This is a genomic window from Pseudomonas sp. V98_8, assembly GCF_029967975.1.
Lineage (GTDB): Bacteria > Pseudomonadota > Gammaproteobacteria > Pseudomonadales > Pseudomonadaceae > Aquipseudomonas > Aquipseudomonas umsongensis.
In genome coordinates this window covers 1-113877 of the sequence record NZ_JASCAE010000007.1, presented here as the reverse complement: position 1 = coordinate 113877, position 113877 = coordinate 1, and the positions used below count along the sequence as shown (strand labels likewise).

104 protein-coding genes and 1 pseudogene (1 of these 105 only partly in view) are annotated in these 113877 nt (G+C 60.4%); 50 read left to right on the top strand and 55 right to left on the bottom strand.

Annotated features, from left to right (window positions below; translation table 11 throughout):
• A protein-coding gene (gene ettA, locus QLG10_RS07130) for an energy-dependent translational throttle protein EttA (RefSeq protein ID WP_020798667.1) crosses the window boundary here: on the bottom strand, positions 1–1648 show its 5' portion. It extends 17 nt beyond the left edge of the window; the window shows 1648 of its 1665 coding nt (coding positions 1–1648); its start codon is at positions 1646–1648; its stop codon lies beyond the left edge, outside the window.
• A 345-nt stretch (positions 1649–1993) separates the two neighbouring features.
• Here ettA and QLG10_RS07125 point away from each other — a divergent pair, with 345 nt between their 5' ends.
• From QLG10_RS07125 to QLG10_RS07105, 5 genes are all read left to right on the top strand, one after another.
• Positions 1994–5782 carry a bifunctional diguanylate cyclase/phosphodiesterase gene (locus tag QLG10_RS07125; protein WP_110751025.1) on the top strand — a complete coding sequence of 1263 codons (3789 nt, stop codon included), beginning with the start codon at positions 1994–1996 and terminating at the stop codon, positions 5780–5782.
• A 155-nt stretch (positions 5783–5937) separates the two neighbouring features.
• The gene (gene glyA, locus QLG10_RS07120; protein WP_020798669.1) at positions 5938–7191 is read left to right on the top strand and encodes a serine hydroxymethyltransferase; all 1254 of its coding nucleotides are present in this window, start codon (positions 5938–5940) and stop codon (positions 7189–7191) included.
• Between the two features lie 339 nt (positions 7192–7530).
• The gene (locus tag QLG10_RS07115) at positions 7531–8844 is read left to right on the top strand and encodes a C4-dicarboxylate transporter DctA (RefSeq protein ID WP_110751021.1); all 1314 of its coding nucleotides are present in this window, start codon (positions 7531–7533) and stop codon (positions 8842–8844) included.
• A 66-nt stretch (positions 8845–8910) separates the two neighbouring features.
• Positions 8911–9615, top strand: coding sequence for a FadR/GntR family transcriptional regulator (locus tag QLG10_RS07110; RefSeq protein ID WP_110751019.1), 705 nt, complete (start codon positions 8911–8913; stop codon positions 9613–9615).
• 25 nt (positions 9616–9640) lie between these two features.
• Positions 9641–10330, top strand: coding sequence for a GntR family transcriptional regulator (locus tag QLG10_RS07105; RefSeq protein ID WP_282486402.1), 690 nt, complete (start codon positions 9641–9643; stop codon positions 10328–10330).
• Here the strand turns inward: QLG10_RS07105 and yjiA are convergent.
• The 3 genes from yjiA to QLG10_RS07090 form a co-directional block, all read right to left on the bottom strand.
• The gene (gene yjiA / locus QLG10_RS07100; protein WP_110751015.1) at positions 10327–11298 is read right to left on the bottom strand and encodes a GTPase; all 972 of its coding nucleotides are present in this window, start codon (positions 11296–11298) and stop codon (positions 10327–10329) included. The genes QLG10_RS07105 and yjiA overlap by 4 nt on opposite strands.
• 163 nt (positions 11299–11461) lie before the next feature.
• Entirely contained in the window at positions 11462–11659 is a 198-nt protein-coding gene (locus QLG10_RS07095; RefSeq protein ID WP_008058222.1) for a YbdD/YjiX family protein, read from the bottom strand.
• 15 nt (positions 11660–11674) lie between these two features.
• On the bottom strand, positions 11675–13741 hold the full coding sequence (locus QLG10_RS07090; protein ID WP_282486399.1) for a carbon starvation CstA family protein: 2067 nt from the start codon (positions 13739–13741) through the stop codon (positions 11675–11677).
• Between the two features lie 160 nt (positions 13742–13901).
• On the opposite strand from QLG10_RS07090, the gene QLG10_RS07085 reads away from it, so the two are divergent.
• The gene (locus QLG10_RS07085; RefSeq protein ID WP_282486397.1) at positions 13902–14270 is read left to right on the top strand and encodes a PilZ domain-containing protein; all 369 of its coding nucleotides are present in this window, start codon (positions 13902–13904) and stop codon (positions 14268–14270) included.
• 120 nt (positions 14271–14390) lie between these two features.
• Here the strand turns inward: QLG10_RS07085 and radA are convergent, their stop codons facing one another.
• Positions 14391–15758: a DNA repair protein RadA gene (gene radA, locus QLG10_RS07080; RefSeq protein ID WP_020798677.1), complete on the bottom strand. Its 1368-nt coding sequence runs from the start codon at positions 15756–15758 to the stop codon at positions 14391–14393.
• A gap of 619 nt (positions 15759–16377) precedes the next feature.
• Here radA and mscL point away from each other — a divergent pair.
• Positions 16378–16791, top strand: a complete 414-nt coding sequence (mscL, locus tag QLG10_RS07075) for a large-conductance mechanosensitive channel protein MscL (RefSeq protein WP_110751009.1) — start codon at positions 16378–16380, stop codon at positions 16789–16791.
• Between the two features lie 31 nt (positions 16792–16822).
• Here mscL and QLG10_RS07070 read toward each other — a convergent pair whose 3' ends face one another.
• The gene (locus QLG10_RS07070) at positions 16823–17599 is read right to left on the bottom strand and encodes a ferredoxin--NADP reductase (protein ID WP_188264341.1); all 777 of its coding nucleotides are present in this window, start codon (positions 17597–17599) and stop codon (positions 16823–16825) included.
• A gap of 351 nt (positions 17600–17950) precedes the next feature.
• Between QLG10_RS07070 and QLG10_RS07065 the strand changes: the two genes are divergently transcribed.
• Together QLG10_RS07065 and QLG10_RS07060 are read left to right on the top strand one after the other, a co-directional pair.
• Positions 17951–18682, top strand: a complete 732-nt coding sequence (locus tag QLG10_RS07065) for an autoinducer binding domain-containing protein (RefSeq protein WP_188264342.1) — start codon at positions 17951–17953, stop codon at positions 18680–18682.
• 165 nt (positions 18683–18847) lie between these two features.
• Entirely contained in the window at positions 18848–19972 is a 1125-nt protein-coding gene (locus tag QLG10_RS07060) for a methyltransferase (protein ID WP_188264343.1), read from the top strand.
• Between the two features lie 75 nt (positions 19973–20047).
• Here the strand turns inward: QLG10_RS07060 and QLG10_RS07055 are convergent, their stop codons facing one another.
• Genes QLG10_RS07055 through QLG10_RS07045 form a run of 3 tightly spaced genes read right to left on the bottom strand, consistent with a single transcriptional unit; the run spans position 20048 to position 22720 of the window.
• On the bottom strand, positions 20048–20215 hold the full coding sequence (locus QLG10_RS07055; RefSeq protein WP_110751002.1) for a DUF2474 domain-containing protein: 168 nt from the start codon (positions 20213–20215) through the stop codon (positions 20048–20050).
• Positions 20216–20272: 57 nt separating this feature from the next.
• Positions 20273–21280 carry a cytochrome d ubiquinol oxidase subunit II gene (cydB, locus tag QLG10_RS07050; RefSeq protein WP_110751000.1) on the bottom strand — a complete coding sequence of 336 codons (1008 nt, stop codon included), beginning with the start codon at positions 21278–21280 and terminating at the stop codon, positions 20273–20275.
• A 3-nt stretch (positions 21281–21283) separates the two neighbouring features.
• The gene (locus QLG10_RS07045; RefSeq protein WP_110750998.1) at positions 21284–22720 is read right to left on the bottom strand and encodes a cytochrome ubiquinol oxidase subunit I; all 1437 of its coding nucleotides are present in this window, start codon (positions 22718–22720) and stop codon (positions 21284–21286) included.
• Between the two features lie 400 nt (positions 22721–23120).
• Here QLG10_RS07045 and QLG10_RS07040 point away from each other — a divergent pair, with 400 nt between their 5' ends.
• Positions 23121–24359: an MFS transporter gene (locus tag QLG10_RS07040; protein ID WP_110750996.1), complete on the top strand. Its 1239-nt coding sequence runs from the start codon at positions 23121–23123 to the stop codon at positions 24357–24359.
• A 6-nt stretch (positions 24360–24365) separates the two neighbouring features.
• On the opposite strand, the gene QLG10_RS07035 is transcribed toward QLG10_RS07040, so the two are convergent.
• Together QLG10_RS07035 and QLG10_RS07030 are read right to left on the bottom strand one after the other, a co-directional pair.
• On the bottom strand, positions 24366–24917 hold the full coding sequence (locus tag QLG10_RS07035; RefSeq protein WP_282486389.1) for a DJ-1 family glyoxalase III: 552 nt from the start codon (positions 24915–24917) through the stop codon (positions 24366–24368).
• A gap of 68 nt (positions 24918–24985) precedes the next feature.
• Positions 24986–25414, bottom strand: coding sequence for a DUF4879 domain-containing protein (locus QLG10_RS07030; RefSeq protein WP_223194126.1), 429 nt, complete (start codon positions 25412–25414; stop codon positions 24986–24988).
• Positions 25415–25655: 241 nt separating this feature from the next.
• Here QLG10_RS07030 and QLG10_RS07025 point away from each other — a divergent pair, with 241 nt between their 5' ends.
• Together QLG10_RS07025 and trmA are read left to right on the top strand one after the other, a co-directional pair.
• Positions 25656–26951, top strand: a complete 1296-nt coding sequence (locus tag QLG10_RS07025; RefSeq protein ID WP_110750990.1) for an NCS2 family permease — start codon at positions 25656–25658, stop codon at positions 26949–26951.
• Positions 26948–28027, top strand: a complete 1080-nt coding sequence (trmA, locus tag QLG10_RS07020; RefSeq protein WP_282486387.1) for a tRNA (uridine(54)-C5)-methyltransferase TrmA — start codon at positions 26948–26950, stop codon at positions 28025–28027. The genes QLG10_RS07025 and trmA overlap by 4 nt, the downstream gene beginning before the upstream one ends.
• 315 nt (positions 28028–28342) lie before the next feature.
• Here the strand turns inward: trmA and QLG10_RS07015 are convergent, their stop codons facing one another.
• Positions 28343–28549, bottom strand: a complete 207-nt coding sequence (locus tag QLG10_RS07015; RefSeq protein WP_008066080.1) for a 4-oxalocrotonate tautomerase family protein — start codon at positions 28547–28549, stop codon at positions 28343–28345.
• A 105-nt stretch (positions 28550–28654) separates the two neighbouring features.
• Between QLG10_RS07015 and QLG10_RS07010 the strand changes: the two genes are divergently transcribed.
• The 3 genes from QLG10_RS07010 to QLG10_RS07000 all read left to right on the top strand — a co-directional run bounded on the left by QLG10_RS07010 (position 28655) and on the right by QLG10_RS07000 (position 31070).
• Positions 28655–29566 carry a LysR family transcriptional regulator gene (locus QLG10_RS07010; protein ID WP_188264346.1) on the top strand — a complete coding sequence of 304 codons (912 nt, stop codon included), beginning with the start codon at positions 28655–28657 and terminating at the stop codon, positions 29564–29566.
• 203 nt (positions 29567–29769) lie between these two features.
• The gene (gene aroQ, locus QLG10_RS07005) at positions 29770–30219 is read left to right on the top strand and encodes a type II 3-dehydroquinate dehydratase (protein WP_008066078.1); all 450 of its coding nucleotides are present in this window, start codon (positions 29770–29772) and stop codon (positions 30217–30219) included.
• Positions 30216–31070: a shikimate dehydrogenase gene (locus tag QLG10_RS07000; RefSeq protein WP_110750985.1), complete on the top strand. Its 855-nt coding sequence runs from the start codon at positions 30216–30218 to the stop codon at positions 31068–31070. Before aroQ ends, QLG10_RS07000 begins: the two co-directional genes overlap by 4 nt.
• Positions 31071–31164: 94 nt before the next feature.
• Here the strand turns inward: QLG10_RS07000 and QLG10_RS06995 are convergent, their stop codons facing one another.
• The gene (locus QLG10_RS06995) at positions 31165–31842 is read right to left on the bottom strand and encodes a TetR family transcriptional regulator (RefSeq protein WP_110750983.1); all 678 of its coding nucleotides are present in this window, start codon (positions 31840–31842) and stop codon (positions 31165–31167) included.
• A gap of 102 nt (positions 31843–31944) precedes the next feature.
• Positions 31945–33846 carry a 3-dehydroshikimate dehydratase QuiC gene (quiC, locus tag QLG10_RS06990; protein WP_110750981.1) on the bottom strand — a complete coding sequence of 634 codons (1902 nt, stop codon included), beginning with the start codon at positions 33844–33846 and terminating at the stop codon, positions 31945–31947.
• Positions 33847–34451: 605 nt separating this feature from the next.
• Between quiC and QLG10_RS06985 the strand changes: the two genes are divergently transcribed.
• The gene (locus tag QLG10_RS06985; RefSeq protein ID WP_223194127.1) at positions 34452–35765 is read left to right on the top strand and encodes an MFS transporter; all 1314 of its coding nucleotides are present in this window, start codon (positions 34452–34454) and stop codon (positions 35763–35765) included.
• 90 nt (positions 35766–35855) lie between these two features.
• Positions 35856–37478 (top strand): annotated as a pseudogene (locus QLG10_RS06980) (methyl-accepting chemotaxis protein).
• Positions 37479–37484: 6 nt separating this feature from the next.
• Here QLG10_RS06980 and QLG10_RS06975 read toward each other — a convergent pair.
• The 4 genes from QLG10_RS06975 to QLG10_RS06960 all read right to left on the bottom strand — a co-directional run bounded on the left by QLG10_RS06975 (position 37485) and on the right by QLG10_RS06960 (position 41384).
• Positions 37485–38363, bottom strand: a complete 879-nt coding sequence (locus QLG10_RS06975) for a DMT family transporter (RefSeq protein ID WP_110750973.1) — start codon at positions 38361–38363, stop codon at positions 37485–37487.
• Positions 38364–38491: 128 nt separating this feature from the next.
• Positions 38492–39307, bottom strand: coding sequence for a sugar phosphate isomerase/epimerase (locus QLG10_RS06970; protein WP_110750971.1), 816 nt, complete (start codon positions 39305–39307; stop codon positions 38492–38494).
• A gap of 2 nt (positions 39308–39309) precedes the next feature.
• Positions 39310–40365, bottom strand: a complete 1056-nt coding sequence (locus QLG10_RS06965; RefSeq protein ID WP_188264350.1) for a Gfo/Idh/MocA family oxidoreductase — start codon at positions 40363–40365, stop codon at positions 39310–39312.
• 242 nt (positions 40366–40607) lie between these two features.
• Positions 40608–41384, bottom strand: coding sequence for an IclR family transcriptional regulator (locus QLG10_RS06960; RefSeq protein WP_110750967.1), 777 nt, complete (start codon positions 41382–41384; stop codon positions 40608–40610).
• A gap of 177 nt (positions 41385–41561) precedes the next feature.
• Between QLG10_RS06960 and QLG10_RS06955 the strand changes: the two genes are divergently transcribed.
• The 5 genes from QLG10_RS06955 (at position 41562) to QLG10_RS06935 (ending at position 47144) form a co-directional block, all read left to right on the top strand.
• Entirely contained in the window at positions 41562–43310 is a 1749-nt protein-coding gene (locus QLG10_RS06955; RefSeq protein WP_282486377.1) for an FAD-dependent oxidoreductase, read from the top strand.
• Positions 43294–44127, top strand: a complete 834-nt coding sequence (locus tag QLG10_RS06950) for an aldo/keto reductase (protein WP_188264352.1) — start codon at positions 43294–43296, stop codon at positions 44125–44127. Before QLG10_RS06955 ends, QLG10_RS06950 begins: the two co-directional genes overlap by 17 nt.
• A gap of 148 nt (positions 44128–44275) precedes the next feature.
• Positions 44276–45145, top strand: coding sequence for a neutral zinc metallopeptidase (locus QLG10_RS06945; protein WP_282486373.1), 870 nt, complete (start codon positions 44276–44278; stop codon positions 45143–45145).
• 148 nt (positions 45146–45293) lie between these two features.
• Complete coding sequence (locus QLG10_RS06940; protein ID WP_282486371.1) at positions 45294–46187, top strand: neutral zinc metallopeptidase; 894 nt, start codon at positions 45294–45296, stop codon at positions 46185–46187.
• On the top strand, positions 46188–47144 hold the full coding sequence (locus tag QLG10_RS06935) for an alpha/beta fold hydrolase (protein WP_110750959.1): 957 nt from the start codon (positions 46188–46190) through the stop codon (positions 47142–47144).
• Between the two features lie 36 nt (positions 47145–47180).
• On the opposite strand, the gene QLG10_RS06930 is transcribed toward QLG10_RS06935, so the two are convergent.
• From QLG10_RS06930 to QLG10_RS06920, 3 genes are all read right to left on the bottom strand, one after another.
• On the bottom strand, positions 47181–47774 hold the full coding sequence (locus QLG10_RS06930) for an HAD family hydrolase (protein ID WP_020798710.1): 594 nt from the start codon (positions 47772–47774) through the stop codon (positions 47181–47183).
• On the bottom strand, positions 47771–48640 hold the full coding sequence (gene tesB / locus QLG10_RS06925; protein WP_110750955.1) for an acyl-CoA thioesterase II: 870 nt from the start codon (positions 48638–48640) through the stop codon (positions 47771–47773). The genes QLG10_RS06930 and tesB overlap by 4 nt, the downstream gene beginning before the upstream one ends.
• A 106-nt stretch (positions 48641–48746) precedes the next feature.
• Positions 48747–49316 carry a GNAT family N-acetyltransferase gene (locus tag QLG10_RS06920; RefSeq protein WP_110750953.1) on the bottom strand — a complete coding sequence of 190 codons (570 nt, stop codon included), beginning with the start codon at positions 49314–49316 and terminating at the stop codon, positions 48747–48749.
• A 75-nt stretch (positions 49317–49391) separates the two neighbouring features.
• On the opposite strand from QLG10_RS06920, the gene QLG10_RS06915 reads away from it, so the two are divergent.
• On the top strand, positions 49392–50312 hold the full coding sequence (locus tag QLG10_RS06915; RefSeq protein WP_282486366.1) for a histone deacetylase: 921 nt from the start codon (positions 49392–49394) through the stop codon (positions 50310–50312).
• Positions 50313–50593: 281 nt separating this feature from the next.
• Positions 50594–51835, top strand: coding sequence for a TIGR03862 family flavoprotein (locus QLG10_RS06910; RefSeq protein ID WP_282486364.1), 1242 nt, complete (start codon positions 50594–50596; stop codon positions 51833–51835).
• 148 nt (positions 51836–51983) lie between these two features.
• On the opposite strand, the gene QLG10_RS06905 is transcribed toward QLG10_RS06910, so the two are convergent.
• Positions 51984–53321 carry a DEAD/DEAH box helicase gene (locus QLG10_RS06905; RefSeq protein WP_110750951.1) on the bottom strand — a complete coding sequence of 446 codons (1338 nt, stop codon included), beginning with the start codon at positions 53319–53321 and terminating at the stop codon, positions 51984–51986.
• A gap of 65 nt (positions 53322–53386) precedes the next feature.
• Positions 53387–54328 carry a drug/metabolite exporter YedA gene (gene yedA, locus QLG10_RS06900; protein ID WP_248676978.1) on the bottom strand — a complete coding sequence of 314 codons (942 nt, stop codon included), beginning with the start codon at positions 54326–54328 and terminating at the stop codon, positions 53387–53389.
• 165 nt (positions 54329–54493) lie between these two features.
• Here yedA and QLG10_RS06895 point away from each other — a divergent pair, with 165 nt between their 5' ends.
• Positions 54494–54952, top strand: coding sequence for an Lrp/AsnC family transcriptional regulator (locus tag QLG10_RS06895; RefSeq protein WP_020798718.1), 459 nt, complete (start codon positions 54494–54496; stop codon positions 54950–54952).
• 125 nt (positions 54953–55077) lie between these two features.
• Here the strand turns inward: QLG10_RS06895 and QLG10_RS06890 are convergent, their stop codons facing one another.
• From QLG10_RS06890 to QLG10_RS06880, 3 genes are all read right to left on the bottom strand, one after another.
• A complete protein-coding gene (locus tag QLG10_RS06890; protein ID WP_020798720.1) occupies positions 55078–55689 on the bottom strand; it encodes a 3'-5' exonuclease in 612 nt (203 codons plus the stop codon).
• 22 nt (positions 55690–55711) lie between these two features.
• The gene (locus tag QLG10_RS06885; protein ID WP_007946629.1) at positions 55712–56191 is read right to left on the bottom strand and encodes an NYN domain-containing protein; all 480 of its coding nucleotides are present in this window, start codon (positions 56189–56191) and stop codon (positions 55712–55714) included.
• Positions 56192–56319: 128 nt separating this feature from the next.
• Positions 56320–57075 carry a DUF2076 domain-containing protein gene (locus QLG10_RS06880; protein ID WP_282486355.1) on the bottom strand — a complete coding sequence of 252 codons (756 nt, stop codon included), beginning with the start codon at positions 57073–57075 and terminating at the stop codon, positions 56320–56322.
• Positions 57076–57253: 178 nt separating this feature from the next.
• On the opposite strand from QLG10_RS06880, the gene QLG10_RS06875 reads away from it, so the two are divergent.
• The gene (locus tag QLG10_RS06875; RefSeq protein ID WP_032832167.1) at positions 57254–57928 is read left to right on the top strand and encodes a YciC family protein; all 675 of its coding nucleotides are present in this window, start codon (positions 57254–57256) and stop codon (positions 57926–57928) included.
• Between the two features lie 66 nt (positions 57929–57994).
• Positions 57995–59074 carry an endonuclease/exonuclease/phosphatase family protein gene (locus tag QLG10_RS06870; RefSeq protein WP_282486351.1) on the top strand — a complete coding sequence of 360 codons (1080 nt, stop codon included), beginning with the start codon at positions 57995–57997 and terminating at the stop codon, positions 59072–59074.
• 9 nt (positions 59075–59083) lie between these two features.
• Here QLG10_RS06870 and hrpB read toward each other — a convergent pair whose 3' ends face one another.
• Positions 59084–61603 (bottom strand): ATP-dependent helicase HrpB, encoded by a 2520-nt coding sequence (gene hrpB / locus QLG10_RS06865; protein WP_282486349.1) that lies wholly within the window; start codon positions 61601–61603, stop codon positions 59084–59086.
• Positions 61604–61712: 109 nt separating this feature from the next.
• On the opposite strand from hrpB, the gene QLG10_RS06860 reads away from it, so the two are divergent.
• Together QLG10_RS06860 and QLG10_RS06855 are read left to right on the top strand one after the other, a co-directional pair.
• On the top strand, positions 61713–62132 hold the full coding sequence (locus QLG10_RS06860; protein WP_020798725.1) for a hypothetical protein: 420 nt from the start codon (positions 61713–61715) through the stop codon (positions 62130–62132).
• A gap of 29 nt (positions 62133–62161) precedes the next feature.
• Positions 62162–63067, top strand: coding sequence for a cation diffusion facilitator family transporter (locus QLG10_RS06855; protein ID WP_110750940.1), 906 nt, complete (start codon positions 62162–62164; stop codon positions 63065–63067).
• Here QLG10_RS06855 and QLG10_RS06850 read toward each other — a convergent pair.
• Complete coding sequence (locus QLG10_RS06850; RefSeq protein WP_282486342.1) at positions 63049–64038, bottom strand: DUF6515 family protein; 990 nt, start codon at positions 64036–64038, stop codon at positions 63049–63051. The two genes, QLG10_RS06855 and QLG10_RS06850, sit on opposite strands and share 19 nt — an antisense overlap.
• 435 nt (positions 64039–64473) lie before the next feature.
• Between QLG10_RS06850 and QLG10_RS06845 the strand changes: the two genes are divergently transcribed.
• Together QLG10_RS06845 and QLG10_RS06840 are read left to right on the top strand one after the other, a co-directional pair.
• A complete protein-coding gene (locus QLG10_RS06845) occupies positions 64474–64953 on the top strand; it encodes an Lrp/AsnC family transcriptional regulator (RefSeq protein WP_007894448.1) in 480 nt (159 codons plus the stop codon).
• A gap of 208 nt (positions 64954–65161) precedes the next feature.
• Positions 65162–65371 carry a DUF2788 domain-containing protein gene (locus tag QLG10_RS06840; RefSeq protein ID WP_046815823.1) on the top strand — a complete coding sequence of 70 codons (210 nt, stop codon included), beginning with the start codon at positions 65162–65164 and terminating at the stop codon, positions 65369–65371.
• On the opposite strand, the gene QLG10_RS06835 is transcribed toward QLG10_RS06840, so the two are convergent.
• The 4 genes from QLG10_RS06835 to QLG10_RS06820 form a co-directional block, all read right to left on the bottom strand.
• The gene (locus QLG10_RS06835) at positions 65366–66001 is read right to left on the bottom strand and encodes a pseudouridine synthase (protein ID WP_020798729.1); all 636 of its coding nucleotides are present in this window, start codon (positions 65999–66001) and stop codon (positions 65366–65368) included. The two genes, QLG10_RS06840 and QLG10_RS06835, sit on opposite strands and share 6 nt — an antisense overlap.
• Before the next feature lie 69 nt (positions 66002–66070).
• A complete protein-coding gene (gene amn / locus QLG10_RS06830; RefSeq protein ID WP_020798730.1) occupies positions 66071–67570 on the bottom strand; it encodes an AMP nucleosidase in 1500 nt (499 codons plus the stop codon).
• 185 nt (positions 67571–67755) lie between these two features.
• Positions 67756–69405 carry an acyl-CoA dehydrogenase family protein gene (locus QLG10_RS06825; RefSeq protein WP_188264360.1) on the bottom strand — a complete coding sequence of 550 codons (1650 nt, stop codon included), beginning with the start codon at positions 69403–69405 and terminating at the stop codon, positions 67756–67758.
• Positions 69406–69479: 74 nt separating this feature from the next.
• Positions 69480–71864, bottom strand: a complete 2385-nt coding sequence (locus tag QLG10_RS06820) for a hybrid sensor histidine kinase/response regulator (protein WP_188264361.1) — start codon at positions 71862–71864, stop codon at positions 69480–69482.
• A 353-nt stretch (positions 71865–72217) separates the two neighbouring features.
• Between QLG10_RS06820 and QLG10_RS06815 the strand changes: the two genes are divergently transcribed.
• The 4 genes from QLG10_RS06815 to QLG10_RS06800 all read left to right on the top strand — a co-directional run bounded on the left by QLG10_RS06815 (position 72218) and on the right by QLG10_RS06800 (position 75741).
• On the top strand, positions 72218–73015 hold the full coding sequence (locus QLG10_RS06815) for a hydroxymethylpyrimidine/phosphomethylpyrimidine kinase (protein WP_008052407.1): 798 nt from the start codon (positions 72218–72220) through the stop codon (positions 73013–73015).
• A gap of 30 nt (positions 73016–73045) precedes the next feature.
• Positions 73046–73669 carry a thiamine phosphate synthase gene (thiE, locus tag QLG10_RS06810; protein WP_110750930.1) on the top strand — a complete coding sequence of 208 codons (624 nt, stop codon included), beginning with the start codon at positions 73046–73048 and terminating at the stop codon, positions 73667–73669.
• A 15-nt stretch (positions 73670–73684) separates the two neighbouring features.
• On the top strand, positions 73685–74968 hold the full coding sequence (hemL, locus tag QLG10_RS06805; protein WP_020798736.1) for a glutamate-1-semialdehyde 2,1-aminomutase: 1284 nt from the start codon (positions 73685–73687) through the stop codon (positions 74966–74968).
• 218 nt (positions 74969–75186) lie between these two features.
• Entirely contained in the window at positions 75187–75741 is a 555-nt protein-coding gene (locus QLG10_RS06800; RefSeq protein WP_020798737.1) for a tetratricopeptide repeat protein, read from the top strand.
• Positions 75742–75844: 103 nt separating this feature from the next.
• Here QLG10_RS06800 and QLG10_RS06795 read toward each other — a convergent pair whose 3' ends face one another.
• The gene (locus QLG10_RS06795) at positions 75845–76174 is read right to left on the bottom strand and encodes a DUF1820 family protein (protein WP_008066015.1); all 330 of its coding nucleotides are present in this window, start codon (positions 76172–76174) and stop codon (positions 75845–75847) included.
• A gap of 132 nt (positions 76175–76306) precedes the next feature.
• Between QLG10_RS06795 and miaB the strand changes: the two genes are divergently transcribed.
• The 5 genes from miaB to lnt all read left to right on the top strand — a co-directional run bounded on the left by miaB (position 76307) and on the right by lnt (position 81765).
• The gene (miaB, locus tag QLG10_RS06790) at positions 76307–77635 is read left to right on the top strand and encodes a tRNA (N6-isopentenyl adenosine(37)-C2)-methylthiotransferase MiaB (protein WP_177411634.1); all 1329 of its coding nucleotides are present in this window, start codon (positions 76307–76309) and stop codon (positions 77633–77635) included.
• Positions 77636–77888: 253 nt separating this feature from the next.
• The gene (locus QLG10_RS06785; protein ID WP_020798740.1) at positions 77889–78893 is read left to right on the top strand and encodes a PhoH family protein; all 1005 of its coding nucleotides are present in this window, start codon (positions 77889–77891) and stop codon (positions 78891–78893) included.
• Entirely contained in the window at positions 78886–79380 is a 495-nt protein-coding gene (gene ybeY / locus QLG10_RS06780; RefSeq protein WP_282486321.1) for an rRNA maturation RNase YbeY, read from the top strand. Before QLG10_RS06785 ends, ybeY begins: the two co-directional genes overlap by 8 nt.
• Positions 79381–79385: 5 nt before the next feature.
• Positions 79386–80225, top strand: a complete 840-nt coding sequence (locus tag QLG10_RS06775) for an HlyC/CorC family transporter (protein WP_110750924.1) — start codon at positions 79386–79388, stop codon at positions 80223–80225.
• A gap of 16 nt (positions 80226–80241) precedes the next feature.
• Positions 80242–81765: an apolipoprotein N-acyltransferase gene (gene lnt / locus QLG10_RS06770; protein WP_110750922.1), complete on the top strand. Its 1524-nt coding sequence runs from the start codon at positions 80242–80244 to the stop codon at positions 81763–81765.
• 99 nt (positions 81766–81864) lie between these two features.
• Here the strand turns inward: lnt and QLG10_RS06765 are convergent, their stop codons facing one another.
• The gene (locus QLG10_RS06765) at positions 81865–82626 is read right to left on the bottom strand and encodes a YdcF family protein (protein ID WP_282486318.1); all 762 of its coding nucleotides are present in this window, start codon (positions 82624–82626) and stop codon (positions 81865–81867) included.
• Positions 82627–82731: 105 nt separating this feature from the next.
• The gene (locus tag QLG10_RS06760; RefSeq protein ID WP_020798745.1) at positions 82732–83052 is read right to left on the bottom strand and encodes a hypothetical protein; all 321 of its coding nucleotides are present in this window, start codon (positions 83050–83052) and stop codon (positions 82732–82734) included.
• Positions 83053–83334: 282 nt separating this feature from the next.
• Here QLG10_RS06760 and leuS point away from each other — a divergent pair, with 282 nt between their 5' ends.
• The 5 genes from leuS to QLG10_RS06735 all read left to right on the top strand — a co-directional run bounded on the left by leuS (position 83335) and on the right by QLG10_RS06735 (position 89389).
• Entirely contained in the window at positions 83335–85941 is a 2607-nt protein-coding gene (leuS, locus tag QLG10_RS06755; protein ID WP_282486315.1) for a leucine--tRNA ligase, read from the top strand.
• Between the two features lie 88 nt (positions 85942–86029).
• Positions 86030–86635: an LPS assembly lipoprotein LptE gene (gene lptE / locus QLG10_RS06750; protein WP_110750914.1), complete on the top strand. Its 606-nt coding sequence runs from the start codon at positions 86030–86032 to the stop codon at positions 86633–86635.
• Between the two features lie 39 nt (positions 86636–86674).
• Positions 86675–87712, top strand: a complete 1038-nt coding sequence (gene holA, locus QLG10_RS06745) for a DNA polymerase III subunit delta (protein ID WP_282486314.1) — start codon at positions 86675–86677, stop codon at positions 87710–87712.
• Between the two features lie 127 nt (positions 87713–87839).
• Complete coding sequence (gene arfA / locus QLG10_RS06740) at positions 87840–88004, top strand: alternative ribosome rescue factor ArfA (protein WP_008035105.1); 165 nt, start codon at positions 87840–87842, stop codon at positions 88002–88004.
• A 62-nt stretch (positions 88005–88066) separates the two neighbouring features.
• Positions 88067–89389 carry a lytic murein transglycosylase gene (locus tag QLG10_RS06735; RefSeq protein WP_282486313.1) on the top strand — a complete coding sequence of 441 codons (1323 nt, stop codon included), beginning with the start codon at positions 88067–88069 and terminating at the stop codon, positions 89387–89389.
• Between the two features lie 131 nt (positions 89390–89520).
• Here the strand turns inward: QLG10_RS06735 and QLG10_RS06730 are convergent, their stop codons facing one another.
• From QLG10_RS06730 to QLG10_RS06670, 13 genes are all read right to left on the bottom strand, one after another.
• The gene (locus QLG10_RS06730; protein WP_110750907.1) at positions 89521–90468 is read right to left on the bottom strand and encodes an LD-carboxypeptidase; all 948 of its coding nucleotides are present in this window, start codon (positions 90466–90468) and stop codon (positions 89521–89523) included.
• A 170-nt stretch (positions 90469–90638) separates the two neighbouring features.
• A complete protein-coding gene (lipA, locus tag QLG10_RS06725) occupies positions 90639–91637 on the bottom strand; it encodes a lipoyl synthase (protein ID WP_177411637.1) in 999 nt (332 codons plus the stop codon).
• Between the two features lie 25 nt (positions 91638–91662).
• Positions 91663–92310 (bottom strand): lipoyl(octanoyl) transferase LipB, encoded by a 648-nt coding sequence (gene lipB / locus QLG10_RS06720; protein ID WP_110750903.1) that lies wholly within the window; start codon positions 92308–92310, stop codon positions 91663–91665.
• A complete protein-coding gene (locus tag QLG10_RS06715) occupies positions 92310–92585 on the bottom strand; it encodes a DUF493 domain-containing protein (protein WP_020798754.1) in 276 nt (91 codons plus the stop codon). Before QLG10_RS06715 ends, lipB begins: the two co-directional genes overlap by 1 nt.
• An 83-nt stretch (positions 92586–92668) precedes the next feature.
• The gene (locus QLG10_RS06710; RefSeq protein ID WP_020798755.1) at positions 92669–93826 is read right to left on the bottom strand and encodes a D-alanyl-D-alanine carboxypeptidase family protein; all 1158 of its coding nucleotides are present in this window, start codon (positions 93824–93826) and stop codon (positions 92669–92671) included.
• A 183-nt stretch (positions 93827–94009) separates the two neighbouring features.
• Entirely contained in the window at positions 94010–95020 is a 1011-nt protein-coding gene (locus QLG10_RS06705) for a septal ring lytic transglycosylase RlpA family protein (protein WP_282486312.1), read from the bottom strand.
• On the bottom strand, positions 95020–96030 hold the full coding sequence (mltB, locus tag QLG10_RS06700) for a lytic murein transglycosylase B (protein ID WP_282486311.1): 1011 nt from the start codon (positions 96028–96030) through the stop codon (positions 95020–95022). The genes QLG10_RS06705 and mltB overlap by 1 nt, the downstream gene beginning before the upstream one ends.
• Before the next feature lie 17 nt (positions 96031–96047).
• The gene (rodA, locus tag QLG10_RS06695) at positions 96048–97151 is read right to left on the bottom strand and encodes a rod shape-determining protein RodA (RefSeq protein WP_177411636.1); all 1104 of its coding nucleotides are present in this window, start codon (positions 97149–97151) and stop codon (positions 96048–96050) included.
• 31 nt (positions 97152–97182) lie between these two features.
• Positions 97183–99078 carry a penicillin-binding protein 2 gene (mrdA, locus tag QLG10_RS06690; protein WP_188264369.1) on the bottom strand — a complete coding sequence of 632 codons (1896 nt, stop codon included), beginning with the start codon at positions 99076–99078 and terminating at the stop codon, positions 97183–97185.
• A gap of 10 nt (positions 99079–99088) precedes the next feature.
• Positions 99089–99556, bottom strand: a complete 468-nt coding sequence (rlmH, locus tag QLG10_RS06685; protein WP_007937439.1) for a 23S rRNA (pseudouridine(1915)-N(3))-methyltransferase RlmH — start codon at positions 99554–99556, stop codon at positions 99089–99091.
• 9 nt (positions 99557–99565) lie between these two features.
• Positions 99566–100060, bottom strand: a complete 495-nt coding sequence (gene rsfS, locus QLG10_RS06680; RefSeq protein ID WP_020798760.1) for a ribosome silencing factor — start codon at positions 100058–100060, stop codon at positions 99566–99568.
• 73 nt (positions 100061–100133) lie between these two features.
• Positions 100134–100856: a nicotinate-nucleotide adenylyltransferase gene (gene nadD, locus QLG10_RS06675; RefSeq protein ID WP_033044782.1), complete on the bottom strand. Its 723-nt coding sequence runs from the start codon at positions 100854–100856 to the stop codon at positions 100134–100136.
• The gene (locus QLG10_RS06670) at positions 100825–102096 is read right to left on the bottom strand and encodes a glutamate-5-semialdehyde dehydrogenase (protein WP_110750895.1); all 1272 of its coding nucleotides are present in this window, start codon (positions 102094–102096) and stop codon (positions 100825–100827) included. The genes nadD and QLG10_RS06670 overlap by 32 nt, the downstream gene beginning before the upstream one ends.
• 189 nt (positions 102097–102285) lie before the next feature.
• Between QLG10_RS06670 and QLG10_RS06665 the strand changes: the two genes are divergently transcribed.
• Both QLG10_RS06665 and QLG10_RS06660 read left to right on the top strand, forming a co-directional pair.
• Positions 102286–102981 (top strand): DNA-3-methyladenine glycosylase, encoded by a 696-nt coding sequence (locus QLG10_RS06665; RefSeq protein ID WP_248676966.1) that lies wholly within the window; start codon positions 102286–102288, stop codon positions 102979–102981.
• A gap of 159 nt (positions 102982–103140) precedes the next feature.
• Positions 103141–104457 (top strand): bifunctional DedA family/phosphatase PAP2 family protein, encoded by a 1317-nt coding sequence (locus QLG10_RS06660; RefSeq protein ID WP_282486310.1) that lies wholly within the window; start codon positions 103141–103143, stop codon positions 104455–104457.
• 93 nt (positions 104458–104550) lie between these two features.
• On the opposite strand, the gene QLG10_RS06655 is transcribed toward QLG10_RS06660, so the two are convergent.
• Genes QLG10_RS06655 through QLG10_RS06645 form a run of 3 tightly spaced genes read right to left on the bottom strand, consistent with a single transcriptional unit; the run spans position 104551 to position 106228 of the window.
• Positions 104551–105141, bottom strand: a complete 591-nt coding sequence (locus QLG10_RS06655; RefSeq protein ID WP_110750889.1) for an LON peptidase substrate-binding domain-containing protein — start codon at positions 105139–105141, stop codon at positions 104551–104553.
• Positions 105142–105152: 11 nt separating this feature from the next.
• Complete coding sequence (locus QLG10_RS06650) at positions 105153–105869, bottom strand: LrgB family protein (RefSeq protein ID WP_248676964.1); 717 nt, start codon at positions 105867–105869, stop codon at positions 105153–105155.
• Positions 105866–106228 carry a CidA/LrgA family protein gene (locus QLG10_RS06645; RefSeq protein WP_110750885.1) on the bottom strand — a complete coding sequence of 121 codons (363 nt, stop codon included), beginning with the start codon at positions 106226–106228 and terminating at the stop codon, positions 105866–105868. The genes QLG10_RS06650 and QLG10_RS06645 overlap by 4 nt, the downstream gene beginning before the upstream one ends.
• Positions 106229–106422: 194 nt before the next feature.
• Between QLG10_RS06645 and QLG10_RS06640 the strand changes: the two genes are divergently transcribed.
• From QLG10_RS06640 to QLG10_RS06630, 3 genes are all read left to right on the top strand, one after another.
• The gene (locus tag QLG10_RS06640; RefSeq protein ID WP_248676963.1) at positions 106423–106878 is read left to right on the top strand and encodes a MaoC family dehydratase; all 456 of its coding nucleotides are present in this window, start codon (positions 106423–106425) and stop codon (positions 106876–106878) included.
• Positions 106879–106990: 112 nt separating this feature from the next.
• Positions 106991–108709, top strand: coding sequence for a C13 family peptidase (locus QLG10_RS06635; protein WP_110750882.1), 1719 nt, complete (start codon positions 106991–106993; stop codon positions 108707–108709).
• Between the two features lie 27 nt (positions 108710–108736).
• Positions 108737–109378, top strand: a complete 642-nt coding sequence (locus tag QLG10_RS06630; RefSeq protein WP_033045415.1) for an oxidoreductase — start codon at positions 108737–108739, stop codon at positions 109376–109378.
• Between the two features lie 52 nt (positions 109379–109430).
• Here QLG10_RS06630 and QLG10_RS06625 read toward each other — a convergent pair whose 3' ends face one another.
• From QLG10_RS06625 to QLG10_RS06610, 4 genes are all read right to left on the bottom strand, one after another.
• Positions 109431–109715, bottom strand: a complete 285-nt coding sequence (locus QLG10_RS06625; RefSeq protein WP_110750880.1) for a YceK/YidQ family lipoprotein — start codon at positions 109713–109715, stop codon at positions 109431–109433.
• Entirely contained in the window at positions 109708–110340 is a 633-nt protein-coding gene (ubiX, locus tag QLG10_RS06620; protein ID WP_020798771.1) for a flavin prenyltransferase UbiX, read from the bottom strand. The genes QLG10_RS06625 and ubiX overlap by 8 nt, the downstream gene beginning before the upstream one ends.
• The gene (gene mpl / locus QLG10_RS06615) at positions 110337–111686 is read right to left on the bottom strand and encodes a UDP-N-acetylmuramate:L-alanyl-gamma-D-glutamyl-meso-diaminopimelate ligase (protein ID WP_020798772.1); all 1350 of its coding nucleotides are present in this window, start codon (positions 111684–111686) and stop codon (positions 110337–110339) included. The genes ubiX and mpl overlap by 4 nt, the downstream gene beginning before the upstream one ends.
• Before the next feature lie 187 nt (positions 111687–111873).
• Positions 111874–113787: a sigma-54-dependent Fis family transcriptional regulator gene (locus tag QLG10_RS06610; RefSeq protein ID WP_110750878.1), complete on the bottom strand. Its 1914-nt coding sequence runs from the start codon at positions 113785–113787 to the stop codon at positions 111874–111876.
• Positions 113788–113877 lie beyond the last annotated feature (90 nt).

Genomic DNA, 113877 nt, shown 5'->3' with positions numbered 1-113877 from the left:
GTCGTACCCGGTGTGGCTGGGCAGCGGCTTCGCCAAGACGCTTTTTGCGATCGGCTTCGTACTCGGTGTAGTTACCTTCGAAGAACACAGCTTGCGAGTCATCTTCGTACGCCAGGATGTGCGTCGCGACGCGGTCAAGGAACCACCGATCGTGAGAGATCACAATGGCAGCGCCCGGGAAGTCGAGCAGGGCTTCTTCCAGGGAACGCAGGGTTTCGACGTCGAGGTCGTTGGACGGTTCGTCGAGCAACAGGACGTTGCCGCCCTCTTTCAGGGTCAGGGCCAGGTGCAAGCGACCACGCTCACCACCGGAGAGGTCCTTGACGAACTTCTGCTGGTCGCCGCCCTTGAAGTTGAAGCGGCCGACGTAAGTGCGCGACGGAATCTCGTAGTTACCAATGCGGATCTGGTCGGAACCGTCGGAGATTTGCTGGAACACGGTCTTGCTGCCGTCCAGGTCTTCGCGGCTCTGGTCCACGCAAGCCAACTGCACGGTTTCGCCGACTTCGATGCTGCCCGAATCCGGTGTTTCCTTGCCCATCAGCATGCGGAACAGGGTCGACTTACCGGCACCGTTACCGCCGATCACGCCGACGATGGCACCTTTAGGCATGGAGAACGACAGGTTGTCGATCAATACGCGATCGCCATAGCCCTTGGTGACGTTCTTGAATTCGATGACCTTGTCGCCCAGGCGTGGACCGGCCGGGATGTAGATCTCGTTGGTTTCGCTGCGCTTCTGGAATTCCTGCGATTGCATTTCCTCGAAGCGTTGCAGACGAGCCTTGGATTTCGACTGGCGGGCCTTGGCGCCTTTGCGCACCCACTCCAGTTCTTCCTTCATGGCTTTTTCGTGAGCCGACTGCTGCTTGGATTCCTGGGCCAGACGATCGGACTTGGCTTCCAGCCAACCCGAATAGTTGCCCTCGTACGGAATGCCCGCGCCGCGGTCGAGTTCCAGGATCCAGCCAGCGACGTTGTCCAGGAAGTAACGGTCGTGCGTGATCGCAACCACGGTGCCCGGGAAGTCGTGCAGGAAGTGCTCCAGCCAGGCAACGGAGTCGGCGTCCAGGTGGTTGGTCGGTTCGTCGAGCAGCAGCATGTCCGGCGCGGACAGCAGCAGGCGGCACAGGGCCACACGACGCTTTTCACCACCGGACAGGTGTTCTACTTTTGCGTCCCAGGCCGGCAGGCGCAGCGCGTCGGCGGCGACTTCCAGCTGGCGCTCCAGGTTATGGCCATCGCTGGCTTGCAGGATGGCTTCGAGCTTGGCCTGCTCGGCAGCCAGCTTGTCGAAGTCGGCATCCGGGTCGGCGTAGGCCGCGTAGACCTCGTCCAGGCGCGCCTGGGCGTCCTTGATCACGCTGACCGCTTCCTCGACCACTTCACGCACGGTCTTGGTCGGGTCCAGTTGTGGTTCTTGCGGCAGATAGCCGATGTTCAGGTCTGGCATCGGACGGGCTTCGCCGTCGAACTCGGTGTCGACGCCAGCCATGATTTTCAACAGGGTGGACTTACCCGAACCGTTGAGGCCGAGTACGCCGATCTTGGCGCCCGGGAAGAACGACAAGGAGATGTTTTTCAGGATTTCCCGCTTCGGCGGAACAACTTTGCCCAGCCGATGCATGGTGAATACGTATTGAGCCATGGAGAACCTAGGGTCAGTGACTGATGAATGAATAGAGCGCAGGCGATGCCCGGCCAGACCATGCGCGACGTACGCTTGACGAGGTCAATGCGCAGGCGCTGAAAAAAGTCTGATTCTAGGAGCTGGAACGCTCCCGCGTAACCGGCAAAGCTACCTTAATGACAGATGGCAGTCCAGCCGAGCGGGACTGGCACTTCGCCACAACTCAAGGCATGCTAGCCGCCCTTCGGGCGTCCGACTTATAGTGCACGTCACGCCAGTCCAGCCAAACCGCAGGATTACAGTTTGTCCAGTGTCCCTCCGTCCCTGATCCCCCGTGCACCGACTGTTGCACCCGGCTCGCCCATGCGCGGCACACTCAAGGGCGCTTTGGCGATGCTCGTGTTGCTGCTGCTCGCCTTGTTGTGCTGGCAACTGCTCGATCAGCTTCGGGAAACCCAGAAGATCCAACGCCAGGCGACCATCGACCACACCGCAGACCAGGCCGCACAAGTGAGCCTGAACATGGCGCTCAACGCCCAGATCGCCCTCAACCTGCTACCGATTGTCGAGCAGCCACAAAGTACTGACGAGCTGCAGGACCTGCTGCGCAAACTGCAAAAGTCCTTGCCCGAGCTTTCCAGCCTGGCACTGCTCAGCCCTTCGGGAAGAATCCTCAGTGACACGGCCGGCACCAGCGACGATGCCGACTACCTGGGAGAGCTGGTCCGACGCAGTCGCGCCCAACCCCACTACTACAGCAACGCCATCGACGGCTCGCGAGTGTATCTGCTGTTACATCAAGCCAGCGGCAGCAATCGCGGCTATTGGACCTTGCGCTTCAGGCCGACGTTTTTCACTTCACTGACCCATCTGAACGAAACGGGTACTGCCCCGCTGTGGCTGGTGGAAAATCGCTTCAATCACCAGATCCTCAGCCGCGACGAGGCATTGCCGCAGGTCAACCCAGGCACCTTGACCCAGGACGATGTGGCCAACAGCGTACTGACCGTCGCGCTGAGCAGCAGCGACTGGCAACTACGTGGACTGTTCGATCGCCAGCGAGTGCTCGAAGAACTGCTACCGGCTTTCATTGGCAAATGCCTGCTATGCCTGGCTTTTTCCATGCTGCCGTTCATCGTCCTGCTGAACATGCGCCGTCGGCAGCGCCAGCTGCACGAAGGTCGCCGACGCTACCAGGAAATTTTCGAAGGCTCGGGCGTGGCATTGTGCGTACTCGACATGTCTGGCCTGCGCAGCGTGTTTGACAAGGCCCAACTGCTGAGCGACGAGCAACTGCAAGCATGGCTGGCGGTTGCGCAACAGCGCCGGCAGCTGCTGCAGGAGCTGCGCATTACCGAAGTCAATCAGGTCGCCCTGCAACTGCTTAACGTCGATACCTGTGAACACGTCTGGAGACTGTTGATCGATGGCAATCCTGTAGAGGGCAGCGCCATCGGCAATCAGGTGCTCGAAGCGGTGCACAGGAAACAGCAACAGCTCGAATTGGAAATCAAACTCCAGGACGCCTCGGGTCGTGACCAGCATCTGTGGCTGGTGTTGCGCCTGCCGCAGAACCCTGACGACTTCAAGGCGGTGATCCTGAGCATCACCGATATCACCAGCCGCAAGCTCATCGAGCTGTCGCAGCAGGAGCGCGAACGTTTCTGGTCTGACGTCGTGCGGACCGTGCCCGATCACCTTTACGTGCAAGACGTGATCAGCCAGCGAATGATCTTCAGCAACCATCACCTGGGCCAAACGCTGGGCTACAACCGCACCGAACTGCAGCAGATGGGCGAGTACTTCTGGGAAATCCTCCTGCATCCTGACGATGCCGATTACTACCACCGGTCGCGCCAGACCCAGCGGCAAGGCGGCTACAGCCAATTGATGCAATGCCAGTTGCGCTTTCGCCACCGTGACGGGCAATGGCGGCGTTTCGACATTCGCGAGCAGGCACTGGCACGGGACAAGCACGACCAAGTCACCCGCATCATCGGCGTGGCCAAGGACGTTACCGAACAGATCGAGGCCAGCGAGTCGCTGCGCGACAGCGAGCAGCGCTACCGCATGCTCGCCGAAAGCATCAGCGACGTGATTTTTTCCACCGACAGCCGCATGGCGCTCAACTATGTAAGCCCTTCCGTGCAGGGGGTGCTGGGCTACGACGTAGAGTGGATTTTCCAGAACGGCTGGCAATCGACCATTGCCAATCCGCAACAGTTGAGTGGCATCTACAGCCTGATGGATCGTGTCAGCAAAGCACTGGATAAACCTGAACAGCTGGCCCTGCTGCGCAGCCAGGTACAAACCCAGCTATTTCTGTTCGACTGCCTGCGCGGCGATGGGCGCAAGATTCCTATCGAGCTGCGACTGGTCCTGGTCTGGGACGAACACGGTGCATTCGAAGGCGTGCTTGGCGTCGGTCGCGATATCAGCCAGCAACGCCGGGCCGAGAAAGACCTGCGAATGGCCGCAACGGTATTCGAACACTCGACCTCGGCGATCCTCATTACCGACCCGGCCGGCTATATCGTCCAGGCCAATGAAGCCTTCAGTCGTGTCAGCGGTTATGCCGTGGAACAGGTACTCGACCAGTTGCCGAACATGCTCACCGTCGATGAGCAGCAGGAAGCCCATTTGCGCTACGTGCTCAAGCAACTGAACCAGCACAGCACCTGGGAAGGCGAAGTGTGGCTGCGTCGGCGCAATGGCGAGCATTATCCGGCCTGGGTCGGCATTACCGCGGTTCTGGACGACGAAGGCGACCTGGCCAGCTACGTGTGTTTCTTCAGCGACATCAGCGAACGCAAAGCCAGTGAGCAACGGATTCACCGCCTGGCCTATTACGACGCCCTGACCCACCTGCCCAACCGCACGCTGTTCCAGGATCGCCTGCACACGGCGTTGCAGGCGGCTGAACGGCAGAAGTCCTGGGTGGTGTTGATGTTCCTTGACCTGGACCGCTTCAAGCCGATCAACGACTCCCTGGGCCATGCCGCCGGTGATCGCATGCTCAAGGAAATGGCCACGCGCCTGCTCGGTTGCGTCGACGACGACGACACGGTCGCGCGCATGGGCGGCGATGAGTTCACCTTGCTCCTGCAACCGCGGGCCAACCGGGAAATCGCCTTGACGCGGGCGATTCACGTGGCGGAGCAGATCCTCGCCAGCCTGGTCAAACCCTTCGTACTCGAAGGCCGTGAGTTCTTCGTCACGGCCAGTATCGGCATCGCCCTGAGCCCGCAGGACGGCAATGAACTCAGCCAGTTGATGAAGAACGCCGACACCGCGATGTACCACGCCAAGGAGCGTGGCAAGAACAACTTCCAGTTCTATCAGGCGGACATGAACGCCAGCGCCCTGGAGCGCCTGGAACTGGAAAGCGACTTGCGACATGCCCTGGAACAGAACGAATTCGTGCTGTACTACCAACCGCAGTTCAGCGGCGATGGCAAACGCCTGACCGGCACCGAAGCCTTGCTGCGCTGGCGTCATCCGCGCCGTGGCCTGGTACCGCCGGGAGATTTCATCCCGGTGCTTGAAGAACTCGGACTGGTAGTGGACGTCGGGGATTGGGTGATCAGCGAGGCTTGCCGCCAGCTCAAGACCTGGCATCAGGCCAAGGTGCGCGTGCCGAAGGTGTCGGTGAACATCTCGGCACGGCAGTTTTCCGATGGCCAGCTTGGCACGCGGATCGCCAACATCCTGAAGGAAACCGGCCTGCCTCCGGCGTGCCTGGAACTGGAACTGACCGAAAGTATCCTGATGCGCGAAGTCAGCGAAGCCATGCAAATTCTCGCCGGGTTGAAAAACCTTGGCCTGAGCATCGCGGTCGACGACTTCGGCACGGGCTACTCATCGCTCAACTACCTCAAGCAGTTCCCGATCGATGTACTGAAGATCGACCGCACCTTTGTCGATGGCCTGCCATCGGGTGAGCAGGATGCGCAGATCGCCCGGGCGATCATCGCCATGGCCCACAGCCTTAACCTGGCGGTGATCGCCGAGGGCGTGGAAACCCAGGAGCAACTGGATTTCCTGCGCGAACACGGTTGCGATGAGGTCCAGGGATACCTGTTCGGCCGGCCGATGCCGGCCCACACCTTTGAAGGGCAATTCAGCAATGATGCCCTCTTCATGTTCGACTGACATTGTGTGGTGACGCTCGCGAAGAGGCCGGCCCATTCACCGCTGATCCCGTCATGAAGCCCACTTGTCTGCGACATGATGTCGTTTCATATGCCTTCCAAAACCCATTGGGTTAGAATGCCCCCCTTTTCCGCCCCCGATCCTTGAGGACCGCCATGTTCAGCCGTGATTTGACTATTGCCAAGTACGACGCCGATCTCTTTGCCGCCATGGAGCAAGAAGCTCAGCGCCAGGAAGAGCACATTGAGCTGATCGCTTCGGAAAACTACACCAGCCCTGCGGTGATGGAAGCTCAAGGCTCGGTACTGACCAACAAGTATGCCGAAGGCTACCCGGGCAAGCGCTACTACGGTGGTTGCGAGTATGTTGACATCGTCGAGCAGCTTGCAATTGATCGAGCCAAAGAACTGTTCGGCGCCGATTACGCCAACGTTCAGCCGCACGCCGGTTCGCAAGCCAACAGCGCCGTTTACCTGGCCCTGCTGTCGGCTGGCGACACCATCCTGGGCATGAGCCTGGCCCACGGTGGTCACCTGACCCACGGTGCCAGCGTTTCGTCCTCCGGCAAGCTGTACAACGCCATCCAGTACGGCATCGACGCTAACGGCCTGATCGACTACGACGAAGTCGAGCGCCTGGCCGTTGAGCACAAGCCAAAAATGATCGTGGCCGGTTTCTCTGCCTACTCGCAGATCCTCGACTTCCCACGCTTCCGTGAAATCGCCGACAAGGTGGGTGCCTACCTGTTCGTCGACATGGCCCACGTGGCTGGCCTGGTCGCCGCTGGCGTCTACCCGAACCCGGTGCCATTCGCTGACGTGGTGACCACCACCACCCACAAGACCCTGCGCGGTCCACGTGGTGGCCTGATCCTGGCTCGCGCCAACGCCGACATCGAGAAGAAGCTGAACTCCGCGGTATTCCCGGGCGCCCAGGGTGGCCCACTGGAGCACGTAATCGCCGCTAAAGCGATCTGCTTCAAGGAAGCGCTGCAGCCTGAGTTCAAGGCTTACCAGCAACAAGTGGTGAAAAACGCCCAGGCCATGGCCAGCGTGTTCATCGAGCGCGGTTTCGACGTGGTTTCCGGCGGTACTGAAAACCACCTGTTCCTGCTGTCGCTGATCAAGCAGGAAATCTCCGGTAAAGATGCCGACGCCGCCCTGGGCAAAGCGTTCATCACCGTGAACAAGAACTCCGTGCCAAACGACCCTCGCTCCCCGTTCGTCACCTCCGGCCTGCGCTTCGGCACTCCAGCTGTGACCACTCGCGGCTTCAAGGAAGCAGAGTGCAAGGAACTGGCCGGCTGGATCTGCGACATCCTGGCAGACCTGAACAACGAAGCGGTGATCGATGCCGTTCGTGAGAAGGTCAAGGCTATCTGCAAGAAGCTGCCGGTATACGGCGCTTAATAAGCCCCCGCTAGACCGCAGCAATGAAAAAACCGGCCAGTGATGGCCGGTTTTTTTTGCCTGTCGTAAAGATCAAAAGATCGCAGCCTTGGGCAGCGCCTACGGGGAAACGCGAATTCCAATGTAGGAGCTGCCGAAGGCTGCGATCTTTTGATTTTCAATGAGCCAGCGCAACCGGTCAGACCGGTCATGCCAATTTTACGATTTCCCCTTGTAATCTTGAAAAAACCCAGCGTAGACTGCGCCTGCACTGGACATACCGGTAAGACCACAATAATTAAGTCCTGAATCTGATGCGCGACGCGCACGGCAGCCAGGACACCGACCAGGATTCCTCCCATGCTCAGATGGTGCTCGCGTTCAATCTTCCTCCAAGTGGTTCTCGGACTGGTGCTCGGCATCGTCTGCGGGCTGACCCTTCCCGAATATTCCGCTCAGCTCAAACCCCTTGGTGACGGTTTTATCAAGCTGATCAAAATGCTCATCGGCCTGATTGTGTTCTGCGTAGTGGTTAGCGGTATCAGCGGCGCCGGCGACCTTAAGAAGGTCGGCCGCATCGGCCTGAAATCAGTGATCTACTTTGAAATCCTCACCACCATTGCGTTGGTGATCGGCTTGGTATTCGCCTTCAGTACTGGAATCGGCAGCGGCGCGAACATTCATCTGGATCAGCTTTCTGCCGCGGACATGGGCGATATCGCCCAACGTGGCCAGCACATGCACACCACCACGCAGTTCCTGATGGACCTGATCCCGACTTCGGTGATAGGCGCCTTCGCAGACAACAATATCCTGCAAGTGCTGCTGTTTTCGGTGTTGTTTGGCAGTGCGTTGAATCTGGTGGGCGAAGCCGCTTCCGGTATCTCGCGACTGATCAATGAGCTCAGCCACGTGATCTTTCGCATCATGGGCATGATCGTGCGCCTGGCGCCGATCGGTGTGTTCGGCGCGATCGCCTTCACCACCAGCAAATATGGCCTGGATTCACTGCAGCACCTGGGTAGCCTGGTCGGTTTGTTCTACCTGACCTGCGTGGCTTTCGTCGCGTTGATTCTAGGCCTGGTGATGCGCCTGTCCGGCCTGCGGATGTGGCCGCTGCTCAAGTACCTGCGCGAAGAACTGTTGATCGTCATGGGGACCGCTTCGTCCGATGCCGTGTTACCACAAATCATGCGCAAGCTGGAGCATTTGGGCATCGGCAGCTCGACGGTCGGGCTGGTGATTCCAACCGGGTATTCATTCAACCTCGACGGTTTTTCGATCTACCTGACCCTGGCCATTGTGTTCATCGCCAACGCCACCGGCACGCCGCTGGCGATGACCGACCTGCTGACGATTCTGCTGGTGTCGCTGATCACCTCCAAGGGCGCCCACGGCATTCCCGGTTCGGCGCTGGTAATTTTGGCAGCCACCCTGACGGCGATTCCGGCGATTCCGGTGGTGGGCCTGGTATTGGTGCTGGCAGTGGACTGGTTCATGGGCATCGGACGGGCGCTGACCAACCTGATCGGCAATTGCGTGGCGACCGTGGCCATTGCCCGTTGGGAAAAGGACATCGATGTGCAGCGGGCGAACAAGGTGCTTTCCGGCCAGGTGGGTTATACCTTCCAGCCGAGAAAACCGGTGGCCCCGGCCCATCAGCAGGAATTTTGAACAAGCGCCGTGCCTGCTTTCGGGCAGGCACGGCCAACAACGCTATAGATGCTCATGGAGCGAACAGTGATTACCTCATCGACCGTTGTAAATTCAGTCGTAGAAAAGCTTCGGGCCGCACTGGCCCGCGGTCAGTGGCGCTCCGGCGAAATGCTCCCGGGGCAGCGTGAGCTGGCCGAACAGTTGGGCATCAGCCGCCCGAGCCTGCGTGAAGCCGTCATCGTCCTGGAAACCCTCGGCCTGGTGCGCTCCATGCCGGGCAAAGGCGTGGTGGTGCTGGATGCGAATATCAACGACAGCCAAAGCCACGACAGCGCCGTGGCCGGGGCGAGCCTGGAAGATGTCCTGCAACTGCGCTACACCCTTGAGCCGTTCATCGTCGGCCTGGTGGCGCAGTCCATCAGCAGCAAGGAAGTCGGGCAACTGCGCCTGACCCTGATGGACATGCGTGAAGCCCTGGAAGCCAACGACAGCGAAGCCGGCGTGAATGCCTACATCGCGTTCCATGAAGAGCTGTTCACGCTGACGTCGAACCCGATTTTCCAGAGCGTGGTCCAGCAGACCAGCAATGCCCTCAAGCAGAGCGCCGACGTGTTGCGCAACTCCCCGGAACACCTGGCAGAACGCCTTGAAGAAAACGAAGCAGTGGTGCGAGCGATCCGCAGCAAGAACAGCGCCCAGGCCAGCGCCGAGATGCGCCGGCACATTTTGCGCGAAGGTCAGCGCATGGGCATCGAACTGAATATTCCGGACGACAACCTCGGCAGTTGAATCCGCTTCAAATTGGAGACAGGCCATGAACAGCTTCGCCTCGCCACAGACTCTTGTTGCCCTGCCCTTTGCCCCGGCGGTAGAGGATCTGTACTCACGGGTGCTCGATGCCATTCTCGAACAGCGCCTCGACACGACCAGTCGCTTTACCGAAGAAAGCCTGGCGCAGATGTTTGGTGTTCGACGCAGCGCCATCCGTGGCGTGCTGACGCAGCTGTCCCACCAGCAGGTCATTGTCCTTCGGGCCAACCATCGACCTCGTGTCGCGCAGCTGAATGCCGAGCAAGCCCGGCAGGCGTTGCATGCCCGGCGACTGACCGAGCTCATGCTGGTGAGGCTGGCCTGCCAGCGACCCTGCCCGCTTGCCTTGGAGCGCTTACGAGCGCTGGTCGATACCGAGCGCCAATGCGCCGAGCATGGCCGGGCGATTCGCCTGTCGGGGGAGTTTCACCTGCAGTTGGCAGAAATGGCGGGCAACGCTCCGCTAGCGCATTTTCTCGGCAACCTGGTGCCTTTGACCTCATTGGCGATTGCGCAGTTTAACGCAGCTTTAGAGGACTATTGCGTTTGGCAACTGCACGAGAAAATAGTGGATGCGCTCACGCGTCGAGATACCGCGATGGCGGTGATGCTACTGAACCGTCACTTGGATCATCTGGAGGCGGTTTTGCTGAACGCTCAACCGCACTCCGACCAGAAGCGTATTGCCGGTTAGCCCGCCGCCACTCGCGCGAACCCTTGGCGAATCTTTTCCTGCGGCAAATCGTCGGCAATGAACACGATCACGCTTTCACGGGTTTCATCGGCCGCCCACTCCGTGTCCCAGTCGAAGCCGTAAAGTTTCAGCACACCCTGAAACACCATGCGGCGCGGCTCGCCGAGGATGTTCAAGACGCCTTTGTAGCGCAGCAGTTGTTTGCCGTGCTCCTCCAGCAGCTCGTTCATGAACTCGCTGAGTTTGTCGATATCCAGCGGTTTTTCGGTGCGCAGCACCAGGCTGGAAATACGGTCGATGGACGGTGCCTGGCTCACTGGACGCAAACTCACGCCGCCGCCCAGATCGGCGTTGAGGTTGAAGCCACGCACATCGAGCAGCTCGGCCAGGTCGATCTTGCCGTGGTCGACCACACGAATCGGCGCACGACGATTGATACGGGTCAGGCGCTCGCTCAACGCCGTGAATGCAGGTTCGTCCACCAGATCACGCTTGCTCACCAGCAAACGATCGGCGAAACCGATCTGCGCCTGGGCGATGGTCTGGGTCAGGTGCTGTTCGGCGTGCGCCGCGTCCACCAAGGTTATGATGCCGTCGAGGATGTAGCGCTCGCGCAGCTCCTCGTCGATGAAGAAAGTTTGTGCCACCGGAGCCGGGTCGGCGAGGCCGGTGCATTCGATCACCAGGCGATCAAAGGCGATCTCGCCGCTGTCGAGGCGTTCGAGCAGCAGGTACAAGGCCTTGGTCAGGTCGGTGTGAATGGTGCAACAGACGCAGCCGTTGGCCAATGTCATGACCTGTACCGGCTCGTCACCCAACAGCTGGGTGTCGATACCGGCATCGCTGAACTCGTTTTCGATCACGGCGATTTTCAGGCCGTGCTCGGCCTTGAGCAGATAGCGCAACAGCGTGGTTTTACCTGCGCCGAGAAAACCGCTGAGGATGGTTACCGGAATTGGAGAGGACACGCTAAATCTCCTGTCGTAATGAAATGAAAGAAAAACACAAAACAAATGTGGGAGCGGGCCTGCTCGCGAAGAGGTCGTGTCAGTCGACATGAATGTTGAATGACACACCGCTTTCGCGAGCAAGCCCGCTCCCACAGGGTATTGCGTCAACCTGGCTGTTTAATCAACAGCACTTCGGCCCACCCTTGCCACCGTAGCGAGCCTCCTGGCGCTCGCGAAAGAACGCCTCGTAGCTCATCACCGGTTTGTCCGGATGCTTGCTTTGCATGTGCTCGACGTAATTGTCGTAGTCGGGCATGCCGACCATCAGGCGCGCGGCCTGACCGAGGTATTTACCGAGGCGACTCAGGTCATTGAACATGCTGCAATCCTCTGGTTACGCATCCGGCAGCGCCTGGAACGGCGATTCTTTATCCGTACGCTCTTTTTTACCCCAGGCGGCAATACCGACTTTGAGCGCATAGAACAGGATGCTGAACACCACGAACAGGAACAGCGCGGTCAGCGTGGCGTTGGTGTAGGCGTTGAAGATCACGTGCTGCATCTGAGTGATGTCCTTGGCCGGGGCGAGGATCTGGCCATTGGCCAGCGCATCGCTGTATTTTTTCGCCAGCGACAGGAAGCCGATGGCCGGGTTGGCGTCGAACAGCTTGATAAAGCCAGCGGTGGTGGTGCAGATCAGCAACCACACGGCAGGCAGCATGGTGACCCAGACGTAACGCTGGCGTTTCATCTTGATCAGCACCACGGTGCCGAGCATCAGCGCGATACCGGCCAGCATCTGGTTGGAGATGCCGAACAGCGGCCACAGGGTATTGATGCCACCCAGCGGATCGATCACGCCCTGGTACAGCAACCAGCCCCACATGGCCACGCAACCGGCGGTGGCGAGGAAGTTGGCTGCCCAGGACTCGGTACGTTTGAGCGCCGGCACGAAGGAACCGAGCAAGTCCTGCAGCATGAAACGCCCGGCGCGAGTACCGGCGTCCACCGCGGTCAGGATGAACAGCGCTTCGAACAGGATCGCAAAGTGATACCAGAACGCCATGGTGTTTTCACCCGGCAGCACACTGTGCAGGATCTGCGCGATACCCACGGCCAGGGTCGGCGCACCGCCGGCACGGGCCAGGATGGTGGTTTCACCGATGTCCTTGGCCACCGCTTGCAGGGCTTCGGGAGTAATCGCAAAACCCCAGTTGCTGACTGCGGTCGCGACGGCCACCACATCACCGCCGACCACGGCCGCCGGGCTGTTCATGGCGAAGTACACGCCCGGCTCGATCACCGAGGCCGCGACCATGGCCATGATCGCCACGAAGGATTCCATCAGCATGCCGCCGTAACCGATGTAACGGGCGTTAACCTCGTTATCGAGCAGCTTTGGCGTGGTACCGGAAGAGATCAGCGCGTGGAAACCCGACACGGCGCCACAGGCAATGGTGATGAACAGGAACGGGAACAGTCCGCCCTTCCACACCGGCCCCGTACCATCGATGAACTGGGTCAGCGCCGGCATTTTCAGCTCAGGCATGGTGATCAGGATGCCGATCGCCAAAGCGACGATGGTACCGATCTTGAGGAAGGTCGACAGGTAGTCACGCGGTGCCAGGATCAGCCATACCGGCAAAGAGGCTGCCACGAAACCGTAACCAATCAGCATCCAGGTAATCTGCACACCAGTGAAGGTAAAGGCCTTGGCCCACACCGGGTCTGCGGCGATCTGCCCGCCCAGCCAGATCGAACCCAGCAGCAACAGCACGCCGATCACCGATATTTCGCCGATGCGACCCGGACGGATGTAGCGCATGTAGATGCCCATGAACATCGCGATCGGGATGGTCGCCATGACCGTGAAGATCCCCCACGGGCTCTCGGCCAGGGCCTTGACCACGATCAGCGCCAGCACCGCGAGGATGATGATCATGATCAGGAAGCAGCCGAACAGCGCAATGGTGCCGGGGATGCGGCCCATTTCTTCGCGGACCATGTCGCCCAGGGAGCGGCCGTTGCGGCGGGTGGACATGAACAGGACCATGAAGTCCTGCACGGCACCGGCCAGCACCACGCCGGCAATCAGCCACAGCGTGCCGGGCAGGTAGCCCATCTGCGCCGCCAGTACCGGACCGACCAGCGGTCCCGCGCCGGCGATGGCCGCGAAGTGGTGACCGAAGAGAATATGCTTGTTGGTCGGGACATAATCCAGACCGTCATTGTTGAGCACGGCCGGGGTAGCCCGTCGCGCATCGAGCTGCATGACATTGTTAGCGATAAACAGACTGTAGTAACGATACGCCACCAGATAGATGGCCACGGAAGCAACCACAATCCACAAAGCGTTGATCGCCTCACCTCGGCGCAGTGCCACCACGCTCAGGGCGCACGCCCCAACGATTGCCAGCAGCAGCCAGGGTAAGTGGCGTAGCGGGCTATTATTATTTTTCATTTTATTATTCCAGCCAGAGTGGACAAGAAAGACAGCCACCTCGAGTTTAGCTCGCCTGACAGCAAAGGCCATACCCCGACATTGGTCTAGACACCTGCTGGCGCTGGCAGCCTTTTGCAAGGCCGGTCTATAGTCAGCGTACATTTCCGAGGATCGCGCCATGAGCGAGCACCCTACCGAACGTCGCCGCTTCAAACGTATTGCGTTCGATGCCAGAACCGAGCTGAGCCAAGGCGCGTTCATCTGGCCGGTGAAGCTGATCGATCTGTCGCTCAAGGGCTTGCTGATCGAGCGACCGGAGCCGTGGCTTGGCAACGGGCAGCAGGATTTTTCTGTCGACATCCATTTGAGCGAAGACAACCACATCGCCATGGATGTGCAATTGACCCATGAAGACAATGGTCAATTGGGTTTCGTGTGCAGGCACATCAGCCTGGAGTCCATTGAACGCCTGCGGCGATTGATTGAATTCAATCTGGGCAATCCGCAGGAGCTTGAACGCGAACTGGGCGCGCTCATCGAAATCTGATTCCCCCCCTGTAGGAGAGAGCATGCTCGCGATGGACGTCAACGATGACGCGGGCTATCTGAATGAGCGCGTGATCCAAACGTTTTTTGCGAGCAGGCTCGTTCCTACAGAGGATTGGTGTTATTCGAACAGGGCGTCGAGGGCCTGCTCCAGACGGGTGACCGCGATGATCTGCAAACCCGCAGGCGGCTCTTTCGGCGCATTGCCCTTGGGCACGATGGCACGTTTGAAGCCATGCTTTGCCGCTTCCTTCAAGCGCTCCTGACCACTTGGCACCGGCCGCACTTCGCCGGAAAGGCCAACCTCACCAAATACCAGCAGATCATGGGGCAGCGGCCGGTTGCGCAAACTGGACATGACGGCTGCCATCAAAGCCAGGTCAGATGCCGTTTCCAGTACTTTCACCCCTCCGACCACGTTGAGGAACACATCCTGATCGTGGGTGGGTATGCCGCCATGCCGATGCAGAACTGCCAATAACATTGCCAGCCGGTTCTGATCCAGACCCAGGGTTACCCTGCGTGGATTGGCCAGGTGACTGTCATCTACCAGCGCTTGGACTTCCACCAACATCGGCCGCGTGCCTTCCCATGTCGCCATGACCACACTGCCCGGGACTTCTTCCTGCGCACGGGTCAGAAAAATAGCCGAAGGATTGGAGACTTCTTTCAGGCCCTTGTCGGTCATGCCGAACACGCCCAGTTCGTTAACCGCACCGAAACGGTTCTTAACCGCCCGCAACAGGCGCAGGCGCCCGTCTGATTCGCCTTCAAAATACAACACGGTGTCGACCATGTGTTCCAGTACGCGGGGCCCCGCCAGCGCGCCCTCCTTGGTCACATGCCCCACCAGGAAAATCGCGGTGCCACTCTGCTTGGCGTAACGCACCAACAGCGCCGCACTCTCACGAACCTGGGACACACCGCCCGGTGCGGATTGCAGTTGCTCGGTGAAAATCGTCTGGATCGAGTCGATCACCATGACCCGGGGCTTTTCCACCCGAGCGGTAGCAATGATGGTTTCTATGCAGGTTTCGGTCATGACCCGCAGCTGATCCTGTGGCAGCCCCAGGCGTCGGGCGCGCATGGCCACCTGTTGCTGCGACTCTTCACCCGTGACATACAGTGCCGGCATGCTCTTGGCGAGATTGCACAAGGTTTGCAAGAGAATGGTGGATTTGCCAATTCCCGGATCACCGCCGATCAGCACCACCGAGCCATCCACCAGGCCACCACCGAGTACCCGGTCAAGCTCACTGGAAGCCGTGGAAAAGCGCGGGACCTCCTCGACACTGACTTCAGCCAGGGTCTTGATTTGCGCCTGCTGACCGGTCCAGCCAGTGCGACCGCTGGGTGCCGCTGCCCCGCCGCTCTCCACCATGGTTTCGGTGAGTGTGTTCCAGGCGCCGCACTCACCACATTGACCGGCCCACTTGGGAAAGGTTGAACCGCACTCAGTGCAGCCGTACATGCGCTTGGCCTTGGCCATCTGAACTCCCGGCAAAAACCGCGATAATAGCTCAGGTCAGCCGCCGCGGTGCGTTGCGATTGATGCCGGCCTGTCTTGAATGAGTAGTTTCAATTCAACGCTGTAAATCTTGCTCAACAAGATTTTAAACACAAACTACACACACAACATAAGGTCCAAACACAGCTTACTTATACACAAATACCGGAAACATCTGCCGCTCCGTTAATAAGCACACAAAAAAACTTGTACAAACACTAACCAATAATTACTTAAACGTACAACAACAGCATGTTGAGAATCGTCACACAAATATTATCATCTGCTTTGGGAACCGAGTGTTTCTATCCAATGGAAACACCGTCTAAAAATGACAACCAGATGACAGGTGCTGCAATAAACAAAGCCAAATCACACAGTGTAAATTATTGCGACCTTCTCGCCCTTCACTCGCCAGATCGCCAAATCCCAGAGGCGGCCGATAAGCAATGATGACGTCTGGAGAGGCGGCATTGTGTAAACTTTTTGCCAATGCTCCGGTCCTTTGCAGGCGAACCTCGCACGCAGTCGTTTCGAGCAGGATGCGATTTGCTGATTTACACTGCGTTCACCAACCTCATCTGTAACAAGGAAATGACCTATGGGCGTGTTAAACGAGTTCAAGGCCTTCGCGGTCAAAGGCAATGTGATCGACATGGCCGTCGGTATCATCATCGGCGCTGCTTTCGGCAAGATCGTGACTTCGTTTGTCGGCGATGTGATCATGCCCCCCATTGGCTTGCTGATCGGCGGCGTGGACTTCAGTGACCTGGCCATTACACTCAAGGCTGCCCAAGGCGATGCTCCGGCGGTGGTCCTGGCGTACGGTAAATTCATCCAGACCCTGATCGACTTCGTCATCGTCGCGTTTGCGATCTTCATGGGCGTCAAGGCCATCAATCGCCTCAAGCGCGAAGAAGCCGTCGCACCCACCCTGCCGCCGGTTCCGACCAAGGAAGAAGAGTTACTCGGTGAGATTCGCGATTTGCTCCGGGCCCAGAACAATCGACCCTGAATCAAACGGCGCTTGAAAGGCGCCGTTTTTTTTACCAGAAATTTTCCACTGCCACCTGACCGGGCCGCCGGCTGAGGCTCAAGTGCATGTCGCGCTGCTTGAGCAATTTGCGCGTGTCTTCGATCATTTGCGGGTTTCCGCACAACATCACCCGCGAATGTTCTGGCGTCAGCGCCACGCCAGCCACCCGCTCCAGTTCACCGTTTTCAATCAAGGTGGTGATCCGTCCGTTGAGGGCACCCGGATGCCGCTCGCGGGTCACCGTGTTGATCAACTGCAGTTTGTTGGCAAATTCCTTCAAATAATCACGCTGCGCCAAGCCTGCGATCAGCGCTTGATAAGCCAGCTCCCTGGTTTCCCGGACGCTATACACCAGGATGATTCGCTCGAATTTTTCCCAGACCTCGAAGTCCTGCAGGATCGATAGAAACGGCGCCAGACCTGTACCGGTGGATAACAACCACAAATCACGCCCATCGACGAAACGGTCGAGTGTCAGGTACCCGAACGCCTGCCGATCGACCAACAGCGTATCGCCAATGCCCAGCCGGCTGAGCTCACTGGTGAATTCGCCGCCGGGTACGACAATGGAAAAGAACTCGAGAAACTCGTCATAGGGTGAAGACACCATCGAATAGGCGCGCCACACCGTACTGCCATCAGCCTTGATCACACCCAGCCGGGCGAATTGCCCTGCGCGAAAGCGAAAACCTGCATCCCGTGTGGCGCGCAGAGTGAACAGGTTCGGCGTCAATGGCTGGACGTCGAGCAAGGTCTGGCGGGTAAATTTCTCTTCACTGGCGGTCATGGGGTGCTCCCTTCAACACATAGTCGCAGTGTCTCGCAAAGTGGCCGCCAGAAACACCGGCGATTTGTGGTGTCTTTAGCGTACGCGTTATCGAATGCGACTATATGCCAGCCACTTTATCCACCCCCTAACTAACCAGTTAATGATCACCAGCCAAAACGCCACTATATTAACATCGACATTTAATAACCACTTGCCACTCCAATACCATTTTAGAACTATATCCGATGTTATAACCCAATCCAAAAACCAAAAAGTTCTCACAACTCCGTAAGAAACATCCTACACTGCGCTCCTTGGACCTTGAATCTTGGATCCAGCATTCGAACCAATATGCTTTGGAGTTGAACAATGGAACGGTGGAAGGAATCACAGCTCAGACAGATAGCCAGCGCAACAGAGGTCGACATCGCTTACCAAGGGGCACTCAGCTTCGCGAAAAACATTGGATATAAATTTTTCGAATTTTCAGCTACTTATACAACCAAACCGGATCAACTAAATACACTGAAACTCAATAATTACCCCGCAAGCTGGAATAACGAATATGAACAGAAACAACTCCGAGACGTTGACCCAGTAGTGGCTCATTGCAATCAAAGTATGCTGCCCATCCTTTGGAGTGAAGAGCTTTTTTCCAAGATCCCTTCGATGTGGGAAGCACTCGGGTTGCATGGAATCCAGCACGGCTGGTCGCAATCGGTGCATGACGATGAAAGCGGTTTGTGCAGCATCCTGAGCCTGGCCAGGAGTCATTGTCCAATCAGTGCATTTGAGCTGTACGAGATGCTGGGCTTTTCCGTCTTCATCGCCCGGCATCTGCACGCATTGGTTGCACAAACGCTTCCCAAGCGGGGCCCAAAACCGGCTGCCGCACATTTGTCGCTGCGGGAAATTGACGTACTGAAACTTGCCGCCGATGGAAAGACGGCCGAAGAGAGCGCCAGGATCCTCAATCTCAGTGCGCGTACCATCAATTTCCATGTGCGCAGTGCGATTGACAAACTGGGTGTCAATAACAAGATTTCAGCCGTCATTGCCGCGGTCAAGGCCGGTTATCTCGGCAGCGGTGCGATGCGCTGATCACAAAACCTGCGAGTAATCCAAAAGAAAAAAACGTAACATTTGCATCCCCCTTGAGTGATGACGTGTAGAAAGTCATGTCGCAGTTCACTCGCAGGATCCCACCCGCAACAACGCCTCAGGGCCGCGGAACATCTTTGTCCATCTATCAGAGTCTCCTGCCCGATGCCCTTGCTCGAAACCCCGTTCGCCCAGCTCGACCTGATCCGCCAGCCCGAACAGCAAAACGAACCACTGCAAGCCTTTGATGCTGCAGATGAGTACCTGCTCAATCACCTGGCTGAACAACTGCCCACGGCGACTACGCGGGTGCTCGTGCTGAACGACAGTTTTGGTGCATTGGCCGTCAGCCTGGCAGGCAAGGTCAATGTGACCAGCAGCGGCGATTCGTTCCTGGCCTTGCAGGGCCTGGAAAAGAACCTGGCCCGTAATGGCCAGGCGTTTGACGCTGTGCCTCACGTACCGGCCAGCGAACCTTTCACCGGGCCATTCGACAGGGTCCTGCTCCGGGTGCCGAAGACCCTGGCATTACTGGAAGAACAACTGATCCGCCTGCAAGGCCAATTGGCTCCGGGCGCCCAGGTGATTGCCGGGGCAATGATCAAGCACCTGCCGCGCGCAGCCGGTGATCTGCTCGAACGCTACATCGGCCCGGTGCAAGCTTCGCTGGCGGTAAAGAAAGCCCGTCTGCTGATCGCCACGTCTCAAGCCAAAGCCACCGTCGTATCCCCCTACCCGACCCGCTATCGACTCGATGAGCCTGCGATCGAACTGATCAATCATGCCAACGTGTTCTGCCGTGAAGGCCTGGACATCGGCACGCGAGCCTTCTTGCCGCATTTGCCGAAGAACCTCGGCAGCGCAAGGGTCGCCGATCTCGGTTGCGGTAACGGCGTGCTAGCCATCGCCAGTGCCCTGCAAAACCCGCAAGCGCACTACACGCTGGTAGACGAATCCTTCATGGCAGTGCAATCGGCCGCCGAAAACTGGCGCGCCACGCTGGGTGAGCGGGAAGTGATCGTGCGGGCTGGCGATGGCCTGGCGGGGCAGGAGCCCCAGTCGCTGGATGTGGTGCTGTGCAATCCACCGTTCCACCAACAACAGGTCGTCGGCGACTTCCTCGCCTGGCGGATGTTCCAGCAGGCCCGGGAGGCGCTGGTGGTGGGCGGAGCGCTGTACATCGTCGGCAACCGTCATTTGGGCTATCACAGCAAATTGGCGCGGTTGTTCCGCGGGGTCGAGCAAGTGGCAGCCACCCCGAAATTCGTGATCCTCAAGGCGCGCAAATAACGCGCAAGAAAAACCCTCCAGCTCGGGAGGGTTTAATTGCGAACCTGGAGGCTGCGCGATGGGATGTCGATTGTTTCAGTGAGTGCTAAGGCCTGCGGCGTTCATGAACATCCGCATCAGGCTGGCCACAATGAACAGCGCACCGACGCTGCCAGCCCAGATCATGGCCAACCAGCCGAGCCGCTGCCACAGCGGTTTTTTTTCGGCTTGCTCAATGTCGCGCAGGGAATGTTTACCGGTCATTGCTGCGATCTCCTTGCGATCGATGGCGCCGTGGCCGACGCCAACGCGGGTGCGTGACTAGTGGTATCCGTCTTCATGGGTAACCTTGCCGCGGAACACGTAATAGCTCCAGAAGGTGTAACCCAGGATGAACGGGATGATGAACAACGTGCCCACCAGCATGAAGCCTTGGCTTTGCGGTGGTGCCGCAGCGTCCCAGATGGAGATCGACGGCGGCACGATGTTCGGCCACAGGCTGATTCCCAGGCCGCTGTAGCCGAGAAAGATCAGCACCAGTGTCAGCAGGAATGGCGTGTAGTGCGCGTTGCGGGCCACGGCACGGATCAGGCCATAAAGCGTCACCAGTACCAGGATCGGCACGGGCAGGAACCAGAACAGGTTGGGCAAGGTAAACCAGCGGGCAGCGATCTCGGCGTGGGCCAGAGGGGTCCAGATGCTGACGATACCGATCACCGCCAACAACACGAACGCCAAGGGTCGCGCCAAGTCGTGCATCTGTTCCTGCAACTTGCCCTCTGTCTTCATGATCAGCCAGGTACAACCCAGTAGCGCATACGCCACCACCAGTGCAGCGCCGCAAAACAGGGTGAAGGGTGTCAGCCAATCCAGCGAGCCGCCGGCAAACTGCCGGTTTACCACCGGCAAGCCATCGATGAATGCCCCCAGTGCAACACCCTGGAAGAACGTTGCGGCAATCGAGCCACCGATGAACGCCTTGTCCCACAGGTGACGCTTGTCATCCTTGGCCTTGAAGCGAAACTCGAACGCCACGCCGCGGAAAATCAGCCCGATCAGCATGAAAATCAGCGGTAGATACAATGCTGAGAGCACCACCGAATAGGCCAGCGGGAAAGCCCCGAACAATGCCGCACCACCCAGTACCAGCCAGGTTTCGTTGCCGTCCCAGACCGGGGCCACGGTGTTCATCATAACGTCGCGGTCGGTCTTGCCGGGTATGAACGGAAAGAGAATGCCGATGCCCAGGTCAAATCCATCCATGACCACGTACATCATGATGCCGAAGATGATGATCACGGCCCAGATCAGCGGAAGATCAATACCCATGATTCAAATCTCCTTGGTCACGATGGGGTCGGCGTCGACTTGCTCGTCGTCGGCTGCGGACAAAGGTCGGGCGGGTGTGCGTTTCTTGCCGGGGCCACCTTCAGTGGTTTCCTTGCCTTCGTCGATCTTCGGCCCCTTGCGCACCAGGCGCATCATGTAGCCGAGGCCGGCACCGAACAGGGCGAAATACACCACGACGAACAGGATCAGGGTGATGCTCATCTGCATCACGCTATGGTTTGACGACGCATCCGCCGTGCGCATCAATCCGTAGACGACCCAAGGCTGACGGCCGATTTCAGTGGTGAACCAGCCCGCGAGGATCGCAATCAGGCCGGACGGCCCCATCCACAACGCCAGGTAAAGGAACGGCCGCGAGGTGTAGAGCGTGTCGCGTTTACGCAACCACAGGCTCCACAGACCGGTGAAGATCATCAGGAACCCCAGGCCGACCATGATCCGGAACGACCAGAACACGATGGTCGAATTCGGTCGGTCCTCGGGTGGAAACTCCTTGAGCGCCGGCACCTGCTTGTCCAGCGAGTGAGTCAGGATCAGGCTGCCCAGGTACGGAATCTCGACGGCGAACTTGGTTTTCTCCTCTTTCATGTCCGGCCAGCCGAACAGGATCAGCGGAGTCGCCTCGTTTCCGTGGTTCTCCCAGTGCCCCTCGATCGCAGCGATTTTTGCCGGCTGATGTTTCAGTGTGTTGAGACCATGGAAGTCCCCTATAACGGCCTGGATCGGCGCGACGATCAGTGCCATCCACATCGCCATGGACAGCATCTTGCGGATTGCCGGGTTGTCCTTGCCGCGCAACAGGTGCCAGGCCGCCGAGGAGCCGACGAAGAATGCTGTCGCAACGAAGGCCGCCGTGGCCATGTGCATCAGGCGATAAGGGAAAGACGGGTTGAAGATCACCGCCAGCCAGTCGGTCGGAATGACCTGGCCATTGACGATTTCAAAGCCCTGCGGGGTCTGCATCCAGCTGTTGGAGGCGAGGATCCAGAAGGTCGAGATCAGCGTGCCGATGGCAACCATGACCGTGGCGAAGAAGTGCAAGCCGCGCCCGACCTTGTTCCAGCCGAACAGCATGACGCCGAGGAATCCGGCTTCGAGGAAGAAAGCCGTAAGCACTTCATAGGTCAGCAGCGGCCCGGTCACCGAGCCGGCGAAGTCCGAGAAACGGCTCCAGTTGGTGCCGAACTGATAGGCCATGACCAGTCCCGAGACCACACCCATGCCGAAATTGACGGCAAAGATCTTCGACCAGAAATGGTAGAGGTCGCGGTAGGTGTCGTTATGGGTTTTCAGCCACAAGCCTTCGAGTACCGCCAGGTAACTCGCCAGGCCGATGGTGATGGCTGGGAACAGGATGTGGAACGAGATAGTGAACGCGAACTGAATTCGGGCGAGATCAAGTGCCTCTAAACCGAACATAAGTCTTCCTCTGTCAGGTAGTACGGCTGCGGGCTCGAAGCCTGCACCCACGGCCCCCACGGATATGGAGTGTGGCGAATCTCTATTTGTTCTTTTTTTGCACGCATCACAACGCAGGGAGTCTGGCCAACCGGCCGCCGGATCAATTCCTTTTGTGGGTTTTGATCTGGATCAAGCAACGATGAAAGAGTAGTCCCATTTGCGAGGTTGACCCGCGTGGTCTTTTGCCGCGTGACAAGTTGCCTCACGGCTTCAGAAACAGATTGAAATGAATGTCCAAGGAGCCGTTGGCAAACGGCTGGCGAAATCGATGCTTGGCTAACGAATTTTTTTCCCATGGCAACTTCCTGTTACAGCTTGGTGATAACCTCGCCTTTTCCCTTCCAAGACTTGCCTTCAAATGCCGAGCCAAGAGCCCTTGCTGTTACGTCGCCATCGCCCTTTCATCGCCTTCTGGCTAGCCCGGGTCTTTACCGCCAGCGGCTTTCAGATGCTCACCGTGGCCATTGGCTGGAACCTCTACCAACTGACCGGCAACGTACTTGACCTGGGCCTGGTCGGGCTCGTGGAGTTCGCACCGCGGGTGCTATTCATGCTGCACACCGGGCATGTCGCCGATCGCTACGATCGACGCAAGGTCGCGGCCATCTGCCAGTCGCTGCAAGCGCTGATCGCCCTGTCACTGGCGATCGGCAGCGCTACCGACCATGTCACCCGGGAAATGATCTTCATCCTCGCGTTCCTGCTCGGCGCCGCACGTTCCTTCGAAATGCCGACCACTCAAGCCTTGCTGCCAAGCATCGTGCCCAGTGCACTGTTCCCCCGCGCCGTGGCCGCCGCGCAATCGGCCCAGCAATCGGCAACCATCGTCGCCCCGGCACTCGGTGGTTTGCTCTACGCCTTCGGCAGCGTATGGGTGTACGGCCCGACGGTGATCCTGTACATCATTGCCTGCGCGCTGATGCTCAACCTGCCCGCCCGGCAAACGCCCCTGAACAAGGGCAAGGCCACTTTGGACTCACTGTTGGCAGGTATCCGTTTCATCCGCAGTCGCCCGGACATTCTCGGGGCCATTTCCCTTGACCTGTTCGCGGTCCTGCTGGGAGGTGCGACCGCGTTGCTGCCGGTGTTTGCCAAGGACATTCTGTTGACCGGGCCCTGGGGGTTGGGCCTGTTGCGATCGGCACCGGCGGTGGGCGCGTTGCTGATGTCGCTGTTCCTGGCGCGGTTTGCGGTGGAACGCAATGTCGGGCGGGTAATGTTCACCGCTGTGGGCGTGTTCGGCGTGGCGACGATCGCCTTCGGCCTGTCGACCTCGTTCTGGTTTTCCCTCGCCGTCCTGGTGGTGCTGGGCGCCGCCGACATGATCAGCATGGTGATCCGCGCATCCTTCGTGCAACTGGAAACCCCAGACGAAATGCGCGGCCGGGTGAGCGCCGTGAATGGCCTGTTCATCGGCGCTTCAAACCAGTTGGGCGAATTCGAATCCGGCCTGACCGCCCACTGGTTCGGCACCGTGCCGGCAGTGGTCATGGGCGGTATCGGTACGTTGGTGGTGACAGGGACCTGGATCAAGCTATTCCCGACCCTGGCCAACCGCGACCGGATGCATGTTCCGGTGGAAGAGGTGAAGGCCTGAGGCTCTTTACACCAACAACTCCCCCGCCACCATCGCCCGCGTGGCTTTGCCGCACAGCTGCTCCAGCAGCGTCAGGGCAAATGCCAAAGCGCCACCCGAGCCTTGGGCTGTGATGCAGTTGCCGTCGACCACCACCGGTTGATCGACGAAGGTGCAACCCGAGAGTTGATGGCTGGCCGACGGCAGGCATGTCATGCGTCGCTGGCGCATCACGCCGAAGGTTTGCAGTACTGCCGCAGGCGCTTCGGCAATACCGGCGAACAGGCGCCCCGCCGCGGCCTGGTCCTTGATCAGTTGTTGCAGGGGTTGATGGGCGCTCAGATGTTGCGCCCCTACGGCACCGCCAGGCAGGACGATCAGGTCGAACGGCTGGGCCAGCAAATCCACCAGCATCGCATCGCACGTCAAGCGCGTGCCTCTTGCGCAGGTGAGCATGCGCCGCCCTTCGATGCTGGCGACCACCACCTCGACCTTGGCGCGGCGCAATACATCGATCAAGGTCACTGTCTGCAGGTCATCAGCGCCCTCGGCGAGGGTAATCAAGGCTCGAAAAGTCATGGGAACGATCCACGGAATGGTTCCTAAAGCGTAGTCAGCTTTCCTGACACTTGTTCGGGCCCCTGTCGTTACTTGATGTAAAGCTGGGTCGACATTGTGTTGCCCGGTGCGTTGATCGAGGTGTTGCTGAAGGTGAACGTACCCTCCTGCTTACCCGCCAGATTGAAAATGTACAGGTTGCCGACGACCTTGGTCCTTTGCGAGCAGTCGGTCAGGTTGCCGTTGTCATAGGCACAGACCGGTGTGCGGGTTCCATCCACTTCGAAACCATCCAGCGCGACGTGGGGCTGGCTGCGCCCGTAGCCCACTTCCAGTACGTAGATCCTGATGTTCGGGCCCGCGTGGTTGCAGCGGGTCTGTGCCTGCCCTTTGTCAATCGTCTCAAAACCACAGACTGGCGACTCGACCTTAAGCACCTTCACCTCGGTCAACGGCGGCGCCGATGCCGCTGTCGCGGGGTGTGCCACCAGCGACAACACCAGCAAGACACCGGACATGATTTCCAGACGTTTTGTCATCCCGTTACCACCACAAAAAACCAGCGCGCAGTATGGCTGGTTTGGATTAAACGCAAAACATCGACGACGATCACCGCCATAAGCAGCCATAACCCCAAGCTGCTGGTATGATGCGCGGCTTTTTCCGGCCCACAGTAATTTCCCAGGCGCGTTCAGCGGTCTGTGCTTTGCTGTTGAGGTCGATACATTCACGGCGCCGGGCGCGCCACGGGGAGCAGACATGCTGGAAAGGCTGTTTCAACTCAAGGCACACAACACCAACGTGCGGACCGAGATTCTGGCGGGCGTCACGACCTTTTTGGCCATGGCCTACATTCTATTCGTCAACCCGAGCATCCTCGGCGAGACTGGCATGGACAAGGGCGCGGTGTTCGTCGCCACCTGTCTGGCCGCAGCCATCGGCTCCACAACCATGGGCCTGATCGCCAATTACCCGATCGCACTCGCACCGGGCATGGGCCTGAACGCCTTTTTCACCTACACCGTGGTCCTGCACATGGGCCATACCTGGCAAGTGGCGCTGGGGGCGGTGTTCATCTCGGCCGTGTGTTTCTTCCTGCTGTCGATCTTCCGCATCCGGGAATGGATCATCAACAGTATCCCGCTGCCTTTGCGCTCGGCCATTGCCGCCGGTATCGGCCTGTTCCTGGCGCTTATCGCCCTGCACAACGCCGGCATCGTCGTCAGCAACCCGGCGACCATGGTCGGCCTTGGCGACCTGAAACAACCGGCACCGATCCTCGCCACCCTCGGCTTCGCCCTCATCGTTGCCCTTGAAGCCCTCGCGGTGCGTGGCGCAGTGCTGATCGGCATTCTGGTAGTGACCATTGTGTCCATCGTGATGGGCTTCACGCCGTTCGGCGGCGTGATGTCGATGCCGCCGTCGCTGGCTCCGACTTTCCTGCAACTGGACATCAAGGGCGCACTGGACATCGGTCTGGTCAGCGTGATCTTCGCCTTCCTGTTCGTCGACCTGTTCGACAACTCCGGCACCCTGATCGGCGTCGCCAAGCGCGCCGGGTTGATGGGCAAGGACGGCCACATGCCGAAAATGGGCCGCGCGCTGATCGCCGACAGTACCGCCGCGATGGCCGGCTCCCTGCTGGGCACCTCGACCACGACCAGTTACATTGAATCCGCTGCTGGCGTGAGTGCGGGTGGCCGCACTGGCCTGACTGCCGTCGTCGTGGCAATCCTGTTCCTGCTGGCGCTGTTCTTCTCGCCGCTGGCGGCCAGCGTTCCCGCGTTCGCCACGGCACCGGCACTGCTGTTCGTCGCCGTACTGATGACATCTGGCCTGGCCGAAATAGACTGGGACGACATCACCGTCGCCGCGCCGGTCGTCATCACCGCGCTGGCCATGCCGTTTACTTATTCCATTGCCAATGGCATCGCCTTCGGTTTCATTGCCTGGACCGCCATCAAGCTGATGTCCGGTCGGGGCCGTGAGCTGAATCCGGCGCTGGTGATCCTGTCGATTCTGTTCGTGATCAAGCTCGGTTGGTTCAACGCATGACTTTTGATTCCCAGGCCTACGCCGTCCAGCTCGAAGACAAGGTCACGCGCTTGCGTGACCTGCTGGCGCCATTCGATGCACCGGAGCCGGTCGTCTTCGACTCGCCGCTGCAGAATTTCCGCCTGCGCGCCGAGTTCCGCCTGTGGCGCGAAGCCGGTGAGCGTCACTACGCGATGTTTTCCCAGGAAGACAAGCGCACACCGATCCTGATCGAACAATTCCCGATCGCCAGCCAACGCATCAATCAGTTGATGCCGCAGCTCAAGGCCGCGTGGCAAACCAGTGCCGCCCTGAGTCACAAGCTGTTTCAGGTGGAGTTCCTGACCACTCTGGCCGGCGATGCGATGATCACCCTGTGCTACCACCGCCCGCTGGACGAGCATTGGCACACAGCGGCCTCGAAACTGGCTGCCGAGCTCAACGTCAGCCTGATTGGCCGGTCGAAGGGCAAGCGCGAAGTCATTGGTCACGATTACGTCGTCGAGAAACTTGAAGTCGGCGGCCGCACCTTCAGCTATCGCCAGCCCGAAGGTGCCTTCACCCAGCCAAACGGCACCGTGAACCAGAAGATGCTCAACTGGGCATACGACGCGCTGGGTGATCGCGCGGACGATTTGCTGGAACTGTATTGCGGCAATGGCAACTTCACCCTGCCGCTCGCCACCCGCGTGCGCAAAGTGCTGGCGACCGAAATCAGCAAGACCTCGGTCAATGCGGCGCTGAGCAACCTCAGCGAAAACGCTGTGGATAACGTCACCCTGGTGCGCCTGTCTGCCGAAGAACTGACCGAAGCGCTGAATGAAGTGCGGCCGTTCCGCCGCCTGCACGGCATCGACCTCAAGAGCTATGAGTTCGGCAGTGTCTTCGTCGACCCGCCCCGTGCCGGCATGGACCCGGACACCTGCGAGCTGACCCGACGCTTCGACAACATCCTGTACATTTCCTGCAACCCGCAAACCCTGGCGGACAACATCGCCCAACTGCACGACACCCACCGCATCACCCGATGCGCGATGTTCGACCAGTTCCCGTGGACGCATCACATGGAATCCGGGGTGTTGTTGACCCGCCGGTGATTGCACAGGTCACAAACAAATCAGCCGTCATCACGACGGCTTTTTTGTGCCCGTTCAAACGACGACATCGACCTTGCGTGGCCTGCGAAATCCTCTACTTCGAAACTATCGAACTCAGGGTAATTCACCACGGGCAGCAAGACGCCACTGCCATCTTCGAAGCTTACCGCCGGACAAGGGGCAAGGAAGGTAACGGCCGGACTAGCGCTCGGCAGCGCCCTGTACCCACAACAGCCCCGATAAAATCGTAAGCATTGCTGCCATCACACCCACAAAAAAGCCGTCGTTCAGACGGCCTTTTGTTTTTCGCTGTAATCATCCCGGCAGGTTTTTTCGATACTCAGTCGTGGTAATCCCCTTATACCCCCAGTTATCGGTATCGACTTCCTCGATCACGATGTGGGTCAGCTCCGGCGGCTTGCCGAGTACGCGCTGCAAGGTCTCGGTGATCTCGGCGATGACTTGGGCTTTCTGCTCCCGGGTTACGCCGTCACGGGTGATGCGTACGCTGACAAAAGGCATGCTGCTTCTCCTGCTCGCTGATTAAGTTAGGCTGACTGTATCTGCGTACGGGCATTTGATAAATACTGATTCACAGACTTCATTTGATCCCCGGTGTAATCAATCATGCAGCGACAATTCGACGATCTTCAACTGGGCAGCATCGAGCTGTTTTGCCTGGCTGCCGAAGCTGGCAGCTTCACCGCCGCAGCGCTGGTGGCAGGGGTCACGCCTGCCGCGGTGAGCCGATCGGTGTCGCGCATGGAAGAACGCCTGGGCGTGCGGCTGTTTGCGCGCACCACTCGCAGCGTCAACCTGACCGACAGTGGTCGGCGCTACTACGAAGAATGCCGCCAGGCATTGGCGCAACTGGTAGAAGCCCAGCGCGAAGTCATGGGCCAGCAACAGGTACCGTCAGGCACCCTGCGCATCAGTATACCGACCACCTATGCCCACCACCGTATCCTGCCGTTGCTACCTGCCTTTCGCGCGCGTTTTCCGGCGGTGAAGGTCGAGTCGCACATCAGTAACCGCAACATCGATTTCGTTGGTGAAGGCTATGACATGGCGATTCGCGTGCGCGCGATTCCCGATTCCGGCCTGATCGCCCGGCAACTGGAAGACGCCGCGCTGGTGATGATTGCCAGCCCTGAATACCTCAAGCGTGCCGGTACGCCGCAAACCCTCGAGGACCTGCAACAGCACGAATGCATTCAGTACGAACTGCCCAGCAGTGGCCGACGCATTGCCTGGTTGTTCAGCGACAACGGCGTGCAACGGGAGATTTTGGCCGATGGCAACTTCGTTTGTTCCGACGATGTGTTGGGTGGCGTCACCCTGGCGAAACATGGTGCAGGGTTGTTTCAGACCTATCGCTTTATCGTCGAGAAGGAATTGGCCGATGGCTCGCTGGTGGAAGTGCTCAAACCTTATGGGGGGCGTTCGCGGCCGTTTACCCTTCTCTACCCGCAAAGTCGCCATATGCCCCTGCGGTTACGGGCTTTCATTGATTTCCTGGTCGAGCATTTGCCTCGTTAAAAGATCGCAGCCTGGGGCGGCTCCTCCAGGGAACGGGTTTCAAATAGGGGAGCTACGGCAGGCTGCGATCTTTTCTGTCCGATCACCGCACACATTACGCCCACCAGCGGGCTGTCCAATTGACCATATTAACCATCTGGTACATTTTATCTCCACAGGCTGAAACGTCGGCCAATGCCAAAAATAATATGTGGAGAACACTGATGCCCCCTATCATTCTGGTACTCAACGGCCCGAATCTGAACCTGCTTGGCACCCGCGAACCGGCGACCTATGGCCATGAAACCCTGGCAGATGTTTCCGCGCTGTGCGGCCGAGCCGCCGAAGAGTTCGGCCTGGCGGTGGAGTTTCGCCAGACCAACCACGAAGGCGAACTGCTCGACTGGATTCATGCTGCCCGCGGCCGTTGTGCCGGGATCGTGATCAATCCCGCCGCCTGGACGCACACCTCGGTGGCGATCCGCGACGCACTGGTCGCCAGCGAACTGCCGGTGATCGAAGTGCACCTGTCCAACGTTCACGCCCGCGAGCCTTTCCGTCATCACTCCTTCGTCTCGGCCATTGCCACGGCGGTAATGGCTGGCTTCGGCAGCCATGGCTATCGCCTGGCCCTGGAGCATTTCAGCCAGCGTCTGAAGGGGCAAGCAGCATGAACCAACACCAAACGGTATTGGCCGGACTGATCGGTGCCGGTATCCAGGCGTCCCGTACCCCGGCGCTGCACGAGCACGAGGGCGATGCCCAGGGCATGCGTTATCTCTATCGACTGATCGACCTCGATCAGCTGCAACTCGACAGCAACGCCCTGCCCGACCTGTTGACGGCCGCCGAGCGCATGAACTTCACCGGCCTGAACATCACCTTTCCGTGCAAGCAGGCGATCATCCCGCTGCTCGACGAGTTATCGCCAGAAGCCCGGGGCATTGGCGCGGTGAACACCGTGGTGCTGAAGGACGGCAAGCGCATCGGCCACAACACCGATTGCCTGGGGTTTGCCGAAGGTTTTCGCCGTGGTTTGCAGGGCGTTGCCGTTGAGCGCGTCGTACAAATGGGCGCCGGCGGCGCTGGCGCGGCCGTGGCCCACGCGTTGCTGAGCGAAGGCGTACGACAACTGAGTATTTTCGATGTGGAAATCAGTCGCGCGCAGAGCCTGGCTGACAATCTCAACCAGCATTTCGGCAGTAACCGCGCAGTAGCCGGCCATGATTTGGCACTGACCCTGGCCGAGGCTGATGGCCTGGTCAATACCACGCCCATGGGCATGAAAAAACTGCCAGGCATGCCGGTGCCGGTCGAGTTGCTTCGGGCTCAATTGTGGGTGGCGGAGATTGTTTACTTCCCGCTGGAAACCGAACTGCTGCGCAATGCCCGCGCACTGGGTTGCCGTACGCTCGATGGCGGGAACATGGCCGTGTTCCAGGCGGTAAAGGCGTTCGAATTGTTCAGCGGCGTGGTGCCGGATGCGCAGCGGATGCTGGAACACTTTCAGAGCATGAATGGATGATGCAATTTGTAGGAGCCGGCTTGCCGGCGATGGCGATCATACAGACGCTATCGCCAGCAAGCCGGCTCCTACAAAGGAGATTCACCCAGCTTGATTACGCCTGCAGGTATCTCAGAACCGACTCGCAAATCATCTCCCGATGACGCTGCTTGATGCTTTCGTCCGGCAAGTCGATCTGGAAGATCTCGCCAAAGGTGTGGCGGTTCGACACGCGATAGAAGCAGAACGAACTGATCAGCAAATGCACATCCAGCGGATCGAGGCCGGTGCGGAACAACCCCTGTTCGGCACCACGACGCAGGATCTCGCCCAGTGAATCGAGGATGGTGTTGTTCATCGCCTTGATCGCATCGGAGCGTTTCACGAATTCGGCGTTGTGAATGTTCTCGATGCTGACGATACGCACGAAATCGACATTGCGATCATGGTGATCGAAGGTGAACTCCACCAGACGCCGAATCGCCTCCACCGGAGCCAACTCCGCCAGGTGCAGGCGATTTTCGGTGCTGCGGATATCGCCGTAGAGTTTCTCCAGCACCTCGACGTAGAGCTGTTCCTTACTGCCGAAGTAGTAATAGATCATGCGCTTTGACGTGTGGATGCGCTCGGCGATGGCATCGACGCGAGCCCCGGACAGCCCTTGCTGAACGAACTCGACTATCGCTTCTTGCAAAATGTTCTCCCGGGTTTTCTCCGGGTTGTTCTTGCGACTCTTGCGCGGCTCGGCAATCGGTTGATCAGTTGCTGCGGAGAGTTCTGAAGTCATTGTCATTGCGGGCTCACGGCCATCACTGCACAGGCTGGCGATTATGAGCCGCGCCGCACAGTGAAGGAAGCCGTGCGGCAGCGGTTTGTCGGCGTAGTTACGATTTTCCTACAACTTTGCCTGACGCACGGCACCGCTACGGGATTTGGCCATGGCCGCCAGGCGTACCGCCACGTTGGCCGCACCGTAACCGGCATAACCGTTCTTGCGCTGAATGATCTCGAAGAAAAAACGCCCCTCGAACGGCTCGGTGTACACGTGGAACAGTTCACCGCCCTGGGCATCACGGTCGTACAGCACGTTGTAATAGGCCAGTTCGCTAAGGAATTCGTCATCGAAATCGAAGCGTGCCGCCAGGTCATCGTAGTAGTTGAGCGGAATATCCAACAGCGGCACGCCTGCCGCTTTCGCCCGACTGACTTCGGCAAAGATGTCGTCGCAATCAAACGCGATGTGGTGCACGCCGGAACCGCGATAACTCGACAACGCGTGTGAAATGGCGGTGTTGCGGTTTTCGGAAATATTCAGCGGCAGACGGATCGAACTGTCGCGGCTGCGCAGGGCGCGGCTCTTCACCAGACCATAAGGATCGGGCAGCACCACTTCGTCGTCAGCCTCGAAGTCCAGCAGGCTCTTGTAGAACAGCACCCAACTGTCGAGGCTGTCGGCGGGCAGCGCCATGGCCATGTGGTCGATGCGCTTGAGGCCGCCGCTGCTCACCGCGGCCGGCTGCAGGTTGAAGTCGGTCCCATAGACATCGGCGTCTTGATCGACGAGGTAAATCAGGCTGCCATCCGGCGCGCGCACGGCGGCCAGTTCCAGTTCATTAGGGCCGACCAGTCCGCGATACGGCTGGCCTTTGTAGGCCACCGCCCGGGCCAGCGCGCTGGCACTGTCCTTGACTCGCACGGCAGTGGCGCACAGCGATGGTCCGTGCGCCTCGAAGAAACTGTGGCCGAACGAGTAAGGTTCCGAGTTGAGGATCAGGTTGATATCGCCCTGGCGCAGCAGGCTGACGCTCTTGGAGCGATGCTGCCCGGCCTTGACGAAACCCAGCCGCTCCAGCCAATGGGAGAGCTTGGCGCCGAGGCTTTCGTCCACGGCAAACTCGAGAAACTCAATGCCGTTGTATTCGCTGGCCTTCGGTGTCTCGAACAGGATGTCGGGGTTGGCGACAGGCTTGGCGTCCTGGGCCAGGCGTTCGCGGGTTTTCTCTTCCAGGTACAACAACGAGCGCAAACCGTCAGCGGCGTTGGCCCGTGGCGGTGCGGCGCGGAAACCGTCGTTGAAGATCTCCAGCGACAATGGCCCGGTGTAGCCACTCTTGATGATCGGCGCGAGGAAACCAGGCAAATCGAATTCACCCTGGCCCGGGAAGCAACGGAAATGCCGGCTCCACTCAAGCACATCCATGGCCAGGATCGGTGCATCGGCCATTTGCACGAAGAAAATCTTGTCGCCGGGAATCTCGGCGATAGCGCTCGGATCGCCCTTGAGCGACAGCGTATGGAAACTGTCGAGCAACACGCCGAGGCTCGGGTGATCGGCCTGACGGACGATGTTCCAGACTTGCTGGCAGGTGTTCACGTGACGGCCCCAAGCCAGCGCTTCGTAACCGATGCGCAGACCGCGCGCGCCAGCGCGTTCAGCCAGCAGACGCAAATCATCGACTAAAACCTGCTCATCACCGATGGCATCGGCCGAGGCGTTGCTGCACACCAGCACCAGGTCGGTGCCCAGCTCCTGCATCAGGTCGAACTTGCGCTCGGCCCGCTCCAGATTGCGTGACAAGCGATCACGGCGGCAGCCTTCGAAATCCCGAAACGGTTGAAACAGGGTAATGGCGATCCCGAGATCGGCACACATCTGTTTAATTTCCCGCGGGCTGCCGTCGTAGTAGAGAAGGTCGTTCTCGAAAATCTCGACGCCATCGAAACCGGCGGCGGCAATGGCTTCGAGTTTTTCCGGCAGGGTACCGCTCAAGGACACGGTGGCAATGGAACGCTGCATTTTTTCGACTCCCGGTGGTGGAGGCAATCTTGTTAGGGGCACTGCATACAATCCCTGTAGCAACCCGGCTTACCGGCGATGGCGATCTGGCGGATGCCACTGCCGGTAAGCCGGGCTCCTGCAAGGATCGCGTTTAGCTTTGAGTGAATTATTGGCTGCGAGATCTCACACAGCAATTTAAAGTGTACTACCCAGTTAGTTTTTCGTGCGATTATCGAACAAAATGGGCTTTAGCGAATTGACGATTTTTTGCTCAATGCGCAACATCAACACCACATTGAGTCCGGTCATCCACCGACGGCCTCAGTTACCAACGACCCTGAACACCACATAAAAATTTCAAAAACCGGGTATATGCTCATGCGCTCATTCAACGCCTCGTTCATTCTAACCACCGTCATTACGCCCTGCCTGGCGTCCATCCGAACCTTGCGCACCGCCGGCACTCCCGTGCCGCTCGCTGAATAAACCGTCAGCCGACGAAACCAGCCGATCAGTCCTGCGCCCATCGCCATCGATTGATCACGCGCCCTTGAAGTCCCGACGAGCCTTGCTTGTCAGTCATTGAACGGATGGCACATATGAATCCTGCACCTAGCTCACGCATGGCTCCGGCCATGACCGCTGCCTCTGGCGGCATCGGCGACAAAATCCGCGGCGCCATGGCTGTCGGCAAAACCCGTTGGGGCATGCTGGCGCTGGTGTTTTTTGCCACCACCTTGAACTACATCGACCGCGCCGCCCTCGGCGTCATGCAGCCCATCCTGGCCAAGGAAATGAGCTGGACGGCGATGGACTACGCCAACATCAACTTCTGGTTCCAGGTCGGCTACGCCATCGGTTTCGTGCTGCAAGGCCGCTTGATCGACCGGGTTGGCGTCAAGCGCGTGTTCTTCTGCGCCGTGCTGCTCTGGAGCCTGGCGACCGGCGCCCACGGCCTGGCCACTTCGGCGGTCGGCTTCATGGTCTGCCGCTTCATTCTCGGTCTGACCGAAGCCGCCAACTACCCGGCCTGTGTGAAAACCACCCGCCTTTGGTTCCCGGCTGGCGAGCGCGCCGTGGCCACCGGCATTTTCAACGCCGGTACCAACGTCGGTGCGATGTTCACTCCGATGCTGCTGCCGCTGATCCTCCATGTCTGGGGCTGGCAGGCTGCGTTCCTGTGCATGTCGGCACTGGGCGGGATCTGGCTGCTGTTCTGGGGCCTGAAGTACTTCAACCCGGAAGATCACCCCCGCGTAAAACAGTCGGAACTGGACTACATCCAGAATGAAGTGGAGCCGGAACAAGCCCGCGTGCCCTTCTCGAAAATCCTGCGCATGCGTGGCACCTGGGCCTTCGCCCTCGCCTACTCGATCACGGCGCCGGTGTTCTGGTTCTACCTGTATTGGCTGCCACCGTTCCTCAATCAGCAATACAACCTGGGCATCAACGTGACCCAGATGGGCATTCCGCTGATCATCATCTACCTCACCGCCGACTTCGGCAGTGTCGGCGGCGGGATCCTGTCCTCGTTCCTGATCGGTCGCGGCGTCAACCCGATCAAGGCGCGCCTGATGTCCATGTTCCTGTTCGCCTGCTGCATCATCGGCGTGATCATGGCCGCCGGCTCCAGCAATCTGTGGGTGGCGGTAGCCGCAATCTCCTTGGCCATCGGTGCGCACCAGGCCTGGACCGCGAACATCTGGAGCCTGGTGATGGACTACACGCCCAAGCACATGATGAGTACCGTATTCGGCTTCGGCGGCATGTGTGCGGCGATTGGCGGGATGTTCATGACCCAGTTGGTCGGCCACATCCTGACCATCACCAACAACAACTACACCGTGTTGTTCACCCTGATCCCGGCGATGTACTTCATCGCGCTGACCTGGATGTACTTCATGGCACCGCGCAAGATCCCGAAAGTAGAAGACTGATGTTCCCTCGGCGCAGGCCCGGATTCGGGCCTGCGCTTTTTTTGTGCCTGTTTTTTATGAATCCGTGTTCATCGCCAAGGAGGTGAAACCATGTCGCCAGGTCACTTGAGCATCGCCAAGCGCGCCACGATCAGCTTCGGCCTCATCGCCTTGCTGGTCCTGTTGCAAGGTTTGTTCGCCCTCAAGCAGGTCGCCGAAGTACGCGCCACCGGCCAGCACACCGAGAACGTCTCCCTGCCCAGCACCCGTTATCTGGGTGAAATTCGCGACTACGTCCTGAGCATTCGCGTGCTCAGCCTGCGCATGGCGCTCAATCGCGAGCCCAAGGTGCTCGACGCGACCGTCACACGCCTGCATCAAGTGCAGGGCTGGCTTGCCCTGGCACTGGAAAAGTTCACCCCGCTCGTAGGCGACTATAACCGGGTGCCGTACGAAAATTTCGTGGCGACGGTCACCCGCTACCGCGAGGCGCTGGCGCAATACGAACGCCTCTCGCAGGCAAACCGCCTTGACGAAATGACCGCACTGCTCAATGGCGAAATCCAGGACTACTCGACTCGCAGCGGCGACCAGTTCGCCGAACTGGTCGCGCTTACCGCCAACGAAGTCAGTCAGTCCGCCGCGCAAGCCGACACGCTCTATGGCCAGGTGAAGGACACGGTGATCGGGGCCTTGCTGGGCGTGTCGCTGCTGACCGTTCTGCTCGCCTGGCTGCTGATCCGCAGTATCGTGGTGCCCATCCGCCAGGCGGTGATAGTGGCCGAGCAAGTGGCGGCCGGCGATCTCGGCACACCGATACACAGCCACGGTGGCGATGAAACCGCGCGCCTGCTCACCGCCCTGTCGATCATGCAGACCAGCCTGCGCGAAACCCTGCAACGGATCAGCACGGCGTCGAACCAGCTGAATGCAGCCGCCGAGCAAATGCAGCAGAGCACTCACGAGGATTCCGGGCGACTGCAGCAGCAACACAACGAAATCGAACAAGCCGCCACCGCAGTCAATGAGATGACGGTCGCGGTGGAAGAAGTCGCACGCAATGCCGTGTCGACATCCGACAGCACGCGTCAGTCGACACAGCAGGCCAGCCAGGGCCAGGCGCGGGTTATTGAGACACTGGACTCGATTCAGGCCATGAGCGCCGATGCCGGCATAGCCCTGCAACAAGTGCAAACCCTGGCCGAGTAATCCCGGGAAATCGGTAAGGTGCTGGACGTGATTCGCGCCATCGCCGAACAGACCAACCTGCTGGCGCTCAACGCCGCGATCGAGGCGGCACGGGCCGGGGAAGCCGGGCGCGGTTTTGCGGTCGTCGCCGATGAAGTGCGCGCCCTGGCCCATCGCACCCAGCAATCGACTCGGGAAATCGAACAGATGATCGGCCGGGTCCGGGGCGATACCGAGAGTGTGGTGCAGTCGATGCATGGCAACAGTCAGCGCGTCGCCGCCACCCTGTCGATTGCCGAAGAGGCTGGCCTCGCGCTGGCGCAAATCACCCGGGCCATGGAGCAGATCCACGAGCGCAATCTGGTGATCGCCAGCGCATCGCAAGAGCAATCCGCCGTGGCCCGCGAAGTGGACAGGAATCTGCTGAACATCCGCGACCTGTCACTGCAAAGTGCCGATGCCTCGACCCGCACCAGCGCCACCAGCCAACAACTGTCGCAATTGGCTGCAGGCCTGCAGAACCTGGTGCTGCGCTTCAGGTTCTGAGTGACCTCAGCGGCGGCTTTGTTGCCATGCCGCCGCCAGGCCACTGCAGCAAATTATGGCGATCCCGACGATGGTGGTCAGGGTCGGCGTGTGGGAAAACAGCAGCCAGCCCAGCAGGCCGGCAAACACGATCTGGCAATAGCTGAAGGGTGCCAACAAGGCCGGCGCCGCATGGCGGAAGGCCTGGGTCAAGAACAGGTGCGCGGTCATGCCGCAAGCGCCCAGCGCCAGCATCATTGCGCCGTGCATCAAGGTCGGCACCTGCCAGAAGAACGGCACCAGTGCACTCATCACCAAGGTGTTGCACAGCCCGGCAAAAAAGTTGCTGGTGGTCGGGCTGTCGATCTCACTGAGCTTGCGGGTCAGCAGTTGGTAGAAGCAGAAAAACAGCGCCGAGCACAACGGTAGCAGCACCGCCGGGGTGAACAGATCACCACCGGGGTGCACGATGATCAGCACCCCGATAAACCCGCAGATCACCGCCAGCCATTGGCCCCGGGTGACCTTCTCCCCCAGCAACGGCACCGACAACGCGGTCACCAGCACCGGTGCGAGGAAGTTGACCGACGTCGCCTCGGCCAGCGGGATGTACATCAACCCCGTAGTGAAAAACAGGCTGGTACCCAACAGGCACAACGCCCGAACCAGTTGCAGCAGCGGCCGCTTGGTACGCAGCACGCGCAACCCGGATTGCGGCAGGAATATCCCGGCCATCAGCAAGGTATGCACCACGTAACGCGCCCAGACCACCATGACAATCGGATAGAACCCGGAAAGGTACTTCGATATGGCGTCATGGCTGGAAAACAGGAAGGTTGCGACAACGATCAGCAGGATCCCTTTGAAGGGTTTGTTGACGCCGGAAAGCGGGGTGCTGACGGTCATTGGGGTTCCTTTGTGTACATCAAAAGTCAAAGCCTCACAGGCAAGCCACGTCCCCAGGAATCAGCAAAGAACCTGTGGGAGCGTGGCTTGGTCTGGGCGGCACTCCGACGATAGGTGCGCAGCACCGCTTACAGCCGCGCCAACAATTCGCGGGTTTTATCCAAAGCCATTTGCGCTCGATCCAATCCGCTCACGCCCTGCTCAAGCAGTCGCACGGTGGGAATCTCCAGGCTCAATGGAATGTTAGCCGGCAAACACCGCAACAGCCCCGGCAGATCACAATCGCCGTCGCCGGGAAAACGCCGTTCATTACGCGCCTGCCGCAAGATCTCTGCCATGTCTTGCGGCCTGGGACCCGCCACGTCACACAACTGCGCATACCGTAACCGCGAGGGGGCAACCCTGGCCAGATCTTCCAGCCGCGATCCAGAGCGATCGAAGTGAAAGGCGTCGACCAGCACCGCCGCATTTTCGCGCTCAGCCTTTTCCACGATGCGCATGGCTTGCTGCACATCGCGCGCGTCGGTCCAGGGCATGAACTCCAGGTGCGGATGCAGCCCATAAGGTGCTGCCAGATCACACAGCCGGGCAAAATTTTCTGTCATTCGTCGCTCGTCAGGATCGTTACCCGCCACCAGCAATTCACTGGCACCGAATTCGGCACCCACTGCCAGCACCCGCTCGAAATCCGCAACAACGGTGTCCGGTTTCAGCCGCAGGATTTCGACATCCAGGACACGAATGCCGGTATCGCGCAGACGTGCCAGGGTCTGGCGCCGCAGATCTTCATCGGCCACCAACGCGAAATGGTGTTCCTCTGGCGTCGCTGGCACCAGGCGCAAGCCGACATGGCTGTAACCGGCTCGTGCCGCGACTTCGACCATGTCCGGCGGTGACAACTCCAGCACAGTCAGACTGGCCAGGGAAAAGATTCGTTCACTCATGATCAATCCTCGATCAAGGCCGGTGCGCAGGCGCACCCGGTTTCAGCGGCTTGGCGAATGGCCTCGACCAGCGCCAGGGTGCGGGCTGCATCGGCGGCGCTCACCAGCGGTTCGACCTCCCCACGCGCAACGCGCACGAAGTGTTGCAACTGCAAGCGCAGCGCTTGATCGACACTGAAAGGCTCGTCAGTCGAGACCAGGGGTTGATGCCATCCACCGTCCGCTTGCGTGTAGTGCCAGCGCTTGAGCTGCGGGATGCTAAGTGCCCCGGCAGTTCCCGCCAGCAAATAGCACGGTTGATCGGCCTGACGTGGATACACCGGGTTCTCCCCGGAGCCCAGCTCCCAGCTCCAGGGTGCCGCCACCGCATCGGACCCGGTCAGGCTGCCCAGCGCACCGTTGTCGAATTGCAGCAGCACGGCCGCGCAATCTTCGTTGGCAAACCCACGCACAGCGTTACTCGTGACGGCCTGCACCTGGCGAACTTCGCCGCACAAGTGTCTGAGCAGATCGAGGTCGTGGATCAGGTTGGTCAACAACATGCCCGCACCGGGTTCACGGCGCCAGGCTGTTTCGAAATAACTATCGGGCTTGCGCAATTGCCAGAGGGCGGTAACGGTGCTCAACCGGCCCAATGCGCCGCTGTGGACAAGTTCATGGGCGCGAACGATCAAGGGATTGTGGCGTCGGTGATGGCCGACCAACACCGCAACACCGCTCGACTTAGAGGCAGCCACCAGCTCACGGGCCTCATCCAGGTGCACGCCCACCGGCTTTTCCAGCAACACCGGCACGCCGGCAGCCAGGCAATCGAGTGCGGTGCTGACGTGCAGCGCATTCGGGTTAGCGATAATGACGGCCGCAGGCTTCGCCTGCTCCAGCATCTGACGATGATCGGCGAAATACTCCACCCCCCATTCGCTGGCGAGACCCGATGCGTGCGGACCGGGGTCAGCCACTGCGCACAAGGTCGCTTCATTGAGGGCTTTCAGCTGCTGGTAATGCTGTTGGCCCATATTGCCAGTGCCGATAAGGGCTATTCGCAAGGGTGAACTCAAGGTGCGGTCCTCATTGTGATTGTTGTTGGAAAGTCGACATCAACAATCTAGAACCGAGTTCCATATTCTTACACACGCGCACATTGAAAGTGTTCGAACAGCGCACAGCTTTAGCAAGCTCAGCACAGATCAAATGTGGGAGCGGGCTTGCTCGCGAATGCGGTGTGTCATACAGCTTAAATATTGACTGACGCTCCGTCGTTCGCGAGCAAGCCCGCTCCCACAGGGGTTTTGTAGAGGCTTTAGCTGAATAGTTCTGAGGCCAGACTCGCGGCCGACAACTCCTCGGTAAACGCTAACAATAACGGCGCCAATTCATGCAGCCTCGCCCCCGGCATCCGCGCACTCGGCCCGGCGATGCTGAGCACGCCGATCACCCGGCCATCACCGGGATGACGCACCACCGCGGCAATCGCCGAGGTGCCAACCGCAGAACTCTCCTCGACACAGGCGTAGCCCTGCTCCCGTGCCAGCCGCAAGCGTTCAAGTAATTCAATGTTGGACCTTGGGGCATTCGGGCCCAGTTCCAGCGGCGGGGTCGCTGCCTGGCGCTCCACCAGCGACAAGGCTTCGGCATCGCTCATGCACGCCAGCCAGGCATGGCCGGAAGCGGTATAGAACAGCGGCGCATCCCGCCCCATATCCGGGTCATAACGCAGGCCGGAACGAGCCCCCTGGGACTTGGCGATCCAGGTCTGGCGCTCGCCTTCGATCACTCCCAGACGCACCAGTTCGCCGGTTTCCTGAGCCAACCGGTCGAGCACCGGTTGCACGATATCGGCGCCGCTACTCGACAAATAGCGGAAACCCATCGCCACCAACCGGGTCGACAAGTGGTAGCGCAAATTCTCTGGATTCTGGCGCACGTAGCCGAGTCGGATCAGCTCGGCGAGCAAGCGGTGGGTAGCACTCTTGGGGATGTCCAATTGCTCCGCCAGCACCTGCATCGGCAGGCCACGAGGGTCGCTGGTGAGGCTTTCCAGCACACTGAAAACACGTTCGATCTGACTGCCAGCCATGGGGATATCCACGCAAAAATTTGTTCGATTCTAGAAGAGAACCTGAGGAATGCGAAATCTGGAACTGCCCGTGCGATAACCGCCCGTTTTATACAGTGCCGGCTTGCCGCCCCTCTTTTTGCCTCATATATTTTCTGGAATTCAATTCCAAAATAAACCAAAGCGGAGTTTCAAACCATGCCTGCCCAACCGTACTGCTCCCCCGACATCGATTGCGATGTGCTGATTGTCGGCTCCGGTGCGGCAGGCCTGGCAACAGCCGTAACGGCCGCTTGGCATGGCCTGAAAGTGATAGTGGTGGAAAAGGACCCGGTTTTTGGCGGCGCCACCGCCTGGTCCGGGGGCTGGGCGTGGGTACCGTGCAATCCCCTGGCCCGACGGGCCGGCATCGTCGAAGACGTTGAACAACCGCGCACTTACTTGAAACACGAACTGGGTGATCGCTATGACCCGGCAATGATCGACGCCTTCCTTGAAGCCGCTCCGCGCATGGTCACATTCTTCGAACAGCACACCTCGCTGCAATTCGCCGATGGCAACGCAATTGCCGACATTCATGGCGACACGCCGGGCGCCGGTACCGGTGGGCGTTCTGTGATCGCCGCGCCTTACGACGCGCGCAACGTCGGCAAGCTGCTCAAGCGCCTACGCAAAACCATGCGCGAAACCTCCTTCATGGGCATGCCGATCATGGCGGGCGCAGATCTTGCTGCGTTCCTCAACCTGACCCGTTCGTTGCAGGCGGCGTGGCACGTTACCCGACGTTTCACTCGCCATCTGTTCGACCTTGTCGTGCATGGCCGGGCGATGCAACTGGTCAACGGCGTGGCGCTTGTAGCGCGCCTGGCGAAATCCGCCGACGATCTTGGCGTGTTGCTGTGGGAATCAGCCCCCGTTACTGAGTTGTTGCGCACCAACGATAGGGTACAAGGCGCGGTGGTTCGCACTGCAAAGGGTTCGATCCGTATCAACGCCCGCAGGGCGGTGGTGCTCGCGGCCGGCGGCTTTGCCAATGACGTCGAACGGCGCAAGTCCCTCTTCCCCCGTACGCCAACCGGACACGAACACCTGGCACTGCCACCCCTCGGTGTGTCTGGCGATGGCCTGCGGCTGGGCGAAAGCGCCGGCGCCAAAGTCGATACCAACCAGGCATCGCCGGTGGCCTGGGCTCCGGTTTCACGAGTGCCATACCGTGATGGCAGTCGCGGCCACTTCCCGCACATCATCGAGCGCGGCAAGCCTGGGATCATCGGTGTACTGAGCAACGGTCAGCGCTTCGTCAACGAAGCCAACGGCTACTACGACTATGTGACTGCCATGGTCGCCAGCGCCCCGCCCGACGAAGAAGTGGCCTCCTGGCTGATCTGCAGCCATGGCTTTCAACGACGGTACGGCCTGGGTATCTCCCGGCCGTTTCCGGTGCCGCTGTCACCCTTTATCCGCAGTGGTTATCTGAAAACCGGCAAGACACTGGAGGAATTGGCACAGGCTTGCGGCATCGATCCGGTCGGCTTGCGCACCACCGTGTCGGACTACAACCGCCACGCGCGCAATGGCCAGGACCCGCAGTTCGGACGCGGCTCAACGCCCTATAACCGCAAACAGGGTGATGCGCTGCAGCAGCCCAACCCTTGCGTTGCGCCGATCGAGCAAGGGCCGTTCTATGCGGTGAAAGTCGAAGCGGGTTGTTTCGGCACCTTTGCCGGGCTCAAGGTCAATCAACACGCCCAGGTCCTCGACGACTCGGACCAGGTCATCACCGGCCTTTACGCGGCGGGAGGCGACATGGCCAGCATCATGGGCGGCCACTACCCTGCTGGCGGCATCAACCTGGGGCCGGCGCTGACGTTCGGCTACATCGCCGCGCGTCATATCGCCGGCGTCACTGCTTATGAAAAGGAGATCGACCATGCAGCACATCGTTAACGCACAGGGTTTGAACATGCCCAAGCTCGGCCTCGGCACCTGGCCGATGCTCGGCGAAGCGTGCACGCGAGCAGTTGAGCAAGCCCTGGCACTGGGTTATCGACACATCGATACCGCAGCGGCCTACAACAATGAGGACGCTGTCGGTCAGGCGCTGCTGAACAGTAAGGCACCCCGCGAACAAATCCACGTCACCAGCAAGGTCTGGTGGGACCAGTTGCAACCCGACGCCATGCGCCATTCCATGGACCGCAGCCTCAAGGCCTTGCATAGCGACTACATCGACCTTTTCATGATCCATTGGCCCAGCACCGATTGGGACTTGCCGCGTACGATCGAAACACTGGTGTCATTCAAGGAGCAAGGGCTGGCGCGCAATATTGGCGTGGCGAATTTCCCGCTCCCCCTGCTGCGCACCGTCGTCGAGGAACTCGGCGCGCCGTTGTCCGCCATCCAGGTCGAGTACCACGTGCTGCTTGGGCAAAACGCACTGCTGGACTACGCCCGTCAACACGATCTGGCACTGACGGCTTATTCGCCGCTGGCACGCAACAGGGTGACGGATGTTCCGGTTATCCAGCAGATCGCCGCCAAGCACGGGGTATCGCCGACCCAGGTCGCACTCAAATGGCTGCTGGATCAACCGAATGTGGCAGCTATCCCCAAGGCCAGTAGCGAGGCCAACCAATTGGCCAACCTGGCAGCACTTGCCGTCAACCTGGATGATCTAGACCGTGCGCTGATCGCCGGCCTGTCCAAGCGCGAGCGACTGGTCAGTCCGGACTTTGCACCGATGTGGGACGCGTTCGATCGATAACCTCGAAAAAGCCACTTTCATTGTGCGACACCTACCGCAATGACCGTGGCCTCATCAAACCTTACACATTTCACCCACACGCCTTTGCCAGTGCGGTTATTCATAGACCCGGCGCTATACGCCCCATCAATCTATGAGAGACCCCAACATGCTATGGAACAAGGCAAGACGCAGCAAAAACGTGAACGACATACGCAAGGGCAAGGATGCCCGCACGCTTACAGGGACAACACTGGCCGCTGGGCTGGCCGCCATCGCCCTGGCCAGCGCCGGGCTCTATTCGACACAGGACACGCCAGCAGACGTTACCAAGCTCGAACCCTCGTACACCCTGGATCGCCCCCGCCCTCAACCATCGAGCGAGCCTGAAGCAGATCTGCAATTAACGTTTGTCCAGTCGGTGCTGGGCGATACCGAAGACACCTGGAACCAACTGTTCGCGCAAATGGGCCGGCAATATCCACATCCCACCCTGACACTGTTCAACAATGGTGCGGTTTCGGATTGTGGATTCGCCAGCGCCGGCAGTGGCCCGTTCTATTGTCCGGCCAATCGGCAGGTGTACCTCGACCTCGAATTTTTCCGCACGCTTGAGCAGCAGTTTTCAGTGGTCGGTGACTTCGCGCGCGCCTACATCATCGCTCACGAAATCGGGCATCACGTGCAGCTTGAGCTGGGCCTTTCCGAACCGTTCGAAAAAGCCTTGCTCGAGCAACAACCCGTCAGTGGCGATGGCGGGCTGGAAGTGCGTTCGGAGTTGCAGGCCGATTGCCTGGCCGGTGTCTGGGCGCACCATGCGCAACAGCGCCTGGACTGGCTGGAGCCGGGGGATATTGAAGCGGCCCTGGATGCCGCGGCAATGTTCGGAGACGACCAGTTGCAGGCAGCGCGCAATGCCCGGATTCGCCCAGAGACCTTCAGCCACGGCACCTCTCTGCAGCGCGTGAATTGGTTCAAGACCGGTTTCGCCACAGGCCTGCCGGAGGCCTGTGACACCTTCGCCGCCGAGGTGCTGTGATACCCGCCCGTCAATGAAGCCTCTAATGTCGCAGCCTGGATAGAACCGCTGCCGCTCATGGCTGTCTGACGACCGGACTGGCGCCGCTCCAACTGAGCAGCAACACTCATCCCACGGTTCTTTACCCGCAACATCAGAGGATTCCCACATGCTATGGAAAAAAGGCCGACGCAGCGACAACGTGGTCGATGCCCGTGGCGATGATGTCGGCGGCGGTGGCGGCGGGATGCGTTTTGGTGGCGGCAAGGGCCTGAGCCTGACGGCGATCCTGCTGATCGTGGGCATCGGCTGGATCACCGGCCAGGATCCGATGCAGATTCTCGGACAACTGACCGGGCAGATGAGCGAACAATCGGCGCCCACCACATCGCAGACGCGCAAGGCGCCACCGGCCACTGATGAAGGGGCCGAGTTCGTCCGCTCGATTCTCGGTGATACCGAAGACACCTGGCGGCAGATTTTCCAGCAGGCGGAGCGGCAATATAAGGATCCGACCCTGGTGCTATTCAGCAATCGGGTCAATTCGGCCTGCGGACTGGCAACATCGGCGACCGGTCCCTTCTATTGCCCCGCAGACCAGAAGGTTTATCTGGACATGGCCTTCTTCCAGGAAATGTCGCAGCGCTTCGCTGCCGCGGGCGATTTCGCCCAGGCCTATGTGATCGCTCATGAAGTCGGTCACCACGTACAAACCTTGCTCGGTGTTTCGGCAAAGATTCAGGCCGCCCGCCAGCAAGGCCGGCAGATGGAAGGCGATGGTGGTTTGCTGGTGCGCCAGGAACTGCAAGCCGATTGCCTGGCCGGAGTCTGGGCCAACAACGCGCAGAAGCGCCTGAACTGGTTGGAGCCGGGCGATATTGAAGAAGCGTTAAACGCTGCGAACGCTATCGGCGACGATCGTCTGCAGCAACAAGGTCAGGGCCGTGTGGTGCCGGACTCGTTTACCCATGGTACGTCAGCGCAACGGGTGCGCTGGTTCAAAACCGGATTCGCCCAGGGCCAGGTTGGCCAGTGCGATACCTTTGCGGCGAAAAATCTGTAAATGAAGAAGTGGTGGTTAGTCTTACTGTTTACCTGCACAGCCTCCCAGGCTGCGGAGCATGGGGTCAAGGAAATCAGCCCCGGGCGCCTGTTGTTAAAGTCCGGTGAAATAGCGGTGGGCATCAGCCCGGCCCCGCCAAAAATCGAGCGGGTATTGATCATCGTCCATGGGCGCTTGCGCAATGCGCAGACCTACCTCCAGAGCGCCGAACGCGCGGCCGAACTGGCCGGGCAAAGCGCTACGACCCTGGTGATCGCGCCGCAATTTCTTAATGAAGACGACGTTGCACAGCACCCGGTAGCGGACACCGTCTTGCGCTGGCAAGGCAATGAATGGATGGCTGGCGGTGAATCCACAGCCCCCTTTCGCCTGAGCTCCTACGAAGCGCTGGACGAAATCATTGCCCGCCTGGGTGATCGCCAGCAATTTCCGGACTTGAAGCAAATCGTCATTGCCGGTCATTCGGCGGGCGCTCAAGTGGTTCAGCGCTACGCCCTGCTGGGCCACGACCAGCCCGCGCTGGAAACTGCCGGCGTGCAGGTGCGCTATGTGATCGCTAACCCCTCTTCCTACACCTATTTCGATGAGCGTCGGCCAGTGGCCTTCAGTCATGCGGGTTGTCCGCAATTCAACCGCTGGAAATACGGCCTGACAGATCTACCTGCCTATGCAGAAGGACAAACTGCCGCGCTGCTGCAGGAAAAGTACCTCAAGCGCAACATCGTTTATCTGCTGGGGCAGCAGGACGTCGACCCGAACCACCCGGCGCTGGATAAATCCTGCGAGGCTAAGGCTCAGGGGCCGTATCGATTGGCCCGGGGGCGCTACTACTTCGCTTACCTGAAGCGGCTGCAACCCCAAGGGCTGCAGCAGCAATTGATTGAGGTGCCCGGGGTCGGGCATAACGGGGATGGGATGTTTACTTCACCGCAGGGGCAGCAGGCGTTGTTTCCGTAGGCGCTGCCGCAGGCTGCGATCTTTGCCCCTTAAAAATCACACCGACAGCATCTGCCGCAACTCGACACAATCGCTCGCATGCCAATCGGTCAACTCGGGCCACGGATTATCCGGCAGGTTGACCAACACCGTCCGCGCTCCCGCCGCACGACCGCAGTCGAGGTCGAAACGGTAATCACCGACCATCACCATATCGCTGGCCGACACCTTCCAGGCTTCGGCCAGTTTCAGCAATCCTCCTGGATGCGGCTTCGGTGGCGCTTCATCGCGACCCAACACATCTTCTACCGCAAAGCAGTCGGCCAGGCCGATAGCCTCCAGCGTGACATGCGCGAGTTCACGGGCATTGCGCGTGAGAATGCCCAGGCGATAACCGCGCCCGGCCAATTCACGCACCAGCTCCACAGCCCCCGGTGCCGGTTTCGAACCTAGCGCCAGATCGCGCTCGTGCTCGAGCAGCCAGGCGTGCTTGGCGCTGGCTTCATCGGCCGGCAGCGCCGCCAGATGCGTCAGGATGTCGGCTTCAGGCGGGATCGCCAACGCGATGCGAATCGCTGCGAAATCATGCACAGCCACCGTCAGGGTGCCGTCCATGTCGAACACCCAATGACGTACGTCGGCCAGGCTCATGCCCAATCCTTGCGATGGCGAATCAGGCCTTCCTGGGTGACAGAGGCCACCAGTTGCCCGGCGCGGTTGAATACGCTGCCACGGGAGAAGCCGCGAGAGTTGCCGGCCCATGGGCTGTCCATCGCATACAGTAACCAGTCATCGGCGCGCAGGTCAGCGTGGAACCACAGCGCGTGGTCGAGGCTGGCGACCTGCATATCCTTGTGCCAGACCGATTTTCCGTGGGGCAGCATCGAGGTGGTCAGCAGACCGAAGTCCGACGCGTAGGCCAGCAAATACTTGTGCAATGCCGGGGAGTCGGCCAAGGCCCCGTCGGCGCGAAACCAGACGTATTTGATCGGATCGCTGGCTTTGGGGTTGTAGGGATCTTCCTCGGTGACGGGTCGGAACTCGATCGGTTTCGGGCACAGCAGTTTTTCACGCATGTGCTCGGGAATCAGGTGGGCGCGTTGCTGGATCAGTTCCAGTTCCGATGGCAGGTTTTCCGGTCCGACCACTTGCGGCATTTGTGTCTGGTGCTGGAAACCTTCTTCGTCGTACTGGAACGAGGCGCTACAGGTGAAGATCGGCTGGCCTTTCTGGATCGCCGTGACCCGACGAGTGCTGAAACTGCCGCCGTCGCGCACGCGGTCCACGGAATAAACCACTGGCATCTTGGCGTCGCCCGGGCGCAGGAAATAACCATGCAGCGAATGCACATGGCGCGCCTCTTCAACGGTCTGACTGGCTGCCGACAGCGACTGACCGAGCACCTGGCCACCGAACAGCTGACGAAAACCCAAGTCCTGGCTACGGCCGCGGAACAGGTTTTCTTCGATCGATTCCAGGCTCAGCAGGTCGACCAGATCATCCAACACTTGGCTCATTCAGACTCTCCTCACACAACGCAATGCCGCGCAGTCCTGGCTGCGTCGGTCAATTCACTTTCTGGCCCGTGCCAACATAGGGGCCATTGTAAACGTCCGTGCCAGGTTATCCATGCAAGGTTTGCAGCCATTGTTCGCGGCTGATGCGATACAGCACGTGGTGGTGCAGAGGATGATCGAGGGCAAGCCTGGGATGATCGAAATCATCGGCCGGATCGTATTGCATGCCGATCGCCTGCATGACTTTCTGCGACGGCAGGTTGCCGACCGTGGTAAAGGACACGACTTCATCCAGAACCAGGCGATCAAACCCGCAGCGTAGAGCGGTCCATGCCGCTTCGCTGGCGTAACCCAGGCCCCAATGCTCGCGCGCCAGACGCCAGCCGATTTCAATGGCCGGTGTGAAAGGCGCGTCGAACCCGACCACGCCCAGACCGGTAAAACCAATGAACTGGCCGGTGTCTTTGCGCTCCAGCGCCCAGAAGCCAAAACCATGCTCGGCAAAGTGCTCGCGAACCCTGCCAATCAACGAGGCACTTTCCAATCGGCTCAAGGGTGCGGGAAAATAGCGCATGACCTGTGGATCGGCGCACATCGCGGCAAACTCCGGCAAATCCTCATCGCGCCACTGCCGCAATAGCAATCGAGCGCTCGCCAGTTCGAGTATCGGCTCCATCGTTCCCTCCCCAATTCCATGCCGCCAGTCTACAACGCTGGTAGGATCCTTCACTCATTGCGCAACGAAATCATCATGCCCCTGCCGCTGATCTACCACGAAGACTACAGTCCCGAGTTCCCGGCGGATCACCGCTTTCCCATGGACAAGTTTCGCCTGCTGCGCGATCACCTGGTGGAGAGCGGTCTGACGCGCGACGCCGACCTGCTGCGCCCACAGTTGTGCCCGGCGGACATTCTCGCCCTCGCCCATGACCCTTCGTATATCGAGCGCTACATGAGTGGCGACTTGTCCCGCGAGGACCAGAGGCGGCTCGGCCTGCCCTGGAGCGAAGCCCTGGCCCGGCGCACGGTGCGGGCGGTCGGCGGTTCGTTGCTGGCGGCGGAGCAGGCGCTGGAGCATGGCCTGGCCTGCCACCTGGCCGGAGGTACCCACCATGCGCATTACGATTACCCCGCCGGCTTCTGCATCTTCAATGACCTGGCGGTGATCAGCCGTTTCCTGATGGAGAGTGGCCGGGTGAATCGGGTGTTGATCTTCGACTGCGATGTGCATCAGGGCGACGGCACTGCACGAATTCTGCATGACACTCCAGAGGCAGTGACCGTTTCCCTGCACTGCGAAAAGAACTTTCCCGCACGCAAGGCCGAAAGTGACTGGGACATCCCGCTTCCCAACGGCATGGGCGATGCCGATTACCTGAAAGTGGTGGACGATGCGCTCAACTACCTCTTGCCCCTCTATCAGCCAGACCTGGTGCTGTATGACGCAGGTGTCGATGTGCACAAGGATGATGCGCTCGGTTACCTGAAGCTGACAGACCAAGGCGTCGCCGCTCGCGATGAAGCCGTCATGCGCCATTGCCTGGGCCGCGATATCCCGGTGGTCGGCGTGATCGGCGGCGGCTACAGCAAGGACCGCCAGGCCCTCGCCCGCCGCCATGGCATCCTGCATCACAGCGCCGAGCGGGTCTGGCAGTCATCAGGCTGTCACTGAGTTGTGGATGCTTTACCCACAATGCCTGTGGAGCCGCCTGTGGATAACCTGAGTGAAAGGGACTGCAGGCCTTGCGGGGTGTGGGCTGCGGAGCGGTGGTTGTTTTTTAACCAGTCTCAATCACGCCAACGAAACCTTTGTGGGAGCGAGCCTGCTCGCGAAGGCGGCAGCACATCCAACCATGATGCGTCTGACATAACGCATTCGCGAGCAGGCTCGCTCCCACCGGGGACTGGGCTGTTAGAATGCCCGGCTTATCGGCCAAAACCGCAGTGCACCCCATGACCCAATCCCCGACCGCCTCCCCTTCCCATGTCGCCATCATCGGTGGCGGCCCCGCCGGCTTGATGGCGGCCGAAGTGTTGAGCCAGGCCGGGGTCAAGGTCGACCTGTACGATGGCATGCCTTCAGTGGGGCGAAAGTTCCTGTTGGCCGGTGTCGGCGGCATGAACATCACCCACTCAGAAGCCTACCCGGCGTTTCTCTCGCGCTACGCCGAACGCGCGCCCCAGATTGCGCCATTGCTGCGCGCGTTTGGGGCCGATGCGTTGTGCCAGTGGATTCATGACCTGGGCATCGACACCTTCGTCGGCAGTTCCGGCCGGGTCTTTCCAACCGACATGAAAGCCGCGCCGCTGTTGCGTGCCTGGCTCAAACGCCTGCGCGATAGCGGCGTAGTTATCCACACCCGTCACCGCTGGCTCGGCTGGGATGATCGCGGCGGTTTGCGCATCGACAGCTCCGATGGCGAAAAAACCGTCCAAGCCGATGCCACCCTGCTCGCCCTGGGTGGCGGCAGTTGGTCGCGCCTGGGTTCGGACGGTGCGTGGATGCTGCCACTGGAGCAAAAGGCTGTAGGACTCGCGCCGCTGCAGCCAAGTAATTGCGGCTTCGAGGTGCAGGCCTGGAGTGATTTGATGGTCAGCAAATTCGCCGGTGCGCCGCTGAAAAACATTGCGATCGGCCTCAATGATGACGCACCAAGGCTGGGTGAATGTGTGATCACTGCGACCGGGATTGAAGGGAGCCTGATCTACGCCCTGTCGGCAGCGATCCGTGAAGCGATCAACCAGCACGGATCGGCAACCATTCACCTGGACCTTCTGCCAGGCCGACCTGTGGATAAAATCCAGGCTGCACTGAGCAAGCCGCGCGGCTCACGCTCGATGGCTAAACATTTGCACAGTCAGCTGGGCATCGATGGGGTGAAAGCGGCGTTGTTGCGGGAGCTGACATCTGCCCAAACCTTTACCGACATGGCATTGCTGGCCAAAGCGATCAAGGCGTTGCCCATGACCCTGGTGAAACCTCGACCGCTGGACGAAGCGATCAGCAGCGCGGGGGGCGTGTTGTTCGAAGCTCTGGATGAGCGGTTGATGCTCAAGCAAATGCCTGGCGTTTTCTGCGCGGGCGAAATGCTCGACTGGGAAGCGCCGACGGGTGGCTATCTGCTGACCGCGTGTTTCGCCAGTGGGCGTGCGGCGGGGTTGGGGATGGTGGAGTGGTTGCAGCGCAAGGGCTGAAGACCAAGGCGCGCCCTTCGCGAGCAGGCTCGCTCCCACAATGGGTCTGTGTCGTACACAAATACAGTGTTCACAGAAGATCAATGTGGGAGCGAGCTTGCTCCGGGCGGCGTTCCGACGAAGGCGGCCTAACAGACGCCGCCGCTAATCAAGGCTTACGCTTACGCGGCCCAGTGTTGAACACCGGCACCTTGCGCACAGGCTTGATCGAAGGCTCCGTTGGCGCAGCCTCCCCGCTATCGACCCACTTGCCGAGATTGCGCTTACCGCCACCACCCGACGTTTTTGGCTTCTTCGGTTTCTTCGGCTTCTTGATTACCTGACCACTGGCGTCGGTGTCCGGCACGCGATGCTCTGGCTCGAAGTCCGGTTCGTTCTGACGCTTGAGCGTCTGGCGGGTCAACATCTCGATGGCCGACAGCAGATTTACTTCATCGGCGCATACCAGTGAAATCGCCTCGCCCGTGGAGCCGGCACGCCCGGTGCGACCGATACGGTGGATGTAATCCTCGGCCACGATCGGCAAATCGAAGTTGACCACCAACGGCAGGTCTTCGATATCCAGGCCGCGGGCCGCGACATCGGTGGCGACCAGTATCTGCACTTCACTGAGCTTGAAGCGGTCCAGCGCGCGCTGACGGGTCGCCTGCGGCTTGTCGCCGTGGATGCCATCGGCGTTGATGCCCAGGCCCTGGAGTTTTTCCACCAGCGCGTCCACGCCGTTGCGGGTCTTGGCGAACACCAGCACCTGCTTCCACTTGCCCTTGCGCATCAAGTGCACAAACAACTCCGGCTTGCGCTTCTTGTCCACCGTCACGATCCATTGCTTGACCGTATTGGCGGCAACGTTGCGCGGGCTGACTTCGATACTCAGCGGGTCATTGAGCATTTGCCCGGCGAGCAGGCGAATGTCGTCGGAGAACGTGGCGGAGAACAGCAGCGTCTGGCGCTTCTTAGGCAGTGCTCGATAGATATTCGCCAGTTCCTCGGAGAAACCCAGGTCGAGCATGCGGTCGGCCTCGTCCAGCACCAGGGTTTGCAGCTGATTGAACTTCAGTGCGTTCTGGCGGAACAGGTCGAGCAAACGGCCCGGGGTCGCCACCAACAGGTCGACGCCGCTGCGCAGCTTCATCATTTGCGGGTTGATACTGACGCCACCGTACACCGCGTAGGTGCGCAACGGCAGGTTCTCGGCATATTGGCGAACCGCTTCGTGAACCTGCTCGGCCAGCTCTCGGGTCGGCACCAGAATCAGCGCACGCACCGAGTTGGCGGTGACTTTCGGACCTTCCATGGCCAGCAACTGCAGCAGTGGCAGCGCGAAACCAGCGGTCTTGCCGGTGCCGGTCTGGGCGGCGGCCATCAGGTCGCGACCGGCCAGCACCGCCGGAATGGCTTGCGCCTGAACCGGCGTCGGGGTCTGGTAGCCGAGCGTCTCAAGGGAGCGCAGCAAGGGTTCGATCAGGCCAAGGGTGGCGAAAGTCATGGGAGTACCGTAGGAAAAATCAGCGCGATTACGCGAAACATGTTTGCAATGGCGCGCAGTTTACCCTAATTCACACGGGATTCTGTCGGCACCGCCGTCGGCTCCAACTTCACCACTGGCCGTTCCGGTGTGCGACGCCACTGCGGCAGGCCAATCAGCACCACGGCACTGATGATCACCAGCATGGCCAATGCTTCTTCGATGCCAATGGTTTCTCCGACAAACACAATCCCCAGCAACACGGCCACCGCCGGGTTGACGTAGGCATAACTGGTGGCCGCCGCCGGACGCACATGCTTGAGCAGATACATGTAGGCGTTGAAGGCAATGATCGAGCCGAACACGGTCAAGTACGCCAGCGCCGCCCACCCCTCGATGGGTGGGACCTGCTCCAGGTGCTCGCCGCTTACCGCACTGCCGATCAGCAATACCACGCCGCCGACCAGCATTTCCACGGCACTGGCCATTGCGCCTTGAGGCAACGGCAAGTGTTTGCTCCACACTGAGCCGAATGCCCAGGTTGCCGCGGCGAAGATCAGTAATGCCGCACCCAAAGGACTCGATTGCAGGTTGGAGCCGAGATTAAGCATGACGATGCCAATCATCCCGAGTGCAACACCCGCCCATTCAAGACGGGTATTGCGCGCGCCCCAAAAGTAGCCACAGAGCAAGGTAAACAGCGGCACCGTCGCCACCGCCAACGCGGCCACGCCGGAAGCCACGCCTGTGTGTTCGGCCACGCTGACCGCGCCGTTGCCGCACGCCAGCAGCAATACGCCGATGAGCCCCGCGGCTTTCCATTGTGCCCAGGTCGGCGCTGGCGCGCCGCGCCAGCGCAGGAAGGCGTACATCAGGCTTCCAGCGATCACGAAGCGAATGCCGGCGAGCAGCAAGGGCGGCCAGTACTCCACACCGATGCGGATCACCAGGTAGGTCGAGCCCCAAATCACGTACAGCGCGAAAAAGGCAGCAATCAACGGTAAGGGGAAGCGACGTAGGCCGGACATGATGGGCAGCTCACAGGCAGAACAGGTGAACGGCTATTCTAGAAAGGCTAACGCTGGAAAATAAGTTACAAAACCTGTTTAAACCGCCGGTACACTTTTCAAAACACGGAGTTCAGCGCTATAAACCGTGCTTTCGAAAGTCCGCCATTTTCAGGAGCTGCCTCGATGGATAAGTACGACCGCATGCTGCTCAGCGCCCTGCTGGAAAACGGACGCGCGTCTTACGCCGACCTGGCGCGCAAGGTCAACCTCTCCGCCCCGGCCGTGGCCGAACGCGTGGCGAAACTCGAAGCCAGCGGCGTGATTACCGGTTACCAGGCGAAAGTCGACATGGCCAAGCTCGGCTTGCCGATCCAGTGTGTGATTGAACTGCGGTTGAACCAGCACGGCAACCAGAAAGCCTACGACGACCTGATCAAGATCCCGCAATTGACCGAATGCCACCGCGTGACTGGTGACCCATGCGTGATCATGCAAGCGGCGGTGGGCTCGATGCCGGAGCTGGAAGAGCTGATCAACCGGATTGCCACGTTTGGTTTCAGCAAGACGTCAATCGTGTTGTCGAGTGCCATCGAGAAGCGGGTGCCGTTGGGGCAGTTGGAAGGGAATGGCAAGGGCATTTAATTGTTGTAGGTGATCCCCTGTGGGAGCGAGCCTGCTCGCGAAAGCGGAGTGTCAGTCGACATCAATGTTGAATGATCAATTGCTTTCGCGAGCAGGCTCGCTCCCACAGGGGAATCCTGTCGCGGTCAGAACCCACGATGCCGCTTCAGGTGTTCATTGACCTTCGCCGCCGGCACTTTCTGCAATTTGCACAACAGATCATGGGACAGCTCGCTCAAGCCATGCCTGTGCCGCAGCTCTTCGGCCAGGTGCACCGTCAGGTTGGCCGCCATTTCCGCATCGGCCATGGCCCGGTGAGCCTTGCCGGTGTGGGGCAGGTTGGCGAAGGTGGTAAGGGTGCCGAGCTTGTGGTTCGGTGCCGCAGGCATCAGGCGCCGGGCCAGCAGCAGCGAACAGGCAAAGTTCTGCAGCCGCGTGCGTTTGATCCGCCCCAGTTCGAAGTCCCAGAACTTCTGGTCGAATGCGGCGTTGTGGGCCAGCAAGGGCGTGGTGCCGACGAACTCGTTGACCTCGTTCATCACCTGCTCGGCCGAAGGCGCGGTGCGCAGCATGGCGTTGCTGATTCCGGTCAGTTGTTCGATGAAGCCCGGGACGCGCACGCCGGCGTTCATCAGGCTCTGGTAACGCTCGACGATGCGCCCTTGTTCAAGGATCACCACGGCAATTTCCGTGGCCCGGCAACTGCTGCTCGGAGAGATCCCGGTGGTTTCAAAGTCGATGACTGCTATGCGTTCCAAACCTGTTTGAACTCCGTAAAAATCAATTCTTGAGCAGCAACGCGCCTTCGATCGGCACGTAGCGGCTGGCGGCGCGGATCAGTGAGTTGGCCGTCAGGCCAGGTACGCCGTAGGCCACCGCTTGAACGCCGTGCTTGCTGATGATGCGTTCCAGCAGCATGTCGAAATCACCGTCGCCAGAAGCCAGCACCACTTCATCGACATGGTCGGCCGCGTCCATGATGTCGAGGGTGATGCCCACGTCCCAGTCGCCCTTCGCCGAGCCGTCGCTGCGCTGGATATAGGGCTTGAGCTTCACGGTGAAACCGAGGTTGCGCAGGATCTGCTGGAACTGCTGCTGTTTGCTGTCGCCACGATCGATCGCGTAGGCGTAGGCCTCGACAATCTCGCCTTGCTTGCTGATATCAGCCCACAACGCGGCATAGTTGAAGTGGCAGCCATAAGCCTGGCGTACGGTGTAGTAGAGGTTCTGGACATCGGCGAACACTGCGATTTTTTTCACCGGACACCTCGATAAAGCGCAGGCAGGGTCAGGCACCAGGCCCGAAAAGTCGCCCAGTATGCCAGCCAAAAGCAGAGTTTCGCGAATAATCGGCCCGAAGCGCCGCAGCGCCCCGGACGAATGGTGCATCAGACGAAGGAGTCGTCGTCGCCGCCAAAGAACGATGAGCTGTCGTCGCTGTAGTCAGCGTCGGCAAAACCGCCCTGATTGTTGGCATAGGTATCGTTGCCGGCCATGCGCTGGTCATCGCCCCAGCCATTGTTGCCCTGGTCGTTGACCTGGGCCGGTTCTTCCTTGATGACTTCGACGATTTCCTGGGGTGCCTGGTTGTGGTGGAACAGACTGCTGATGCCTTGTGCCAGCATCACGCCACCCGCCACACCGGCCGCGGTTTTCAGCGCCCCACCGAGAAAGCCGCCACCCGCCGCGGGGGCCTGTTGCTGGGGTGCATAGCCCTGCTGTGGAGAAGCACCGAAGCTCTGTTGCGGCGGCGTGTTGAACGAAGGCCGCGCCGGCTCGCGCCAGCCGCCACCGCCAGATACCGGCGCACTTTGCGCGGGCGCAGGCTGCGAACTACCACCAAAAATGCTCGACAAAAAGCCGCCGCTCGACGCCGGGGCCGGCGTTTGCGCCTTGGCTTGCTGCAGTTCGGCCTGCAATTTCTGGATTTGCGCATTCAGCTGCTGGTTCTGCCCGTCGAGGCTCTTGATCGCCGCCTCCTGCACCAGAATCGCTTGGGTCATGAAATAACCCGCCGCCGGTTGGCGCGCCAGGTGTTCCTTGATCCGCGCCTCGGCTTGGGCGTCGCGCGGGGCTGAGTCCGTCTCGGCCTGTTGCAGCCGGGAAAACAGTCCATCGATCAGGGTTTGTTCTTCGCTGTTCATGGCGACCTCGTAGATTGCCGGGAAAATCGTTGCCTTTACCCATACAGGGTAAGGCGCTCGACCTTAATGGAGGCTGAAACAAGTTGTTTCAATGAGCTTTACCGAACGTTTACGTTTGCGCCCTCCCGCGCATCATCGGTTAAAGTGGGCCACTGCTTTCAACCAGCGATACCAACCGATGAATCCGTTCGATGTACTGCGTGACTCCTTGTATTTCTTCAAACGCAATCTGGGCCAGATCGTGCAGCTGTGTCTGCCACTGGTAATCATCGAGGCCCTGTTGCAACAAGTGGTCGACCATTCCACCGAGCCGGACAGTTTCCCCGGTATCAGTGTGATCGTCGGCTTGCTGGTCTATCCGTTGTACACCGCCGCCCTGATCCTGTTCCTTGATGCCCGCAGCCGAGGCGAATCGCCCAGTAACCGCGAGCTGCTGTCGAGGTCCGCCTATCTTTGGCCGCGCTTCGCCTTGCTGACCGCCCTGAACACCTTGCTGATCCTGCTGGGCTTGTCGCTGTACTTCCTGCCGGGCATTTGGCTGATGGTGACCCTGGCTTTCGGCGAGTACCTGCTGGTGCTGCGTGGCTTGGCGCCATTGCAGGCCATGAAGGAAAGCCTGCGCCTGACCCGTGGCCACTTCATGCGCATCCTGGTGTGCATCCTTTGTGTGATGGGGCCGTTGTGGCTGCTCAAGGGTGCAACGTTGGCGGCGTACCCTGAGCCGCAAAACCCGGCGATCTCGCTGCTGATCGACAGTGCCCACAGTTTCTTGCAACTGTTTACCAGCGTGGTGCTGTTCCGCCTGTTCATGCTGATCAGCGAAGTACCGGAAAAAATCGATGGACCACGTTGACCGTGGGCGACCGCTCGTCAGTCGGGTATGCTCGCAGGCAACTTCCGTAACGCGATAAGCCGAGCCATGACCCGACTACTGCGCTACACCTTGCTGGGATTGTTGATCGTCATCGGCGTAGTCTGCGTGATGACGTACAGCCTGACCTGGCGCCCCGAAGCCAGGGAAATAGCGCCGGTCGCGTGCAGTACTCAAGCGCCAGGGCTGGCACCCGGCCAGGCACTGAAGGTCATGACGTGGAACGTCCAGTACCTGGCGGGCAAGCGCTATGTTTTCTGGAATGACCTGGCCGCTGGCACCGACGATTCCCCCACACCGGAAGACATGGCCTTCAGCCTCGACGAAGTGGCGCGAGTGATCCGCGACGAGCAGCCGGACGTCGTGCTGCTACAGGAACTCGATGACGGCGCCAAGGCCAGCGACTACCAGAACCAGCTCAAATTGCTGCAGGAGCGGCTCGCCGACCTGTATCCGTGCAGCGCCCACGCCTTCGACTGGAAGGCTGACTTCGTGCCCAACCCGCACATTTTCGGCAGCGTCGGCCGGCAACTGGCGACCCTGAGTCGCTATCGGATCGAGCACGCCGAACGCCTGCAATTGCCCATCGCATCGGCCAACCCGATCAGTCGCCAGTTCCAGCCGAAAAACGCCTTGCTGGTGACGTACCTGCCATTGAGCGACGGCGGCCAGCTCGCCATCCTCAATACCCATCTGGAGCGAGCGACCCAACCTGACGAGACGCTGCAGGCACAGGTCGCGGCCGTGGCCAAGGTTCTCGACAAGTTCGAAAGCCGCGGCACGCCCTGGCTAATCGGTGGCGACTTCAACCTGCTGCCACTGGGGCAATACCAGCGCCTGCCCAGCGAACAGCGCACCCCCTACTCCGCCGACAGCGCCCTGCATCTGCTGTGGGACAAGTACCCGATGATTCCCACCAACAACGAATCCAGCGGCATCGACCGCGCGCGCTGGCTGACCCATTACCCGAACGATGCCGGTCTGAACGGCCCGGACCGGACCGTCGACTATCTGTTCTACAGCCCGAGAATCAAACGGGTCGAAGCGACGGTGCGGCAAGACGATACCCTGCGCATCTCCGATCACCTGCCGGTGATTGCACGGTTCCTGCTGCCCGCCGCGCCGTAGATCGCGGCGTCATTGCTTGCGCGGCTTGATCCGTGCCGTGGCTTCGGCCACCAGCGGGTCGTCCGGCCAGTAATGTTTCGGGTAGCGTCCCTTGAGATCTTTTTTCACATCGGCGTAAGTGCTACGCCAGAAGTTCGCCAAGTCCTGGGTCACCTGCACGGGCCGGCGCGCCGGGGACAGCAAATGCAACTTGACCACCTGCCGGCCACCGGCGATGCGTGGGGTTTCGGCCAGGCCGAACAGCTCCTGCAAGCGCACGGCCAGAATCGGCGGCTGTTCGCTGTAATCCAGGCGAATCGATGAACCCGATGGCACGCTCAGGTGGTGCGGCGCCAACTCGTCCAAGCGTTGCGGCAGAGGCCATGGCAACAGGTTATGAACGATGCCGGGCAGGTCAAGATTGGCGAAATGACTGAGTCGCGAGACTTTGCCCAGATACGGCATCAGCCAATGCTCAAGGGTGTTCAGCAGCGCCGCATCGCTGACATCCGGCCAATCGCTTTCGCCCTTGCCGCCCAGGTCCAGCTGGCGCAACAACGCCACCCGTGCCTGCCATTGGCGCAACTCCGGGGTCCACGGCAGCAGCTCCAGGCCTTTGCGCCGCACCAGGCTGACCAACGCCTGGCTGCGGGCGGTTTCATCGAGACCGGTCAGCGGTTCGCGGCTGAGGATGAGCTCGCCCACCTTGCGTTGGCGCTCGGCCCGCAGCACACCTTCGCGCTCATCCCAATCCAGTTGATCGACGCATCGCACCTGTTCGGCCAGCACCGAGTCGAATAACGCCGGATCGAAATCCGCCGCCAGATAAATCCGCTCTTCACGCTGGCCCTGTCGGCTGCCGAGATCGGCGATCACCAGCCACGGCTGTTTCATCAGACTGTCCGCTTCGGCGAACAACGCGGCACGCCCGTTGGCCAGGCGATACTCGGCGCCGCCGGCACGGCGTTGTTGCGCAACGCGGTCGGGATAAGCCAAGGCCAGCAGTGCACCGAGCCAGCGTGGATGATCGGGATCACTGACCGGCTCCGACGCCTTGGCGCGCAAATAGCCGCGGTATTGCCGCGCCAGCTGCCGGGCCCGTTGTACGCCGCCCTGGGCGCCACGAGCGCCGCGCGCTTCGCCGGACAACAGCGCCAGTCGACTGTGCAGATCGGCGCCGGCGCCACGCAGGATATCGCGCTCGCCGAGCAAGGCCGCGACATCGCAAGCCATGTCCGCCAAGCCGAGCGCCTGTCCACGTAACAACAGGTGCGCGATACGAGGATGCGCTGGCAGCTCGGCCATGGCCTGACCATGGCGTGTCAGTGCTTCGCCCTCCAGCGCGCCCAGACGAACCAGCAAGTCCTGAGCTTGTGCATAAGCGGCTGCCGGAGGTACATCAAGCCAAACCAACTGGCCCGGTGTCACGCCCCAACGCCCCAGCTGCAGCGCCAACCCGGCGAGATCCGCCGAAAGAATTTCCGCACTGCCGTAAGCCGCCAATTGTTCGTGCTGATCCTGCGACCACAAGCGATAGCACACACCCGGTTCCAGTCGCCCTGCCCGGCCCGCGCGCTGGGTAGCACTGGCCTTGGAAATACGCTGGGTGTCGAGGCGGGTCATGCCGCTGCCAGGATCGAATCGCGGTACCCGCGCCAACCCGGCGTCGATCACCACCCGCACGCCGTTGATGGTCAGGCTGGTCTCGGCGATGTTGGTGGCCAGCACCACTTTGCGTTGACCCGGCGGCGCCGGATCAATCGCCGCCCGTTGCGCGGCGAGGTCGAGCTCACCGTGCAATGGGCAGAGCAGGATTTGCGTGTTATCGCCCAGCGCATCGGCCAGTTGTTGATGCACGCGACGGATCTCGGCCTGCCCCGGCAGGAACACCAGCACACTGCCGGTTTCGTCGTTCAAGGCTTCGAGGATGGTCTGCACCAGCCGTGGCTCGATGAACTCGCCTGCCTGGAATGGCCGGCCCCAGCGCATCGCCACCGGGTACATGCGCCCTTCGCTGCGCAGGATCGGCGCATCGTCGAGCAATCCGGCCAGCCGTTCGCCTTCCAGGGTGGCCGACATCAAGAGGATTTTCAGCGGCTGATCGTCACGGAACAGTTCCCGGCCATTGAGGCTCAAGGCCAGCGCCAGGTCGGCGTCGAGACTGCGCTCGTGAAACTCGTCGAAGATCAACAGGCCCACGCCCTCAAGCGCGGGGTCATCCTGCAAACGCCGGGTGAGGATACCCTCGGTAACCACTTCGATTCGGGTGTTGGGGCCGACCTTGCTGTCGAGCCGGATGCGATAACCCACCGTTTCGCCGACCTTCTCGCCCAGCTCACTGGCCAGGCGCTCCGCGGCCGCCCGCGCGGCCAGGCGGCGCGGCTCGAGCATCAGGATGGTCTGCCCGGCCAGCCACGGCTCATCCAGCAAGGCCAAGGGCACACGGGTGGTCTTACCGGCACCGGGCGGTGCTTCAAGCACCGCTTCGTGGCGTGCAGCGAGAGCTTCACGCAGAGCGGGTAAAACTTCATCAATCGGCAAAGAAATCATGCTGGCTCCCAAACAGAGCGGCGAGTATAACGGCGAACTGCGGGGCGTTCGTCAGGGTCTTAATTTCTACCGACTACGCTTCGTTTTGAAATTACCCAGGAGATTTCACATGCGTGTTCCCTTTCGCCTGATTGGCGGTGTATTGATCGCGACCCTGCTAACCCAGATCACCGCATGCGGTTCGATTTTCTACCCTGATCGCCGTGGCCAGATCGACGGCAAGATCGACCCGGCCATTGCCGTGCTCGATGCCGTGGGCCTGCTGTTCTATATCATCCCCGGCCTGATCGCGTTCGCCGTGGATTTCGCCACCGGCGCGATTTACTACGCACCGGGCGAAACCGCACAGGTGGCGCCGGAAAAACTCAAGGAAGCCATCGGTGCCGACGGCAAGGTCGATAACCTCAAGTTGCAGACTATCCTGGAGCGTGAAACGGGCCGCAGCTTGCCGCTGGACGATCCACGCCTGATCCAGCACAAGGGTAGCGCCCAGCAACTGGCCATGTTCGGCCTGCAACCCGCCGCTTAATCGGGGCACGATAAGGAAAATCCGCACCCATGATCTCAAGCGTCGAACACGCCCGCCTGCTGCGATTGGCGACCCGTGCCTCAGTGGCGGTGGCTTGCACGCTGATCGTCGCCAAAGCCATCGCCTGGTGGCTGAGCGGCTCGGTGAGCATGCTCGCCGGGCTGACCGACTCGGCGCTTGACGGCGTGACTTCGCTGCTCAACCTGCTGGCCGTGCACTACGCCTTGCGCCCGGCCGACGACGACCATCGCTACGGGCATGGCAAGGCCGAGTCACTGGCCGGCATGGCCCAGGCGCTGTTCATCGGCGGCAGTGCGGTGTTGATCGCGCTGCAGGCATGGGACCGGCTCAAGCATCCGGAACCGGTGGGCGCACCCTGGATCAGCATCGGAGTGATCCTGTTCTCGCTGGGCCTGACCCTGGCGCTGCTGATGGTGCAGCATCGCGTGGTCAAGGCCACCGGCTCCAACGCGGTGCGCGCCGATTCCCTGCATTACCGTTCGGACCTGCTGCTCAATGGCAGCATCCTGGTGGCGCTGGTGCTCGCCGGGTTTGGCTGGCACCAGGTCGACCCTTGGTTCGGCCTGGGCATTGCCGCCTACATTTTCTGGAGCGCGGTGACGATCGCCCGGGAAAGCTTTGCGGTATTGATGGATGAGGAGCTGCCGCCGGATGTCAGCCAGCACATGCTGGAGCTGGCCTGCGGTGTACCGGGGGTACTGGGCGCCCATGATTTGCGCACGCGGATTTCCGGCAACCAGTGGTTTGTGCAACTGCACCTTGAGTTGCCGGGGGAACTGACCCTGTCAGTCGCCCATGGCATCAGCGATCAGGCTGCCGATGCGATTCATGCCGTCTACCCGCGGGCCGAAGTACTGGTGCACGCCGATCCGCAGGAAGTCGTCAAGGCCGGGGCTCAGAACGTCACCCGATAACCGCGACTGCTCAAGCACCCGCCCTGGGCCTGACGGTAGGTTTGCACCACCGCCGGGTCCGGCTGATAGGTATCGACCCTCGGATCAAAACCACTCTGCTCGACTGCCCAGCGATAGCAATCATAGCCATCCTGGTTGACCTGCTCCGGTGACTGTCCGTTCGCTGGATAAGCCTCTACATCGTAGCCATTGCCGATCGCCAACGGTTGGCCAGGCGGCTCGACCACCCTGTAGTCCTGGGTACTGTCCTGATAGGCGTAGTAGGAGCCGGCCGCGAAGAACAGCAACGAGCCCCCGATCCAGACTTCACGGGCATAATCGGGCAGGTACTGGACGCGAATTCCACGCGGCGGCTGCACCACCACGTAGCGCGGGCCCTGCGGGCGATACCAGTAGCCGCCGGAATAGTAGTAATCCCGGCCCCCATAAGGCACACGGTAGTCGCGGTCCGGGAAGCGGTCGATCACATGCCCCGGACGATACTGCGGGCCGGGGCCCCAACCGTTGCCGTGGCCACTGGGACGGCCCTGCCACTGGTTGCTGTCGTTGGAAGGTGCGCCGGTATAGCCACGCCAGTGCGCGTTGGAATCGTTGCGCCGCGGCTCATCCTGATAGTAACCACGCCGAGGCTGTTGGGTCTGTTGCACGGTGTCCGGGCGAGGCTGGATGGGCAGGTCATTGGCCGGCAGTTGCGGCGGCGGTGGCGGCGAACGCACACGGCTGTTGTAGTCCGGCGCTGGACGGGGCTGCCATTGGCCGTTGGCTTGATTTTGGCTCTGGCCGTTGTGCTGAATCGGTTGCTGGCTATTCTGCGGACGCGGCGGGTTGTTGCCACCATGGCCCGGATGGCCACCGTCCTCCTGTTGTCCGCCATCCGGGGCGCGGTTTTGCGGCTGGTCGGCCAGCGATTGCGCGGCAACACTGACACACAACAGCCCAACACCGACCAAACGCCAGATGCGCGATCTCATGCTTTTCCTCTATACGGGTCAGGGCCTGTAGGTAAGACTGGAAATGCACAGGCCGGTTCTGCAACAGGTTATCAGTCGCGAAACTTATTTATTGAGGGCGGGTGCCAAATGACGGGCAAGAAAAAGGGGAGACCCGTCGGCCTCCCCTTGAGAACTTCGTCCGTGCTCGACGCTTTTGACGTCGGCTCACCTCACGCCGTCTTCTGGACAGTGTGCAGCTCGGGGGCCAGCACATCCCCTGTGGGGGTGGCGACCGCGGCGGGCCTGATTCGGCGGGCCGCATTGGACTGTTTGTCCGAGCAGTGATTCTGGTGATAAGAATAGGCCCGGAGCACCGGCAGAGGATTGCGAATATTGCTCAAATAAACATCACTTGCGCAATTTTTAACCCTGGATAGATAATCTGTCGCAATAGTTATGACAAGGGACCGTTCGATGAGCAAACTTGACCGATATGACCTGAGCATTTTGGCTGAATTGCAGCGCGATGCGCGCATCTCCAATCAGGAGTTGGCCGAACGCATTGGCCTGTCGCCCTCCCCCTGCTCGCGGCGGGTCAAGCAACTGGAAGACGACGGCTACATTACCCGCCAGGTCGCCCTGCTCGACCGCAAGATGCTTGGCCTGAGCCTGACGGCGTATGTGCTCATCGGCATGGATCGGCACACGCCGGAGCGATTCGAAAACTTCGAGGCCGCCATTCGCACCTTGCCACAGGTGCTGGAGTGCAGCCTGGTGACCGGGATGGATGCCGATTATCAACTCAAGGTCGTGGTGCCGGACATGGACCATTACCAGAAATTGCTGCTGGGGCATTTGACGCGGATTGAAGGGGTGACCAGTGTGCGGTCGAGTTTTGTGCTCAATCAGGTTTTAAACAGCACTGAGTTACCGCTCACTCATCTGCGCAGCTGAACTGCTTCTGTAGGAGCTGCCGAAGGCTGCGATCTTTTGATCTTGTTTATTAAAAGCAAAATCAAAAGATCGCAGCCTTCGGCAGCTCCTACGAGAGCAGGTCGGGCGACGAATAGCTGCGACACACTGCCGCAGGTCAACTCATAGCCAACATCCATTGGCGTATACTCGCCGCGCCCTTTTAGCCTCGCCCGCGCGGAGATGTTCAATGGATCCTGCAGTTTTCGAAGAGTGGATGATGACCGGCCTGGTCAGCATACTGATCATTTTCATGGGTTTCATCGTCTGGGATCTGGCGAAGAAGTCCAAGGCCGGACGGTTTGGCTCGTTTATCCTGTTTTTCGTGCTGGGCCTTGGCGTTGCTGCATTTGTGATCAAGAGCGTGGTCATTGGCCTGATCGAAACCGGCACTTTATAAGCGCGCTGGCACTTCCTTCCACTGGCCCTGATCGAGCCCTTCGATCGTCCAGTCGCCGATCCTGACACGCACCAACCGCAACGTCGGCAGCCCGACCGCCGCCGTCATCCGCCGCACCTGCCGATTGCGACCCTCGCGAATCACCAGTTCCAGCCAACTGGTCGGCACACTTTTACGAAAGCGTACCGGCGGGTTACGCGGCCACAACGGCGGCTCATCCAGTTGCCGCGCCTGCGCAGGCAAGGTCATGCCATCGTTCAATTCGACACCGTCACGCAAGCGTTGCAACTGTTCGGCACTCGGCTCGCCTTCAACCTGCACCCAGTAGGTCTTGGCCAGTTTGTGTTTCGGGTCGGCGATGCGTGCCTGGAGCTGGCCGTCGTTGGTCAGCAGCAGTAGACCTTCGCTGTCGCGGTCCAGCCGTCCTGCGGGGTAGATCCCCGGGACATCAATGTAGTCCTTGAGGGTCGCGCGCCCTTCTGCGTCACTGAATTGCGTCAGCACATCGAAGGGTTTGTTGAACAGGATCAGCCTGGGCGCAGCGGGAGGCGCCTTGGCGACACGGCGCGGGGCTGCAGGGGATGGCTTTGCGCCAGGGCGGCGGGAAACAGGACGTTGCACACGGGACATGGTGAAGGAACATCTAACGGTCAGGGCTGCTAATGCTAGTAGCCCGACCGTTAAATGACCATCGCCAAATCAGCGGAACGGCGGCTCGTCGAAGCTGCGCAGTTTGCGCGAGTGCAACGAGTTGAGCTCTGTGCGCAACAGGTCCACGGCTTCGATACCGATTTTCAAGTGCTGGCTGACCGCGCGTTCATAAAAGGCGTTGGCTGAACCAGGCAACTTGATCTCGCTGTGCAGGGGCTTGTCCGACACACAAAGCAGCGTGCCGTAAGGCACCCGCAAGCGATAACCCTGGGCCGCGATCGTGCCGCTTTCCATGTCCACTGCCACGGCGCGGGACAGGTTGATCAGCGGCCGTTCCTGGGCCCAGCGCAGCTCCCAGTTCCGGTCGTCGTAAGTCAGCACGGTGCCGGTACGCAGGCGCTTTTTCAGCTCGTCGCCCTTTTCGCCGGTGATGTTGGCCGCCGCCTGTTGCAGTGCGAGTTGCACTTCGGCCAGGGCCGGAATCGGAATATTTGGTGGCACGACCCGGTCGAGAATGCCGTCACGACGCATATAGGCGTGGGCCAGCACGTAGTCGCCAATGGTCTGGGACTGACGCAACCCGCCGCAGTGGCCGATCATCAGCCAGCAATGCGGACGCAGTACCGCCAGGTGGTCGGTGATGTTCTTGGCGTTGGACGGGCCGACGCCGATATTGACCAGGGTCACGCCGTGACCATCAGTGGCAATCAGGTGGTAGGCCGGCATCTGGTAGCGATGCCAGACCACACCCGCGGCAATCGCCGAGGCTTCACCGTGATCCATGCTCTTTTCGATGATCACATTACCCGGCAGCACCATGCGCACGAAGCGTGGATCTTTGCGCAGTTGCTCCAGGCCATGGACGATGAACTGGTCGACGTAACGGTGATAGTTGGTCAGCAGGATCCATGGCTGCACATGCCGCCAGTCGCTACCGGTGTAATGCACCAGACGGCGCAGGGAAAAATCCACCCGGGCGGCATCGAACAGCGCCAAGGGCAACGGATCGGTGTTTTCCCAATCGTACAAGCCGTCGGCAATACCGTCGGTCGCTGCCGACAGGTCGGTGCTCGGGAACACCCGTGCCAGCACGGCGGCGGTGACACCGGAGCCGGCCAACTCATCGCCCTGCTCGACTACGTATGGATAAGGAATGTTCTGCTGGCTGACACCGACCTCTACGGTCACGGTGAAGTCGTGCATCAACGGCACGAGTTGCTCCAGCAGATATTTACGGAAGGCAGCGGGATGGGTGACGGTGACGCTGTAGGTGCCTGGCAACTGGACCTTGGCATAGGCCCGCGTGGTTTGCGGGACTTCGCCCTGGCAGTGGTAGGTCAGACGCAGTTCGGGATAACGAAACATTGCCCGTTGTTCGGCGTCCGGCTCGACACGATCCTTGAGATAACGCTTGAGCGCCTGGCTCAGCGCGGTGGTTGCACGATTGTGCAAGAGCGCAAGCCGGTCTACAGCTTGCTCGGCGGTTTGAACGACAATAAAAGCTTCGGTCACGATCAGCATCCTGTGTTCTGACTTGCAGGCCTTCATCTTGCCTGTATCGTCGCTTCACGGGAACAGTGGCCAGTGTACAAATAGAATGTTCACCGACGATCAAATGTGGGAGCGGGCTTGCTCGCGAAGAGGGAGTGTCAGCTACATTGATGTCGACTGACACTCCGTCTTCGCGAGCAAGCCCGCTCCCACAGGGTTGGGTGGTGCTCATCTGATTGCGATCAAAATCCTTGCGGGGCGGACCGAGCGACTATCGCCTCAACATCCACCCCACGCGGCAACGCACCGTACACCCGACCGCCACCATTGAGGCGACTGGCGATAAACCCGTCACTCACCGCCGTATTCCCCGCCTCCAACAACAGCTTCGCCTGTAACCCTAGGGCAATGTCTTCGGTCAACTGCCGGGCACGGTATTGAATATCGTCGGTATCCTTGAAGGCCGACTGCAACTGGGCGATGTGTGCGGCCAGGCGTTTATCGCCATGACCGTCGCCCAATTCGCTGAACAATGCATCGAGCACGCCCGGTTCCTTGGACAAGGCGCGCAGCACATCAAGGCATTGCACGTTGCCGGAGCCTTCCCAGGTCGAATTCACCGGAGCCTCGCGGTACAGGCGCGGCAAGATGCTGTCTTCCACGTACCCCGCCCCGCCCATGCATTCAGCGGCTTCGTTGATCATGGCCGGCGCGCGCTTGCAGATCCAGTACTTGCCCACCGCAGTCACCAGCCGGGCGAACCTGGCTTCCTGTGAGTCGTCCAGATGATCGAGCGCCCGTCCCATGCGCAGGCTCAAGGCCAGGGCGGCTTCGCTTTCCAGCGCCAGGTCCGCCAGCACGTTCTGCATCAGGGGCTGTTCGCTGAGCAACTTGCCGCCAACCTTGCGGTGGGCGCAGTGGTGGCTGGCCTGGGTCAGCGCCTGGCGCATCAACGAACTTGAGCCGACCATGCAATCGAAACGGGTCATGGCGACCATCTCGATGATCGTCGGCACGCCGCGCCCTTCCTCACCGACCATCCATGCCAAGGCCCCGCGAAATTCCACTTCGCTGGAGGCGTTGGAACAGTTGCCGAGTTTGTTTTTCAGGCGCTGGATGTAGAACTGATTGCGCGTGTCGTCCGGCCGATGCCGCGGCAGCAGGAAACAGGTCAGCCCTTTGTCCGTCTGCGCCAGGGTCAGGAAGGCATCGCACATGGGCGCCGAACAGAACCACTTGTGCCCCACCAATTCGTACGCCTGGCCAGGACCGCTGGCGCCCACCGGATAAGCCTTGGTGGTATTGGCGCGGACATCGGTGCCGCCCTGCTTCTCGGTCATGGCCATGCCAATCGTGACGCCGGCCTTGTGGGCCATGCCGACATTACGCGGGTCGTACTCAGTGGACAGGATCTTCGGCAGCCATTGATCCGCCAGGTCCGGTTGCAGGCGCAGCGCCGGGACGCTGGCGAAGGTCATGGTCAACGGGCAACCGCTGCCGGCTTCGGCCTGGCTATGCAGGTAGGTCATGGCGGCGCGGGCGACATGCGCACCGGACTGTGGGTGCGCCCAGGGCAACGAGGTCAGGCCATGCTCGATCGCTGCGCGCATCAGTTCATGATAGGCCGGGTGAAACTCCACCAGGTCGATACGATGTCCATAGCGGTCATGACTGCTGAAAATCGGCTTGTTCTGATTGGCCAGGAAACCCGCCGCCATCAGCGGTCCACCAGCGAGCGCGCCGTACGCATCGATCCGCGATTCGGCCCAACCGGCCCCGAAACGCCGCGCCCACTCCTGCAGGGGCAGGTCGATGCGATACAGGTTGGCGCCATCCAGCGACGGTGGCTGGTTGGTGACTTCGTGGGTTTCGGCGAACTGATGCAGGTTCATGACGGGGCTCCTTTGCTCAGCCAAGGGACTTCAGTTAAGCACCGCCCCTTGGCCGATCAAAGTGTCATATCTGCCTAACTGTCGGCGCTTTCGCCCTGCTCGGAACAGAGCACGCGACGATAAAGCGCGACCTGCAAGTCCTCGAATTTCACCGGCTTGCTCAAATGGTCAATCATCGCGCCGCTCTCGCAGCGCTCCAGATCAGCCCCCAGGGCGATCATGAATATCGGCACTTGCGCGTAACCGGGCAATGCCCGGATCCGGCAGCACACGGAAACGCCGTCGAGCGCCTGCAACTGACAATCGACCAGCACCGCATCGAAGGTTTCGCGCTGCAAAAAATCCAGCGCGGCCAAGCCGCTGTCGGCGGTGCGCACGCGAAACCCGAGCTTGAGCAACATGCCGCGCATCACCAACTGGTTGACGTTGCTGTCATCCACCAGCAATACGCTGCAATCCTGAGGCTGGCGCAGCCGGGACGATTCCCGCGGCGCGATCGGTGTGGCAGGTCGCTGCGGTGTGGCAATGTCGAATTCGACATCAAGCTGGAAACGACTGCCGCGCCCGGGCTCGGAGCGGTGCGTCAGGCGTCCGCCGAGCAATTCCACGAGTTGCCGGCAGATGGCCAGGCCTACACCCAGGCCGCCGTACTCGCGCGTCATCGAACCATCGAGCTGGAAGAAGCGCTGATACATCGTCGCCTCTCCAAGGTCAGTGAAGCCGATACCGGTGTCGATCACCGCAAAGGACAACGCCAGTCGCTCTGGGTTGACTGGTTTCCCGGTGACCCGTAACGCCAGCCCGCCGACCCGGGTAAACTTGATGGCGTTATCCAGCAGGCACTCCAGGCATTGCGCCAGCTTGGCGCTATCGCCCTCCAAGCGATCCGGCACACCCGGTGCCACGTCGACCTTGAAGTCCAGCGACTTGCTCGCGGCATTACCGTAGAACTGGGCGCGCAATGCCTCTACCACGGTGCGCAAGCTGAAGGTGGTCGCAGAAGCCTTGAGCTTGCCCGCCTGCAGTTCGGTCAGGGTGAGAATGCCATTGACCATGCGCATCATGTCCCGCGCCGATCCGGCGGCCGTTTGCTGATATTGCTCCAGCTCAGGGTCCATCTCGACGGTCTGCATCAGCTCCAGCGAACCGATCACGCCGTTCATGGGCGTACGCAATTCGTGGGTCAGGGTGGCGAGGAATTCGTCCTTGAGCTTGTTGCTGTGTGCCAGCTGCTGGTTGAGCGCCTCAAGTTTTTGCCCGGCGTCGAGCAGGGTTTGCGCCTGCTGCTCGCGCATGGCGTTGATACGGTCGGCCAGGGCCATGGACAGCAGCGCCACTTCGATGGCCGAGCCAATCTGGCTGGAGTACATGGTCAGGAACACATTCGGCAGGTAACCGAGCACCATCAATGTATTGATGATGCCGCCGAGCAGAAACGCCGACCAGGCAATGATGAAATAGCGCGCAACCCGCAACCCGCGCAACCAGGCGAAAATCCCCGCGGCAAAAATCACCACCGTGAAGGTCAGGGCCAGGGTAGTGGCCAGACGCAAGGCCAAGGCATAGCTGGTCATCAGGGACAACCCGACCACCAGCGCGCCGAATGCCACCAACGCCAGCAGCAAGCGGTCCATCCAGCGGCTGAGGGTGGCGGTCTGCAGGAAGCTGCGGGCGAACTGGCTACCGAACAATCCGGCACAACCGATGAAAAAAGGCGTCGAAGCGTTGGCCCACCAGGGATTGTCTGGCCAGAAATACTGCACGGCCGCGCCGTTCACCGACAGCTGATACAAGCCAAACGAGGCGATGTAGAAGATGTAGTAGAGATAGCTGGTATCACGCACGCTGAGGTAAATGAACAGGTTGTAGACCAGCATGCCCAGCAATACACCGTAGATCAGCCCCAACACATAGAGGCGCACCGGTTGGTCTTCGAGATAGGCCGTGCTGGACCACAACGTAACTGGCGCCTGGATCGACCCCTGGCTTTGCAGCCGCAAGTACAGGGTTTGCACTTGGTCAGGCGTAAAATCCAAAGTGAACAGGTAGTTGTTCTGGCGTATTTCACGACTGGCGAACGGCAAGGCGTCGCCGGTTTGCCTGGCCAATTGATAGTTGCCGCTCGCGTCAGGCAGATACAAGTCAAGGTGATCGAGCGGTGGGTAAGCCAACTCCAGCAGCCACGTCCGTTGCGCGGTCGGGTTTGAAGGGCGGTAATGCAGGTCGATTTTCAGCCAGAACACCGAGCGCGAATAGCCGGCATTAAGGGTGGTCTTGTCATGCGCCTTGAAGTTGCCAGCTGCCGCCTGCGCACGAACATCCGCGACAGTCGCCTGACCACCCGCGTCTTCAAACACTTGCAGGGTTCGCCCGAGGGGAAGGCTTCGGGTGAGTTCATTGAACTCAACGGCGTTCGCCAAGAGGGGCAAACACAACACAAACATCAGCAAATAGCGCATTTATGCCCCAGCATGGCCTGTCCGGTCCTGTCAGGAAGCCCCCCATTCCTTTTGAGCAGACGTAAAACCGGTGATACCTGTTATTGGTTTGGATCCACTCTAGCATAGCCGTTGATGGCTAATGAGCACTACCGAAATTTTTCACACAAAGGCTCTAGAACGGTAGTTCCAGCGAAGATTATTGAGATAGAGCTGTTGGTTTGGTCACAAAAATCAAAAGATCGCAGCCTTCGGCAGCTCCTACGGTTTTCGCGTCGATCTGAAGACCCTGTAGGAGCTGCCGAAGGCTGCGATCTTTTGACTGTCGCGCAGCGGGCTTCGAAAAAAGATGTTTGGTGGTAAGCTCGCGCACCATGAATATCTACAGCTCTCGCCCCGTTGTCCTCTGTCTCTCCGGCCACGACCCAAGTGGTGGCGCCGGCTTGCAGGCAGATATCGAAGCCTTGCTCGCTCAGGGTTGCCATGCGGCTCCGGCCGTCACCGCCCTGACCGTGCAAGACACTGTCAATGTCACTGACTTTCGCGTGCTCGACCGTGAGTGGGTGTTGGCCCAGGCCAATGCCGTGCTCAACGATTCCGAAGTCGCGGCGGTCAAGCTCGGCATGCTCGGCTCCCTGGAAATGGTCGACACCGTGGTCGAACTGCTTTCGGCGCACCCGCACTTGCCGGTGGTCTGTGACCCGGTACTGCGCGCCGGTGGCGGAGGTCGACTGGGCAAGGACGAAGTCGGCTACGCCATGCGCGAACGCCTGCTGCCGCTCTCGATCATCGCCACCCCCAACCTTCCCGAAGCCCGTATCCTCGCCGAACTGCCTGAAGGCACCGCGGACGAGTGCGCTGAAAAACTCCTGCCGTTCGTCAAACACCTGCTGATCACCGGCGGCCACGGCGACGAAACCGAAATCCACAACCGCCTGTACAGCCGCGACGGCTTGCGCGAAACCTACACCTGTCAACGCCTGCCGGGCAGCTATCACGGCTCGGGTTGCACCCTGGCCAGTGCGCTTGCCGGCCGTCTGGCCCAAGGTGAAAACCTCGCCAGCGCCGTACAGACTGCACTTAACTACACGTGGCGCACCCTGCGCGATGCGGAGCAGTTGGGCAAAGGCCAATTCGTGCCACGCCGCCTGCCACTGGACTTCTGTTCGTAACTCTCTATTAGCTGCGGTGAGGCTTGCTTGATGAAACTACGTGGCCTGTACGCCATTACCGACAGCCAGTTGCTGGCCGGTAAATTTCTTTCGTACGTGGAGGCGGCGCTGGAAGGTGGCGTCACCCTGCTGCAATACCGCGACAAGAGCAGCGATGAGGCCCGTCGTTTGCGTGAAGCCGAAGCCCTGCGCGATCTGTGCGATCGCTACAAGACCCGATTGATCATCAATGACGACGCCGAACTGGCCGCGCGCCTGAACGTCGGCGTGCACCTGGGGCAGACTGACGGGCCGCTCACCCCGGCCCGCGCGTTGCTCGGCTCCAAGGCGATTATCGGTTCAACCTGTCATGCACAACTCGAACTCGCCGAGCAGGCCGCCAAAGAAGGCGCCAGCTATGTCGCGTTTGGCCGTTTTTTCAATTCCAACACCAAGCCCGGCGCACCGACTTGCAGTCTCGACCTGCTCGACCAGGCCCGCAGCAAGCTGCATCTGCCGATCTGCGCGATCGGCGGCATCACCCTCGACAACGCCGCCCCGCTAGTGGCCCACGGGGTCGATCTACTCGCTGTGGTGCACGGCCTGTTTGGCGCCGAGAGCACGGCTGAGGTGACCCGCCGCGCCCGCGCCTTTAACGAATTACTGAAAATCTGATTTGAGAGCCCGATCATGTCTCGTTCCGAAACCCTGTTTGCCAATGCCCAGAAACACATCCCCGGTGGCGTGAACTCGCCGGTCCGTGCATTCAAGAGCGTTGGCGGCACGCCGTTGTTCTTCAAGCATGCCGAAGGCGCCTACGTCACCGACGAAGACGACAAGCGCTATGTGGACTACGTCGGTTCCTGGGGCCCGATGATCCTCGGCCACAGTCACCCGCAAGTCCTGGATGCCGTGCGCAAGCAGCTTGAACACGGTTTGTCCTACGGCGCGCCGACCGAGATGGAAACCCAGATGGCGGATCTCGTCTGCTCGCTGGTGCCGTCGATGGAAATGGTGCGCATGGTCAGCTCCGGCACCGAAGCGACCATGAGCGCGATCCGTCTGGCCCGTGGCTTTACCGGTCGCGACAGCATCATCAAGTTCGAAGGCTGCTACCACGGTCACTCCGACAGCCTGCTGGTCAAGGCCGGCTCCGGCGCCTTGACCCAGGGCGTGCCGAGCTCGGCGGGCGTACCCGCGGCGTTCGCAAAACACACCCTGACCCTGCCATTCAACGACATTGATGCCGTCGAGGCCATGCTCGCCGAAGTCGGTCAGGACGTGGCGTGCATCATCGTCGAACCGGTCGCTGGCAACATGAACTGCGTGCCGCCGGCCCCAGGGTTCCTCGAAGGCCTGCGGACCCTGTGCGACAAGCACGGCGTGGTGTTGATTTTCGACGAGGTGATGACCGGTTTCCGTGTTGCCCTTGGCGGCGCCCAGGCTCACTACGGCGTGACACCGGACCTGACCACCTTCGGCAAAATCATTGGTGGCGGCATGCCGGTCGGTTGCTTCGGCGGCAAGCGTGAAATCATGTCGCGCATTGCCCCGCTGGGTCCGGTATACCAGGCCGGTACATTGTCGGGTAACCCGCTGGCGATGGCGGCGGGCCTGACCACATTGCGCCTGATCAGCCGCCCGGGCTTCCACGACGAACTGACCGACTACACCACTCGCCTGCTCGACGGGTTGCAAGTGCGCGCCGATGCGGCTGGTATTCCCTTCGTGACCACCCAGGCCGGTGGCATGTTCGGCCTGTACTTCAGCGGTGCCGACGACATTGTGACCTTCGATGACGTGATGGCCAGCGATGCCGCCTTGTTCGGCCGCTTCTTTCACTTGATGCTCGAAGGTGGCGTATACCTGGCGCCAAGCGCTTTCGAAGCCGGCTTCACCTCGATCGCCCACGGCGAAGCAGAGCTGAAACTGACCCTGGATGCCGCCGAGCGCGCCTTTGCTGCACTGAAGTAACGCCGTAGCGCTGACGCTGGCTCTTGCCGGCGTCAGCCTTCACTCCTGCCCTTTTTCCTGCTCATCTGCTAATAATCCCTGTTAAGTGGGCGATATATTTCCCGCGCAGCAGAAAAACGAGTAAAGACTTTGTAAGGTTGGCCCTGCTTATTTCATAATGCGCGCTTATTGGATCCCCTCGATGGGTCCGCGCGCCCCTCAGAGGTAAGTCGATTCCCATGAACCGCACCGGCCGCGCCCTTTCACTGGGCTGCCTGTTGCTCCTTCAGCCCCTGCTCGCGCTCGCACAAGCAGGCGGTAACTCGTTGTTAATCCCAGCGATGGGTCGCTGCACCCTCAATACCCAGCCGCAAGACCTGGAACAGGCACTGGCTGCCTGCCAGAAAGCGTCGGATGAAGGGGATGCCCAAGCGCAATACGAGTTGGGTGAGTTCTACTACGATGGGAATAACGCGCCACGCGATCTCAATAAAGCCCTGAACTACTTCGAAAAGGCCTCGCTGCAAGGCCATGCCCAGGCCCAATTCAAACTCGGCACCATGTTCTTTCACGGCGAGGGCGTACCGGCCAATAATATTCAGGCGTACATCGTTCTGAAGATGGCGGCGGTCAACGGTGCGGAAGAAGCCTTGGATACCGCCGACGAAGTCGCCGAGAAGATGCCGCGCCAGGAACTGGAAGTCGCCACTCAGGTGCTGGGACAAATTTTCCGTAAATACCTGATGGAATTGCAGAGCGCCGATGGGCGGACGCCGTTCGCGCCGCTTCCCTGACTTCAGTATTGATCTGACGGCCCCTTCGCGAGCAGGCTCGCTCCCACAGTTGATCTATTGTGGGAGCGAGCCTGCTCGCGAAGGGGCGACTCGCTCTTGAAGCCTACTTCTCAGGCATTGGCACCGGAAAAGGCATCACATTGCCGACCGTGCCGCGGGCTTCGCTGATTTTCGGTGTACCCAGGCGCTCGACCTCGTCGATGCGCACGATCGAATGCATGGGCACGAAACTGCGCACGACCCCTTCGAACTGGGCCTTGAGCTTCTCCTCGCTCGGGTCTACGACTACCTGTGTGCGCTCGCCAAAGACGAACTCTTCCACTTCCAGGAAGCCCCACAGATCGCTTTGATAGATCTGCTTGGCGTACATTTCGAACACCTGGCCCTGATTGAGGAAAATCACCTTGTAGATTGGAGCTTCACGTTTGGTCATGGCAGGCGAAACACATCGGGGATAAAAATGAGGGCGCGAACTATAGCATAGCCGCCGGACGCGCAGCGGTAGGAACCTGAGGACATGTTCCCTATAATGCGCGGTTCTTTGAATCACGTGATGACTCTATCCATGGCCAAGAAGCTTTACATCGAAACCCACGGTTGCCAGATGAACGAGTACGACAGCTCGCGCATGGTCGATCTGTTGGGCGAACACCAGGCCCTGGAAGTCACGGCGCGCGCTGAAGACGCCGACGTGATCCTGCTCAACACCTGCTCGATCCGCGAGCGCGCCCAGGACCGCGTCTATTCCCAGCTGGGTCGCTGGCGCGAGCTGAAGCTGGCCAACCCGGACATGGTGATTGCCGTCGGCGGTTGCGTGGCCAGCCAGGAAGGCGCCGCCATTCGCGACCGCGCGCCCTATGTCGACGTGGTATTCGGGCCGCAGACCTTGCACCGCCTGCCGGAAATGATCGACGCCGCGCGCATCACCAAGCTGCCGCAAGTCGACGTCTCGTTCCCCGAAATCGAAAAATTCGACCACTTGCCCGAGCCACGCATCGACGGCCCGAGCGCCTACGTGTCGGTGATGGAGGGTTGCAGCAAATACTGCACGTTCTGCGTGGTGCCCTACACCCGCGGTGAGGAAGTGAGCCGCCCGTTCGACGACGTGATTGCCGAAATCATCCACCTAGCCGAACACGGCGTGCGTGAAGTGACGCTGCTGGGGCAGAACGTCAACGGCTATCGCGGCAAGACCCACGACGGTCGCCTGGCGGATCTGGCCGAACTGATCCGCGTGGTCGCCGCCGTCGATGGCATCGACCGCATCCGCTACACCACCTCGCACCCGCTGGAATTCTCCGACAGCCTGATCCAGGCCCACGCCGAAGTGCCGGAGCTGGTGAAACACCTGCACCTGCCGGTGCAATCGGGTTCGGACCGCATCCTCGCGGCGATGAAACGCAACCACACGGCGCTGGAATACAAATCCAAACTGCGCAAGTTGCGCGCTGCCGTGCCGGGTATCTGCATCAGTTCGGACTTCATCGTCGGTTTCCCCGGCGAGACCGAGAAAGACTTCGAACAAACCATGAAACTGATTCAGGACGTCGGTTTCGACTTCTCCTATTCGTTCGTCTACAGCCAGCGCCCGGGCACTCCGGCCGCCGACCTGGTCGATGAAACCCCGGAAGAGCTGAAAAAAGAGCGCCTGAACGCCCTGCAACATCGCCTCAACCAGCAGGGCTTTGAAATCAGCCGACAAATGGTCGGTACGACTCAGCGGATTCTTGTAACCGATTATTCCAAGAAAGACCCTGGCGAGCTGCAAGGGCGAACCGAGAATAACCGCATCGTCAACTTCCGCTGTGACAATCCGACCCTGATCGGCCAGTTCGCGGATGTGCACATCGACGCCGCGCAGCCGCACTCGCTGCGAGGCTCGTTGATCCAATAACCCCCGCGCCCTCTATGGGAGCGGGCTTCTGTGGTGAGGGGATTTTGTGGCGAGGGGATTTAGCGAAACGTCGCACCGCCCCGTTGGGTTGCGCAGCGGCCCCAAAAAGATGGGACTGCTACGCAGTCCAGCGGGGATAAATCCCCTCGCCACAAAAGCAAAATTTCTGCACCCGATTTAAGAGCTTTCGCACCCGCGCCACTGGCGCTATCCTTGAATCATCCCAATTGCCCCAGGGCGGCTAAATACGACCTTGAACGCACCCATCGAACCACATCGTTTCATCCTCGAGCCTTTCGAGGCTCGCCGCTTCGCCAATCTGTGCGGGCAGTTCGACGAGCACCTGCGCTTGATCGAGCAGCGCCTGACTATCGAGATCCGCAACCGCGGAAACCAGTTCGAACTGATCGGCGAGCGTAAGCACACCACCTCCGCGGAAAACCTGCTGCGCCGCCTGTACCGGGAAACCAAGGGTACTGAGCTGTCGCCGGACATGGTTCACCTGTTCCTGCAGGAATCGGCCGTCGAAGAGCTGGACAACCATTCGCCCGCCGATGCCTCCGTCGCCCTGCGCACCAAGAAAGGCATGATTCGCCCTCGCGGCTTGAATCAAGTGCGCTACGTGAAGGAAATCCTTGGCAACGACATCAACTTCGGCATCGGTCCGGCCGGTACCGGCAAGACCTACCTGGCCGTCGCCTGCGCAGTGGATGCCCTGGAGCGTGAACAGATCCGGCGTATCCTGCTGGTGCGTCCGGCGGTCGAAGCCGGTGAAAAGCTCGGCTTCCTGCCCGGTGACCTGTCGCAGAAAATCGACCCGTACTTGCGCCCGCTTTATGACGCGCTCTACGAAATGCTCGGTTTCGAACACGTCGCCAAGCTGATCGAGCGCCAGGTGATCGAAGTGGCCCCACTGGCCTACATGCGCGGCCGTACGCTGAACAACAGCTTCATCATCCTCGACGAAAGCCAGAACACCACGGTCGAACAGATGAAAATGTTCCTGACCCGGATCGGTTTCGGCTCCACCGCCGTCATCACCGGTGACATCACCCAGGTCGACTTGCCTAAAGGCACCAAGTCCGGGCTGCACCACGTGATCGAAGTGCTTAAGGATGTTCCGGGTATCAGCTTTACCCATTTCATGCCCAAGGACGTCGTGCGTCATCCGCTGGTGCAGCGCATTGTCGAGGCCTACGAGCGTTTCGAAAATCGTGCCATCGATGAAACGCCAAAGGACAGCCGACGCGATGCTTGAGCTTGATCTGCAAATCGCGACCCAAGCGCCCGCCCCCAGCGAAGCCGAGTTCCGCCAATGGTGCGAACTGGCCTTGCGCCAGCGCAGCGCCGACTCCGAGATGACCATTCGCCTGGTCGACGAAGTCGAAGGCCGCGAACTGAATAACACCTGGCGGCAAAAGGATTACGCCACCAACGTCCTGTCGTTTCCTGCCGATGTGCCGGACGAGTTCCTCGACATCCCGCTGCTGGGCGATCTGGTGATCTGCGTGTCCGTGGTCGAGCGAGAAGCCGCCGAGCAGGGCAAGGTACTCAAGGCCCATTGGGCGCACCTGGTGATTCACGGCTGCTTGCATCTGCTGGGTTACGACCATATAGATGACGACGAAGCCGAAGAGATGGAAGCACTGGAACGAACGTTGCTTGCAGAACTGGGCTATCGCGATCCGTACGCGGACGACGAAACCGATTTATCCCCTACCGAAACAACAAAGGATTCAGAGTAATCGCTATGAGCGAAGATCGATCGAGCAACGGGCAGAAGTCTTGGCTGGGTAAGCTCACCCAGGCTTTTGCCCACGAGCCGAAGAACCGCCAGGAGCTGCTGGAGCTGCTGCGCGATGCACATCAGAACAAACTGCTGGACAGCGAAGCGCTGGCCATCGTCGAAGGCGCTATCCAGGTTGCCGACCTGCAAGTACGGGACATCATGGTCCCGCGCTCACAGATGATCAGCATCAAGGCGACCCAGACACCTCGCGAGTTCCTGCCTGCCGTGGTCGATTCGGCCCACTCCCGCTACCCGGTGATCGGCGAAAGCCACGATGACGTGATGGGCGTTCTGCTGGCCAAGGACTTGTTGCCGTTGATCCTCAGGGAGAACGGCGACAGCTTCAACATCAAGGACCTGCTGCGCCCGGCTACCTTCGTGCCGGAATCCAAACGCCTGAACGTGTTGTTGCGTGAGTTCCGCGCCAACCACAACCACATGGCCATCGTCATCGACGAATACGGCGGCGTGGCAGGCCTGGTGACCATCGAAGACGTGCTGGAACAGATCGTCGGCGACATCGAAGACGAACACGACGTCGAGGAAGACAGCTACATCAAGCCACTGCCCAGCGGCGACTTCCTGATCAAGGCCCTGACGCCGATCGAGAACTTCAATGAGTTCTTCGACAGCGAATTCTCCGACGATGAGTTCGACACCGTGGGTGGCCTGGTGATGAGCGCGTTCGGGCACCTGCCAAAACGCAACGAAATCACCGAAATCGGCGCCTATCGCTTTCGCATCCTGAACGCCGACAGTCGGCGGATTCATTTGCTGCGACTGTCACCTATCGCCCGGTAAAAACCTAAGGATTGAAATGCGCTGGACAACCCGCCCCGGCTGGCCCGGTAACCTGCTGGCCGTGGCGGCCGGTGCAATCACCACCCTGGCCCTGGCGCCGTTCGATATCTGGCCACTGGCACTGCTGGCGGTCGGGCTTTTCTATGCCGGCTTGCGTGAACTGAACCCCCGCCAAGCCTTGGGCCGTGGATGGTGTTTCGGCTTCGGCCTGTTTGGCGCCGGCACCAGCTGGATCTACTACAGCATTCATCACTTCGGTGGTGCATCGGTGCTGCTGGCCGGCTTCCTGATGCTGATCTTCACCGCGGCGATTGCCTGGTTCTTCGCCCTGCCTGCCTGGATTTGGGCGCGCTGGCTGCGACGCAACGAAGCACCGCTGGCGGACAGCTTGGCATTTGCGGCGCTGTGGGTCGGCCAGGAAGCATTTCGCGGCTGGTTCCTGACCGGATTCCCATGGCTCTACTCCGGCTACAGCCAGCTTGACGGCCCGCTGTCCGGTCTCGCGCCTGTCGGCGGGATGTGGCTGATATCCTTTACCTTGGCCCTGACCGCCGCCTTGATCTACAACGCCATGCGCCTGGTGCGCACCGGACGCAAGGGCTTCATCGCCGCGGGCATTGTGCTGCTCGCTGGCCCGTGGGTTGCCGGCATGGCACTCAAGCAACACGCCTGGACCAGCCCGTCAGGCGCGCCACTGAGTGTCGCGGCGCTTCAGGGCAACATCGAACAGAGCATGAAGTGGGACCCGGCGCAGCTCAACGCGCAATTGGAGTTGTACCGCGACATGAGCTTCAGTTCGAAACGGGTCGACTTGCTGATCTGGCCGGAAACCGCGGTCCCGGTGCTCAAGGAGTCTGCCCAGGGCTACCTGGACATGATGGGCAAATTCGCCGCCGAACGGGATTCGGCCATGATCACCGGCGTGCCGATCCGCGAAATGGTCCATCACGAAAAACGCTTTTACAACGGCATTACCGTGGTCGGCGAAGGCGACGGCACCTACCTCAAGCAGAAGCTGGTGCCGTTTGGCGAGTACGTGCCTTTGCAGGATGTGCTGCGTGGCCTGATCGCGTTCTTCGACCTGCCCATGTCGGACTTTGCCCGCGGCCCTTCCGACCAGGCCATGCTGCAAGCCAAGGGGTACCAGATTGCGCCCTTCATCTGCTACGAGGTGGTGTATCCAGAGTTCGCCGCCGGCCTTGCCGCGCGAAGCGACCTGCTGCTGACCATCAGTAACGACACCTGGTTCGGCACGTCCATCGGCCCGCTGCAGCATTTGCAGATGGCGCAGATGCGCGCGCTCGAGGCCGGCCGCTGGATGATCCGCGCCACTAACAATGGCGTGACCGGCCTGATCAACCCGTTCGGCCAGATCACCACGCAGATCCCGCAATTCGAACGCGGCATCCTGTACGGTGAAGTGGTGCCCATGCACGACCTCACACCGTACCTGCAATGGCGGTCATGGCCGCTGATCATTGTGTGTGTGCTGTTGTTTGGCTGGGCGTTGATTGCCAGCCGGATGGCCAAGACCGTCTGAATATTTGTGGCGCCTGCAAAAGATCGCAGCCTGCGGCAGCTCCTACAGGGGATTGCATTCCAAATGTTGGAGCTGCCGAAGGCTGCGATCTTTTGATCTTCAGCGGTAGAACATCCAATACCCGATCTGCCCCGCAGCCTCATTCAACAGCTGCCCGCTACGCCAGATCGCCTTGAACTCGGGCATCCAGCCGCCCAGTGGCTCAGCGTTATCCACGCTCAAGAATCCCACTGGCGCCGGCACCACTTCAAACCCGGCCTTCTGAAAACTCCAGACCGCTCGCGGCATATGCCAGGCCTGTGTCACCACCACCACGCGCTTGATGCCTTCAGGCAACAACACCTCGGCGCTGAACGTAGCATTCTCCCAAGTGGTGCGACTTCGCCCTTCCTGCCAACGCACCGCCACGCCAAAATCATCGTGCAATGAGTCCGCCATCAGCTTGGCCTCGGTGGGCGGTGTGCCATAGTGCAAACCGCCACTGGTCAGGATCGGCAAGCCCGAAGCCTTTGCCAGGCGAGCGGCATAGCGTTCTCGCTCCAGTGCCACCCCGGTGGGTTGATCGCTGCCCCAGGCCAGGTCGCCCCGCTCACGACCGGCTCCCAGCACTACGATCGCATCGGCGCGCTGGGCCAACGCTGCCCATTCGTCGCGTGCCAAGGGTGCCTCACGCTCAAGAAGCCCGGCGCCCCACTGCACCATGACTGGCAGGCTCATCAACCAGAGCCCTCCGACGCCCAGGGCGAAGCACCCAGCGGCAAGCCGCGGTCTTGAGCGGCGCCAGCACCAGGCGAGCACCAGCAACAGGATAAGAACGCCGGGCGGCATCAGAAGGTGTTTGACGAAATAGCGAAAAGGCATCAGGCATCTCCTTAAAGATGCCCGAAGCCTAAGTGGGTTGACGCAATGCGACAATAAATACGCAAGGACTATGCTTCAAAATACCGTGGAGCATGGCTCTATGCCTTATTTGCACTGCAGGGACCGGACCTTTACCGCGTCTCTGCCAGCTACTTTGTCCTTGAGCCAGATAATTTTGGCTGTGCGTGGTGCGTCGAGTTGCTTCACTGCCTCTGACAAGCATCCGTGTGTCTCACGCTCACTGCGATCGAGGTACGCCTTGACCAATGCAAACTCTGCGGGGCTCAGGCCACGCAACTCCAGCTCCAGTGGACGTTCATCACGCAACCGGCCCGCGGTTTTCGCCGCATCCAGGGCCATTCCAAGACGGTCTATCAGTCTTTCGTACAGCTCCGGTTTTGTAACTTTTTGCCGTGACTCAACCATCCCTCACCTCATTGGAAGATAAGAACTACTCCCCAGTTAGAGCTTAGCTTCCATCGACAAACCGGCTGGACGCCGCGACCAACGGCCCTCGCAGCGGTTTTCACGAGACGCGCGGCAGTAATCAGGGTTTCCCTCGATAGAGTGCGGTCATGTATGCTACGGCGCTTCCTGTAACTCCACTTCCAGCTCCTCTGGGCACCGAAAAACGCCAAATTGGCGTGTTCACCGTCCAGCGTCGCATTGAAGAGGATTAGGCCACCCCTATTCAGTTCAAAAGTAGCCATGCACGAACAATATCAGCCCCGTGAAATCGAAGCCGCCGCCCAGTCATTCTGGGATGAGCAAAAGTCCTTTGAAGTCAGTGAACAGCCAGGCAAGGAGACTTACTACTGCCTGTCGATGTTCCCTTACCCCAGCGGCAAGCTACACATGGGGCACGTGCGCAACTACACCATCGGCGACGTGATTTCCCGCTACCAGCGCATGCAAGGCAAGAACGTCCTGCAACCCATGGGTTGGGACGCCTTTGGCATGCCGGCGGAAAACGCCGCGATGAAGAACAACGTAGCGCCCGCCAAGTGGACCTACGAAAACATCGCCTACATGAAAAGCCAGTTGCGCAGCCTGGGCCTGGCGGTGGACTGGTCGCGCGAAGTGACCACCTGCAAGCCCGATTACTACCGCTGGGAGCAATGGCTGTTCACCCGCCTGTTCGAAAAAGGGCTGATCTACAAAAAGAGCGGCACCGTTAACTGGGACCCGGTCGACCAGACCGTCCTGGCCAACGAGCAAGTGATCGACGGCCGCGGCTGGCGTTCCGGCGCGCTGATCGAAAAGCGCGAAATCCCGATGTACTACTTCAAGATCACCGCCTACGCGGATGAACTGCTGGAGAGCCTCGACGAACTGACTGGCTGGCCTGAGCAGGTCAAGACCATGCAGCGCAACTGGATCGGCAAGTCCCGCGGGATGGAAGTGCAGTTCCCGTACAACGTCGACTCCATCGGCGAAGCCGGCACCCTGAAAGTCTTCACTACGCGTCCGGACACCCTCATGGGTGCGACCTACGTTGCCGTGGCCGCCGAGCACCACCTGGCCACCCTGGCCGCGCAAAACAACCCCGAGCTGCAAGCGTTCATTGCTGAATGCAAGGGCGGCAGCGTTGCTGAAGCCGACGTTGCGACCCAAGAGAAAAAAGGCCTGCCAACCGGCCTGTTCGTCGAGCACCCGTTGACCGGCGAAAAACTGCCAGTATGGGTCGCCAACTATGTGCTGATGCATTACGGCGACGGCGCCGTCATGGCGGTTCCGGCGCACGACGAACGCGATTTCGAGTTCGCCCACAAGTACAACCTGCCGGTTAAGTCCGTGGTTCGCACAAGTGCAGGCGACACCAACCCTGCCCCGTGGCAAGACGCCTACGGCGAGCACGGCACGCTGATCAACTCCGGCGAGTTTGACGGCCTCGACTTCGTCGGCGCCTTCGACGCCATCGAAGTCGCGCTGATCAAGAAAGAACTCGGCGCCTCGCGCACCCAGTTCCGCCTGCGCGACTGGGGCATCAGCCGTCAACGCTACTGGGGCTGCCCGATCCCGATCATCCACTGCACTACCTGCGGTGACGTGCCGGTGCCGGAAGATCAATTGCCCGTCGTACTGCCGGAAGACGTCGTTCCCGATGGCGCCGGTTCGCCACTGGCGCGCATGCCCGAGTTCTACGAGTGCAGCTGCCCGAAATGCGGCCAGCCTGCCAAGCGTGAAACCGACACCATGGACACCTTCGTCGAGTCCTCGTGGTACTACGCCCGCTACGCCTCGCCGCATTTCGAGGGTGGCCTGGTGGAAAAATCCGCAGCCGACCACTGGTTGCCGGTGGATCAGTACATCGGCGGCATCGAACACGCGATCCTGCACCTGCTTTACGCGCGCTTCTTCCACAAACTGATGCGCGACGAAGGCCTGGTCAGCTCCAACGAGCCGTTCAAGAACCTGCTGACCCAGGGCATGGTGATCGCCGAGACCTACTACCGTCGCGAAGCCAACGGCGCCTACACCTGGTTCAACCCGGCGGACGTCGAACTCGAGCGCGACAGCAAGGCCAAAGTCATCAGCGCCAAGCTGATCGCCGACGGCCTGCCGGTGGAAATCGGTGGCACCGAGAAGATGGCCAAGTCGAAGAACAACGGCGTTGACCCACAGTCGATGATCGACCAGTTCGGTGCCGACACCTGCCGCCTGTTCATGATGTTCGCCTCGCCGCCTGACATGAGCGCGGAATGGTCCGATTCCGGGGTAGAAGGTTCGCACCGCTTCCTCAAGCGCGTCTGGCGCCTGGCCCAAGCGCACGTCACCCAGGGCCTGCCGGGGCAACTGGACGTCGCCGGCCTCAACGACGAGCAAAAAGCCATTCGCCGTTCGATCCACCAGGCGATCAAGCAGGCCAGCCACGACGTCGGCCAGAACCACAAGTTCAACACCGCCATCGCCCAGGTGATGACACTGATGAACGTGCTGGAGAAAGCCGCGCAAGGCACCGAGCAGGATCGCGCGCTGGTTCAGGAAGGCCTGGAAACCGTGACACTGCTGCTGGCGCCGATCACCCCGCACATCTGCCACGAGCTGTGGCATCGACTGGGTCACGCCGACCCGGTGATCGATGCCGGCTGGCCTGTGCTGGACGAGAGCGCGCTGGTGCAAGACAGCCTGACGCTGGTTATCCAGGTGAACGGCAAGCTGCGCGGCCAGATCGAAATGCCGGCCAGCGCCACTCGCGAAGAAGTCGAAGCCGCCGCACGGGCCAACGAAAACGTGCTGCGCTTCGTCGATGGTCTGACCATTCGCAAAGTGATCGTGGTGCCCGGAAAACTGGTCAACATCGTCGCCAGCTAATTGGATCAGGCGCCCGGCCGTGCCGGGCGCCGAACAAAACCTTACGGGCCGCTCGATTGGCCCACACGGTTTCAAGGGGAGCAACACAATGATCAAACGCAACTTGCTGGTGATAGGGCTCGCGGTCCTGTTGAGCGCCTGCGGCTTCCAGCTGCGCGGCACCGGCACCACCGACCTGGCGCTCAAGGAACTTGACCTGAGCGCCCGCGACGCCTACGGCGATACCGTGACGCAACTGCGCCAGATGCTGGTGAGCAGCGGCGTCAAGGTCTACAACGGTGCACCGTACAAACTCATCCTGACCGACCAGCAGGAATCCCAGCGCATCCTGAGCTACGCAGGTGCCGGCCGCACTGGCGAATACCAACTGAGCACAGTGCTCAACTATGACATTCGCGGCCAGGGAAACCTGCCCCTGCTCAGCGATAAACTCGAAGTGCAGAAGGTGTTCATCCACGATGGCAACAACCTGGTAGGGTCCGACCAGGAAGCCAGCGATGCCCGCAAGGAAATGCGTCGCGAGCTGGTTCAACGCATGATGTTGCGCCTGCAGCAATTCACCCCGGCCCAACTGGACCAGTTGCAGCAGACTGCCGAAGCCAAGGCCAAGGCGGAAGCCGCGGCACTGGAAGCGGCCCAGAAGGCTGAGGCGAACACGCCACGCCAGTCGCCAATCGATCTGCCTCGGCAGTAAGACTTACGGGGCGCTCTGGCGCCCCGTTTGCCCTCTCTTATGAAGCTCGCTCCCGCCCAACTCGCCAAACACCTGCAAGGCGCCCTTGCGCCGGTCTATGTCATCAGTGGCGATGACCCCTTGCTGTGCCAGGAAGCCGCTGACGCCATCCGCGCGACCGCCCGCCAACAAGGCTTCGATGAACGCCAGGTGTTCGCCGCCGACGCCAGTTTCGACTGGGGTACCTTGCTGCAAGCCGGTGCCAGCATGTCGCTGTTCGCCGAAAAACGCTTGCTGGAATTGCGCCTGCCTTCCGGAAAACCCGGCGATAAAGGTGCCGCTGCACTCATTGAATACTGCTCGCGCCCGGCCGAAGACACGGTGCTGTTGATCAGCCTGCCGAAGCTCGATGGCAGCGCGCAGAAAACCAAATGGGGCAAGGCGCTGGTCGAAGGCCAGCAGACCCAGTTCGTCCAGATCTGGCCGGTGGATGCCAACCAGTTACCCAGCTGGATCCGTCAACGTTTGTCCCAGGCCGGGCTATCCGCCAGCCAGGACGCCGTCGAGCTGATCGCCGCACGGGTGGAGGGCAACTTGCTGGCCGCCGCCCAGGAAATCGAAAAACTCAAGCTGATGGCCGAAGGCGGCCAGATCACCATCGAAACAGTACAGGCCGCGGTGGCCGACAGTGCGCGCTTCGATGTTTTCGGCTTGACCGACGCCATTCTCAATGGCGAAGCCGCCCATGCGCTGCGTATGCTTGAAGGGCTTCGCGGTGAAGGTGTCGAGCCCCCGGTGATTCTCTGGGCCCTGGCCCGGGAACTGCGCCTGCTGGCTAACATTTCATTGCAATACAGCCAGGGTACGCCACTGGACAAGGCCTTCAGCCAGGCCAAGCCGCCGGTTTGGGACAAACGCAAACCGCTGATGAGCAAAGCCCTGCAGCGTTATTCGGCGCAACGCTGGGCGCAATTGTTGCTCGAAGCCCAGCGCATCGACGCACAGATCAAGGGCCAGGCGGCGGGCTCCCCGTGGATGAGCTTGAGTCGCCTGACGCTGTTGATGGCTGGGCAGAGATTGTCGTTGCCTGCAGAGTAAGGCTTGGCGCCTTCGCTCCTACAGGGAAGGCGTCCGAAAGGTCCTACAGAGTGTAGGGACTAGACAGAACCCCAAATTCGGCCGATGATTTGCCCCGCAAAAACCACTCCACTTGCGAGAACCCATCATGAGCAAAAAGCCATCTAAACATGGCCCCAACAAGGCCAAATCCATCATCGCCCAGCCCTTGTTCCGCAGCCGCCAGGAACGCGCCGGCAAAGGCAAAGGCAGCTACCGCCGCGAAGCCTTCCAGTCTGACAACTGGGAGGCTTCTTACTTTCTGGCGGCCTGAAAGGCAAGCATTCGCTCAACATGTTAAGGTCTGTACCTGATTCGTTTGCCCTGGACCCGTGCATGCCCCTTTGTCTTTCCCGTCGTTGGCAGTTTCGCCAATTGATTGCTGCCTCCAGCCTCATTTTGCTAGTCGCCTGCGCGGAAAAACCCACCGCCGCTGACGCCCAGCCAATTCAGACCCTCCCTGTCGCCACCGCCCCGGCGGTCATCGCGCCCGTGGTTCCGAGCGGCGAAAACCTCGACATCCAGCCAACCCAGACCTTCGCCGAATGGCAGGCAGGTTTTCGCAAGGACGCCCTGGCCGCCGGTATCAGTGCCGAGCTGTTCGACCGCGCCTTCGCCAATGTCAGCTTCGACCCGGCCGTGATCCGTGCCGACCGCAGTCAACCGGAATTCGCAAAACCGGTGTGGGAATACCTCGATGGCGCCCTGTCGCCGCTGCGCGTTCGCAAAGGCCAGGCATTGGTCGACCAGTACGCAGGCATCCTGCAAAGCATCGAGCAACGCTACGGCGTCGACCGCCAGGCGCTGGTCGCGGTGTGGGGCATGGAAAGCAACTTCGGCCAGTTCCAGGGCAGCAAGTCGGTGATCAACTCCCTGGCAACCCTGGCCTACGAAGGCCGCCGCCCAGGCTTCGCTCATGCACAATTGATCGCCGCCCTGCAGATCCTCCAGCAAGGCGATATCGAACCCGACAAAATGCTGGGTTCCTGGGCGGGCGCCATGGGCCAGACCCAGTTCATCCCGACCACCTACAACACCCACGCCGTGGACTTTGATGGCGACGGTCGCCGCGATATCTGGGGCAGCGCCACCGACGCCCTGGCGTCGACCGCCCACTACCTGCAAAGCTCCGGCTGGCAAAAAGGCCAGCCCTGGGGCTTCGAAGTGCAATTGCCGGGCAGCTTCAACTACGTTCTCGCCGATGGCTCGATTCGCAAGAGCGTTGCCGAATGGCGGCAAATGGGCGTAGCGCTGCCAAACGGCGGCCAGTTCCCGGCAGGCTCCGAGCAATTGTCCGCGGCGCTGTTGCTGCCAGCAGGCTACCGCGGCCCGGCCTTTCTGGTGCTCGACAACTTCCGCGCGATTCTCAAGTACAACAACTCGTCGTCCTACGCCCTCGCGGTGAGCCTGCTGTCCGAGCGCTTCAATGGCGCAGGACTGATCAGCGGCACGTGGCCCAAGGATGATCTACCCCTGAGCCGCACCGAACGGATCGAACTGCAAAACCTGCTGAGTGCGCAGAACTACGATGCGGGCACTGCCGACGGGATCATTGGTGCCAATACCCGCAAGGCTATCCGCAGCGCCCAGCAGTCATTTGGCTGGCCGGCGGATGGTTATCCGACGCACAAGTTGCTGGAAGGATTGCGCAACCGCTAAACCCTTCCCTTGCGTAGGAGCGAGCATGCTCGCGATGAACCCGAGAACACCGCGGGGTGTCAGATTTCCCGCATTATCGTTCACGACCATCGCGAGCATGCTCGCTCCTACAAGTACAAGGGCGAAGGGTTTTAGCGCCTGACGACATTCTGCTCCAGAAACAGTTGCTGGTTCCCCGCATCCAGCTTCACCAACGCGCCCATTGGCAGCGTCAGGTTGGGGTTGCAATGTCCGCTGCGCCACCCGGCCAGTACCGGTATGCACAAGGGTTCCAGGGTCTGCCTGAGCAATCGGTCCAGGGCCTGGGCCTCTACCCCCGCTATATCACCCACCAAAACCCCACGCAGCTTGTGCAGCACGCCCGCGAGGCGTAGATGAGTCAGCAGCCGGTCGATGCGGTACAGCGGCTCGTTGATGTCTTCGATAAACAGGATGACACCGGCTGCATCGATCTCGTAAGGCGTGCCCATGGTTGCAGCAATCATCGACAGGTTGCCGCCCAGAAGGCGTCCATGGGCGACACCCGGCACGATCGTCGTCAAGGGCCGGCCAACCGGATGGGCAAGCACCATGCCGGCCCTGTACTGGCCCCTGAGCATGTTGAAGAATGAGGACTCGGTCGGCGGTAGTCGCTCACCCAGCAGATCGGCATTGAGCAGCGGGCCATGGAAGGTTACGAAACCCGCATAACGGCTGATCGCCAGGTGCAGCGCGGTAATATCGCTGTAACCGATGAATGGCTTGGCGTTTTGGCGCAGCAGCGGAAAATCGATGCGGTCAAGCAACCGCGGCGTACCGTAGCCACCGCGCAGGCAAATGATGGCGTCGACCTCAGGGTCAGTGAACGCGGCGTGCAGGTCATTGAGTCGCACTTCGTCGCTGCCGGCAAGATAGCCTTCCTTTTCGAACACTCCGGGAAATATCCGCAACGAATATCCACGAGCACGCATCCAGGCGATGGCTTTTTTAGTGTCCAGTGCGGCCGGACCTGCAGGCGCGATAACCGCGATCAGGCCTTGCATCGGCAAGGCCGGCACAGGCGTGTGAGGAAGCAGCGTCGGGTCAGGTCTTGCGTTCATCCATGGATCTCCCTGCGTGAAAACATCAAACACACATTAGTCAGGAACGTAGACAAACAGAAGCGGATCACGCATCGCGCAGTCGCAGGAAAAGACTGATGTCGCTGTGGGACTGGAAAAAAAAGCCCGCAAGGCCGATTGAACGTTGCGGGCTGTTTTTCATGACCGAATCAGGACGACATCAACTCGGCCTTGACCAGCTTGGCCTGCTCGTCGGCGTGGTAGGAAGAGCGTACCAGCGGGCCGGAAGCAACGTTCTTGAAGCCCATCTTGTAACCTTCTTCGGCGAACCAGGCAAAGGTGTCCGGGTGCACGAAACGTTGCACCGGCAAATGGCTGCGCGACGGTTGCAGGTATTGGCCCAGGGTCAGCATGTCGATGTCGTGCTCGCGCATGCGCTTCATGACTTCGATGACTTCTTCGTCCGTTTCACCCAGACCCAGCATCAAACCGGATTTGGTTGGGATGTGCGGCATCATCTGCTTGAAGCGCTGCAGCAGGGTCAGCGACCACTGGTAGTCCGAACCCGGGCGCGCGGCCTTGTACAGGCGCGGCACGGTCTCCAGGTTGTGGTTGAACACATCCGGTGGCTCGGCGGCGGTGATTTCCAGGGCGATGTCCATGCGGCCACGGTAGTCCGGGACCAGGGTTTCGAGCTGCACGTTCGGCGACAGCTTGCGGATCTCGCGGATGCAATCGGCGAAGTGCTGGGCACCGCCGTCACGCAGGTCGTCGCGGTCTACCGAGGTGATTACCACATATTTCAGTTTCAGGTCGGCAATGGCGATGGCCAGGCTTTCCGGCTCGTTGACGTCCAGCGGCTTTGGACGGCCGTGGCCAACGTCACAGAACGGGCAACGACGGGTGCAGATGTCACCCATGATCATGAAGGTCGCGGTGCCGCCGGAGAAGCACTCGCCCAGGTTCGGGCAGGAGGCTTCTTCGCACACGCTGTGCAACTTGTGTTTGCGCAGCAACGCCTTGATACGGTCGACTTCCGGCGAGACCGGAATACGCACACGAATCCAGTCAGGCTTTTTCGGCAGTTCGGTGGTCGGAATGATCTTTACCGGGATGCGTGCAACCTTCTCGGCGCCGCGCAGCTTGACGCCGGCTTCAACCTTGGGACGCGGGGCCGGGCGCTCGGAGACATCGAGCGTCGGGATCATGGTTTGCACTGCATCAGTAGTCATATCAGTCGATTCCGCCCGTGAGGGTCGTCTGCTCAGCATAGTCGAGGTGTTTGACGAGCTGCGCGCGCAGCCGGGCACTTACCTCGGCAAATTCAATCGATCCTGCGTGATCGCTCAGCTGGGTCATCGCCAGCCCGGCGTAGCCGCAGGGATTAATCCGTCGAAACGGTTCCAGGTCCATGTCCACGTTCAGGGCCAGCCCATGAAAGGAACAACCGTGCCGGATCCGCAGACCCAGGGAGGCGATTTTCGCGCCATTGACGTACACGCCCGGTGCATCGGGCTTGGCCGCCGCCGTCACACCATAGCTGGCGAGCAGCTCAATGAGACACGCCTCCATGCGAGTCACCAGGTCACGCACGCCGAACCCCAGCTTGCGCACATCCAGCAACAGGTAGGCCACCAACTGCCCGGGGCCGTGATACGTCACCTGGCCACCGCGATCGACCTGCACCACCGGGATATCTCCCGGCACCAGCAAGTGCTCGGCCTTGCCGGCCTGGCCCTGGGTGAAGACTGGCGGGTGTTCGACCAGCCAGATCTCGTCGGCGGCATCGCTGCCACGTTCGTTGGTAAAGCGTTGCATGGCATGCCAGACCGGCTCGTAAGCCATCTGGCCAAGTTCGCGAAAGCCCAGCGTGCCGGACATCACAGCACCATGTGCACGAAACCGGTGGCCCGCAGTTCGCTGTTGATGTTGTACAGCTGGTCCTGGTCGGTCGCAACGATGTGCAACTGGATCGTGGTGTATTTGCCGTTGGTGCTCTGGCGTTCATCCACACGGTCATGGTTGATCGTCGCATGCTTCTTGACGATCGCAATGATCTTGTCTTTGTTGCCCACACCGGTATCGCTGATCACCTTAACCGGGTAATCAACGTTGGGGAATTCGATCTTAGGCGCCTTTACTTCGGTATCGGTCATGGCGTAACGGCCTCGTAAGCGTAAGCCGTGGCGACGACAAGGCCCCGCGCCGGATCAGCACGAGACCTTGCAGGAGCACACTATCAGTTGAACAAGCCGTAGAAGAATAGACGGATGCTATCCCACATGCGACGGAAGATACCACCCTCTTCGACGCCATCCAGAGCGATCAGGTCGGCGCTGTGTACCACCTTGTCTTCCAGTTTGACTTCGACTTTACCGATCACGTCGCCCTTGGCGATTGGCGCAACCAGTTGCGGGTTCATGGTCATGCTGGCGGCGAGCTTTTTCAGCTGGCCTTTCGGCAGGGTCATGGTCAGGTCTTCAGCCAGGCCGGCCTTGACTTGATTGGTGGAACCCTTCCAGACAGGCGCCTGGGCCAGCTCGGCACCTTTCTGATAGAAGGTCTGGGTTTCGAAGAAACGGAAACCGTAGGTCAGCAGTTTCTGGGTCTCGGCGGCGCGAGCCACTTCGCTGTTGGTGCCGAACACTACGGCGATCAGGCGCATGCCGTCACGCACGGCCGAAGACACCATGCAGTAGCCGGCTTCGTCGGTGTGGCCGGTTTTCAGGCCGTCGACAGTCTTGTCGCGCCACAGCAACAGGTTGCGGTTCGGTTGCTTGATGCCGTTCCAGAAGAACTCTTTCTGCGAGTAGATCGCGTAGTGAGCCGGGTCTTCGTGAATGATCGCGCGGGCCAGCACTGCCATGTCGTGAGCCGACGAGTAGTGTTCCGGGTTCGGCAGGCCAGTCGGGTTCATGAAGTGGCTGTTGGTCATGCCCAGGTCGGCCACGGTCTTGTTCATCATGTCGGCAAACGCGTCTTCGCTGCCGGCGATGTGTTCGGCCAGTGCAACGCTGGCGTCGTTACCCGACTGGATGATGATGCCGTGCAGCAGGTCGCTGACGGTCACCTGCGAGCCGACCTTGATGAACATCCGCGAACCGCCGGTACGCCAGGCATTTTCGCTGACGGTCACCGGATCGTTTTCACCGATCTGGCCACGACGGATTTCGAGGGTCGCGATGTACGCGGTCATCAGCTTGGTCAGGCTGGCTGGCGGCAGACGCTGGTCACCATTGTTCTCGACCAGCACGTTGCCGCTGCTGGCGTCCATGAGCACGTAGGCCTTGGCGGCCAGTTGCGGTGGCGACGGCATCATCTCGACCGCGAATGCGGCAGGCGAGAGGAGCAGCGGGACTAGAAGGCACAGGCGTTTGGCAAAGGTGGTGATGTTCATCCGTCTCTCGAAATCGCTAATGGAAACTGCCCGAAGGCAAAACTAATCAGATGACTTTCTAACGAGTCATCGCGTATTCAGCTGCTCACTCTGTAACCCTTGCCGGGCTTTTGTTCTTCAAAGAGCCAACAACCTGGTCCACCCCCCAAAACCGCAGATGAACCGTCAATCAAGTTCTACGTATTACTCCGTCACAACGCTGGGCGAACCCAGGTTGGCCAGGCGCACGCTGTTCTGCACTTGCTGGATTTCACCCGGCGAACCGATCGGCCCCAGGCGCACTCGATGCAGTGTCTGTTGATTGCGCACGATCGAGCTGATGAACACCGGAGTTTTCACCATCCCGCTGAGCTTGGACCTCAGCAACTCGGCAGCGTCCGGGTTGGCGAACGCGCCCACCTGCAGATACTGGCCAGACGCTGGTGCAGAAGCGTTTTTTTTTGCATCGGCAAGTTGAACAGGGACGACTGCGGCGGCGTGCTGCTGCGGCGGAGGTGTCCATTGCTCGATGGTGCCGGCCGAAGCCGTAATGACCGGGGCGCTATTCTGCGCGACTTGCGGTTCGTTGAGCATTAAAGGCGCCGGACGGCCCTTGGCAGCCCACCATTGCTGCGGGTCGATGCCTTCGACCTTGACCCGCGCGGTGCCGGTTTCGGCGTAGCCGAGCTTCTTGGCGGCGGCGTACGACAGGTCGATGATCCGGTCCGAATAGAACGGGCCGCGGTCATTGACCCGCAGGATCACAGTCCTGTTGTTGTCCAGGTTGGTCACCCGGACGTAACTCGGCAACGGCAAGGTCTTGTGTGCGGCGCTCATGCCGTACAGGTCATAGACTTCGCCGTTTGCGGTGTTCTGGCCATGGAACTTGGTGCCGTACCAGGACGCCGTACCCGACTGCACGTACGTCTTGGACTCTTGCAACGGAAAATAGGTTTTACCCAGTACCGAGTAAGGGGCGGCCTTGTAGGGGCCGGTGTGCAGGGTTGGCGTGGCGTCCGGGATGCGTGAAACGTCGACGTCCCACCATGGCGCGCCATCCTTGTGGGCACGGTTGATGTCCAGCCCCGGCGCCGAGCGCACGGCGGTGGACGACTTCTGCGCTGGCGCACGACTGGTCGAACAACTGGCAACCAGCACTGCCAACGCGGCAAATGCCATCAGCTTCAGGGGTTTATTCATAGGCAATGCCCGCATTACTTGACGCCCCGTGCTTGGACCAGCTGTTCAGACAGTTGATGTACGGCCATGGCGTACATCACGCTGCGGTTATAACGCGTGATCGCGTAGAAATTCTTCAGGCCCATCCAGTATTCAGGGCCATTGTCGCCTTCCAGGCGGAAGGCGGTAACCGGCATATCATCGCGCAGCGCATCATGACTTGACCAGCCCAGGGCCCGCAACTCTCCAACGGTTTTAGTCGGCTCGATACCGGTGGTCAAACCTTCGTCCACCTGTTCGCCGCGCACATTGGCGCGGCTGACCACCGGCTCGCCGGCGACCCAGCCGTGTCGCTTGAAATAACTGGCGACGCTGCCGATGGCATCGTCCGGGTTGTTCCAGATATTGATGTGGCCGTCACTGTCGAAGTCCACCGCATAGGCGCGAAAGCTGCTGGGCATGAACTGCGGCAGGCCCATGGCACCGGCGTAGGAACCCTTGAGGGTCAGCGGGTCGACCTGCTCTTCCCGGGCCAGCAACAGGAATTCACGCAATTCCTTGCGGAAAAATTCGGCACGGGGAGGATAGTCGAAACCGAGGGTCGACAACGCGTCGATGACCCGGAAATTTCCGGTGTTACGGCCAAAAAACGTTTCAACGCCGATAATCGAGACAATGACCTGCGCCGGTACGCCGTATTCCTGTTCGGCACGGGCCAGCACCGCCTCATGCTGACGCCAGAAGTCAACGCCACGGGCAATACGCGCATCGGTGATGAACATCGGCCGGTATTCGTTCCATTGCTTGACTCGCTCGGCGGGTTTCGAAATGGCGTCCAGGATCGATTGCTTGCGCTGCGCCTCACGGAACACACCCATCAGCTGCTCACCGGCGAAACCATAGTCGCGGGTCATCTCACCGACGAACTCGGCCACTTGGGGCGAGCCTTCATAATCGCCTGCCACCGCCTGCTGCGCAGTACCAAGGATGCTTACCAGGCCGACCCATGGCGCGTATCGAGTCGCCCAGCCACGCATTACTTGCATTGAACTCTTCACCTTATTCAAACCTGCGCGATCCACTTGCGATGGGTATGGATCGACATCAAAACCCCAAACGCTGACAGCAGCGTCACCAGCGAAGTTCCTCCGTAGCTAATGAACGGCAACGGCACCCCCACCACCGGCAACAGGCCGCTGACCATACCGATGTTGACGAAAACATACACAAAAAATGTCATGGTCAAGGCGCCTGCCAGCAATTTGCCGAACAATGTCTGCGCCTGGGCGGTGATCACCAGCCCGCGACCGATCAACAGCAGGTAGATCAGCAACAGCGCGCAAATGCCCACCAGGCCGAACTCTTCACCCAGCACCGCGATAATGAAGTCGGTGTGGCTTTCCGGCAGGAAATCCAGGTGTGACTGGGTGCCCAGCAACCAGCCCTTGCCGAACACGCCGCCGGAACCGATCGCGGCCTTGGACTGAATGATGTTCCAGCCGGTCCCCAGCGGATCGCTTTCGGGATCGAGGAACGTCAGGATTCGCTGCTTCTGGTAGTCATGCATGATAAAGAACCACATGGCGATCGCCACGGGCACCGCGGCGGCCAGCACACTGAGAATCCAGCGCCAGCGCAAGCCCCCCATGAACAGGACGAAGGCTCCGCCCGCCAGGATCAGCAGCGACGTGCCGAGATCGGGTTGGCGCACGATCAGAATGAACGGCACGCCAATCAGCATCAGGCTGACGCCCACGTGCTTGAGCTGCGGCGGCAGCGTGCGCTTGGACAGATACCAGGCGATGGTCGCCGGCATGAGGATTTTCATGAACTCCGAAGGCTGGAAGCGCACTACCCCGGGAATGTTGATCCAGCGCGTGGCCCCCATGGCGTTATGCCCCATGATGTCCACCACCAGCAGCAGCAACACGCCGACCACATAACCCAACGGCACCCAGCGCGCCATGAAACGAGGCTCGAACTGGGCGATGACGATCATCGACACCAGGCCGATACCAAACGAAGTGGCTTGCTTGGCCAGCAGGTCCCAGCTTTTGCCACTGGCCGAATACAGCACGAACAGGCTGCCGGCGGCGAGTGTCAGCAACAGGATCAGCAACGGTCCATCGATGTGCAGGCGCTGCAACAGCGTGGCACGGCGGCGCATCACATCCTCGCTGGAGAGCATGCGATCGAAGTTATTCATCACGGGCGGTAGCCTCTGCGGTAGTAGGGCTGGCGTATTCGGCCTTTAGATGACCGTTCTGGTCCAGCAACCAGGCGTCCATGACTTGACGCACCACCGGCGCGGCCACGCCGGAGCCGGATTCACCGTTCTCGACCATCACCGACACCACGATCTTCGGGTCGTCGGCCGGCGCGAAACCAACGAACAGGGCGTGGTCGCGATGACGCTCCTGGACCTTGGAACGGTCGTACTTCTCGCCCTGCTTGATCGCGACCACCTGGGCTGTACCACTTTTGCCGGCAATCCGGTATTGCGCGCCGATGGAGGCCTTGCGCGCGGTGCCTCGGGCGCCGTGCATGACCTGCTGCATACCATGGTTGACCCGCGTCCAGTCCGACGGATCGCGCAGGATGATGTCCGGCATCGGGTTCTCATCCACGGGCTTCTCGCCTTCGATGGTCCTGGCCAGGTGCGGACGGTTCCACACGCCTTTGTTGGCCACCAGCGCCGTGGCCTGGGCCAGCTGTAATGGCGTCGACTGCATGTAGCCCTGTCCGATCCCCAGAATCAGCGTTTCACCCGGGAACCACGCTTGTCGGCGGGTCGCACGCTTCCATTCCCGAGTAGGCATCAACCCCGGAGATTCCTCGAACATGTCCAGGGAAACCTTCTGGCCAATGCCGAACTTGGTCATGTACGCCGACAACCGATCGATCCCCAGCTTATGGGCCAGGTCATAGAAGTACGTATCGTTGGAACGCATGATTGCCGTATCGAGGTCGACAAAGCCATCGCCGGTACGGTTCCAGTTACGGTATTTGTGGTCGTAGTTGGGCAGCATGTAGTAACCCGGGTCGAACACCCGGGATGAAGCAGTCACCACACCCGCATCCAGCCCCGCGATCGCAACGGCCGGCTTGATGGTCGAACCCGGCGGGTACAGGCCACGCAGGACACGGTTGAACAGCGGCCGGTCGATGGAGTCGCGCAGCTCGGAATAGGCCTTGAAACTGATGCCGGTGACGAACAGGTTCGGGTCGAAACTCGGCTGACTGACCATCGCCAACACTTCGCCGGTCTTCGGATCCAGTGCCACCACCGCGCCACGACGACCACCGAGTGCAGCCTCGGCGGCTTCCTGCAGCTTGATATCCAGGCTCAGGACGATGTCCTTGCCGGAAATCGGTTCGGTGCGCTTGAGCACTCGCAACACACGGCCGCGAGCGTTGGTCTCGACTTCCTCGTAACCCACCTGGCCATGCAATTGCGGCTCGTAGAAACGCTCGATGCCGGTTTTACCGATGTGGTGAGTGCCGCTGTAATTGACCGGATCGAGCGACTTCAACTCTTTCTCGTTGATCCGTCCCATGTAACCCACCGAATGCGCGAAGTGCGCCCCCTGCGGATAGTGACGGACCAGCTGCGCGACCACTTCCACCCCGGGCAGGCGGAACTGGTTCACGGCAATGCGGGCGATCTGCTCTTCGGTCAATTCAAACAGGATCGGCACCGGCTCGAACGGCCGTCGCCCCTGGCGCATGCGCTTCTCGAAAATCACCCGGTCCTCGGGCGTCAGCTCCAGCACCTCGACGATTACATCGAGCACTTGCTGCCAATCGCCGGAGCGCTCGCGGGTCATGCTCAGGCTGAAGCTGGGCCGGTTGTCGGCAATCACTACGCCGTTGCGGTCGAAAATCAACCCGCGAGTCGGCGGAATCGGCTGCACATGGACGCGGTTGTTTTCCGACAGGGTCGAGTGGTATTCGTACTGGATGACCTGCAGGAAATACAGGCGCGCAATCAGCACACCAATCAGCAGCACCACCGCAATAGCCCCGAACACGACGCGGCCACGCACCAGACGGGCGTCTTTTTCGTGGTCCTTGATGCGGATCGGTTGGGACATGAGGGCAGAACTACTTGTGGTAAGGGTGGCCGGACAACACTGTCCAGGCACGATACAGCTGCTCGCCGATCAGGATTCGCACCAACGGGTGCGGCAACGTCAGCGGTGATAGCGACCAGCGCTGATCGGCACGGGCGCAGACTTCCGGCGCCAACCCCTCAGGGCCGCCGACCATGAAATTCACCGTGCGCGAATCCAGCCGCCAGCGATCGAGCTCGACCGCCAGCTGCTCGGTGCTCCAGGGCTTGCCGTGGACTTCGAGGGTGACAACGCGCTCATTGGGCCCGACCTTGGCCAGCATGGCTTCGCCTTCCTGACGGATGAAGCGCGCCACGTCGGCGTTCTTGCCACGGGTATTGAGCGGTATTTCCACCAGTTCCAGCGCCAACTCGGACGGAAGACGCTTGGCATACTCATGCCAGCCTTCTTCCACCCATTTGGGCATGCGTGAACCGACGGCGATCAGTCGCAGTCGCACAGCCGTTCCTTATTCCTGGTCTTTGTTGAGCTTGGTGAAATGCTCGTGACCAACTTCAGGGCTGTGGTGCTTGCCATCGGCGGCACGGCTCTGCTCGGCACCTTTCCACAAGCGCTCCAGGTCGTAGAACTGGCGGGCATTGGAGGTCATCATGTGGACGATCACGTCGTCCATGTCCAACAGGACCCAGTCGCTGTCGCCCTTGCCTTCTTCACCCAGTGGCTTGATGCCCAGGGCCTTGACCGCTTCGCGGACCTTGTCCAGCATCGCGCCGATCTGGCGGTTGGAAGTACCGGTGGCGATGATCATGTAGTCGGTGATGCTCTGCTTGTCGCGAACGTCGATGACCAGCACGTCCTGGGCCTTGACGTCTTCCAGGGCAGCGACGGCGATCTTGACCAGCTCGTCGCCTTTTGGCGGCTCGGCTGCCAGGACCTTCTCAGGCAGCGGGGCGCTCTTGAACGTGCCTTTGCGCTTAACTTTGTTTACGTCGTTGTTCGTCATATAAAACTCGTTTTGCTCGTATGTTCGGGCGCTTCAATACACGTTGTTGCCACGTGCCTTGAGGCACTCCTATTCAGTTCGACGCACGGTAAAGCCCGTGCGCATCGATGTAGGCCAGGACCGCGTCGGGCACCAGGAAACGTACCGACTTACCGCTGGCCAGCAGTTGACGGATCTGGGTGGCGGATACCGCGAGCGGCGTCTGCCAGACGAATGCAATCTGTCCGCTCGACCCTTTGAGGGCCAGCGGGTCGCTCACCGAGCGCGCTGCCAGCAGGTTGCGCAAGGCATCCGGCGGTTCGCTGTCGGCATCCGGGCGTTGCAACACCAGGATATGGCAATGCTGGAGCAACTCTTCCCAGCGGTGCCAAGTGGGCAGGCCGCAAAATGCGTCCCAGCCCAAAAGCAGAAAAACCTGGGTCTCGGCGGGCATTTCGGCGCGCATCGACTCCAGGGTATCAATGGTGTAGGACGGCTTGTCCCGCTGCAATTCGCGGGCGTCCACCACCAGCGGTGCCACTCCGGCTACCGCGCACTTGACCATCGCCAGCCGGTCCTTGGCCGATACCTGCGGCGTACCCCGGTGGGGTGGCCGGGCATTTGGCGTCAGGCGCAGCTCATCGAGCGCCAGGGTTTCGGCGACTTCCAGCGCACCACGCAAATGGCCGATGTGCACCGGGTCGAAGGTCCCGCCCAGTACGCCGATGCGTCTGGGTCGAGGCGCGCTGGCGGTTACCGGGGCTGACGGGTCGAAGTCGCCCAAGTCAGGCCGGCTCCTGTCCGCGCAACTGGCCATCACCCACTACCACGTACTTCTCGCAGGTCAAACCTTCGAGACCGACCGGGCCGCGGGCGTGCAGCTTATCAGTAGAAATGCCGATCTCGGCACCCAATCCGTATTCAAAGCCATCGGCGAAGCAGGTCGGGGTGTTGATCATCACCGACGAAGAATCGACTTCAGCCACAAAACGCCGGGTGTCGCCCTGGTGTTCGCTGACAATCGAATCGGTGTGATGGGAGCCGTAATGGTTAATGTGCTCGATGGCCTGGTCAAGCCCATCGACCACGCGGATCGACAGGATGGGCGCCAGATACTCGGTGCTCCAGTCCTCTTGCGTGGCCGGCAGGGCATCAATGATTGCCCGGGAGCGTTCGCAACCGCGCAGTTCGACGCCTTTTTCGCGGAACTGGGCAGCCATCGTCGGCAAGAAATCTTTCGCAACGGTTTGATCGACCAGCAGCGTTTCCATAGCACCACAGATGCCATAACGGTAGGTTTTGGCGTTGAATGCGATGCGCTGGGCCTTCGCCAGATCGGCGTGCTCGCCCACGTAAACGTGGCAGATACCGTCCAGATGCTTGATCACCGGCACTCGGGCGTCACGACTGACGCGCTCGATCAGGCCACGGCCACCACGGGGCACGATGACGTCGACGAATTCAGGCATGCTGATCAGGGCGCCGACGGCAGCGCGATCGGTGGTTTCGACCACTTGCACCACGGCGGCCGGCAAATCGGCCTCGGCCAGGCCGCGCTGGATGCAGGCGGCGATGGCACGGTTGGAATGAATGGCTTCGGAGCCGCCGCGCAGGATGGTCGCGTTGCCGGATTTCAGGCACAGGCTGGCGGCATCGATGGTCACATTAGGTCGCGATTCGTAGATGATCCCGATCACGCCCAGCGGTACGCGCATCTTGCCCACCTGGATACCCGACGGACGATAGCTCATATCGCGAATCGCACCGACCGGATCGGGCAGCGCCGCGACCTGTCGCAGGCCCACGATCATCCCGTCGATTCGCGCCGGGGTCAGCGCCAGACGCTCGAGCAGGGCCGGTTCCAGACCATTGGCGCGACCAGCCGCCAAGTCCAGCTCATTGGCAGCGGTCAATTCGCCGCGGGCAGCATCCAGCGCATTGGCAGCGGCCTGCAACGCGCGGTTCTTCTGCGCGGTACTGGCACGGCCGATGACGCGGGAAGCCTCGCGGGCGGCGCGACCCAAACGGGTCATGTAGTCAAGAACGGACTCAGTCATGGTCTGGAGTGGTCTTTGATTAGGTCTTGGTAAAGAGTAAAGCGGCAGATTATAGCTGTCGCGTCCGCCGACTAACAGCGGTGACGGGCGGATGGTCGAAATCGAGGGCAATTTGCCGACGTTCAGCCGGGATTAAGCCGCAAATTGTTATCATCGCGACTCACTCAGCCTTGATAAACGCTGCCCACCATGTCCAATTTGCCTGTTCATGTGCCCTCCGCGAGCCTGCCCAAGGGCCTCCCAGACGCGTTTTTCGACCGCGACGCGCAAATTCTAGCCCGCGACTTGCTGGGCAAAGTCATCCGTCATCGGGTCGGCGATCTGTGGCTCAGCGCGCGGATCATCGAGACAGAAGCCTACTATTGCGCAGAAAAAGGCAGCCACGCGTCCCTCGGCTATACGGAAAAGCGTAAGGCTTTGTTTCTGGATGGCGGGCACATCTATATGTATTACGCCCGCGGGGGCGACTCGCTGAACTTCAGCGCCCAGGGCCCGGGTAACGCAGTGCTGATCAAGTCCGCCTACCCTTGGGTCGATGAACTGAGCGGACCTTCGAGCCTGGCGCAGATGCTGCTGAACAACCCCGACGCCCAGGGCCGCCCTCGCCCGTCGCAAAAGCTTTGCGCAGGGCAAACGCTGCTGTGCAAGGCACTGGGCCTGAAAGTGCCGGTCTGGGACGCCAAGCGCTTCGACCATGAGGTGCTGCTGGTGGAAGACGTCGGCCAGACGCCCGCCCATGTTATCCAGGCTACGCGCCTGGGCATTCCCCATGGGCGCGACGAACACCTGATGTACCGCTTCGTTGACGCGGCCTATGCCGCCTATTGCACCCGGAACCCGCTGCGGCGAGGCCAGGTCGAAGGTCGCGACTACATCCTGCTGTGAGCCCGGTCCCTGTAGGAGCTGCCGCAGGCTGCGATCTTTTGCTTTTAAAGGGTCAAGATCAAAAGATCGCAGCCTGCGGCAGCTCCTACAGACGTTTGTGGTGTTGTGTAGATTTTGTTCGCCCGCCAAGGGCCACTTGAATTCAATGGAGTTGTTTTTATGGGCCCATGGCTCGATAGCGTGACCGGTTGGTTGACGGTCAACCCGCAATGGTTGGCGGCAGCGGTATTTATCGTGGCCTTTGTCGAGTGCCTGGCGATCGCCGGCCTGATCGTGCCGGGCACGGTATTGCTGTTCGCCGTGGCGGTACTGGCCGGCAGCGGCGCGCTGTCGCTGAGTGAAACGCTGCTGCTGGGGTTTCTCGCCGGTGTACTGGGCGACGTGGTCTCGTATTTCCTCGGCCGGCACTTCCATCAGAACATCCGGCGCCTGCCCGGCTTGCGTCATCACCCGGAATGGATTGCCGGGGCCGAGGCGTATTTCCAGCGCTATGGCATCGCCAGCCTGCTGGTCGGACGCTTCATCGGCCCCTTGCGCCCCATGTTACCGATGGTCGCCGGGATGTTCGACATGCCATTCCCACGGTTCTTTGCGGTCAGCCTGCTAGCCGGTGCGGGTTGGTCGGTGGCGTACCTGCTACCGGGATGGGCCACGGGCGCGGCGATTCGCCTGCCACTGCCCGAAGGCTTCTGGCCTGAAGCCGGCATCGTTGCCGGCAGCATTACGCTCATGATCGGGCTTAGCGCTACCAGCAGCCTGCGCCGCCATCGCAAGGCCACGGTGTTCATTGCCGGCATGAGCTTGCTGATTCTGGCGGGCCTGTTTATCGGCTATCCGCATCTGAATGCGCTCGACCAGGGCGTGATGACCCTGGTACAGGAACACCGCAGCCCGATGCTCGATGAAGTGGCGGTGGTCTTCACCCTCATCGGCGAATTCCGCAACATGCTGATCTTCAGCGCCTTGCTGGTGGTCCTGCTGTTGATTACGCGGCAATGGCGACAGCTGATCTTCGCCGGCACCACCCTGCTTTGCACCGCGATGGGCAACACCCTGACCAAACACTTCTTTGCCCGCGTGCGCCCGGAAGTATTGAGCGACCCGCTGACCAGCTACAGCATGCCCAGCGGCCACGCCTCCGGGTCATTTGCGCTGTTCCTGACCCTCGCCGTACTGGCCGGCCGCGGACAACCGCCGCGCATGCGCCTGACCTGGCTATTGGTGGCGTGCCTGCCGGCGCTGGCAATTTCCCTGTCGCGGGTTTACCTCGGCGCACACTGGCCGACGGATGTGCTGGCAGGAGCGATGCTGGCATCGTGCGTCTGCGCCGCGAGCCTGTGGCTCAGCCAACGCCAGACCTCGCTGAACGCCATGCCGCCAAAAGTCTGGTGGCTGGTGCTGCCGTCACTGGTGGCATTGTTCGGGTTCTTCGTATTGAGGCATTTGCCACATACGATGCTGCGGTACGCGTATTAGCCAAAAGCAAAAGATCGCAGCCTGCGGCAGCTCCTACAGAATGCATACCAAATTCATGTAGGAGTTGCCGCAGGCTGCGATCTTTTGGCCGCGTCAGGCAAACAACTCGCCCTGCAACTCATCCAGCAACGCCTGAATCGCATCCAGCCGCTGCTGCGGATCATCGAGTTGCAACAGGTCGATCTTGTCCACTTCGGCGAAGGGCAGCAGGTACGCCAGCTGGTTGGCCAGTGATTGCTGCCCTGCCGCTTCGGTGCCCATGTTCAGTGCTTCGACCATTGGATGTTCGGCCAGGGCCTTGAGCAAGGCCACCAGGTCGGCATCTTCGTCCTGCAGTGGTTGCTCGGGCTCGTCTTCCAGCCATTCAACTTCGGCAAGGATCAACTGGTCGCGCTGGACTTCGGTGGACAACACTTTGAACCGTCGCCCGCCCTCAACCCGAATACCCAGCAGGCCGTTGTCCTGCTGCTGAAAATCGGTGATACGCGCTTCACAACCGACCATGGCAAAGCCATGCGGCGCGATACCGACTTCACTTCCTTCAAGGATGCACACCACGCCGAAGCCGCCGCCCTGTTTCATGCAGCGACCGATCATGTCCAGGTAACGCGCCTCGAAGATCTGCAGGTCGAGGATGCAACCAGGAAACAGCACCGTGTTCAGCGGAAAAAGCGGCAGACTCATAGACATATTCCTTACACCACCATCGACACCGCCAACGGCAGGAATACCGCCGTGGCCACGCCCATCAAACTCATCGCCAGCGCCGCGAAGGCGCCGCATTCGTCACTTTCCTGCATCGCTACCGCAGTGCCCACCGCGTGGGCGGTCATGCCCAGTGCCATGCCGCGAGCCTCTGGACTGTGGACACCGAGCCGGGTCAACAGACTCGGACCCAAGATCGCCCCGATCACTCCAGTGATCAAGACGAACACTGCCGCCAGCGCGGCGACACCACCAATCTGCTCGGCCACCAGCATGGCGATAGGCGATGTTACCGATTTCGGCGCCATGGTCATCAGGATCATGTGTTCGGCCCCGAACCACCAGCCCAACAGCACTCCCAAGCAGGTGGCGACCACACCACCTATCACCAGCGTAGTAAATATCGGCCAGAACAACTGTCGAATCCGCCGTAGATTGAGGTAAAGCGGCACCGCCAACGCGACCGTCGCGGGGCCGAGCAGAATACTCAGGATCTCAGTGCTCTTGCGGTACTCGGCGTAGGTCAGGCCGCAGCCCACCAGCACGCCGATCACCAGCAACATGGAGACCAGCACGGGCTGCAAAAAGATCCAGCGGGTTTTCTCGAACGCTGCCAGTACCAGCTGATAGGCACCGAGCGTGATGCCGATACCAAACAACGGATGATGAATCACTGACGCCCAGGCGCCGTGCCAGTCAAGGATCATTGGCCTTCCTCAGGATGGACATGGCGCTTGACCATGCGCTGCATGAGGACGCCTGCGAACGCCATCGACAGCAACAATGACAACACCAGCGCCCCGACAATCGCCCAGAAATCGGCGGCGATGTCAGCGGCGTACACCATCACCCCCACGGCCGGCGGCACCAGCAATAACGGCAGGTAGCGCAGCAGGCTGCTGGCGGCAAGGTTCAACGGTTCGCCAACCTGGCCACGCCCGATCAGAAATATCAGTAACAGCAGCAGACCGATAATCGGCCCCGGCAGGAAGGGTAAAAACAAATGGTTGGTCGCGGTGCCGAGCAATTGGAACAGCACCAGCCAGGTCAGGCCACGTAACAACATCAATGATCCCCCGCAAAATCCGTCACCCGCATTGGCCGACGCATTATAAGCACGCTTGCGCTATGGATCGGCATTCGCCATAAGCATGGTCAGTTGACCGCGGCGTTTTGCCATGGTGATCTAAAGTGGTAATCCGGGAGGTCAAATCCCCCCACCTAAAAACTATAAAACCGATGAACCCAAGGAGAGTCTCAATGCCCTTTGTACCTGCTGCAGAGCTCAAAGATTATGTCGGCAAGGAACTCGGATGTTCCGAATGGCTCACCATCGATCAGGAACGCATCAACCTGTTCGCCGAAGCCACAGGGGACTTCCAGTTCATCCATGTCGACCCGGCCAAAGCCGCGCAAACGCCATTTGGCAGCACCATCGCCCATGGTTTCCTTTCACTGTCGCTGATTCCAAAATTGATGGAAGACATCCTCGTCATGCCCGAAGGCTTGAAGATGGTGGTCAACTACGGTCTGGATAGCGTGCGTTTCATTCAGCCGGTCAAGGTCGATTCGAAGGTGCGCCTCAAGGTCGAACTGTCCGAGGTCACCGAGAAAAAACCCGGGCAACTGCTGCTCAAGGCCATCGCCACACTGGAAATCGAAGGCATGGACAAACCGGCGTACGTCGCCGAATCCCTGTCACTCTGCTTCGTGTAAGCCCTGTCGGTGCGAAGCAGCACACGCTGTTTCGCACCAGATGCTTTTCTACCGGCTGTATATGGACACATGGCTGCGGCATACTCGGTCGCCTAATTGCCCGGAACCCGCTATGCGCCCACTTGCACTCCTCGCCTTGACCCTGATGCTCACCGCTTGCGGCGACGGCGAATCGCTATTGCCCGCGGACGCCCGCCTGCCGGACGGCGGACGCTATCGCGGAGACCTGGTCAACGGATTGCTGCAGGGCCAGGGCCGTATCGATTACCCGAACGGCAGCTGGTATGCCGGCGAGTTCGACCAGGGCCAATGGCATGGCCAGGGTGAGTGGCACGGCAGCAATGGCGAGGTTTATCGCGGCCAGTTCAAGCAAGGCTTGTTTGACGGCCAGGGAACCCTGACCACCAACGCCGGCAGCTACAACGGCGGTTTCAAGCTTGGCCGTCGCGACGGCGAAGGCACCCTCAAAGAAAACGGCATGCTCTACCGCGGCGAATTCAAGGCCGATCAATTTTCAGGGCTCGGTCGCCTGGAACTCGAAGATGGCAGTGCCTATCAGGGTCAATTCGCCCACGGCAAGCCCAACGGCGAGGGCCAACGCAGCGACGGCAGCGGCAATCAATTCACCGGACACTTCGTCGACGGCCAGCTGGAAGGTAACGGAACCTTCAACAGTGCGGAAGGTGACATGTATGTCGGCGGGTTCAAAAACAACCAATTGCACGGCAAGGGCCGTTATGAAAATGCCGATGGCGACGTATGGCTGGGTCAATTCAAGGAAGGCTCGCTCAACGGCAAGGGCGAATTGATCGGCGCCGACGGCAGCCACTACATCGGCCACTTCAGTGACTGGCGCTTCAGCGGCCAAGGTCGCTTGAACCTGGCCGACGGTAGTTTCTATACCGGGCAATTCGACAATGACACTTATTCCGGACGCGGCACCCTGGTCCTCACCGACGGCGCCGTACTCAGTGGCACCTGGATCAACGGCCAGCGCGTGCGCGACGCCGAAGGCAAATTACTGCCAGACACCCTCGAGCTGGGTCTGCTGGCCCAGGGACGCTTGCTCGAAGAAGCGTTTACCAACGTTCCAGCCTCAACCCCGGCGGTGGAGCTGTACACCCTGACCCTTGGCGGCGATGGCAAGCAGAGTGTTTTCCTGCGTGAATCGGACTATGTCGCGAACATGCTCACCAGCCGTTTCGGTGCCTATGGCCAAATCCGCCTGGTGAACCATCGCGACCACCTCGGCGACCGGCCGATGGCAACCCGCGAGAACCTGAGGCGCTCCGCCGTGACGCTGGCCGAACGCAGTGGCCCGGAAGACCTGATTTTCATCTACCTGACCAGTCACGGCACCAGCGAGCACGAACTGGTGCTCGACCAGCCGCGCATGGAACTGGCCGATCTGCCGGCCGACGAGCTGGCCGCCGTCCTGGCCCCACTGAAAAACCGCGACAAGATCATCGTGATTTCGTCCTGCTACTCCGGCGGTTTCATCCCCGCCCTGAAAGACGAACGCACCCTGATCATGACCGCCTCGCGCGCTGACCGCGTGTCTTTCGGTTGTTCCGAAGAAGCCAACTTCACCTACTTCGGCGATGCCCTGTTTGCCCGGGCACTGAACCAGACCGATGACCTGGAGCAAGCCTTCAAACTGGCCAAGGCCACCGTTGCCGAGCGCGAGCTGGCGGACAATTTCGAAGCCTCCGAACCGCAGATCTGGGCGCCTAAAACCGTGCTCTCGCACTGGCAACTGTTACGCAGGCAGCAGGCAAGAAAAGCCCTGCAAAGTGTTTCCATTGACAACAAGGATGCAAAGAACAACTAAGCTGAACAGTATCAAGGGAGAAACACTATGTACTTGACGCCTCAGCACGTGTTGCTTGCCGGAGCCACCGGATTAACCGGTGAACACTTACTTGATCGCTTGCTCAACGAGCCAACGATATCGCGAGTATTGGCCCCTTCACGCCGGCCACTGGCCGAGCATCCCCACTTGGAAAATCCGGTGGGCGATCCTTCTGAGTTTCTGCCGCAATTGAACGGCCGCGTTGACATCGCCTACTGCTGCCTGGGCACTACCATCAAACAGGCCGGCTCGGAGGAGGCGTTTCGCGCGGTGGACCTGGACATGGTGGTGGCTTTCGCCAAACGTGCCCGGGAGATGGGTGCCCGGCACCTGATCGTTATCAGCGCCCTGGGAGCCGATCGCAGATCCTCGATTTTCTACAACCGGGTCAAAGGCGAGATGGAACATGCATTGCGCGCGCAGAATTGGCCACAGTTGACCATCTGCCGTCCATCGTTGCTGCTGGGCGAACGCACTGAACCACGCCTGGGCGAGCAGTTCGCCGGGCCTTTGTCGAAACTGATTCCCGGCAAATACCGAGGCATAGAAGCCTGCCAACTGGCCCGCGCGATGTGGCGCCTCGCTCTGGAGGAGCAGGATGGGGTGCGGATTGTCGAGTCGGATGAGTTGAGGAAGTTGGGGAAATAGATCAAAAGATCGCAGCCTTCGGTAGCAACTACAGGGCGGCGATCTTTTGTCTTTACAACCCGCCGGTTGCCTGGAAACTCACCCCGATCACCGTCAGCAACGACAACGGCAGCAACAGCGTGTCCATCAACGCGCTGGCCGGCAGATCTACACCCGGATAGCTCGGTGCCTCGGCACCAAAACGGTCCATCGCGCAGCAGCCGCCATTGAGCGCATACCAATCCAGCCGCGTCCCGGAGTAGACCACTGGCGCTCCCGGCTTGGCAGCATCCAGCGTACGCGCCGTGGCACATCCCGCCAGCTGTAGCGCCAGCACAATCACCAGCAGCTTATTCATCGCTGCTCAGATGATATTCACCCCACCGCGGCAGCATGTCCTGGGGAATGCTCAGCAGATTGAGGATCCGCGCCACGACGAAATCGATCAGGTCGTCGATGGTTTGTGGCTGATGATAGAAACCCGGCGATGCCGGCAAAATCGTCACCCCCATGTTCGACAGCTTGAGCATGTGCTCCAGGTGAATGCTTGAATATGGCGCTTCACGCGGCACCAGGATCAACTGGCGGCGCTCCTTGAGCGTCACATCGGCGGCACGCTCGATCAGGTTGTTGCAGGCTCCCGTCGCGATGGCCGACAGCGTCCCGGTAGAGCATGGCACTACCACCATCGCCGCCGGCGCGCCGGAGCCCGAGGCCACCGGCGACATCCAGTCTTCCTTGCCGTAGACCCGAATCTGCCCGGCGGCGGCACCGGTGTACTCGGTAAGGAAGGCTTGCATCGCCTGTGGCTTGGGCGGCAGCGTGACGTCGGTTTCGGTAGCCATCACCAGTTGCGCGGCCTTGGAAATCAGGAAGTGCACTTCGCGGTCTTCGCGCACCAGGCAATCGAGCAGGCGCAAGCCGTACTGGGCGCCGGAAGCGCCGGTCATCGCCAGCGTGATGCGATCGGGACCGTTGCTCATTTGAGCGCCTCGGCCAGCTTGCCGTGCAGGCCGCCGAAGCCGCCGTTGCTCATGATCACCACGTGGGTGCCTGGCTGGGCCTGGCTCTTGACCCGCTCAATGATGCCTTCCAGCGAGTCGCTGACTATCGACGGTACCGTGCACAGTGCGGCGGTACCTGCCAGATCCCAGCCGAGATTGGCCGGTGCATACCAGATCACCTGGTCGGCATCGACCACGCTCTCCGGCAAGCCGTCACGGTGCGCGCCAAGCTTCATGGAGTTGGAGCGAGGTTCGATGATCGCAATCAACGGCGCATCACCAATGCGCTTGCGCAGGCCGTCGAGCGTGGTGGCAATGGCCGTCGGATGGTGGGCGAAGTCGTCATAGATGGTGATGCCTCGCACCTCGGCGACTTTTTCCATCCGTCGCTTCACGCTCTTGAACGCGCTCAAGGCGGCAATGCCCAGGGCCGGCGCCACGCCAACATGGCGCGCCGCGGCCAACGTGGCCAATGCGTTGGCCACGTTGTGCTGGCCAGTCATGTCCCACTCGACCACGCCTTGAGCGACGCCTTCGAACATCACTTCGAACTGCGAGCCATCGTCGCTGAGCAGCTTGACCTGCCATTGCCCGCCCGCACCGGTGGTTTGCACCGGGGTCCAGCAACCCATCTCGATGACGCGCAGCAAGGCCGGCTCGGTGGTCGGATGAATCACCAGGCCTTCGCTCGGGATGGTCCGCACCAGATGATGGAACTGGCGCTCGATCGCCGGCAGATCCGGGAAGATATCGGCGTGGTCGAACTCCAGGTTGTTCAGGATGGCCGTGCGCGGACGGTAGTGAACGAACTTGGAGCGCTTGTCGAAGAACGCGCTGTCGTATTCATCGGCTTCGATCACGAAAAACGGCGTGTCGCCCAGGCGCGCCGACACCGAGAAGTTTTGCGGTACACCGCCGATCAGGAAACCCGGGCTCATGCCTGCGTGCTCCAGCACCCAGGCGAGCATGCTGCTGGTGGTGGTCTTGCCATGCGTACCGGCTACCGCCAGTACCCAGCGACCTTGCAGCACGTGGTCGGCCAGCCATTGCGGACCGGAGACATAGGGCAGGCCTTTGTTCAGCACGTACTCGACCGCCGGGTTGCCTCGCGACATGGCGTTGCCGATGACCACCAGGTCAGGCGCCGGGTCCAGCTGCGCCGGGTCGTAGCCCTGGGTCAACTCGATACCCTGTGCCTCGAGCTGAGTGCTCATTGGCGGGTAGACGTTGGCATCGGAGCCGGTCACGTGATGGCCGAGCTCTTTGGCCAGGACTGCCATCGAACCCATGAAAGTGCCGCAGATACCCAGAATATGAATGTGCATAGTCGACCTCGTAAAACATGGCCGCAGGTTAGCTTAGGGGGGAAAAATTCGCACCTTTGTTTCGTCCTCAATGACGCCATTCGCGAGCAGGCTCGCTCCCACAGTAGATCTGGGTCAGCCCCCAAATTGTGGGTTCAACCCAACATCCTGTGGGAGCGAGCCTGCTCGCGAATGGACACGCAGCGGATTACCGGGCGATGCCGTGCTTGCGCAATTTTCGGTACAGGGTATTGCGACTGACCCCAAGCTGTTCAGCCGTATTCGTCATATGCCAGCGCGTATGCTCCAGCGCATTCAACAGCGCCAGGCGCTCGGCATCTTCCAGTGGATGCTCGCAGGGCTGTTCAATTTTCGGCATGACCACTTGCCGCACCTGACGAATCATCGCCGGCAGATCCTCCAGCGCGATTCGACCGCCGTCACACAACGCCGCCAGCGTACGCAACACATTGCGCATCTGCCGCACATTGCCCGGCCAGGCAAATCCCAACAACGCCTCACGCGCCGGTCCGTCGATCAATACGGTTTCTCCGCGCGTCTCTTCGGCCAGCAAGTAGTCGAGCAACTGCGATTTATCACTGCGCTCGCGCAACGCTGGTAACGCGACCTCCAAGCCATTGAGGCGGTAATACAGATCCTCGCGAAAACTGCCGTCCTGCACCCTCTCCAACAGATTGCGGTGTGTGGCACTGATGATCCGCACATTGACCGATTCCGGCTCGCCACCGATCGGCACCACTTGCCGATCTTCCAGCACACGCAACAAACGGGTCTGCAAGGCCAGGGGCATGTCGCCGATTTCATCGAGGAACAACGTCCCCCCGTCGGCCTGCTGCAGCTTGCCGCGCATGCCCTCCTTGCGTGCGCCGGTGAAGCTGCCGCCGCGGTAACCGAACAGCTCGCTCTCGATCAGGCTTTCGGGGATGGCCGCACAGTTGAGGGCGACGAAGGCTTTTTCCGCGCGCTGGCTGGCATGGTGCACGGCCTTGGCAAAGGCTTCCTTGCCCGAACCGGTTTCGCCGTTGATCAGCAATGGCACGTCCCGTTCGTATACGCGCAGGGCCTTGCGAAAATCCGCCTGCAAGGCCGGGTCACCCAGGCAGATACCCGACAGGTTCGGGCGCTCTTCAACCACCGGACCTGGCACCAACGGTACCGGGACTTTTCGCGATTGCCCACGTAACACGGCGAACAGATGGCGCCCGTCCCGGGTACGCAGCGGCCAGCTCGCGCTGGCATTGACGCTCGCGCGGCCGAGTAATTCGTCCAGCGAGCAGTCGAAAAATGCCTCCACCGGCTTGCCCAGCAAACCGCCACGGATATGCCCCAGCAGGTTCAGTGCGCTCTGATTGACCGCGCAGATCCGCCCTTCGCCGTCAAACGCCAGCAGCCCTTCGCTGAACAAGCCGACGGACTCGGCCTGCAGATGAAAACGCAGCAGCCATTGATTATCGAAACAACGCAGGAAATAGCAGCTCTCGATCATCTTCGCCGACAGATTGACCAAAGCCATGGTATGGAACTGACTTTGCCGCGATACCTCGTGCCGGGCAGAAGACACGTCGAGTACGGCCAGCAGCTCGCCGTGCGGATCGAATACCGGGCTGGCCGAGCAGGTCAGGCCGGTATGCCGCCCGCGAAAATGTTCATCCTGATGAATGGTCAGCGACTGGCGTTCCACCAGGCAGGTGCCGATGCCGTTGGTGCCTTCACAGGCTTCGCTCCAGTCTGCACCCAGCCAGAGGCCGGCGCGCTCGAAAATCTTGCGTTCGGCCGGCGCCGTCACGCAATTGAGGATCACGCCGCGGGCATCGGTCAACAGCACGGCATGGCCGGCACCGGAGAGCTGCTGATGCAGGCTGGTCATTTCATTGCCGGCGATGTGCAGCACTTGCTGCAAGCGTTCGCGACTTTCCAGTACGCGGCCATGTTCCAGCACCGTCGGCGCCATATTCAAGGCTGGGTCGAGGTGGTAGTCCTCAAGGCAGCGCAGCCAGGAACGGGCGATCGACGGGTCGCTACCAGGCCCCTGCAGGTGGGCCTTGCCCTGGGTGACGGTCAATACCTGCTGGGCATGGCGACTCAAATGGTTGTCGTGCATTTCTTATTATTCTCCCCCCGAAAGGTTCACGTTCCCTGTAGGAGCTGCCGCAGGCTGCGATCTTTTGATCTTGATCTTAAAAACAAAATC

Excerpts from the sequence above, each read along its gene's own strand:
- QLG10_RS07125 (WP_110751025.1), top strand. The coding sequence starts at position 1,994 with ATGCGCGGCACACTCAAGGGCGCTTTGGCGATGCTCGTGTTGCTGCTG.
- glyA (WP_020798669.1), top strand. The coding sequence starts at position 5,938 with ATGTTCAGCCGTGATTTGACTATTGCCAAGTACGACGCCGATCTCTTT.
- QLG10_RS07115 (WP_110751021.1), top strand. The coding sequence starts at position 7,531 with ATGCTCAGATGGTGCTCGCGTTCAATCTTCCTCCAAGTGGTTCTCGGA.
- QLG10_RS07105 (WP_282486402.1), top strand. The coding sequence starts at position 9,641 with ATGAACAGCTTCGCCTCGCCACAGACTCTTGTTGCCCTGCCCTTTGCC.
- QLG10_RS07095 (WP_008058222.1), bottom strand. The coding sequence starts at position 11,659 with ATGTTCAATGACCTGAGTCGCCTCGGTAAATACCTCGGTCAGGCCGCG.
- QLG10_RS07090 (WP_282486399.1), bottom strand. The coding sequence starts at position 13,741 with ATGAAAAATAATAATAGCCCGCTACGCCACTTACCCTGGCTGCTGCTG.
- QLG10_RS07085 (WP_282486397.1), top strand. The coding sequence starts at position 13,902 with ATGAGCGAGCACCCTACCGAACGTCGCCGCTTCAAACGTATTGCGTTC.
- radA (WP_020798677.1), bottom strand. The coding sequence starts at position 15,758 with ATGGCCAAGGCCAAGCGCATGTACGGCTGCACTGAGTGCGGTTCAACC.
- mscL (WP_110751009.1), top strand. The coding sequence starts at position 16,378 with ATGGGCGTGTTAAACGAGTTCAAGGCCTTCGCGGTCAAAGGCAATGTG.
- QLG10_RS07070 (WP_188264341.1), bottom strand. The coding sequence starts at position 17,599 with ATGACCGCCAGTGAAGAGAAATTTACCCGCCAGACCTTGCTCGACGTC.
- QLG10_RS07065 (WP_188264342.1), top strand. The coding sequence starts at position 17,951 with ATGGAACGGTGGAAGGAATCACAGCTCAGACAGATAGCCAGCGCAACA.
- QLG10_RS07060 (WP_188264343.1), top strand. The coding sequence starts at position 18,848 with ATGCCCTTGCTCGAAACCCCGTTCGCCCAGCTCGACCTGATCCGCCAG.
- QLG10_RS07055 (WP_110751002.1), bottom strand. The coding sequence starts at position 20,215 with ATGACCGGTAAACATTCCCTGCGCGACATTGAGCAAGCCGAAAAAAAA.
- cydB (WP_110751000.1), bottom strand. The coding sequence starts at position 21,280 with ATGGGTATTGATCTTCCGCTGATCTGGGCCGTGATCATCATCTTCGGC.
- QLG10_RS07045 (WP_110750998.1), bottom strand. The coding sequence starts at position 22,720 with ATGTTCGGTTTAGAGGCACTTGATCTCGCCCGAATTCAGTTCGCGTTC.
- QLG10_RS07040 (WP_110750996.1), top strand. The coding sequence starts at position 23,121 with ATGCCGAGCCAAGAGCCCTTGCTGTTACGTCGCCATCGCCCTTTCATC.
- QLG10_RS07035 (WP_282486389.1), bottom strand. The coding sequence starts at position 24,917 with ATGACTTTTCGAGCCTTGATTACCCTCGCCGAGGGCGCTGATGACCTG.
- QLG10_RS07030 (WP_223194126.1), bottom strand. The coding sequence starts at position 25,414 with ATGTCCGGTGTCTTGCTGGTGTTGTCGCTGGTGGCACACCCCGCGACA.
- QLG10_RS07025 (WP_110750990.1), top strand. The coding sequence starts at position 25,656 with ATGCTGGAAAGGCTGTTTCAACTCAAGGCACACAACACCAACGTGCGG.
- trmA (WP_282486387.1), top strand. The coding sequence starts at position 26,948 with ATGACTTTTGATTCCCAGGCCTACGCCGTCCAGCTCGAAGACAAGGTC.
- QLG10_RS07015 (WP_008066080.1), bottom strand. The coding sequence starts at position 28,549 with ATGCCTTTTGTCAGCGTACGCATCACCCGTGACGGCGTAACCCGGGAG.
- QLG10_RS07010 (WP_188264346.1), top strand. The coding sequence starts at position 28,655 with ATGCAGCGACAATTCGACGATCTTCAACTGGGCAGCATCGAGCTGTTT.
- aroQ (WP_008066078.1), top strand. The coding sequence starts at position 29,770 with ATGCCCCCTATCATTCTGGTACTCAACGGCCCGAATCTGAACCTGCTT.
- QLG10_RS07000 (WP_110750985.1), top strand. The coding sequence starts at position 30,216 with ATGAACCAACACCAAACGGTATTGGCCGGACTGATCGGTGCCGGTATC.
- QLG10_RS06995 (WP_110750983.1), bottom strand. The coding sequence starts at position 31,842 with ATGACAATGACTTCAGAACTCTCCGCAGCAACTGATCAACCGATTGCC.
- quiC (WP_110750981.1), bottom strand. The coding sequence starts at position 33,846 with ATGCAGCGTTCCATTGCCACCGTGTCCTTGAGCGGTACCCTGCCGGAA.
- QLG10_RS06985 (WP_223194127.1), top strand. The coding sequence starts at position 34,452 with ATGGCTCCGGCCATGACCGCTGCCTCTGGCGGCATCGGCGACAAAATC.
- QLG10_RS06975 (WP_110750973.1), bottom strand. The coding sequence starts at position 38,363 with ATGACCGTCAGCACCCCGCTTTCCGGCGTCAACAAACCCTTCAAAGGG.
- QLG10_RS06970 (WP_110750971.1), bottom strand. The coding sequence starts at position 39,307 with ATGAGTGAACGAATCTTTTCCCTGGCCAGTCTGACTGTGCTGGAGTTG.
- QLG10_RS06960 (WP_110750967.1), bottom strand. The coding sequence starts at position 41,384 with ATGGCTGGCAGTCAGATCGAACGTGTTTTCAGTGTGCTGGAAAGCCTC.
- QLG10_RS06955 (WP_282486377.1), top strand. The coding sequence starts at position 41,562 with ATGCCTGCCCAACCGTACTGCTCCCCCGACATCGATTGCGATGTGCTG.
- QLG10_RS06950 (WP_188264352.1), top strand. The coding sequence starts at position 43,294 with ATGCAGCACATCGTTAACGCACAGGGTTTGAACATGCCCAAGCTCGGC.
- QLG10_RS06945 (WP_282486373.1), top strand. The coding sequence starts at position 44,276 with ATGCTATGGAACAAGGCAAGACGCAGCAAAAACGTGAACGACATACGC.
- QLG10_RS06940 (WP_282486371.1), top strand. The coding sequence starts at position 45,294 with ATGCTATGGAAAAAAGGCCGACGCAGCGACAACGTGGTCGATGCCCGT.
- QLG10_RS06935 (WP_110750959.1), top strand. The coding sequence starts at position 46,188 with ATGAAGAAGTGGTGGTTAGTCTTACTGTTTACCTGCACAGCCTCCCAG.
- QLG10_RS06930 (WP_020798710.1), bottom strand. The coding sequence starts at position 47,774 with ATGAGCCTGGCCGACGTACGTCATTGGGTGTTCGACATGGACGGCACC.
- tesB (WP_110750955.1), bottom strand. The coding sequence starts at position 48,640 with ATGAGCCAAGTGTTGGATGATCTGGTCGACCTGCTGAGCCTGGAATCG.
- QLG10_RS06920 (WP_110750953.1), bottom strand. The coding sequence starts at position 49,316 with ATGGAGCCGATACTCGAACTGGCGAGCGCTCGATTGCTATTGCGGCAG.
- QLG10_RS06915 (WP_282486366.1), top strand. The coding sequence starts at position 49,392 with ATGCCCCTGCCGCTGATCTACCACGAAGACTACAGTCCCGAGTTCCCG.
- QLG10_RS06910 (WP_282486364.1), top strand. The coding sequence starts at position 50,594 with ATGACCCAATCCCCGACCGCCTCCCCTTCCCATGTCGCCATCATCGGT.
- QLG10_RS06905 (WP_110750951.1), bottom strand. The coding sequence starts at position 53,321 with ATGACTTTCGCCACCCTTGGCCTGATCGAACCCTTGCTGCGCTCCCTT.
- yedA (WP_248676978.1), bottom strand. The coding sequence starts at position 54,328 with ATGTCCGGCCTACGTCGCTTCCCCTTACCGTTGATTGCTGCCTTTTTC.
- QLG10_RS06895 (WP_020798718.1), top strand. The coding sequence starts at position 54,494 with ATGGATAAGTACGACCGCATGCTGCTCAGCGCCCTGCTGGAAAACGGA.
- QLG10_RS06880 (WP_282486355.1), bottom strand. The coding sequence starts at position 57,075 with ATGAACAGCGAAGAACAAACCCTGATCGATGGACTGTTTTCCCGGCTG.
- QLG10_RS06875 (WP_032832167.1), top strand. The coding sequence starts at position 57,254 with ATGAATCCGTTCGATGTACTGCGTGACTCCTTGTATTTCTTCAAACGC.
- QLG10_RS06870 (WP_282486351.1), top strand. The coding sequence starts at position 57,995 with ATGACCCGACTACTGCGCTACACCTTGCTGGGATTGTTGATCGTCATC.
- hrpB (WP_282486349.1), bottom strand. The coding sequence starts at position 61,603 with ATGATTTCTTTGCCGATTGATGAAGTTTTACCCGCTCTGCGTGAAGCT.
- QLG10_RS06860 (WP_020798725.1), top strand. The coding sequence starts at position 61,713 with ATGCGTGTTCCCTTTCGCCTGATTGGCGGTGTATTGATCGCGACCCTG.
- QLG10_RS06855 (WP_110750940.1), top strand. The coding sequence starts at position 62,162 with ATGATCTCAAGCGTCGAACACGCCCGCCTGCTGCGATTGGCGACCCGT.
- QLG10_RS06850 (WP_282486342.1), bottom strand. The coding sequence starts at position 64,038 with ATGAGATCGCGCATCTGGCGTTTGGTCGGTGTTGGGCTGTTGTGTGTC.
- QLG10_RS06845 (WP_007894448.1), top strand. The coding sequence starts at position 64,474 with ATGAGCAAACTTGACCGATATGACCTGAGCATTTTGGCTGAATTGCAG.
- QLG10_RS06840 (WP_046815823.1), top strand. The coding sequence starts at position 65,162 with ATGGATCCTGCAGTTTTCGAAGAGTGGATGATGACCGGCCTGGTCAGC.
- QLG10_RS06835 (WP_020798729.1), bottom strand. The coding sequence starts at position 66,001 with ATGTCCCGTGTGCAACGTCCTGTTTCCCGCCGCCCTGGCGCAAAGCCA.
- amn (WP_020798730.1), bottom strand. The coding sequence starts at position 67,570 with ATGAAGGCCTGCAAGTCAGAACACAGGATGCTGATCGTGACCGAAGCT.
- QLG10_RS06825 (WP_188264360.1), bottom strand. The coding sequence starts at position 69,405 with ATGAACCTGCATCAGTTCGCCGAAACCCACGAAGTCACCAACCAGCCA.
- QLG10_RS06820 (WP_188264361.1), bottom strand. The coding sequence starts at position 71,864 with ATGCGCTATTTGCTGATGTTTGTGTTGTGTTTGCCCCTCTTGGCGAAC.
- QLG10_RS06815 (WP_008052407.1), top strand. The coding sequence starts at position 72,218 with ATGAATATCTACAGCTCTCGCCCCGTTGTCCTCTGTCTCTCCGGCCAC.
- thiE (WP_110750930.1), top strand. The coding sequence starts at position 73,046 with ATGAAACTACGTGGCCTGTACGCCATTACCGACAGCCAGTTGCTGGCC.
- hemL (WP_020798736.1), top strand. The coding sequence starts at position 73,685 with ATGTCTCGTTCCGAAACCCTGTTTGCCAATGCCCAGAAACACATCCCC.
- QLG10_RS06800 (WP_020798737.1), top strand. The coding sequence starts at position 75,187 with ATGAACCGCACCGGCCGCGCCCTTTCACTGGGCTGCCTGTTGCTCCTT.
- QLG10_RS06795 (WP_008066015.1), bottom strand. The coding sequence starts at position 76,174 with ATGACCAAACGTGAAGCTCCAATCTACAAGGTGATTTTCCTCAATCAG.
- miaB (WP_177411634.1), top strand. The coding sequence starts at position 76,307 with ATGGCCAAGAAGCTTTACATCGAAACCCACGGTTGCCAGATGAACGAG.
- ybeY (WP_282486321.1), top strand. The coding sequence starts at position 78,886 with ATGCTTGAGCTTGATCTGCAAATCGCGACCCAAGCGCCCGCCCCCAGC.
- QLG10_RS06775 (WP_110750924.1), top strand. The coding sequence starts at position 79,386 with ATGAGCGAAGATCGATCGAGCAACGGGCAGAAGTCTTGGCTGGGTAAG.
- lnt (WP_110750922.1), top strand. The coding sequence starts at position 80,242 with ATGCGCTGGACAACCCGCCCCGGCTGGCCCGGTAACCTGCTGGCCGTG.
- QLG10_RS06765 (WP_282486318.1), bottom strand. The coding sequence starts at position 82,626 with ATGCCTTTTCGCTATTTCGTCAAACACCTTCTGATGCCGCCCGGCGTT.
- QLG10_RS06760 (WP_020798745.1), bottom strand. The coding sequence starts at position 83,052 with ATGGTTGAGTCACGGCAAAAAGTTACAAAACCGGAGCTGTACGAAAGA.
- leuS (WP_282486315.1), top strand. The coding sequence starts at position 83,335 with ATGCACGAACAATATCAGCCCCGTGAAATCGAAGCCGCCGCCCAGTCA.
- lptE (WP_110750914.1), top strand. The coding sequence starts at position 86,030 with ATGATCAAACGCAACTTGCTGGTGATAGGGCTCGCGGTCCTGTTGAGC.
- holA (WP_282486314.1), top strand. The coding sequence starts at position 86,675 with ATGAAGCTCGCTCCCGCCCAACTCGCCAAACACCTGCAAGGCGCCCTT.
- arfA (WP_008035105.1), top strand. The coding sequence starts at position 87,840 with ATGAGCAAAAAGCCATCTAAACATGGCCCCAACAAGGCCAAATCCATC.
- QLG10_RS06735 (WP_282486313.1), top strand. The coding sequence starts at position 88,067 with ATGCCCCTTTGTCTTTCCCGTCGTTGGCAGTTTCGCCAATTGATTGCT.
- QLG10_RS06730 (WP_110750907.1), bottom strand. The coding sequence starts at position 90,468 with ATGAACGCAAGACCTGACCCGACGCTGCTTCCTCACACGCCTGTGCCG.
- lipA (WP_177411637.1), bottom strand. The coding sequence starts at position 91,637 with ATGATCCCGACGCTCGATGTCTCCGAGCGCCCGGCCCCGCGTCCCAAG.
- lipB (WP_110750903.1), bottom strand. The coding sequence starts at position 92,310 with ATGTCCGGCACGCTGGGCTTTCGCGAACTTGGCCAGATGGCTTACGAG.
- QLG10_RS06715 (WP_020798754.1), bottom strand. The coding sequence starts at position 92,585 with ATGACCGATACCGAAGTAAAGGCGCCTAAGATCGAATTCCCCAACGTT.
- QLG10_RS06710 (WP_020798755.1), bottom strand. The coding sequence starts at position 93,826 with ATGAACATCACCACCTTTGCCAAACGCCTGTGCCTTCTAGTCCCGCTG.
- QLG10_RS06705 (WP_282486312.1), bottom strand. The coding sequence starts at position 95,020 with ATGCGGGCATTGCCTATGAATAAACCCCTGAAGCTGATGGCATTTGCC.
- mltB (WP_282486311.1), bottom strand. The coding sequence starts at position 96,030 with ATGCAAGTAATGCGTGGCTGGGCGACTCGATACGCGCCATGGGTCGGC.
- rodA (WP_177411636.1), bottom strand. The coding sequence starts at position 97,151 with ATGCGCCGCCGTGCCACGCTGTTGCAGCGCCTGCACATCGATGGACCG.
- mrdA (WP_188264369.1), bottom strand. The coding sequence starts at position 99,078 with ATGTCCCAACCGATCCGCATCAAGGACCACGAAAAAGACGCCCGTCTG.
- rsfS (WP_020798760.1), bottom strand. The coding sequence starts at position 100,060 with ATGACGAACAACGACGTAAACAAAGTTAAGCGCAAAGGCACGTTCAAG.
- nadD (WP_033044782.1), bottom strand. The coding sequence starts at position 100,856 with ATGGCCAGTTGCGCGGACAGGAGCCGGCCTGACTTGGGCGACTTCGAC.
- QLG10_RS06670 (WP_110750895.1), bottom strand. The coding sequence starts at position 102,096 with ATGACTGAGTCCGTTCTTGACTACATGACCCGTTTGGGTCGCGCCGCC.
- QLG10_RS06665 (WP_248676966.1), top strand. The coding sequence starts at position 102,286 with ATGTCCAATTTGCCTGTTCATGTGCCCTCCGCGAGCCTGCCCAAGGGC.
- QLG10_RS06660 (WP_282486310.1), top strand. The coding sequence starts at position 103,141 with ATGGGCCCATGGCTCGATAGCGTGACCGGTTGGTTGACGGTCAACCCG.
- QLG10_RS06655 (WP_110750889.1), bottom strand. The coding sequence starts at position 105,141 with ATGAGTCTGCCGCTTTTTCCGCTGAACACGGTGCTGTTTCCTGGTTGC.
- QLG10_RS06650 (WP_248676964.1), bottom strand. The coding sequence starts at position 105,869 with ATGATCCTTGACTGGCACGGCGCCTGGGCGTCAGTGATTCATCATCCG.
- QLG10_RS06645 (WP_110750885.1), bottom strand. The coding sequence starts at position 106,228 with ATGTTGTTACGTGGCCTGACCTGGCTGGTGCTGTTCCAATTGCTCGGC.
- QLG10_RS06640 (WP_248676963.1), top strand. The coding sequence starts at position 106,423 with ATGCCCTTTGTACCTGCTGCAGAGCTCAAAGATTATGTCGGCAAGGAA.
- QLG10_RS06635 (WP_110750882.1), top strand. The coding sequence starts at position 106,991 with ATGCGCCCACTTGCACTCCTCGCCTTGACCCTGATGCTCACCGCTTGC.
- QLG10_RS06630 (WP_033045415.1), top strand. The coding sequence starts at position 108,737 with ATGTACTTGACGCCTCAGCACGTGTTGCTTGCCGGAGCCACCGGATTA.
- QLG10_RS06625 (WP_110750880.1), bottom strand. The coding sequence starts at position 109,715 with ATGAATAAGCTGCTGGTGATTGTGCTGGCGCTACAGCTGGCGGGATGT.
- ubiX (WP_020798771.1), bottom strand. The coding sequence starts at position 110,340 with ATGAGCAACGGTCCCGATCGCATCACGCTGGCGATGACCGGCGCTTCC.
- mpl (WP_020798772.1), bottom strand. The coding sequence starts at position 111,686 with ATGCACATTCATATTCTGGGTATCTGCGGCACTTTCATGGGTTCGATG.
- QLG10_RS06610 (WP_110750878.1), bottom strand. The coding sequence starts at position 113,787 with ATGCACGACAACCATTTGAGTCGCCATGCCCAGCAGGTATTGACCGTC.